This window comes from Paenibacillus rhizoplanae (assembly GCF_042684125.1).
Classification (GTDB): Bacteria; Bacillota; Bacilli; order Paenibacillales; family Paenibacillaceae; genus Paenibacillus_AQ; species Paenibacillus_AQ rhizoplanae.
In genome coordinates, this window is the sequence record NZ_JBHUKY010000011.1 from 57,672 (window position 1) to 173,014 (window position 115,343).

General features: G+C 49.5%; 94 protein-coding genes (2 of these 94 cut by a window edge). 58 read left to right on the forward strand and 36 right to left on the reverse strand.

Features of this window, described 5'->3' with window-relative positions; translation table 11 throughout:
• The 15 genes from ACFSX3_RS03905 to ACFSX3_RS03975 all read left to right on the forward strand — a co-directional run.
• Window positions 1–2,250, forward strand: partial view of an InlB B-repeat-containing protein gene (locus ACFSX3_RS03905; protein ID WP_379312624.1) — the 3' portion only. The gene continues 1,938 nt to the left of window position 1, outside the view; the window shows 2,250 of its 4,188 coding nt (coding positions 1,939–4,188); its start codon lies beyond the left edge, outside the window; its stop codon occupies window positions 2,248–2,250.
• 417 nt (window positions 2,251–2,667) lie between these two features.
• The gene (locus tag ACFSX3_RS03910; protein WP_209992019.1) at window positions 2,668–2,907 is read left to right on the forward strand and encodes a phosphopantetheine-binding protein; all 240 of its coding nucleotides are present in this window, start codon (window positions 2,668–2,670) and stop codon (window positions 2,905–2,907) included.
• On the forward strand, window positions 2,904–4,391 hold the full coding sequence (locus ACFSX3_RS03915) for a class I adenylate-forming enzyme family protein (protein WP_209992018.1): 1,488 nt from the start codon (window positions 2,904–2,906) through the stop codon (window positions 4,389–4,391). Before ACFSX3_RS03910 ends, ACFSX3_RS03915 begins: the two co-directional genes overlap by 4 nt.
• 2 nt (window positions 4,392–4,393) lie before the next feature.
• On the forward strand, window positions 4,394–5,476 hold the full coding sequence (locus tag ACFSX3_RS03920; RefSeq protein ID WP_209992017.1) for a hypothetical protein: 1,083 nt from the start codon (window positions 4,394–4,396) through the stop codon (window positions 5,474–5,476).
• 119 nt (window positions 5,477–5,595) lie between these two features.
• Window positions 5,596–6,525: an NAD-dependent epimerase/dehydratase family protein gene (locus ACFSX3_RS03925; protein WP_209992069.1), complete on the forward strand. Its 930-nt coding sequence runs from the start codon at window positions 5,596–5,598 to the stop codon at window positions 6,523–6,525.
• Between the two features lie 13 nt (window positions 6,526–6,538).
• Window positions 6,539–6,790: an acyl carrier protein gene (locus ACFSX3_RS03930; RefSeq protein ID WP_036730883.1), complete on the forward strand. Its 252-nt coding sequence runs from the start codon at window positions 6,539–6,541 to the stop codon at window positions 6,788–6,790.
• Window positions 6,787–7,935 (forward strand): UDP-glucuronosyltransferase, encoded by a 1,149-nt coding sequence (locus ACFSX3_RS03935; protein ID WP_379312627.1) that lies wholly within the window; start codon window positions 6,787–6,789, stop codon window positions 7,933–7,935. The genes ACFSX3_RS03930 and ACFSX3_RS03935 overlap by 4 nt, the downstream gene beginning before the upstream one ends.
• 27 nt (window positions 7,936–7,962) lie before the next feature.
• Window positions 7,963–9,051, forward strand: a complete 1,089-nt coding sequence (locus ACFSX3_RS03940; protein ID WP_209992016.1) for a radical SAM protein — start codon at window positions 7,963–7,965, stop codon at window positions 9,049–9,051.
• Window positions 9,052–9,141: 90 nt separating this feature from the next.
• Entirely contained in the window at window positions 9,142–10,272 is a 1,131-nt protein-coding gene (locus ACFSX3_RS03945) for a radical SAM protein (RefSeq protein ID WP_379257995.1), read from the forward strand.
• Window positions 10,273–10,304: 32 nt separating this feature from the next.
• Complete coding sequence (locus ACFSX3_RS03950) at window positions 10,305–11,309, forward strand: ABC transporter ATP-binding protein (RefSeq protein WP_209992014.1); 1,005 nt, start codon at window positions 10,305–10,307, stop codon at window positions 11,307–11,309.
• Window positions 11,287–12,096 carry an ABC transporter permease gene (locus ACFSX3_RS03955; protein WP_379257993.1) on the forward strand — a complete coding sequence of 270 codons (810 nt, stop codon included), beginning with the start codon at window positions 11,287–11,289 and terminating at the stop codon, window positions 12,094–12,096. Before ACFSX3_RS03950 ends, ACFSX3_RS03955 begins: the two co-directional genes overlap by 23 nt.
• Before the next feature lie 4 nt (window positions 12,097–12,100).
• The gene (locus ACFSX3_RS03960) at window positions 12,101–12,913 is read left to right on the forward strand and encodes an ABC transporter permease (RefSeq protein WP_209992012.1); all 813 of its coding nucleotides are present in this window, start codon (window positions 12,101–12,103) and stop codon (window positions 12,911–12,913) included.
• Between the two features lie 36 nt (window positions 12,914–12,949).
• Complete coding sequence (locus ACFSX3_RS03965; protein WP_209992011.1) at window positions 12,950–13,798, forward strand: FkbM family methyltransferase; 849 nt, start codon at window positions 12,950–12,952, stop codon at window positions 13,796–13,798.
• Window positions 13,799–13,803: 5 nt separating this feature from the next.
• Window positions 13,804–14,757, forward strand: a complete 954-nt coding sequence (locus ACFSX3_RS03970; RefSeq protein ID WP_209992010.1) for a class I SAM-dependent methyltransferase — start codon at window positions 13,804–13,806, stop codon at window positions 14,755–14,757.
• A 45-nt stretch (window positions 14,758–14,802) separates the two neighbouring features.
• Window positions 14,803–15,840, forward strand: a complete 1,038-nt coding sequence (locus tag ACFSX3_RS03975; protein ID WP_209992009.1) for a hypothetical protein — start codon at window positions 14,803–14,805, stop codon at window positions 15,838–15,840.
• Window positions 15,841–15,939: 99 nt separating this feature from the next.
• Here ACFSX3_RS03975 and ACFSX3_RS03980 read toward each other — a convergent pair whose 3' ends face one another.
• Both ACFSX3_RS03980 and ACFSX3_RS03985 read right to left on the reverse strand, forming a co-directional pair.
• Window positions 15,940–16,329 (reverse strand): hypothetical protein, encoded by a 390-nt coding sequence (locus ACFSX3_RS03980; protein ID WP_209992008.1) that lies wholly within the window; start codon window positions 16,327–16,329, stop codon window positions 15,940–15,942.
• Between the two features lie 90 nt (window positions 16,330–16,419).
• A complete protein-coding gene (locus ACFSX3_RS03985; RefSeq protein ID WP_209992007.1) occupies window positions 16,420–17,214 on the reverse strand; it encodes a helix-turn-helix transcriptional regulator in 795 nt (264 codons plus the stop codon).
• Between the two features lie 399 nt (window positions 17,215–17,613).
• On the opposite strand from ACFSX3_RS03985, the gene ACFSX3_RS03990 reads away from it, so the two are divergent.
• Entirely contained in the window at window positions 17,614–21,651 is a 4,038-nt protein-coding gene (locus ACFSX3_RS03990) for an S-layer homology domain-containing protein (protein ID WP_209992006.1), read from the forward strand.
• 75 nt (window positions 21,652–21,726) lie between these two features.
• Here the strand turns inward: ACFSX3_RS03990 and ACFSX3_RS03995 are convergent, their stop codons facing one another.
• The gene (locus ACFSX3_RS03995; protein WP_209992005.1) at window positions 21,727–22,482 is read right to left on the reverse strand and encodes an SDR family NAD(P)-dependent oxidoreductase; all 756 of its coding nucleotides are present in this window, start codon (window positions 22,480–22,482) and stop codon (window positions 21,727–21,729) included.
• 145 nt (window positions 22,483–22,627) lie between these two features.
• On the opposite strand from ACFSX3_RS03995, the gene ACFSX3_RS04000 reads away from it, so the two are divergent.
• On the forward strand, window positions 22,628–23,491 hold the full coding sequence (locus tag ACFSX3_RS04000) for an AraC family transcriptional regulator (RefSeq protein ID WP_379312631.1): 864 nt from the start codon (window positions 22,628–22,630) through the stop codon (window positions 23,489–23,491).
• A gap of 27 nt (window positions 23,492–23,518) precedes the next feature.
• Here ACFSX3_RS04000 and ACFSX3_RS04005 read toward each other — a convergent pair whose 3' ends face one another.
• The 8 genes from ACFSX3_RS04005 to ACFSX3_RS04040 form a co-directional block, all read right to left on the reverse strand.
• Entirely contained in the window at window positions 23,519–23,962 is a 444-nt protein-coding gene (locus tag ACFSX3_RS04005; protein ID WP_209992003.1) for a hypothetical protein, read from the reverse strand.
• Window positions 23,922–24,143: a helix-turn-helix domain-containing protein gene (locus tag ACFSX3_RS04010; RefSeq protein ID WP_209992002.1), complete on the reverse strand. Its 222-nt coding sequence runs from the start codon at window positions 24,141–24,143 to the stop codon at window positions 23,922–23,924. Before ACFSX3_RS04010 ends, ACFSX3_RS04005 begins: the two co-directional genes overlap by 41 nt.
• A 329-nt stretch (window positions 24,144–24,472) precedes the next feature.
• A complete protein-coding gene (locus ACFSX3_RS04015) occupies window positions 24,473–24,553 on the reverse strand; it encodes a putative holin-like toxin (RefSeq protein WP_379312649.1) in 81 nt (26 codons plus the stop codon).
• 213 nt (window positions 24,554–24,766) lie between these two features.
• Window positions 24,767–25,825, reverse strand: coding sequence for a hypothetical protein (locus ACFSX3_RS04020; RefSeq protein WP_209992001.1), 1,059 nt, complete (start codon window positions 25,823–25,825; stop codon window positions 24,767–24,769).
• Complete coding sequence (locus ACFSX3_RS04025) at window positions 25,826–27,664, reverse strand: HSP90 family protein (RefSeq protein ID WP_209992000.1); 1,839 nt, start codon at window positions 27,662–27,664, stop codon at window positions 25,826–25,828.
• Between the two features lie 171 nt (window positions 27,665–27,835).
• Entirely contained in the window at window positions 27,836–28,612 is a 777-nt protein-coding gene (locus ACFSX3_RS04030; protein WP_209991999.1) for a methyltransferase, read from the reverse strand.
• A 162-nt stretch (window positions 28,613–28,774) separates the two neighbouring features.
• Entirely contained in the window at window positions 28,775–30,655 is a 1,881-nt protein-coding gene (locus ACFSX3_RS04035) for a leucine-rich repeat domain-containing protein (protein ID WP_209991998.1), read from the reverse strand.
• A gap of 134 nt (window positions 30,656–30,789) precedes the next feature.
• Window positions 30,790–31,995, reverse strand: a complete 1,206-nt coding sequence (locus ACFSX3_RS04040) for an MFS transporter (RefSeq protein ID WP_209991997.1) — start codon at window positions 31,993–31,995, stop codon at window positions 30,790–30,792.
• Between the two features lie 357 nt (window positions 31,996–32,352).
• On the opposite strand from ACFSX3_RS04040, the gene ACFSX3_RS04045 reads away from it, so the two are divergent.
• The 5 genes from ACFSX3_RS04045 to ACFSX3_RS04065 all read left to right on the forward strand — a co-directional run bounded on the left by ACFSX3_RS04045 (window position 32,353) and on the right by ACFSX3_RS04065 (window position 38,331).
• Window positions 32,353–34,317 carry an ABC1 kinase family protein gene (locus tag ACFSX3_RS04045; protein ID WP_209991996.1) on the forward strand — a complete coding sequence of 655 codons (1,965 nt, stop codon included), beginning with the start codon at window positions 32,353–32,355 and terminating at the stop codon, window positions 34,315–34,317.
• 206 nt (window positions 34,318–34,523) lie between these two features.
• Window positions 34,524–35,513, forward strand: coding sequence for a tRNA dihydrouridine synthase (locus tag ACFSX3_RS04050; protein ID WP_209991995.1), 990 nt, complete (start codon window positions 34,524–34,526; stop codon window positions 35,511–35,513).
• Between the two features lie 10 nt (window positions 35,514–35,523).
• Window positions 35,524–36,243: an SDR family NAD(P)-dependent oxidoreductase gene (locus tag ACFSX3_RS04055; RefSeq protein ID WP_209991994.1), complete on the forward strand. Its 720-nt coding sequence runs from the start codon at window positions 35,524–35,526 to the stop codon at window positions 36,241–36,243.
• A gap of 174 nt (window positions 36,244–36,417) precedes the next feature.
• Window positions 36,418–37,644 (forward strand): RtcB family protein, encoded by a 1,227-nt coding sequence (locus ACFSX3_RS04060; protein WP_209991993.1) that lies wholly within the window; start codon window positions 36,418–36,420, stop codon window positions 37,642–37,644.
• A gap of 117 nt (window positions 37,645–37,761) precedes the next feature.
• Complete coding sequence (locus ACFSX3_RS04065) at window positions 37,762–38,331, forward strand: SF0329 family protein (RefSeq protein WP_209991992.1); 570 nt, start codon at window positions 37,762–37,764, stop codon at window positions 38,329–38,331.
• Window positions 38,332–38,356: 25 nt separating this feature from the next.
• On the opposite strand, the gene ACFSX3_RS04070 is transcribed toward ACFSX3_RS04065, so the two are convergent.
• A complete protein-coding gene (locus ACFSX3_RS04070; RefSeq protein ID WP_209991991.1) occupies window positions 38,357–39,046 on the reverse strand; it encodes a winged helix-turn-helix domain-containing protein in 690 nt (229 codons plus the stop codon).
• A gap of 7 nt (window positions 39,047–39,053) precedes the next feature.
• The gene (locus tag ACFSX3_RS04075) at window positions 39,054–41,213 is read right to left on the reverse strand and encodes an ATP-binding protein (protein ID WP_209991990.1); all 2,160 of its coding nucleotides are present in this window, start codon (window positions 41,211–41,213) and stop codon (window positions 39,054–39,056) included.
• 383 nt (window positions 41,214–41,596) lie between these two features.
• Here ACFSX3_RS04075 and ACFSX3_RS04080 point away from each other — a divergent pair, with 383 nt between their 5' ends.
• Window positions 41,597–42,610: a carbohydrate-binding protein gene (locus ACFSX3_RS04080; protein WP_209991989.1), complete on the forward strand. Its 1,014-nt coding sequence runs from the start codon at window positions 41,597–41,599 to the stop codon at window positions 42,608–42,610.
• Window positions 42,611–42,706: 96 nt separating this feature from the next.
• Here ACFSX3_RS04080 and ACFSX3_RS04085 read toward each other — a convergent pair whose 3' ends face one another.
• Window positions 42,707–43,684, reverse strand: a complete 978-nt coding sequence (locus ACFSX3_RS04085; protein ID WP_209991988.1) for a phosphotransferase enzyme family protein — start codon at window positions 43,682–43,684, stop codon at window positions 42,707–42,709.
• 137 nt (window positions 43,685–43,821) lie between these two features.
• On the opposite strand from ACFSX3_RS04085, the gene ACFSX3_RS04090 reads away from it, so the two are divergent.
• From ACFSX3_RS04090 to ACFSX3_RS04110, 5 genes are all read left to right on the forward strand, one after another.
• Window positions 43,822–44,121: a hypothetical protein gene (locus ACFSX3_RS04090; RefSeq protein WP_209991987.1), complete on the forward strand. Its 300-nt coding sequence runs from the start codon at window positions 43,822–43,824 to the stop codon at window positions 44,119–44,121.
• 601 nt (window positions 44,122–44,722) lie between these two features.
• On the forward strand, window positions 44,723–45,184 hold the full coding sequence (locus tag ACFSX3_RS04095) for a hypothetical protein (protein WP_209991985.1): 462 nt from the start codon (window positions 44,723–44,725) through the stop codon (window positions 45,182–45,184).
• A 121-nt stretch (window positions 45,185–45,305) separates the two neighbouring features.
• Entirely contained in the window at window positions 45,306–45,632 is a 327-nt protein-coding gene (locus tag ACFSX3_RS04100; RefSeq protein WP_209991984.1) for a DUF3139 domain-containing protein, read from the forward strand.
• Between the two features lie 499 nt (window positions 45,633–46,131).
• Complete coding sequence (locus ACFSX3_RS04105) at window positions 46,132–46,677, forward strand: RNA polymerase sigma factor (protein WP_209991983.1); 546 nt, start codon at window positions 46,132–46,134, stop codon at window positions 46,675–46,677.
• Window positions 46,661–47,797 carry a DUF4179 domain-containing protein gene (locus ACFSX3_RS04110; protein ID WP_209991982.1) on the forward strand — a complete coding sequence of 379 codons (1,137 nt, stop codon included), beginning with the start codon at window positions 46,661–46,663 and terminating at the stop codon, window positions 47,795–47,797. The genes ACFSX3_RS04105 and ACFSX3_RS04110 overlap by 17 nt, the downstream gene beginning before the upstream one ends.
• A 127-nt stretch (window positions 47,798–47,924) precedes the next feature.
• Here ACFSX3_RS04110 and ACFSX3_RS04115 read toward each other — a convergent pair whose 3' ends face one another.
• Window positions 47,925–48,293 (reverse strand): hypothetical protein, encoded by a 369-nt coding sequence (locus tag ACFSX3_RS04115; protein ID WP_209991981.1) that lies wholly within the window; start codon window positions 48,291–48,293, stop codon window positions 47,925–47,927.
• A 316-nt stretch (window positions 48,294–48,609) separates the two neighbouring features.
• Between ACFSX3_RS04115 and ACFSX3_RS04120 the strand changes: the two genes are divergently transcribed.
• Together ACFSX3_RS04120 and ACFSX3_RS04125 are read left to right on the forward strand one after the other, a co-directional pair.
• Window positions 48,610–48,939, forward strand: a complete 330-nt coding sequence (locus tag ACFSX3_RS04120) for a nucleotide pyrophosphohydrolase (protein ID WP_209991980.1) — start codon at window positions 48,610–48,612, stop codon at window positions 48,937–48,939.
• Between the two features lie 19 nt (window positions 48,940–48,958).
• Window positions 48,959–50,851 (forward strand): DNA/RNA helicase domain-containing protein, encoded by a 1,893-nt coding sequence (locus tag ACFSX3_RS04125; protein WP_209991979.1) that lies wholly within the window; start codon window positions 48,959–48,961, stop codon window positions 50,849–50,851.
• A 156-nt stretch (window positions 50,852–51,007) separates the two neighbouring features.
• Here the strand turns inward: ACFSX3_RS04125 and ACFSX3_RS04130 are convergent, their stop codons facing one another.
• Window positions 51,008–51,913: a hypothetical protein gene (locus ACFSX3_RS04130; protein ID WP_209991978.1), complete on the reverse strand. Its 906-nt coding sequence runs from the start codon at window positions 51,911–51,913 to the stop codon at window positions 51,008–51,010.
• A gap of 458 nt (window positions 51,914–52,371) precedes the next feature.
• On the opposite strand from ACFSX3_RS04130, the gene ACFSX3_RS04135 reads away from it, so the two are divergent.
• Window positions 52,372–52,659, forward strand: coding sequence for a hypothetical protein (locus ACFSX3_RS04135; protein ID WP_209992074.1), 288 nt, complete (start codon window positions 52,372–52,374; stop codon window positions 52,657–52,659).
• A gap of 193 nt (window positions 52,660–52,852) precedes the next feature.
• Here the strand turns inward: ACFSX3_RS04135 and ACFSX3_RS04140 are convergent, their stop codons facing one another.
• The 3 genes from ACFSX3_RS04140 to ACFSX3_RS04150 form a co-directional block, all read right to left on the reverse strand.
• The gene (locus ACFSX3_RS04140; protein WP_209991977.1) at window positions 52,853–55,744 is read right to left on the reverse strand and encodes a DUF3427 domain-containing protein; all 2,892 of its coding nucleotides are present in this window, start codon (window positions 55,742–55,744) and stop codon (window positions 52,853–52,855) included.
• A gap of 1 nt (window position 55,745) precedes the next feature.
• Window positions 55,746–56,144, reverse strand: a complete 399-nt coding sequence (locus ACFSX3_RS04145) for a (deoxy)nucleoside triphosphate pyrophosphohydrolase (protein ID WP_076080327.1) — start codon at window positions 56,142–56,144, stop codon at window positions 55,746–55,748.
• Between the two features lie 383 nt (window positions 56,145–56,527).
• Window positions 56,528–56,611, reverse strand: coding sequence for a putative holin-like toxin (locus ACFSX3_RS04150; RefSeq protein ID WP_219214875.1), 84 nt, complete (start codon window positions 56,609–56,611; stop codon window positions 56,528–56,530).
• A 993-nt stretch (window positions 56,612–57,604) separates the two neighbouring features.
• Here ACFSX3_RS04150 and ACFSX3_RS04155 point away from each other — a divergent pair.
• Window positions 57,605–58,708, forward strand: a complete 1,104-nt coding sequence (locus ACFSX3_RS04155) for a slipin family protein (RefSeq protein ID WP_209992067.1) — start codon at window positions 57,605–57,607, stop codon at window positions 58,706–58,708.
• Window positions 58,709–58,803: 95 nt separating this feature from the next.
• Here ACFSX3_RS04155 and msrAB read toward each other — a convergent pair whose 3' ends face one another.
• The 5 genes from msrAB to ACFSX3_RS04180 all read right to left on the reverse strand — a co-directional run bounded on the left by msrAB (window position 58,804) and on the right by ACFSX3_RS04180 (window position 63,607).
• Window positions 58,804–60,357, reverse strand: coding sequence for a bifunctional peptide-methionine (S)-S-oxide reductase MsrA/peptide-methionine (R)-S-oxide reductase MsrB (gene msrAB, locus ACFSX3_RS04160; protein WP_209991976.1), 1,554 nt, complete (start codon window positions 60,355–60,357; stop codon window positions 58,804–58,806).
• An 18-nt stretch (window positions 60,358–60,375) separates the two neighbouring features.
• The gene (locus ACFSX3_RS04165) at window positions 60,376–61,092 is read right to left on the reverse strand and encodes a cytochrome c biogenesis CcdA family protein (protein WP_209991975.1); all 717 of its coding nucleotides are present in this window, start codon (window positions 61,090–61,092) and stop codon (window positions 60,376–60,378) included.
• 44 nt (window positions 61,093–61,136) lie between these two features.
• Complete coding sequence (locus ACFSX3_RS04170) at window positions 61,137–62,177, reverse strand: sensor histidine kinase (RefSeq protein ID WP_076158673.1); 1,041 nt, start codon at window positions 62,175–62,177, stop codon at window positions 61,137–61,139.
• A complete protein-coding gene (locus tag ACFSX3_RS04175; protein ID WP_209991974.1) occupies window positions 62,177–62,881 on the reverse strand; it encodes a response regulator transcription factor in 705 nt (234 codons plus the stop codon). Before ACFSX3_RS04175 ends, ACFSX3_RS04170 begins: the two co-directional genes overlap by 1 nt.
• 75 nt (window positions 62,882–62,956) lie before the next feature.
• Window positions 62,957–63,607, reverse strand: a complete 651-nt coding sequence (locus tag ACFSX3_RS04180; RefSeq protein ID WP_209991973.1) for a hypothetical protein — start codon at window positions 63,605–63,607, stop codon at window positions 62,957–62,959.
• A gap of 223 nt (window positions 63,608–63,830) precedes the next feature.
• Between ACFSX3_RS04180 and ACFSX3_RS04185 the strand changes: the two genes are divergently transcribed.
• The 4 genes from ACFSX3_RS04185 to ACFSX3_RS04200 all read left to right on the forward strand — a co-directional run bounded on the left by ACFSX3_RS04185 (window position 63,831) and on the right by ACFSX3_RS04200 (window position 68,846).
• Complete coding sequence (locus ACFSX3_RS04185) at window positions 63,831–64,988, forward strand: 5-methyltetrahydropteroyltriglutamate--homocysteine methyltransferase (protein ID WP_209991972.1); 1,158 nt, start codon at window positions 63,831–63,833, stop codon at window positions 64,986–64,988.
• 245 nt (window positions 64,989–65,233) lie between these two features.
• Window positions 65,234–66,301: an ABC transporter substrate-binding protein gene (locus ACFSX3_RS04190; RefSeq protein ID WP_209991971.1), complete on the forward strand. Its 1,068-nt coding sequence runs from the start codon at window positions 65,234–65,236 to the stop codon at window positions 66,299–66,301.
• A gap of 1 nt (window position 66,302) precedes the next feature.
• A complete protein-coding gene (locus tag ACFSX3_RS04195) occupies window positions 66,303–67,070 on the forward strand; it encodes a (2Fe-2S)-binding protein (RefSeq protein ID WP_209991970.1) in 768 nt (255 codons plus the stop codon).
• Between the two features lie 51 nt (window positions 67,071–67,121).
• Complete coding sequence (locus ACFSX3_RS04200; RefSeq protein ID WP_209991969.1) at window positions 67,122–68,846, forward strand: helix-turn-helix domain-containing protein; 1,725 nt, start codon at window positions 67,122–67,124, stop codon at window positions 68,844–68,846.
• Window positions 68,847–68,877: 31 nt separating this feature from the next.
• Here ACFSX3_RS04200 and ACFSX3_RS04205 read toward each other — a convergent pair whose 3' ends face one another.
• Window positions 68,878–69,309, reverse strand: coding sequence for a DUF6442 family protein (locus ACFSX3_RS04205; RefSeq protein ID WP_209992066.1), 432 nt, complete (start codon window positions 69,307–69,309; stop codon window positions 68,878–68,880).
• Window positions 69,309–69,512, reverse strand: coding sequence for a helix-turn-helix transcriptional regulator (locus tag ACFSX3_RS04210; RefSeq protein WP_036730779.1), 204 nt, complete (start codon window positions 69,510–69,512; stop codon window positions 69,309–69,311). The genes ACFSX3_RS04205 and ACFSX3_RS04210 overlap by 1 nt, the downstream gene beginning before the upstream one ends.
• Before the next feature lie 221 nt (window positions 69,513–69,733).
• On the opposite strand from ACFSX3_RS04210, the gene ACFSX3_RS04215 reads away from it, so the two are divergent.
• The 6 genes from ACFSX3_RS04215 to ACFSX3_RS04240 all read left to right on the forward strand — a co-directional run bounded on the left by ACFSX3_RS04215 (window position 69,734) and on the right by ACFSX3_RS04240 (window position 77,855).
• Complete coding sequence (locus ACFSX3_RS04215) at window positions 69,734–71,467, forward strand: ABC transporter ATP-binding protein (RefSeq protein ID WP_209991968.1); 1,734 nt, start codon at window positions 69,734–69,736, stop codon at window positions 71,465–71,467.
• The gene (locus ACFSX3_RS04220; RefSeq protein ID WP_209991967.1) at window positions 71,464–73,218 is read left to right on the forward strand and encodes an ABC transporter ATP-binding protein; all 1,755 of its coding nucleotides are present in this window, start codon (window positions 71,464–71,466) and stop codon (window positions 73,216–73,218) included. Before ACFSX3_RS04215 ends, ACFSX3_RS04220 begins: the two co-directional genes overlap by 4 nt.
• Before the next feature lie 73 nt (window positions 73,219–73,291).
• A complete protein-coding gene (locus ACFSX3_RS04225; protein WP_209991966.1) occupies window positions 73,292–74,839 on the forward strand; it encodes a diguanylate cyclase domain-containing protein in 1,548 nt (515 codons plus the stop codon).
• Window positions 74,829–75,767, forward strand: coding sequence for a phosphotransferase family protein (locus ACFSX3_RS04230; RefSeq protein ID WP_209991965.1), 939 nt, complete (start codon window positions 74,829–74,831; stop codon window positions 75,765–75,767). Before ACFSX3_RS04225 ends, ACFSX3_RS04230 begins: the two co-directional genes overlap by 11 nt.
• A gap of 84 nt (window positions 75,768–75,851) precedes the next feature.
• A complete protein-coding gene (locus ACFSX3_RS04235; RefSeq protein WP_209991964.1) occupies window positions 75,852–76,589 on the forward strand; it encodes a Fic family protein in 738 nt (245 codons plus the stop codon).
• A 96-nt stretch (window positions 76,590–76,685) separates the two neighbouring features.
• Window positions 76,686–77,855, forward strand: a complete 1,170-nt coding sequence (locus ACFSX3_RS04240) for a DUF4317 family protein (RefSeq protein ID WP_209991963.1) — start codon at window positions 76,686–76,688, stop codon at window positions 77,853–77,855.
• Window positions 77,856–77,940: 85 nt separating this feature from the next.
• Here ACFSX3_RS04240 and ACFSX3_RS04245 read toward each other — a convergent pair whose 3' ends face one another.
• Window positions 77,941–78,543 (reverse strand): DUF4304 domain-containing protein, encoded by a 603-nt coding sequence (locus ACFSX3_RS04245; RefSeq protein ID WP_209991962.1) that lies wholly within the window; start codon window positions 78,541–78,543, stop codon window positions 77,941–77,943.
• 557 nt (window positions 78,544–79,100) lie between these two features.
• Here ACFSX3_RS04245 and ACFSX3_RS04250 point away from each other — a divergent pair.
• Together ACFSX3_RS04250 and ACFSX3_RS04255 are read left to right on the forward strand one after the other, a co-directional pair.
• Entirely contained in the window at window positions 79,101–85,412 is a 6,312-nt protein-coding gene (locus ACFSX3_RS04250; protein WP_209991961.1) for an S-layer homology domain-containing protein, read from the forward strand.
• Between the two features lie 183 nt (window positions 85,413–85,595).
• On the forward strand, window positions 85,596–86,018 hold the full coding sequence (locus ACFSX3_RS04255; protein ID WP_209991960.1) for an NUDIX hydrolase: 423 nt from the start codon (window positions 85,596–85,598) through the stop codon (window positions 86,016–86,018).
• A 56-nt stretch (window positions 86,019–86,074) separates the two neighbouring features.
• Here ACFSX3_RS04255 and ACFSX3_RS04260 read toward each other — a convergent pair whose 3' ends face one another.
• Window positions 86,075–86,503: an IS3 family transposase gene (locus tag ACFSX3_RS04260; RefSeq protein ID WP_209991959.1), complete on the reverse strand. Its 429-nt coding sequence runs from the start codon at window positions 86,501–86,503 to the stop codon at window positions 86,075–86,077.
• A 46-nt stretch (window positions 86,504–86,549) separates the two neighbouring features.
• Window positions 86,550–87,491, reverse strand: coding sequence for a helix-turn-helix domain-containing protein (locus tag ACFSX3_RS04265; protein ID WP_209991958.1), 942 nt, complete (start codon window positions 87,489–87,491; stop codon window positions 86,550–86,552).
• Between the two features lie 195 nt (window positions 87,492–87,686).
• On the opposite strand from ACFSX3_RS04265, the gene ACFSX3_RS04270 reads away from it, so the two are divergent.
• The 6 genes from ACFSX3_RS04270 to ACFSX3_RS04295 all read left to right on the forward strand — a co-directional run bounded on the left by ACFSX3_RS04270 (window position 87,687) and on the right by ACFSX3_RS04295 (window position 97,900).
• The gene (locus ACFSX3_RS04270) at window positions 87,687–88,706 is read left to right on the forward strand and encodes a glycoside hydrolase family 88/105 protein (RefSeq protein WP_209991957.1); all 1,020 of its coding nucleotides are present in this window, start codon (window positions 87,687–87,689) and stop codon (window positions 88,704–88,706) included.
• Window positions 88,707–88,718: 12 nt separating this feature from the next.
• The gene (gnpA, locus tag ACFSX3_RS04275; RefSeq protein WP_209991956.1) at window positions 88,719–90,899 is read left to right on the forward strand and encodes a 1,3-beta-galactosyl-N-acetylhexosamine phosphorylase; all 2,181 of its coding nucleotides are present in this window, start codon (window positions 88,719–88,721) and stop codon (window positions 90,897–90,899) included.
• A gap of 153 nt (window positions 90,900–91,052) precedes the next feature.
• Complete coding sequence (locus ACFSX3_RS04280; protein WP_209991955.1) at window positions 91,053–92,324, forward strand: helix-turn-helix domain-containing protein; 1,272 nt, start codon at window positions 91,053–91,055, stop codon at window positions 92,322–92,324.
• A gap of 58 nt (window positions 92,325–92,382) precedes the next feature.
• Window positions 92,383–93,534 (forward strand): GyrI-like domain-containing protein, encoded by a 1,152-nt coding sequence (locus ACFSX3_RS04285; RefSeq protein ID WP_209991954.1) that lies wholly within the window; start codon window positions 92,383–92,385, stop codon window positions 93,532–93,534.
• An 81-nt stretch (window positions 93,535–93,615) separates the two neighbouring features.
• Complete coding sequence (yaaA, locus tag ACFSX3_RS04290; RefSeq protein ID WP_209991953.1) at window positions 93,616–94,374, forward strand: peroxide stress protein YaaA; 759 nt, start codon at window positions 93,616–93,618, stop codon at window positions 94,372–94,374.
• Between the two features lie 142 nt (window positions 94,375–94,516).
• Window positions 94,517–97,900 carry a HEAT repeat domain-containing protein gene (locus ACFSX3_RS04295; RefSeq protein ID WP_209991952.1) on the forward strand — a complete coding sequence of 1,128 codons (3,384 nt, stop codon included), beginning with the start codon at window positions 94,517–94,519 and terminating at the stop codon, window positions 97,898–97,900.
• On the opposite strand, the gene ACFSX3_RS04300 is transcribed toward ACFSX3_RS04295, so the two are convergent.
• Window positions 97,895–98,227, reverse strand: coding sequence for a GNAT family N-acetyltransferase (locus tag ACFSX3_RS04300; protein WP_209992065.1), 333 nt, complete (start codon window positions 98,225–98,227; stop codon window positions 97,895–97,897). The genes ACFSX3_RS04295 and ACFSX3_RS04300 overlap by 6 nt on opposite strands.
• Before the next feature lie 246 nt (window positions 98,228–98,473).
• Here ACFSX3_RS04300 and ACFSX3_RS04305 point away from each other — a divergent pair, with 246 nt between their 5' ends.
• The 6 genes from ACFSX3_RS04305 to ACFSX3_RS04330 all read left to right on the forward strand — a co-directional run bounded on the left by ACFSX3_RS04305 (window position 98,474) and on the right by ACFSX3_RS04330 (window position 108,720).
• The gene (locus tag ACFSX3_RS04305) at window positions 98,474–99,601 is read left to right on the forward strand and encodes an ROK family transcriptional regulator (RefSeq protein WP_209991951.1); all 1,128 of its coding nucleotides are present in this window, start codon (window positions 98,474–98,476) and stop codon (window positions 99,599–99,601) included.
• 246 nt (window positions 99,602–99,847) lie between these two features.
• Window positions 99,848–100,888, forward strand: coding sequence for an NAD(P)-dependent alcohol dehydrogenase (locus ACFSX3_RS04310; protein ID WP_209991950.1), 1,041 nt, complete (start codon window positions 99,848–99,850; stop codon window positions 100,886–100,888).
• 593 nt (window positions 100,889–101,481) lie between these two features.
• Complete coding sequence (locus ACFSX3_RS04315) at window positions 101,482–102,105, forward strand: glycoside hydrolase family 11 protein (RefSeq protein WP_209991949.1); 624 nt, start codon at window positions 101,482–101,484, stop codon at window positions 102,103–102,105.
• A 166-nt stretch (window positions 102,106–102,271) separates the two neighbouring features.
• Entirely contained in the window at window positions 102,272–103,126 is an 855-nt protein-coding gene (locus ACFSX3_RS04320) for a formylglycine-generating enzyme family protein (RefSeq protein ID WP_209991948.1), read from the forward strand.
• 404 nt (window positions 103,127–103,530) lie between these two features.
• Window positions 103,531–107,043, forward strand: coding sequence for an nSTAND3 domain-containing NTPase (locus tag ACFSX3_RS04325; protein WP_209991947.1), 3,513 nt, complete (start codon window positions 103,531–103,533; stop codon window positions 107,041–107,043).
• Window positions 107,044–107,061: 18 nt separating this feature from the next.
• Window positions 107,062–108,720 (forward strand): restriction endonuclease, encoded by a 1,659-nt coding sequence (locus tag ACFSX3_RS04330; protein ID WP_209991946.1) that lies wholly within the window; start codon window positions 107,062–107,064, stop codon window positions 108,718–108,720.
• A gap of 10 nt (window positions 108,721–108,730) precedes the next feature.
• Here ACFSX3_RS04330 and ACFSX3_RS04335 read toward each other — a convergent pair whose 3' ends face one another.
• The 4 genes from ACFSX3_RS04335 to ACFSX3_RS04350 all read right to left on the reverse strand — a co-directional run bounded on the left by ACFSX3_RS04335 (window position 108,731) and on the right by ACFSX3_RS04350 (window position 110,654).
• Window positions 108,731–109,129 (reverse strand): aspartyl protease family protein, encoded by a 399-nt coding sequence (locus ACFSX3_RS04335; RefSeq protein WP_209991945.1) that lies wholly within the window; start codon window positions 109,127–109,129, stop codon window positions 108,731–108,733.
• Between the two features lies 1 nt (window position 109,130).
• Window positions 109,131–109,373: a hypothetical protein gene (locus ACFSX3_RS04340; protein ID WP_209991944.1), complete on the reverse strand. Its 243-nt coding sequence runs from the start codon at window positions 109,371–109,373 to the stop codon at window positions 109,131–109,133.
• A gap of 99 nt (window positions 109,374–109,472) precedes the next feature.
• Entirely contained in the window at window positions 109,473–110,000 is a 528-nt protein-coding gene (locus ACFSX3_RS04345; RefSeq protein WP_209991943.1) for a ClbS/DfsB family four-helix bundle protein, read from the reverse strand.
• A gap of 99 nt (window positions 110,001–110,099) precedes the next feature.
• Window positions 110,100–110,654 (reverse strand): histidine phosphatase family protein, encoded by a 555-nt coding sequence (locus tag ACFSX3_RS04350; RefSeq protein WP_209991942.1) that lies wholly within the window; start codon window positions 110,652–110,654, stop codon window positions 110,100–110,102.
• Between the two features lie 66 nt (window positions 110,655–110,720).
• On the opposite strand from ACFSX3_RS04350, the gene ACFSX3_RS04355 reads away from it, so the two are divergent.
• Window positions 110,721–111,638 (forward strand): AraC family transcriptional regulator, encoded by a 918-nt coding sequence (locus ACFSX3_RS04355; RefSeq protein ID WP_209991941.1) that lies wholly within the window; start codon window positions 110,721–110,723, stop codon window positions 111,636–111,638.
• Between the two features lie 24 nt (window positions 111,639–111,662).
• Window positions 111,663–112,229, forward strand: coding sequence for a GNAT family N-acetyltransferase (locus tag ACFSX3_RS04360; protein WP_209991940.1), 567 nt, complete (start codon window positions 111,663–111,665; stop codon window positions 112,227–112,229).
• Window positions 112,230–112,670: 441 nt separating this feature from the next.
• Here ACFSX3_RS04360 and ACFSX3_RS04365 read toward each other — a convergent pair whose 3' ends face one another.
• Both ACFSX3_RS04365 and ACFSX3_RS04370 read right to left on the reverse strand, forming a co-directional pair.
• On the reverse strand, window positions 112,671–114,446 hold the full coding sequence (locus ACFSX3_RS04365; RefSeq protein WP_209991939.1) for an ABC transporter ATP-binding protein: 1,776 nt from the start codon (window positions 114,444–114,446) through the stop codon (window positions 112,671–112,673).
• On the reverse strand, window positions 114,433–115,343 hold the 3' portion of the coding sequence (locus ACFSX3_RS04370) for an ABC transporter ATP-binding protein (protein WP_209991938.1). Its footprint extends 865 nt past the window's final position; the window shows 911 of its 1,776 coding nt (coding positions 866–1,776); the start codon falls outside the window, past its right edge; the stop codon is at window positions 114,433–114,435. Before ACFSX3_RS04370 ends, ACFSX3_RS04365 begins: the two co-directional genes overlap by 14 nt.

Here is a 115,343-nt window from a genome sequence, read left to right on the forward strand (position 1 = left end):
GGCAATGGCAACACGGGAGGAACCGTGCCAACGGACAGCAATTCGTACGCGCAGAATGCAACAGTAACCGTAGTAGGCAACACGGGAAGCTTGGTGAAGACGGGCAACTCCTTCACAGGTTGGAACACGGCGGCTGACGGAAGTGGCACAAGCTATGCGGCAAATGCAACGTTCGACATGGGAGCAGCGAACGTGACGCTGTACGCGCAGTGGACGGCCGACCCGACATACACCGTAATGTACAACGGCAATGGCAGCACGGGAGGAACCGTGCCAACGGATAGCCATTCGTACGCGCAAAATGCAGCGGTAACCGTATTGGGCAACACGGGAAGCTTGGTGAAAACGGGCAACACCTTCATGGGTTGGAACACAGCGGCGAACGGAACAGGAGCACCATATGCGGCAAATGCAACGTTCGACATGGGAGCGGCGAACGTGACGCTGTACGCGCAGTGGACGGCCGACCCGACATACACCGTAACGTATAGCGGCAATGGCAGCACGGGAGGAACCGTGCCAACGGACAGCAATTCGTACGCGCAGAATGCAGCGGTAACCGTATTGGGCAACACGGGAAGCTTGGTGAAGACGGGCAACACCTTCATGGGTTGGAACACGGCGACCGACGGAACAGGAGCATCATATGCGGCAAATGCAACGTTCGACATGGGAGCGACTAATGTGACGCTGTATGCGCAGTGGACGGCCGACCCGGCATATACCGTAACGTATAACGGCAATGGCAGCACGGGAGGAACCGTGCCAACGGATAGCAATCCGTACGCGCAAAATGCAACGGTAACCGTATTGGGCAACACGGGAAGCTTGGTGAAGACGGGCAACACGTTCACAGGTTGGAACACGGCGGCCGACGGAACAGGAGCACCATATGCGGCAAATGCCACGTTCAGCATGGGAGCGGCGAATGTGACGCTGTATGCGCAGTGGACGGCCAACCCGACATATACCGTAACGTATAACGGCAATGGCAGCACGGGAGGAACCGTGCCAACAGATAGCAATCCGTACGCGCAAAATGCAACGGTAACCGTATTGGGCAACACGGGAAGCTTGGAGAAGACGGGCAACACGTTCACAGGTTGGAACACGGCGGCCGACGGAACAGGAGCACCATATGTGGCAAATGCAACGTTCAGCATGGGAGCGGCGAACGTGACGCTGTATGCGCAGTGGACAGTTAGCCCTGGTGGCGGTAGCGGTGACGGTGCTGGCAGTGGAGGTGGAGGCAGCATCCCAACGCCACCAGAGAACAGCATTGTAATCTCAGTGAATGGCGAATTATCGCTTCCCGCAGGCAGAATGGGTAAGGTTAGTTTGGGAGATGCCATCACAATAGATATTCCGGCAAATGCAAAGGACAAAGAACTGAAATTAACGATTAAACAACTTACTGGGACTCAAGATCTTCTAACGGATGAAGACGTTCTGGCTAGTCCGATCTTCGAGATTCTGAAAAATTTCTCGGAGAACTTCAGTAAACCGGTAACACTGACTTTTAAGTTTGATCCGACAAAATTGAGCGGTAATCAAAGAGCAGCCGTGTTCTATTATGATGAAGTGCAGAAGAAATGGGTGGAAGTTGGCAGTGTTGTTAGGGGGAATCAGATTACCGCAGCAGTAACCCAATTTACAAAATTTGCGGTAATGGTTGTAGGGCAAGCGGCAAGTGAGCCAAAACCAACGATTGACTTTAGCGATATATCTGCACACTGGGCGAAGGCAAGCATCAACCAAGCGGTAAGCAGCGGAATCGTCACTGGTTATCAGGACAGCACGTTTAAGCCGGACAAAACCGTGACTCGTGCGGAATTTGCCGTCATGCTGATGAATGCATTGAAGACGCAAGGAGCGGGAGCGGCGCTGACGTTCACAGATACAGCGAAGATCGGAAGCTGGGCGCAGATAGCGGTCGCGCAAGCGGTGCAAGCAGGCATTATTAATGGCTATGAGGACGGTACTTTCCGTCCAGCCGGGGAAATTACACGTGCAGAGATGGCAGTGATCATTGCAGGTGCTTTGGGTAAATATAGCGAAGCGAATGTCACGGCAACTAGCTTCGCAGACGACAAGGACATTCCAGCGTGGGCAAAAGCTGCGGTTGCTTATGTAAAGCAAACAAGCATCGTGCAAGGGAAAGGCGACAATAAATTTGCTCCTGAGGATCATGCAACAAGAGCAGAGGCCGTAACGGTTCTGCTGAACATGCTGGCTCAAAAGAGCAAGTAAAGTGAAAATTGTCAACCCAAACTGATTTTTAGAAGTAAATAACAAGGGTTATCCTTAAAGCGGTTAAAGTAACTGCTGCTTAGGGGATAGCCCTTTCCTTAATATACATGACTTTGACATTTCAAATGCTTGGATTTTAAAATCGTTGACAATTGGTATATTTGCAATTTATACTAAACATATCCATTTACGGGTGTCATTCACCGTAGTGAAGTAGAGCATTTTCAGCAGGGCTTTATCGCTTGGGAAAATGCTTTTTTCTGCTTTTCATTCTGCATCGAGTCATATTCCACATTGTCCATCGTTTTGAGATTATTCTCCTTCACACTCACTTTCACCTATTCATTACTGAATATCACCATGTATGCTATCCTCTCTAATCAGCCTTTCTAAAGATTATCTAACGGAGGAAACAGGATGTCTAAATCAATTGAATTTATTTTGAGAGATGAGATTTTTGCTGAGCTTGACATCCAGTATCCAGATGACCACGATACCCCTTTGTTGGATCAAGGGATCGATTCGGCGGGCTTCATCAAGCTTATTGTTTCAATGGAATCGAAGTTTAATATCTCGATCCCTGATGAGGATCTATTGTTTGAGAAGTTCTCCACGGCGGGATTAATCCTTAATTATTTGACCGAGAAAACGATATGATGACTATCATTCAACGTTTATTCATGGAGGCTTGTGATCGCAAGGATCATATTATCCTTCAAGATCTAAAGCAGCAGTGGACTTATGCGGAAGTGATGACAGAAGCATACTTAATTGCTCTATATATCCAAAAGAACTTTGAGCTTGAGGCCGGTAGCCATATAGCGGTATACACAAATAATGAGCCCTTGTTCATTACTGCTTCGCTTGGCATTCAGTTCAGCGGTCATGTACTAATACCGGTTCCTTACTCGGCATCCCTAACTGAGATTGGAAATATTTTACAATCCAGTGACGCCAAGCTGGTTATCAGCAAATATGCACAGCCTGCACGGTTAAATTGTGATATTCATTGGGTTACCGCTCAGGATTTCTCGCAAGAACCGGTGCCTTCGTTTGAATCGATCTCGCTCACGAATCCGTCCGATCCCAATTCATGTGCTATTCTCCTTCCTACATCGGGCACAACCGGACCATCTAAAATCGTTATGTTATCCCATGAGAATGTATTAACGAATGCGTTGGCACATGGCGAAAAGGTTGGGTATACGGATCAAGATTCGTTTCTTGTAACGATGCCCGTTCATTTCAGTTCTACGATTGTCACCCAATTGATTTCTTGTATGCTATTTGGAACCCGAATTAGGCTTATCAGCTTGCCCTTGCTGCCGCGCACAGCGTTTAGACTGTTTCAGGATAAGGCGGTCACGGCATTCTCAGCGGTTCCTACGCAATTGATGCACTTTATTTCCGATTATCATCAAACAACCAACTGGAGTGCCTTTGATTCCATTGAATTTATTGTTATAAGCGGTGCGCCGATTCCCGCGAAATTAGTAGACCAGCTTCAGACTGTATTTCCCCAAGCGGACATTATTCAAACCTACGGATTGACAGAAGCTTCTCCGCGGGTGAGTATGATGGACCGGGGAGACCGCTGCTTATCCTGTGGTTCACCCATCAGTGACGTTTCTATTCGGCTTGTTGACGAAGATGAGAATGAGGTTGAAGGAGCTGCTGCCGGAGAAATTTGGGTCAAGGGCCCAAATGTGATGCTCGGTTATTACAACAACCCGGAGTTAACGAACGTTACCATTGTTGATGGTTGGTTAAAGACAGGAGATCTGGGATATTGGAATGAATCAGGGTGTCTCATCATTACAGGCAGAAAGAAGAATATCATTATATCCGGCGGTATCAATATCTATCCGGAAGAAATTGAGGAGTTTTTATATGGCGTGAAAGAAGTGGAGGAAGTCATGGTTGTTGGTGTGCCCGATGATCTATTAGGCGAAGTACCCATCGCCTTTCTGAAAGTTAGTGAAGAATGTCTGGTTGATATAGATGCGCTGACCAAACATTGCAACTTGCATTTGTCCTCGTATAAGGTGCCTAGGCAATGGAGGATTATCAATGAAATTCCAAAAACAAAAACAGGAAAACTGGACAGGGCAAGTACGAAGCACTTATTGCTAAAGGAGTAGGGGTGAACGAAAAGTTGAAGAATACAACTCAAACCTTGGGCAGCGGAATATTGCCGGTAAGTTATCCGATGATTACAACCTATACGCAGCATGCGCATCTCTTGTCCATACTTACCCATTACGAGTGCGCACACCCATGGATATTCAGCAATTATATTCAATTATTTATTAACAAGGATTATAAACATAATTGGGGAGATTTTTATTTCCCTCTGACTTATGAGCTGCGGCCTTCAGATGCATGCAAATGGATTACTACTCAGAAGATACATAGGGACACTGTAACAACTAAATGGGACTCTGTTATTCATTTTATTATAGAAAATATTAATGCTAATCATTATATCCACACCATGGTGAATTATTTCAACGTGCCCCTAAGCGATCGATATCATAGACTCCATTTGCATCATGACATATTTGTTTACGGCTATGACTTAAATAGAGAGATATTGTATGTTTCCGATTTCTTTAAGAACGGCGTTTATAGTCAAGCTGAGATATCATTTGCCGATTTCAATCTTGCGTTCAACACTAATCATCTAACAACCAATCATGATTATCTTAGAGAAATGGTGTATCTGTATAAATTCAACGAACAAAATCAGGATAATTTCAGTGCAGATACCCTAGTGAATTCTATAAGAAATTATTTCACTAAGAGAACGCCGGAATATTGGGAGATGTTCAACTATGGCGGCGACAGGGATAATCTTGACTTTGGCATGCAAATATACACAACTCTATTTAATTATGTGAAAGAGACCTCAGAAAATAAGTCTAAGCTTGATATAAGACCCTTTCATTTACTTTATGATCATAAGAAGATAATGACGCTGAGACTCAAGTATTTGTACGATAACCGGCATCTTATTAACTTAAATCAAGAGCATATTGATGAATTCACAGCCATTGAAGTTAAGGCGAAGATCCTTGTGAATGTAGCGTTTAAATATAATTTGACAAGGGATATGAGTATTTCAGAAAGCTTATATAGGCTGATAACGAATATAGAAAATGAAGAATCAATCTTCCTTGAACGATGGCTTGAAAAGGTAGGCATCCCGAAGCCGGTGGTCTTCTAGGTATATATATGGAGGGAGTGATGCTGGGATTATATGCTTTGTTATACAGCGTATTGAATAAGCTCACACAGTTCCTGCTTGTTTGACAAACCTTAGGCAATGGGGGGATCTTTATTTTCATTGTATTAACAGGAGTCGCAGGCTTCATCGGTTCCAACCTTGCCGAGAGGCTGCTGCGGGAAGGACATACCGTTATCGGGGTCGATAATTTTCTGACCGGGTCCACTGTCAACATGGACAATCTCTTACGGTCGCCAAATTTCAAGTTTATCGAGCATGACGTCATTCATCCGCTCGCCGTTGAAGGCCCGGTCGATTGGGTGATGCATTTCGCAAGTCCTGCCAGCCCGCCCAAATATTTGTCCTATCCGATCGAAACGATGAGGGTCAACAGCGAAGGGACGATGCATCTGCTGCAGCTGGCCAAAGAAAAGCAGGCCGCTTTTTTCCTGGCTTCAACAAGCGAGATCTACGGTGACCCAACCGTTCACCCTCAGCCGGAGAGCTATTATGGCAACGTGAATTCGATTGGAGCAAGAAGCTGCTACAACGAATCGAAGCGGTATGCAGAGGCGATCACCTACTGGATGAACAGGAAATACGGCATACCGGTAAGAGTCATTCGAATCTTCAATACATTCGGCCCGAGGATGGATTTATATGACGGACGTGTCATTACCAATTTCATTAATCAAATCATGTCCAAGCGCAACCTTACGATTTATGGCGACGGCAGACAGACGAGAAGCTTTCAGTATATCGACGATTTGCTGGAAGGGATTATAAGACTGCTGGGCACCACGTATGAACAGCCAGTCAATTTGGGGAATCCGCAGGAAGTCACCATACTTGAAGTCGCCCAAGTCTTGAAGGAGCTCATGAAGTCGAGCGCGCAGATCGAGTTTCTCCCGCTGCCGGAAGACGATCCTAGGAGAAGGAAGCCGGATATTACCATATCAAGGACGATTATGGACTGGGAACCGGCGATCGGTTTGCATGATGCACTCGCTAGAACGATCCATTATTACCAAGGTCAATATATCCATTAAACGGGAGGTACCTATGCAAGAACAGATCATAGCGATGATAAGCGAAATCAAGGACGACGCCCAGCTGGCAAACCGCTTGAACGAGCATTCCAGCATCATGGAAGACGGGGGACTAGACTCGTTACAGCTAATTACTTTCTTATTAAAGGTGGAAGAGCGTTTCGATATTGAAATCGATTTTGAACAATTCGACTTCGATTTTTTAGAGTCGGTTACAACCTTCTGCAATTATATCTCGGAGCTGCAGAAGACGGCATCTGTATGAACGATAGACACAAGGGCGTCCGGGAGCTTATGGATAAGCGGAAAGTAACGATTCTATGCTCGGGTTTCGGTCTGGGTTTCTATATTCCCGGCCTATTAGCTGCAAGCGGTTTCAAGAAAAGGGATATCGCGACGGAAGTGCTCGTGTTCGAAAGCTATTTGGAGCAAGACAAAAGGGATCATATTGCAGACAGCAGGAAGGCTTACCACAATAATTTCGCACTTGCCAATTTTTCGGCTCGAATGCCGATGGATATTCGGAGCAGCCTTGATTATGCCCAGGTAGAGCTATTGCTGGAGGCGTGGAAAGCGGAAGGACGGTACGAATTCATATCACTATCCGGACACTGGGGCTATATTCTGGATTTGTATAGGGAGAAGATGCTGCCGAATCCAATTCATGTAGACCTGCTCTACGTCGATTCAGATCTGGCCCCGTCTTGGAAGAGCTTGAAGAAGTTTCATCCCCGGTATGATGAGCATTATTACAATGCTTGTCTCTATGACACCGATAAGATGGAGATTCGATGCGAAATCCCGGTTCCTCTGGGTACGCCAATCCCCTTCGAATCAAGGAAGCGGCGGCTTGTTGTTCATGGCGGTGGCTGGGGGATGGGCACTTATCAAAGTAAAGTTCCGGAGCTTTCCAGCCATAACTATGGGCTTGATATCGTAGCTTACGACTGGAAGGAAGCGAAGCCCGATCCCGATCACCGGTATTGGATGAACGATCCGGATTGGTGTTCATGGGTGAAGAGCGGAAGCGGCCTGCACGAGTTCCCGCCGTACATTGAAATAGCGGGAGAAGATACGAAATCATACGCCGCTAAGGCTGATCATCATTGGTTATTTGATGTCGCTTCGGAGGCGATGGCTATCGTGGCCAAGCCGGGAGCGGGCACATTGATCGACTCGCTTGCATCCGAAACCCCTCTTATTCTGCTGGAGCCGTTCGGTAGTCATGAGCTTAGTAATCTGGAATTGTGGGAGTCGCTTGGGTTCGGAATACGCTACGAGAAGTGGCGGGAGATGGATTTTTCCGTAGATGTCCTTAAGGAGATGCATCAGGCGATCAGGAACAGGCCCGGAGAACGGACGAATTATGTGGATCATTATTGTTCGAGAGTCGCGTTAACGAAGAGGTAAGATTTCAGTGGCAGAAGGGGTTATGCTATGAGCGTAAATAAATTGAGCGTTGCCCAGGATACGATAAGCTATCCAAGATGGATCGTCTTGCAACTGCTGGAGGAATGCAATCTGCGATGCAAGATGTGCTATGAGTGGGGACTCGAAGGGCCCTACAAAAGCAAAAAAACATTATCGCAGCTGGACCCGGATCTGATCAAAAAGATTATCGTGGAGTGCAGCCCCGGCAAGCCGTATTACGATTTCTTCGGCGGCGAGCCGCTGATGTACCCTTGGCTGAGCGACATTCTCGCCATGATCAATCATTATGGGAGCATAGCGGACTTCCCTACGAACGGCACATTGCTTGAGAAGCATGCCGAGATGCTTGTCGAGACTGCGCCCAATAAGATCTGGGTGTCACTCGACGGCCCTGAGGAAATCAACGACAGGCAGAGGGGCAAGGGCGTATTCAAGAAAGTGATTAAGGGGATCGAGAAGCTCTATGAGCTCCGGCAAAGCAAAGGCAAGCAATTTCCGAAGATGGGTGTATCCTTTATCATTACGCCCTTGAACTATATGTACATCGAGGAATTTTTCTTTAAGCATATCGACTTGTCGATGCTGGACCATATCAGTATGGAAGTGCAGCTCTATGCCACGGAAGAGCAGTATGCCCAATATGTGGATGTTCTTAGAGAGGAATTCGATGTGCATGAAGCTCCGTATGCCAAGGGGATGGTCTGGCAGGACATCAGTTCGTTCAGCCAGATCGATATTCCCGAATTGACGAGACAGCTCAATAATGTTAAAGCGTATTGCTTGAAAAACCGTATTCATGTGATCACTTATCCGAAGACTACAGATGAACTGAATTTGCACAACTACTTCTCGGGGCAATTCCAGCAGATGGCGGATAAGCGAAGACAGTGCTCTCTTCCATGGACGTATGCTGAGATTACGGCAAGGGGCGACGTTTCGCCCTGCCATGCCTTCTATGATTTGACCTTCGGCAACGTAAATGAAGAGAATTTGGTGGATATCTGGCGCAGTGACAAGTACAAAGAGTATCGCGCGTATATGAAAAAAAATATGCTGCCGATTTGTACGGCTTGTTCAAGGTATTATATCTACTGATTCATGTGAATGACCTATTACGTTTAAGAAGGGTGTGTTGATATGAATCCGAAATCTGAGATTAAACATTCCGCAAAGGATTTGCAAATTTTGAAACGTACTATCAGGAATACGATGGAAACCAAGCGGAACATTGAGAAAATAGCGGGTTACGCGACACCGTTGCCAGAGTCGGTCGGGATTAAACTGACGAACCAATGCAACTTGCGCTGCAAGCATTGCTATCAATGGAACGACACCGGCTACCATCACTTCATGACACCGGAGCAGCAGCGGGAACAGCTCGACTACGGGCTGCTGGAGAAGCTGATCCTTGAGACGGAACCCGCCAAGTCGAGACTCTATATCTGGGGCGGTGAGCCGCTTGTATACAGCCATTTCGACCGGTTGGCCGATTTGCTTGAAGCCCATCCTCGTGAGACAACGATCTGCACGAATGCGGTGCTGATCGAGCGAAAGCTGGACGCCTTGCAGAGAATCTCCGATAACCTGGAGCTGCTCATAGCGCTTGACGGATTCGAAGAAGAGAATGATGCGCTTCGCGGCAAAGGAGTATTCAACAAGGCGATAGATGCTATCCGGATGCTTGTCGAGCTGCGCAAGGAGAACCGGTTCAAAGGCAAAATTTCGATCCATACCGTTGTTAACGATGGCATGACCGACAAGCTGTACGATCTGCTGGACTTTCTGGAGGGCGTCGGCGTAGATCTGGTCATCGTCTGCTTCCCGTGGTACATCTCGGATGAATGCTCGCAGGGAATGGACGATTACTTCGACCAGAAGTTCCACTTCCTTCCGGCGAGCGAACACAAGGGTGAACGAAGCTGGCACGCTTTCAACTATAAGCTCGATCCGGAGCGTATTCCTGCTCTCATGAGCGAGTTGGACCGGGTGAATCATCGGGTCTGGAAAATGCGTTTGCGCTACCAGCCGAATCTGGATCAAGACCAGATCGAAGATTTCGTGCTCGGCAAAGAGGTGAAGGGTAAAGGTACGATGAACAAGAAGTGCCTGGCGCTCTCGAACCGAATGGATATTACGCCCGATGGAACAATTATCGCGTGCAAATTCTTCAAGGAGTTCGAGATCGGCAAATTACATGAAACGTCTGTACAGGAATTATGGCATAGCATGACCTACAGAAGAATAAGGGAAATGATGGACGAACGACTGACGCCGGCATGTTCCAAGTGCAGTGTCTTGCATTTGCACGGTGTTTAACGATTCTAAATGAACATAAATGAGGTGCACCAGTGAGCATTATCCAAGTGGAACGCTTATCCAAAAGCTTCAAATACTACGAAAAAGAATTGGGGCTCAAAAAATCGCTCAAAAATTTAGTGAAACGGAAATCTTTGATCAAAGAAGCGGTTAGCGAAATATCACTTGTCATCGAGCAAGGTGAGATGGTCGGATTCTTAGGCCCGAACGGTTCCGGCAAAACGACTACGCTTAAGATGCTGTCCGGGATCTTGTATCCGACAAGCGGGCAGGCGACGGTATTAGGCTATGTCCCTTGGGAGCGAAAAAAAGAATTCAAGATGCAGTTCTCGATCGTGATGGGGCAGAAATCGCAGTTGTGGTGGGATCTACCGGCGAACGAATCGTTGTACCTGAACAAATGCATCTATGAGGTCGAGGATAAGCCCTACAACCTTGTCCTGGATGAGCTTACGGAGATTCTTGACGTAAAGGACCTGCTCAACATTCAGGTGCGGAGGCTTTCGCTGGGGGAACGGATGAAGATGGAGCTTATTGCGTCGCTCATCCACCGGCCCAAGGTGATATTCCTGGATGAGCCTACAATCGGACTTGATCTGATTTCGCAGAAGCGCATTCGGGAGTTCCTGAAGTATTATAACCAGCAGACGAAGGCAACGGTCATTCTGACCAGCCACTACATGGCGGATATTGAGGATCTATGCAAACGAACGATCATCATCAATCAAGGGAAGATCGTATACGACGGCGATCTCCGGCGTGTGAACGAGCTGTTCCATGCCAAAAAGATCATCAAGCTGCAATTTACGGACGAAGTACCGAGGCAAGCGCTGAGCGACTATGGCGTTATTACTCAACATGACGGCCTGAATGCCGTCATGGAGATTGATAAGCATGACCTTCAGCGGCTCTCCAAGATGATGCTGGACCGGTTCCCGATCCTTGATTTCACAGTTGAAGATATACCTGTCGAGCGAGGCATCGAAAGCTTATATCAGAAAGATGGGGTCAGACATGAAAGCCTTGCAGAAGTATAAAAGAACGTACATTCTTGCGCTTCAGAATGAGATGGAATACCGGACCGATTTCCTGATGAGTATTATCAGCGGCGGCTTCATCATACTCGTCCAATGCTTCCTCTGGACAGCCGTGTTTCGCAGTTCACCGCAGGAGATTATTAACGGCTATACTTATTCGCAGATCATCATTTATTCCGTGTTGTCCGGCGTCGTCTCCAAGCTGGTTTCTGCCGGCTTCGAAGGGGAGATCGCGAGTGATATCAAGACGGGTGGACTGAGCAAATTTATCGCTCAGCCTATTCATTATTTCAGCTATCGGATATGCAATTTTTTCGGCGGGAAAACGGTTCAGACCGCGGTCGTCCTTGTCTTATTCGTCATCCTGATGATCGTGTTTACTCAGATTTGGGAGTTTCAGCTTAGAGCGGGGCAGATCGTTTTGTTCCTGGTCAGCATTCTGTTCGGGCTGCTCATCAACTTCCTGCTTTTTTATTCGATTAGTGCGCTCGCGTTCATTATTACTGAGGTTTGGGGCGTTTTTATCGCGTTCAACCAAGGCGTCTATCTGCTCAGCGGCGCCATCTTTCCGCTTAATATTTTCGGAGATACGTTTGCCAGGATTTCCAGCTATTTACCGTTTCAATATGTCGTATACTTCCCGGTTAAGATCATCAATGGGAGCTTGACGATTCATGAAATCGTGCCCGGGCTCCTCGTACAGGCGGTTTGGGTCATTGTGCTTATGATCATTTCCAAGTTGTCTTGGGATTCCGGGATGAAGAAATATGTAGCCGTTGGAGGTTAGATCTGTGAGTATCAGCTTGTCGGAGATTCGGAAGCATGTACGTATGTTTTTTATTTTTGCGAAGAACAGCTTGGTCGGTTACATGGAATACAAAGCGAATTTCTACTCCGGTTTGATCATGGAGACCGTATTTCTGTTGTCCAAGCTGATCTATATCATCTTCGTTTACCAGCTAGGGATCGAAATTAATGGAATTTCTCCTGACCAGATGATGATCTTCACCGGGACCTATACGATTATGATCGCAATCTATACAGGACTGTTTATGGATAACTTTTATAGATTTGCCGGCCATATCCGCAACGGGACGCTGGACTTGTATATGACCAAGCCGCTATCGCTGCAGTTCATGATTTCATTCCGGCACGTGAACTACGCGTTTCCGATCCCGAACCTGATCGCCGGGATCACGATGATCGTATTGGCCTGGCGGCGTCTTGGCATCGAGCCAAGCTTTATCCACTTGGCCGGATATATCGGCGTGATCTTGAGTAGCACGATCGTGACCTACTCGGTGCTTCTGCTTCCGCAGATTCTTGCCTTCTGGACGGTGAAGTCCGGTTCGATCTTCGACATATTGGACAAATGTTGGGATTTGAACAATATGCCGATGTACATATACCCCAAATGGCTGCGGAGAATAGGACTGTATGTCGTGCCTATCTTGTTTATCACCAACATGCCGTCGGTTTATTTGATCGACCGGTTGGACATGTTTCTTGGGATATGGATTTTTGTAGCTCCTGTATTATCGCTTACAGTGGTCAGGCTGTTCTGGAAGCTGGCCGTCAAACACTATGAGAGCGCCAGCAGTTAGAGAAAAGCTAAAAAAATTGTTAAGAGGGTGAAGCGGATGAGCAGGATGGAGCGCAAGAGCTTTTCGCCGCAGACAGAGGCCACCGTAAAGAAGCGGCTGCACAACGGGATCGAAATCTATCAAAACAACGAAGGCGAGACCGAGTTCCTCTACAACGAGATTTTCCACAAGGAGATGTATTTCAAGCACGGGATTACGCTCCCGGATGATGGAACGGTCATGGACGTCGGGGCTAATATCGGCATGTTCACCCTATATGTAAGCAGCAAGAGCAACTGCAGGGTGTATGCCTTTGAGCCACTGCCTCCGACATTTAAGCTCTTGAAGATGAATACGAGCTCGCTGCCTCGCGTAACAACGGTTAACGTCGGGCTATCCAATGAGATCAAGGAAGCGGAGTTTGCCTATTTCCCCACGATGTCCACGGATTCTGTCCAGATCAAATACCGGGAGAACCACGATCAGGATCTCCGGTACGGGTTAATCAACCATTACCGGGATCATTTCGCTGATCCGCGCATGCTAAACCGGTTTGTCGATCAACTTATGTCCCCGAAGCTCCTGAATGAACAAATCCATCGCTGCAAGCTAACTACGATCTCCGAAATGATCCGCTATTACGATCTGAACCCCATTGATTTGCTCAAAATTGACGTGGAAAAAAGTGAATTTGAGGTGCTGGAGGGCATCCTTCCGGAGGATTGGGGCAAAATCAGGCAAATTGTAATGGAGGTGCACGGACTGGACGGAGAACAGATCAGCAGGCTCGAAAACATCTTCCGCACTAACGGCTTCAAGGTCTCGATCGATTACTATGAAGACTTGAATATCCCAAATTACTTTAACGTGTATGCGTTGAATCAAATGCATATACAGGCTGGGTGATAGTCATGCTACAACATCTGCATGCAAGGTTGGTATGCTCCAGCTGCAAGGGTATGCTGGTCCAGTCGGAGGCGTTGCTGCAATGCTGCAACTGCGATGCGGTATATACGATCGATGATCGTTATGTATCGATGCTCGACCGGCGTGAGGAGGTTGTCCACCCGTCTGATTGGAAGCGTAAAGAGGGCGAAATTCGAGATTATAGCGAGATATCGAATTCCTTTGCGCTTTCCGGCATAGGCCGATTCGCAACCTTCTTAAACTATGGTTACGTCCCGCAAGGGAATGAGCAACATGCGGTGATCGAGCCCGACGATGTATGGAATAGAAATTCAGTCAAGCTGCTGCTCGAGACGGTGGGCAGGACGGCGATTCGGGAGCGGCAGGTTATCGACATCGGATGCGGCAGGGGAGGTAACATAGCAGCTTTGTATAAATATTTCAAGCCTCTGTCTATTGTCGGTCTCGACATCTGCCCGGCGAATATTGCGTATTGCAGTGTCAAATCCCGAGGGGTTGAAGCTTTCTATCTCGTCGGCGATGCGGAGAATATACCGTTTGCAGACGAGAGCTTCGATATTGTATTGAATATGGAATCCGCGCAAGCCTATCCGAACCGATCACGCTTCTATGAAGAAGTGTACCGGATAATGAGAGTTGGCGGTGTATTTCTGTATACGGAGCTGATGCTGGAAGATCAGGTAGCGAAGAATGTGAGGCTGTTAGAGGAAGCAGGTCTGTCTGTAATCCGCAATCAGGATGTGACTTCGAATGTCCTTCTATCATGTGATGAGAATGCAAAGCAACGTACTGGCCCACAAGGAATTGCGAATAATGCCAATGCGAGCATGAATAATGGAGATATCAGTGATTTCATCGCATTGCCCGGCTCGAAGAAATATGAAGAGATGAAGGCTGGGACGCAGCAATACCGTATGATGAACCTTATTAAGAGGTGACATAGCTTTAAGATCGACAATAATTTAGTATAGGAGAAATATTTTATGGATGAAATTATTTCCCTGGATACCTTTCAACCCTTCGACGGCATGATCAAAATGTTTCCTCGTCATAATTTTCCTTATTTTAGTTGCGACTACAATTTGTTTTTAACACTTGCCAATTATTTCGAAAAAGATGAGCTGCCAATTCTGAATAATGTCATTAGTATTTATAGGTTTGATAAACAAAAAATAAACACAAGAGGATATTTCAAGTTAGAAGTGTTGGAGCTCGGGGATGGAGATCAGATCCTTGAGGAAATGGGCATCTCTATCCGCAAAAAATCTCCTGCAATAGATTCTTTACAAGATGAGATCATGAACTCTATCTCTAGTGGTCATCCGATTTCCATTTTTATTGATTTGTTTTATCAACGCGGGAGAGACTTTTACTATAACAAAAAACATGGACTGCATCCTGTTTTTGTCTATGGCTTTAATCTATCGAACGGGGAAATATATACGGTTGATGATATTACAGAATACAGACAATATTCTCTGCCATTTTCAGAATTTAAATGTTCATGCCTGACATCGGAACACGTTAAGATGCCAAATTACTTTTGGGAATATGCACTAGTGTCCCCCGGTGATCATGAGATCTTGAACCATAAGAAGTCAGCACACACCAACATCAATAAATTTGTAGAAAATATGTTCAGGTATCAAAATGAAATCACGGAAAGCTTGAATAATATACTGTTGTTGGCAGAAAATTTCGAGCTCGTTCTAACCAATGAAACGATTATAGAAACACTAAGCAGTACTATTTATAGAAAATGTTCTGAGAAATACAGGTTAAATACGCTCTATAAGTACAGCCTTGATCATATCAATGCCAAAGATACGCTTGACCCGTTACTGGACCAAATTATTCATGACTGGAAGACGGTAAGGTTCTATTCGAATAAAGCCATCGTGTCCCAAACGTTCACTGGGGAAATCATAGATAAGTGTATGGGTTTATTCACAAAAATATATACGAATGAAGTGCATTTTCATCAGCAATTTTATTTAATGTTAAAGGCTGCAAGCTTGTAAAGCTGAACCAACAATAGGAGTCAGGTAAAATCACAAGATCAACAAAGTACCAAGACTTTTAGAGCCTTGGTACTTTGTTAAGAAGATATGCCCTCATGCTCATGAACCCACATGTCCAATCGCCGTCACAAAGAGGAATAGGAATACAGCCATAGATGTGTTAATTACTTCGAGTAGCATAAGTGGCTTAGACATTTTGGTCGGTGATTTAGGAAATATACCAGCTAAATCGATAATATACACAATAAAATATAAAACGGCGATAATTTGCGTGACGAGAATGGCATTAGAATGGGAAACGAGGAGGAGATAACACGCGATAAACGAAACGATGCCCAGTGAGATCAGAAACAGATTAAACCCCCAAAATAGAACCCCTGTTAATTTTGAAAAATCTCTATTTTCAATCGGCCCTCCCGGAACCAGTATCGTAAGTAATGTTACATTAAAAAACACCAGCAAACTTGCAAAAATCATGGTATCCTGCATCGTTAATTCTTCCTCTCCTCTTGTAGTCTCTCTAGACTAACAGATAGAAAAAAATTGTATTGTAAAAAATCAGCACTGATGCTCAGATGCTTATTGCTGCTGGTCATGCCATAAGTAAGCTAGAGTTAATTCATCCGGCAGATTGTTCAGTTCCTTAATCGTTTTACCAGCGAATTTTTTGGATGTTTTTATCAGATGGGACTGATCGTAGTAATGATACTGTATATCCCTTCTCAGCTCTTCATCCTCAACGTGTTTTCTGAATTTCATAATATCTCCATATACCTTTGGTGTCAGGCCGATATTTTTATTGAACAACCGTTCTATTGAACTGACTGAGGTACCAAAACATTTGGCCATGCTGACAATATTCAGGCGCTCATACTCTCGCTCCACATATGTCAGCATTTGCTCTATATATTCAGTATTCGTTTCATTGGACGCTAATTTATTCATCAAAAATTGGTTTATTGCCTGGATACGCTGCTCCGTATCTTTATAGATCATCATTAGGTATAATTCGTCCAAATCCGGGTCTACATCAGTGACCGGTGCAATTCGTTCTGTCAACTCGAGGCCAGGCTCGTGAAACAATTTTATAAACCCAAGCGGAGTTAATGAAATTCCTATCTGATTAAGATGTTGTCCGTATTGAACATGTTTAGCCTTTTTCATTTGACCAATCACTGCTACATCAGGGAATACCATTCCCTCCTCTTCTCCTACCAGCCTGTATGGAGACCCATAATTGAAAATAATATTGATATGCCCCAATGGCATAATAATATCTTTTCTATTTCCATCGGCAAGAAAACTAAAATCTGCGATCCAGATATAGTCCACAAGTTTGTATAAGACATTGTCAGGTTCAAAAGTTCGAATCATCGTAAGCATCTCCTTATACATCGGTCTCACAAGCCTTCTTGACCCTATCTTACTCCTTGAGAGGCCTAACTGCCTCATAAGTGGTGAAAACTTCTTCATACAGGAGACTTCGCGGGGAATTATATGAAATAAAGCACATATATCCTTTTTCCTGGAAACCTCAACTGAGAAGTGTGTCTATTTTCGTAATATATTAAAATCATTCGTGCATTACCCGTATTTAGACTTTCTCTTCCTGTTGTTAATATGAAAGCTATTACAGGCTAATCATCCGCTTTTGTGAATGCGTTTTCAAACATTGTCTGCCATTAGGTTCAGGGGAGGTGCAGGATTGACTGTCAAGCCAAACTTGGCGTAACCAAGGGTAAGAATCTCCATAAGAAAAGGAGTCAAACTTAGATGAACAGTAGAAAATATGTAATCAGCATCTCCCGCCTTCTCGTTATCATCATGTTGTTCTCCATCTTCACGTATACTCCCGTCCCGGCGGCTGCGGCTGGAGAGGAACCGTCCGTTGAACTGAACGGCCTCATTGCGCAAGCCGAAGTCCTAAAAACCGGTAATCTGGAGTTCCCGCTCCAAGTCAGCCAGTCGGTCTATGGGTCGGTCTATGGTTCCGATGTGAACCAGGCTTTACCATGGGTGCATGTTGACGAGCTCCAAGCTCTGAATGATGCGATTGAGCTCGCACGTAATGTGAACACTCCTGCCGAAGAAGCTATTGCAAGTCTTAAAGAAGCCATAATGAAATTTACTGCAAATATCAAATCTGACGGTTCTGATCCTTATTTCCGTCTTGATCCGGGTCCGGGTAAGGTTTCTGTAAAAGTTACCGCGCCTACGAATGCCTGGAAGGCAAGAACTCCGTTGGATAACCGTGTCCCGGCCGACTTTGCCGGTGGTTCATTCAAGACGATCCCGTATCCTTTTACAGATGCCCAGGGTAAAGCGGAAGTGCTTCAGATAAATTACGCCCACAATGGAAAAAGCACGTTCGGCGGCATCAGTCTCGAATCGCCGTTGTCCCCGGCCGTTAATGTCACAGCGGGATCAACGATTGAATTCGATGTCTACTATCCCAAGAGCGCGCAAGGCAAATTCATGAGATGGAGAGTCAGAAATACCAGCGATAACCTCGACAGCTACCTCAGGGAATACCAGTACAACAACCTGAATCCCGACTGGGTGGGCAGCTATAACGGCGAATCCTGGTTGAAGGTGCATCACAGCATTAATGCCTCAGCGGGCAATTCCTCGAACTTCATTCTGGAGCTTCATGGCGAGAATGCCCGTCCGGCAGAGACCGGTATGCTGCTTGTCGCCAACATTGAGATTACCGCACCTGACCCGAAAGGCGTTGCGCTTCCGAACGTAGTCAACAAGGAAAACCAGAGTGCCGTAGCGCCTCTAAAGAGTCTGTACAATAAGGAGAATGGCCTGTTCATGGTCGGCGCGATCGGCACCGGGCCCGTAACCGGAACCCGCGCCAATCACTATGAGATCTTCGTCGACGGCAACAATCTGAAGGCCGAGGGCACGCACCCCCGTGGTCCGGAATGGCTGAAGAACGTGAACGGCGAGGCCATGAACGGTGCAACCACTGCCCCTGGCTTAGCGGAATACAGCTTCCCTACCAATTCTTATCAGGCGATCCGAGATTCGGGAACTCCCGGACAGTACAAGTCTCACGGCCATGTTCTGGCATGGTATAACCAGGCCCCCGGTTGGATGGCGCAGATGATCCCTGCGAACCTTCCTTCCGGTTATAACGGCTCTGCCAATTTCTACGGACTGGGCAATGGCGTTACAACCACGGTTAAGGTAGACAAAGAAATGGCGAGAAGAGTGCAGTTCAACCATACGATGTATGTGATGCGGCACTTCCTGACCACAGATACGAAGTACGGCTCAAGCGAAGCCCGTGGCGTCATTCCCTTCAATTCCTGGGATGTACTCAACGAAGAGGTTCACGAGAGCCGCCATAGCGAACTCATCCCGCAGGATGCGAACAGCTGGAGAACGAGCCTGAAACACACCAACTGGCTTGCTGCCATGTCGGATGATCAGATTGGCGGCGACATCACCGACCATTACATTTACCTGCTCTTCAAAAACGCGCACATCGCGGCCCCCAATGCCAAGATGGCGGAAGCTTACAAAGCCAATTACGCTAACCTTCCAGAGTACATGAAGCTGGATGGACACGACACTAAAGGCAGCATTGACAGTTACATCGTTGACAATCCTCCGAAGCTGACCTACAACGATTACGGGGTTGCCACCCGTAGTAAAGCTAGAACCGTATATAACATGGTTCTTGAATTAAATACCGCATGGCGCTCCGATCCGCTGTATGATGGAAGACCCCTGATCGAAGACATCGGAATCCAGGGACATGACGCGGTGGGTAAGACCCTTGCAAGCGACAACCAGTATGCGATGGCTCTCTATGCCTCACTCGTTGACCGTGGTCTGCTGTCGGGTATTACCTATTCAGAGCTTGATCTTAAGGTGCCTACCGATGCCCCCGGAGGAGGCGCGACCGCTCCCGCAGTGCTCAATGTGAGACAGTCGGACGCCCTTGGTTATCAGTACGCACTGCTGTACAAAACGTTCAATAAGTTCGCCCCGTATATCGATCACATCATCAGCTGGGGCGTAACCGGTTCCGGATGGCAGGGAAGCTATGTCCTGTTTGACGGTCAGAGTAATGCGAATGCCGGTTACTATGGCGCTATGAAGCCGGACCGGTTCATTCTGGGACATTCGTATCTGGATGATTACTTTGCAGGCGAATTTCAGGCCATCGGGAATAATGCCATCGACCTTGGCGATCTTGGAGTCTATACACCTAATAGCGTGAACGCTGACCTCAGTAGCTTGTCCCTGAGTGCAGGCACACTAGAGCCAGCGTTCAACGCGGCCACCACAGAGTATGATGTGTCCCTGAAGGATGCCAGCAGCATTACCGTGACAGCGGCGGCGGCAGACAGCAGGTCAACCCTTAAAGTAAACGATACGGTGGTTGCCAGCGGTACAGCTTCTAAAGCTATAGAACTTACACCTGGCACTAAAACAAATATAAAGATTGAGGTCACAGGGGCAGACGGCAGGGTCAAGACTTACACCCTGAAAGTTACCAATGACAAGACGGAGACTCCGTCCACTCCGGAACCTGGAACACCAACTGCAACACCTGAACCAGCAACACCAGCGCCTGCAACGCCTGCACCTGGTGGAACCTATTCAACGTCTGCACCTGTTGCATCTGCAACACCGTCACCTGCAGCCCCAGTTGTACAGGGCCAGAAAGTAACCCTTCCGGCGACTGTGAACAATGCGACTGCATCAGTTAAGGTATCAGATCTGGCACGAGCAAAGGAATTCATCGAGAAAAATGTGACGCTGGACATCCCTGCCGTGCAAGGAGTGAATTCATACTCGGTAGGCTTGCCTGCCGCAGCGTTGACAAACGGAGCAAAGGATAACAAACTGACCATTTCCACTGAATTCGGTCAGGTTGTCATTTCCGGTAATATGTTGACAGGCACACCTGAAAGCAGCGGCAAGGAAATAGCGCTGGAGATTGGAAAAGGCGACAAGTCGGGGCTCCCTGCTGAAATGAAGGCGGCTCTAGGCGATAGACCGATCATTCAGCTTAGCCTTAAAGTGGACGGCAAAGAAACAGCCTGGAGCAATCCCGGTGCACCTGTAACCGTATCCGTGCCTTACCAGCCGTCTGCGGATGAATTGAAGAATCCTGAAATGATAGTTATCCGGTACATGGATGAAAGCGGGAAGGTGATGACTGTACCAAGCGGACGTTATGCTTCCAAGACTGGTATGGTAACCTTCACAACTACTCATCTCGGCGATTTCGCAGTAGCTTATGTATCCAAGACATTCACAGATCTCGGAAAGGCAGCATGGGCCAAGAATGCGGTCGAAGTCCTTGCATCCAAGGATGTTCTCAAGACTGAGGGCGGTGAATTCCATCCTTCAACGGATATCACCAGAGCAGATTTCCTGTACTCCCTGGTTAGAGCACTTGGCTTGACTGCGAAGGCAGATGGCAATTTCAGCGATGTACAGAAGAATGCTTACTACTATAATGAACTTGCCATTGCGAAGGCGCTTGGGATTACGAATGGCCAGAACAACGGCAGCTTCGGCAGCGATCAGAAGATCACCAGACAGGACATGATGGTGTTGACCGAACGGGCTTTGAAGCTGGAGAAAAAGCTGAATACCCAGGGTACGGCTGCGGATCTTGAGAAATTCTCTGATAAGTCCAAGGTGGCTTCCTATGCGATGGGCAGCGTAGCCGCCATGGTGAAGGAAGGGCTTATCCAAGGCGGCGGTAACAAGATCAATCCGGCCGGCAATACCACCAGAGCAGAAGCGGCGGTATTCCTTTACAGATTGTATAATAAGTAAAAGCTTCTTGTAGGAACAAGATATGCCCAAAAGACCGCACTCCTTTGCCGGGAGGGCGGTCTTTTGGCGTTTGAATTAAAGCAAATGTCCGCCAGACACTTCAATGTCCTGGGCTGTAACCCACCCGAACTCATTGGACAACAAGCTCACAATAACCTTCGCTATATCTTCGGGGTGGCCGATTCTGCCAAATACAGATTGCTCAGCCAGCGGCTTAATGAATTCGGGATGTTTATCGAATACACCATCGCCGAAATTGCTGTGCGTAGGACCAGGTGACACGGCGTTGACCCGAATGTGGCGAGGTGCAAGCTCCTTGGCAATATAGCGGGTCCAAGTTGAGAATGCTGCTTTTAACGAGCCATAGACGGAATAGCCCGGAAATGATTGAGTTTTGGATGAACTCGTGGTATTTACAATAGCTCCGGCGTCCTCTATGAATCCGGCAAGCTGTTGTGTTAGAAAAACAGGTCCTTTGAAATTCGTATTCAGAATCTTGTCGAAATATTCTTCACTCATCTCATTGAACAGCATAGGTCCGCCGATACCGCCATTATTCACCAAGTAATCAAAGCTTGTCCGGTTCCAAATGTTCTGGAGACTCTCTTTCACTTCTTGAATAAAGCCTGCAAAGGTTGATATCTGCGTCAGATCCAGCTTCAGTGCGACTGCCCGGACACCTGCATTTTTCTCAATTTCCTTAACAACATCTTCTGCACGTTCCTTGTAGGAATTGTAGGTGAGAATGACGCTAATTCCGCGCTTGCCAAGCTCCAGCGCCGCCGCTCTTCCAATGCCATTACTTCCACCCGTTACTATCGCAATTGTCATAAAATCCTCCTTGGTTTGTGTTCGGCCTGGTTCTAATTGTAGCCGCAGCTGACGGATCAAAATAGACCTGAAAGTGCCTATCGATTGCCTAAAAGCACCATTCGTGTGATAAACTATGTGCATGAAAAACGTCCTTGAAGAGATAATGGATCTGATGAAAGATGCGGGCACCAGGCAGATTGAAACCGGAGTACCGGGGCTAAGTATGATTAAGGGAGCGATCCCTCATCATCAGCTTGCAGCGCTATACGAGCCGATGATTGGTTTTACGGTTCAAGGAAGAAAGATTCTATCAATAGGGGGGCGCAGCACGGAACTGGCAGGACCATCGTATTACGTGTTACCCGTGCATGTTCCTGCAACGGCGGTTGTACATCCAGACCGTGATGGCCATCCTTACATGTCCCTTGGTCTCAGGCTGAATCAGAATGTTCTTCAGAGTCTGCTAAGAGATCTCCAAGAGAATCTATTACCGGCTGCTTCCGGGCAATTTGCAGCTTGCGACATGGATATTGAATTGATGGAGGCATGGCTGCGTTTATTGCGATTATCAAAAGCTTCAAGAGATATTCCGGCTCTTGCACCAGCTTATGAGCGCGAAATCCTGTATCGCGTACTGATGGGACCACAAGGAGGGGAGCTGAGGAAATTTGGTCAGCGGGAAAGTGATTTATCCCGGATATCCCAAATTGTAAAATGGTTTCGGAGTAATTTTATGAGGCCCATAGACATTGGTGAGCTGGCATCGAAATCGGGGATGGCTATAAATACCTTTCACCGGCAGTTTAAACGGGCTACGGGGTTAAGTCCTATTCAATTTCAAAAGCAATTAAGGCTCCTGGAGGCCAGAAACCTCATTGCCTTCGAGGGCTATCCAGTAGCAAGTGCTGCATATCATGTTGGCTATCAAAGTCCCTCACAGTTTAGTAGGGAGTATTCCCGGTTCTTCGGTGCATCTCCGGCACGTGACACGGAGAGCCTGAGACAAATTGAAAGCATGAGGGATTAGAAGACCATGCCAAGAGACAATTCCAGCTTAATAGAACGGCATGAAGAGCATAAGCAGCGCAGGGAGATGCATATTGCTGGCTTCAATCCGGTAACCTATGCTGCTGTCCTCAAGCCTTTTGCAGTGAACCGGCAAATGCAGGAATGCATCCCGTATGGTTCTCTCATCCAGACCGGCTGCTCTTACGATATTCTCCATAGAAACAAAGGAGTCAAAGTCATGCCTGGTTAACTGATATAATGCGAATAATACCGTTAATCTGTCAGCATCCGTATAGGCCCGAAGCACACTGTACAGGCTTAACAGTTGATCTGGCGCGAGTTCCCGTTTATCGGCGTGATCGGAAAAGAAGAGCATCTCCTGCCTGGCAATGGTAACTCCTTCCGGTTCGCTGCAAATAGAGGTTCCCCAAGTCTGCTGATCATACATCTTATCCGGGTCCCAGGGCAGGTAGCCCGAATAGAAAGTCAAGGCTGACTCCGAAATAATTAGCGATCTCGGGTAATAAAGCGGTATCCGGATAGCAAGCCCCGCTTTCCCATTTGGATACGGCTTGATTGGTTACACCGAAGACCTCCGCGAGCTCTTCTTGAGTCTTTCCCTTGTCCTTGCGCAGTTCCTGTAATTGCTTATGTATGCCCGCTGTTTTCATTATGAGCTCCTCCTTTACGCTTGTACGGAATCATTGTACATCCGGAGCCTAACGTTTGCCATGTAGTGTTGCTTGGATATCCCTAAGGATTTTCCAACATTGGGTTGGAAAGAAGCACAGTTACGTCTTGGGACTGGCACTCACAAATCTGTTAACCACTGTTAACATCCGTTAACGGCTGTGGTATAGTATAAGCAGAACGGGCGTACAATGCTAAGAGAGCCGTGCGTCAACACGACTCTCCCGAGCAATAGCCGCTTTTAAGGGCGGTAGGCCTCAGGCAAATAGGATACGACAAATAGACCGCTTACCTTTGCGAGATGGGCGGTCTATTTGCGTGTATTGGACAGCAGCGCTACGATAAGCAAACCAAAGGTTAGCATCAGCATGATTGCTTCAAACACTGTCACAAGGCATCCCTCCCTTCCAAGAGAGGTAGCCGACCGACCCTTTTAAGCCTATTCTATTGCTCAACCAGTATAACATATCAAATGCCTCGGTATTACCTAAATTTGGAGAAGTTTTGACGTAAATGCGTATTTAAAATACACAAAGAGCAGCCCCCAATATGGGAGCTGCTCTTATTTGCGTTTGTTCTTTCAGACCGCCGCCGGAACGCAGGCCTACAGCTTCTCTATCAGCTCAGTATAGTAGCCGTTGCCGTTGCGCTTATCCAGCTTCTCCGCTGTGGCGAGAGCTAACTTCTGGAAGTACATCGCAAGCGAAGTGACGTCTTCGGACTGACGCTCACAGGGGTGGCCGGCCGGAAGCTTGACCTGGAAGCGGATGGATTCTTCCGCAAGCCGGCGGAATAGCTTGGCCGAATAAGCGTTGAAGATCATCTGATCGGCCGGGTTCTCATGATCGAGAGAGGAAGCGATATACTCCTCAAAGACCTCCAGCGCCTTGATTGGATCGGTCAACGTCAGGTATCCAATATGCTCTCCCTGATGATACAAGAAGTCGCGGTTGCCTTTAACCAGCTTGTAGCCCTTCTTCTGAAGCTTATCCGCTTCCGCTTGGCGGCCCAGCCGCAGGAGAGGGAACAGCACCTTCGTGATGGTCACATGAGGGACCTCACCGCAGGTCATCCGGCCCTTGAGAATCGGCTCGGCTGCCTTCACGGTTGCTTCGTCGTCCTCCCGCTTCGCCAGGAACTCGACCAGGCCATGCTGTTCACAAGCCTCACAATCGCTCATCTCATCCCGCTCCATGGTCTGGACAATTGCCCATTCGGCCGCTGAAGCTTCCAGCTCCCCGAAATCTTCGAGGATATTCGCCCGGTAGTAGTGATAGGTTCGGCTGCTGTAGCCTTCCGCTGCGAAGCGGGTCTTCATATCCTCCAGCAGGTTCTCAATCTGAGTGCGGCTGATATCTGCAAAAGCAGTGATGCGGTCCAGCACCCACTTGTACGACCACATCAGACTGTAATCATCGAACCGGCCCGGGTTCTTGTCATACTGGCCCAGCTGCCAGGAAAAGGCGACCAGCGCCTTCATCGGATAGCCGTGGAAGCTGCCCAGCTCTACGATTTCGCTGCGGGCCTCATAGCCCTGATCGATATCTCCTGCGGCATCAGCTAACCGTACCGCCTGCTCGAGCAGCTCCAGCTTAGCTTTTCCTCCGGGCAGGCCATAGGCTTCCTCCATCAAATCGTCGAAATCCATCTCGGTAAGATTCATCTATTCGTCTCCTCCTGTGGCTTGATTAGCCGTCAATCCCCAATCAATAAATTGAATAATGCCCTGGTTCAGCAGCGCCATCTCCTGGCGGTTCATCGGATAATGTCCCATCATCAGCGCATTGCAGTACAGCATCTCGACAATAGAGGGCAGCATCTTCTGGTTCGCCTGATGAAATGCCCGCTCGATGACAGGATTATTCAGGTTGAAGTAGAGTGTGGCGTATGCCGTCTCCTTAAGCGAAGCGCCCAAGCTGCCCAGCACGGAGGCCAGGGCATCGGTGCTCACTTCTTTGGTCGCTTCCATTACACGCCACTGGGCGGATTCCTCAGATAGTGTGTAGAGCACCGGAATCTCCTCTGGCTTGAAGCGGCGCAGCTGCACCTGGCAGCGGAACTTCTGAAGTACACTGTCTGCGAGTCTTACGGACTCATAGTAGTTCAGCCGCTCTTGAGGGGTGATATCGGTAAAAGATAACGAAACCTCCTCCGGCAGCAGCCGTTCCGTCTGCACATCCGGGTCAATGAGCGGAAGCCGGGACAGCAGCTCGGCATCATAGATATATCCGCCGTTCACCACCAGCATGGATTGGGCTGAAGCCACGTGGGTAATCTGGCGGTATTCGTCCAGCGTCGCCGTGAAGTACAGGGGAGACTGCTGCTTCAGCTCGCCAAGCGTCTTTCTGCCATAGGTGCTCTCAAACGGCAACCACTCGTGAATGATAGAATAGAACGATGAATCTTCCACTGCGAGAGCCTTCATGGATAAGGCATGTAGTGAAATGATCGATTGCAGGCGATCCGGGTCGTACTCGGCCATCCGCATCAATTCCTCACGAATGGCATTCCCCAGCTCTTCCCGCACCAGCTCCAGCTGGGCATTCTCATAGAAATGCTCCCGGGACGCGGTCGGCTGCAGCTCATCAGTCCAGATCAGACATTTCACGAAGAAGGCCCAGTCCGGCAGGATATTGCTGGCAGCTTCGGAGACCAGCATGTGCTTCAGGTACACCCGGTGATTACGTTTGGCGTTCAGATTCACCGCATGCGGCAGAATGAAGGCGATGCCTCCTGTACGGCCCGAGGCGGTATGCAGGGGAATGAAATCGCGGAACTCCTCTCCCAGCACCTGCTTGCCGAAGGCCAGCACCTCGTCACGGTGTTTCCGGGCCAGCTGCGGATCTTTGACCCACGGCGGGGACTGCGGATTAATCAGGCGGGTGTTGCGATCCGACACCAACTCGATGGGATAAGGCAGCAGAGCGCCATAATGGAACAGCCCTTCTTGCAGATTATTTTCCTCGAAGTAGGCTTCGGCCCCTTCCTTGCAACGCAAAAAAACCTTGGTGCCAGGAGCATGTGCCCCTTCGAGCTTACGGATCGTATAAGTGCCGTCCGGCTTCCCGCGCCATTCCAGTGCAGGTCCGCCCTTGGCCGATTGGGTAACCATGACGATGTCGTCACTCACCATGAAGCAGGACAAGAGCCCGATGCCGAACCGCCCGATAAAAGAGGTGTTGGTCGACAGAAAATCTTCGCCCCGCTTGGAGGATTGTCCGATCATGGCCAGAAACTCATGAATCTCTGCCTCGTCTAACCCGATCCCGTTATCTTCTACTAATAAGGTCGCCCCGGTGGAGGTTCCGCTTACCTCGACATGAATCTTGCCTTCGTAGTCCGCTGGGGAATAAGCCTGCCGTGCAGTAATCGCATCGATGCCATTCTGGAGCAGCTCCCTTAAGAATACCTTCGGACTGCTATACAAATGGTTAGACAAAATGTTGATCATACCGCTTAGATTGACCTGAAAGCGATAAGTATCCTGGTTCTGATTCTCCATCTTTGTTCTCCTATTCTGTAATCAATTGATATGTAGACAGACACAACTCTATGTATTACCCAGAAGCGGCATTATAAGAAACAGATATTCCCAATCCTCCTAATTTCCCTGCCTTGAAAATACAAAGAAACCCAAGGTCTTGATTCACCTGGGCTTCCCGCCAATCTATTCTTAGTCCGCCTGCTTCACCGCACAGACCCGCAGCCGCCGGTAGTCTGCGATCGATTGCCCCTGCCGGTAATGCTCCGGCCGCAGTTGATCTTCTACTGCTTGATAGATCGCTGCCTTGTGCTCCGCGCTGACATCGTAGAAGAAGTCATCGGCCATCATGTCCAGCCAATCACGGACTCCGCTCTCACCGTGCAAGGGTGTAGGCCGTTCAAAATGCTGGGCCAGCGTAACGAGGAAGCCATGCTCCTCCAGTACTGCCGCATATTGGCCGATGGTGGGGAAGTACCACGGATTGCGTCCCTGCGGGTCATAGCCATGCGCGGTCAGTGTGCGCTCGGTCGCACTCACGAGAGCAGCGACGTTACGATAGCCGCCGAACTCGGCGACGAATCGCCCGCCGTCCCTTAGCGCGCTTGCCACAGTCACCGCGACTGCGTGCGCGTCCTTCATCCAGTGCAATGCTGCGTTGGAGAACACTGCATCGAAGGGTTGGGCTGCCCGGTAAGTGTACGCATTCTGGGCGCTCAGATTCAGGTGCGGGTACTTGTCGCTGCCGCGTGCGATCATCTCAGGCGACAGGTCGATGCCAACCGTCACCGCTCCGGCTGCCGCGATCTTAGCCGTCAGGTCGGCCGTCCCGCAGCCGATATCCAGCACGCGTTCACCAGGCTGAGGCTGTAGCAGCGAGAGGACGTCACCGCCCATTTTGGAGACAAAGTCCAGTTTGTGATCATACGTGTCCGCCTGCCATTGGTTATTGGAAGTCGAGTGAGTCATGGGCTTCCCCTCCTTTGAAATCCAGTATAGCGATGTACAGCTTATAAATGAAATATATAGTTGCTATTTAGTTTATATCTATTGCCTATAAGTGCTGCTCTTCAATAAATAGACCACAAACCTCTGGCGGTTAGCGGTCTATTTACGTATATTGGATTGGAATTAATACACCTGCACGCCCGCACCAAGCACGGACTTGTTCAGCACGGAATTGCCGGTCAGGAATACCTTTTGCAGATTAGGCAGCTTGCTCAGAAGCTCTATATTGGAAATCGCATTGTTCTCCAGATGAAGCTCCTCGATGGCCTGCCACTTGCTCATGAATTCCAGAGAAGCCAAGTTGCTGTCCTGCAGGGTGAAGGAACGCAGGGCGGACAGGTTCGCGAAATAAGGCATCACCTGGTCAACCTCATTGACGGAGGTATTGTTTACGCTTAAGTAGGGCTGGTCCAAGGTCAAATATTCAAGCGCACGGTTCGGCGGGGCGGTTGTCTGCCTGAAATCCAGCCTGCATTCCGAGCAGACCAGCCTATTCACCTGCTTCAGACGGAATAGGGCATCGGTCTCTGTATACAGTGACGAGTCGTAGATGCTTAGGGACTGCAGCCGGGGTAGATCGTTCAGGGCGTCAAGCCGGGTCATGTCGCCGATCTCCCAGAGAGACAGCTCGGCAAGCTCCGGGAATTTCCCCAGACTGGCCATGCTCAGCTCCCCGCTCCCGCCCCGGAGTGTCAGGTCCGTTACCGCAGGCGCCTTCAGCCCGGAGAGGAAGGAGGTTGGGAGCTCCGCCCGCTTGACGCCCGGTAAGGTCAGTGCTTCTGGCTTCTCGTAGTAACCGGACAACGTGAATTCCCGCAGAGAAGACAGGTAGTTCACGGCCGCTACTGAGCCGAGCTTGCTTAAGGAAGCCAGGCGCAGGGTGGTAATGGAGGCCTTGCCGGCCAGAGGCTTCAGACTGGTGAAATTCAGATTCTCGATATCCAGCGTTTGCAGAGCAGGCATGTTCTGCAAGAAGTCGATGGATTTTACATTGGTTAAATAGGAAAGCTTAAGTTCCTGGAGCCCGGTTAAGGCGTATAACGGCTGCAGATCTGTGGTTTCACTGTGATAGATAGCCAGAGAAGACAGCCCTGTCATAGACGATAACCATCCCAGGTCATTGACGAAGGTAAGGGACAGGGACTTTAGCGGCAGCTTACTCAGCAGATGCAAATCCGTTATAGACTCGTCTACATAGGTAATGGACAGAGAGCTTAGATTGGGGAACTCCAGCAGCAGGGCCACTTCCTGATTACTGCGCAGTTGAGTGGACAGCTCCGTAATTTTAGATTTATCGCCGAAGTAGCCGGAGAAGGCGCTGAACGATTCGTTGAAGGCGCCCCCGTAGCTTTTTAATCCGGTCATATGGGCAAGCGTTATTGGGTCCGCCTGGTTGATCTCATAGGTGTTTGTCAGGTTCAGGGCCGTCAGTCCCTTAAAGGCCTCAAAGTCCCGCTGATCAATTCGCTGGTCATTCAGTCTCTTGTCCTGGGTAATATAAGTGATCTTCTCGGCCCGCTCATTGCTGAAGGGATCGGTGAGACTGTAAGTGAATTGCCACTGGTCATTCTCCGAACGCTCCACAGTTAAATAACGCAGTGAGGCCAATTCCTCCTCGGTCGGCATGGCAGAGCCTTTACCCAGGGTCTCCCGCAGGAAGGAGAGCAGGACCTCGCTTTCGGGCATCTTCCGCACAGATTGAATAGCCTTGGTTGCCTGCTGCGGAGAGCTGAGGCCGTAATAAAGATAAGTACCGATGGCCCCGCCCAGCACCAGCAGCAGAATTAGCACCAGCCTGACGGGGATGGAGACGGAGACGGTCGGCTTCGGCGCGGCCTTGGGAGGGGGTGTCCCGTGATAATGGTTAATGGTCTGATCCACATAATAGACATTATTTTGCTTGAGCAGAAGCTCAGTCTGGCAATAAGGGCACTTGAGGATGGTGCCTTCCTTGTATTCAATTCTTCCGCTGCAATTGGGACAGTTCAAGGGAATAAAAGCCACGAATGCCTCCTCCTTATGATGTAATGATAGCTCATATTGGGCGGTCCTCTGATCTCAGGAATCCGCTTTTATTCCATTATACCTGCCAGCGGGGAGAGAGCCAGCCATCGGATGGCAAAAAGAAATTTTTAAGGTTACTCATCTGTACCTGTTCCCGCGAACCTGACAAATACGAATAATCCAATCAGGACCACAACTATCCCCGACCAGAAGAACCAGAACGGAACCCCGAACCGGTCGGCTACAGGTCCCGCCAGTGCAAGCCCGATCGGCGAAGACAAGAGTCCGATACTTGTCACGAAGGAGAGTACGCGCCCTAGGAGCTCAGGCTCATAAGACTTCTGGATCATCGCCATGTAAGGGCCGTTGAACAAGGGGGCTGCGGCACCCATCAGGAAGGAGAGGACGGTAAAAGCAAGGAACGCCTCGCGCCCGACCATCCCGCTCAGGACACAGGTAAGCCCGATCACAACCAGACTCACACTCATGTAGGTGGTGTCCTTCCATCTGGAAGCAAGCGCCGACAGCAGCGCACCGCCAAGGATCATCCCGATCCCGAATACGGCCTCAATCAGGCTGGCGCTGTAACCGCCGCGTCCGAAATGGGACAGCGTCATCAGGGGAAACAGCATCGCCAGCGGCATGAATACCACGCTGAAGACCGCCATGGCAATCGTTACCGTGACAATGGGCTTTTGCGACAGGAATGCTCTCCAGCCAAGCATAAACTCCTTGCGGAACGAGGGGGTCTCTATCATCTCCGGTTTCGGCTGATGAATCTGAACGAACAGAAGCATAACGTTAGCGATTAAGGCACCTGCTACATCTAAAAGTAACACTGTTCCTAGTGAAGTTGCCGAGTATACCGCTATTCCAAGCGCCGGTCCAAGGACGCTGGAAGCAGAGAAGATGAGTTGGTTCCAGCCTGCCACCCGGGTGAGCTGGTCTTCCGGCGCAATCAGAGGAATCGCAGCCTGGAACGAAGGGGCATGGAAGGACGAAGCTGCCGAACGTATGAGCAGGATGGCGTACACGATCCATAAGCTGGGTTCGCCCCATAGATAATAAGCACCCAGTATCAGACTGGTTAGTGCAATGGCGCTGTCTGCGGCGATCATGGTGAGCTTACGGTTCCACCGGTCGAGCCAGACACCAATGAACGGACCTAAGAGCGCTTGCGGCAGGAACCCGGCCAGACCGGCAATCATTAACACGGCAGCAGACCCCGTCGTCGCGGTCAAGTGCCAGATGATCGAGAACTGAACCATCGCAGAGGTTAGTATCGAGAAGATTTGTCCGCTGAAGATGAAGGCGAACGTCTTTTTCCATTGAATATTCATAAGTGTATACCCTCCCTAATAAAGACAGACCCAAATCCGTAAGTGGACTTGGGTCTGCAACAATTACATGACGGGACAGTGCGAAGCCGGGCATAGTGAAATAAGCCGTAGCGGATCGCAACCGATGTCCTTAACGTAAATAGCAGCAGCACAAAAAAAGCCCACACTTGGTGAGAAATCAGCTTTTGTTGGGTGTGCTTACCATATACGTGGAATCATCGGCGGCCATCCTCCTCAAATTTTATAGCCGAAGTTTATCATTGAACTGTTAGAGGTGTCAATAATATCGGAGTATTCTGCTTCTTCAGCCTAGTGTGCTATATTGGGAATAATGAAGCGGATACAGGGGGCTGGAGGATGTTCTTTTTCATAGTAATGCTTGTATGTTTCGGTGTGTTCGTAGCGCTTGCCTATATATTCAACGCGAAGCATAAGATCATAATGCCGCTTGTCAGCGCGGTGGCGGTCAGTATGCTGGTGCAAGTGCTGGAGCAATTCTACATGAGCAGCATTATTATTGTGGCGTTCATTCTGTATTTCATCATAAGCAGTATCAGGACCTTCAAGCATGAACAGTTCCAGTTAATGGTGGCGATTCTGTTCAGCACATCCGTCGTCACTCTCATCATAACCTCAACCTACTTCAAGCAGCCCGTGGCTCCCTCCGAAGCGGAGATGGTCAGGGTGATGTTCATCTATTACCCGCTGCTGATTCTATTTATCTCCTGTTATGTCTACATGCTGCTTAGCGTGTTCAATTTCAAGCTGCTGCAGTCCGGGAACCCGCTCGGGTATATGATGGGCAAGGTGCGCGGCTTCAGGCGTATGGTCCGTCTGCTGTGGATCGCTTCGCGCAAAGGGCTGAACCATCTGCTCCAGCAGGATCATGCAAAACTGCCGCAGGTGATTGCTGCCGTTCTGGATAACATGGGCGGGGTCTTCGTGAAGTTCGGGCAAGTCTTATCGACCAAAAAGGACATGCTCCCTGCACAATACATCGAAGCGTTCTCCAGCCTGCATGACCAGGTTAAGCCACTCAGCCAGAAGGAGCTGAAGGAGATCATCGACAGCAGAATCGGCGATCTGGAGGAGACGTATGAAGATTTCGGGATGCAGCCTATCGCAGCCGCTTCGATCGGTCAGGTGCATCTGGCGCGGCTGAAGTCCACAGGCGAGAAGGTAGTTGTCAAAATCCTGCGTCCGGATGTGAAGCAGAAGATGAGCGTGGATCTGGATTTATTAATCCAATTCGTGACCCGGCTCTCCGAGCGCTCCCCCAAAATCCAAAGACTCGGCTTAATTCAGCTTGCCCAAGGCTTCAAAACGAATCTGATCGAAGAGACGGACTTCGACATCGAAGCGCTGAATACCAACCTGCTGCGCCAAGCATTCCAGGAACACGATATTCCGATACAAGTGCCGAAGATCTACGCCGAATACTCGACCAAGCAGATTCTGACCATGGAATATATTGAAGGGCACCGGTTCACCCGAAAGGTTACAAATGACGTATCGGAAATGATCATGCACGCGTTCCTGCAGCAGATTCTGATGATCGGCATCTTCCACGCCGACCCGCATCCCGGCAATCTGATGCTGACCCGGGACGGGAAGGTTGCGCTGATTGACTTCGGCTCTGTGGGTTATCTGACAGAGGAAGAGCGGGCAGGGATGTTGAACTTCCTGATGGGCTACAGCCGGAAGGAGACGAAGCAGATGGCCCAGGGCCTGGCCGGGGTCTGTGAAGAAGGGGAGCTGTTGGATGTGCGAATGATCGAGCGGCGCCTCGGCAGACTTTTATCCGAAGCCTCCTTCTCCCCTGATCCTACCAGTGTCATGATGAGACGGCTGATGTCGATGATTACCGAGCTGGGGATGTCCTTGAAGCCGACGGTGGCCGGGGCCTTCCGGGCGATTATTACCCTGGACGGGACCTTGTCCTCAGTAGATGAGTCATACTCCTTATCCGCAGCGAGCCAGTCCTTCGCAGACCAGATGGATACGGGAGAGATCGTCAAGGAACAGTTCAACAAGGTCAAGGGGCGGCTGGAGGACTATATCCCGAAGCTGCTGGAGCTGCCGCTGCTGAAGGAGAACCGGATCACCCTTGCGCGTGAGGACAATCATAGTCTGACGGATTTCGTGGGGACGCTGACGGTTGGGATGTTCACGGTGATCTGTATGGTGATCATGCTGGCAAGCTTCTGGGTGCAGGGGGAGATCATGCGGTTTGTGCTGGCACCCCTATCGATGTCAGGCTTCGGCACGGGGATGATCATCCTGATGATGTCTGTAATTAAGCAATTGAAACCTAAGAACTAACGGAAGGCGTGGAATATTATGGAAAATCCACTCTCGAACAAGAAGAGAATACGCGGCTGGAGGCGAGACATAAACAACCTCAGAGAATTCTCTGGGGCTTATTGTCTATAGAGGGGCGGCTACCAATCCCCCGGAGTTATGATATAATTTAGCTTTATTACGGCCGGATAAGGGATTATCCTGGCACGCATAGAGAGGTACTTCATATGATAAATAATTTCTGGCGTGAATTGCCACGCCCTTTTTTCATACTGGCCCCGATGGAGGATGTGACGGATGTGGTGTTTCGTCATGTCGTTGCTGAAGCGGGCAGACCGGATGTGTTTTTTACGGAGTTCGTGAATACAGAGAGCTATGCCCACCCGGAGGGGAAGCAGGCGGTGCGGGGGCGGTTGACTTTTACCGAGGATGAACAGCCGATGGTCGCGCATATCTGGGGGGACAAGCCGGAGTATTTCCGGAAGATGAGCATCAGTATGGCCGAAGAAGGCTTCAAAGGCATCGATCTGAACATGGGTTGTCCTGTAGCAAATGTAGCCGAGAACGGGAAAGGCAGCGGCCTGATCTGCCGTCCCGAACTCGCAGCGGAGATCATCCAGGCGGCGAAGGCCGGGGGACTGCCCGTCAGCGTCAAGACGCGGCTCGGATTCAGCAGCGTGGACGAATGGCGGGGCTGGTTGACTCATATTTTGCAGCAGGACATTGTGAATCTGTCCATCCATCTGCGTACGCGGGAGGAAATGAGCAAGGTGGATGCCCACTGGGAGCTGATTCCTGAGATCAAAAAGCTGCGGGATGAGATCGCGCCGCACACTCTGCTGACGATTAACGGCGACATTGCGGACCGGGAGACTGGCCTTAAGCTGGCCGCAGAGTATGGGGTGGACGGGATTATGATCGGGCGCGGGATTTTTCATAATCCGTTTGCGTTCGAGCGTGAGCCGAGGGAGCATAGCAGCGGAGAACTGCTTGATCTGCTGCGGCTGCATCTGGACCTCTATGATCAATACTCAGGACAGGCACCACGTTCGTTCAGCCCGTTGCAGCGCTTCTTCAAAATCTACGTCCGCGGCTTCCGCGGCGCCAGTGAACTCAGAAATAATCTAATGAACACCAAGTCCACCCGCGAGGTGCGTGCGCTGCTGGATGAATTCGCAAGCCAAGAGCAGGACGGAGCGGAGGGGCCTAATGAATAAGGGAGGGCGTATGAGAAACTTTATTATTTTCGGAGCAAGCAAGGGCTTGGGAGAGGCCTTCGTCAAGGCGCTGCCGGTGCCGGGCGATCAGGTCTGGGTGGTCTCAAGAACATACCCGGACAGCATGAAGCTGGAGGATGGGGTTCAGCGGACCTGGATTGAGGCTGACTTGGCGAAGCCGGATGCTGCGGGGCGGATTGCAGAATCATTGAACGGCGTTACCCTGGACGTATTCATCTATAATGTTGGCGTATGGGAGAGCAAAGGGTTCAGCGATGACTATGATTTTGAACAGGATGATCCGGCTGAGATTGCCAGCATTATTAACATCAATGTGACTTCGGCGATTACGTGCATCCAGAAGCTTTTGCCGAATCTTAAGCAGTCTGCGCATGCCAACATTATCTTAATCGGTTCTACGGCAGGCCTGGATCATAATGACTATACCCAGGTATCATTTGCCGCGTCCAAGTTCGGTCTGCGCGGGATTGCCAATGCCATCAGGGAGCATGTGAAGCCGTACGGCATCGGGGTGACTATCATTAATCCCGGGGAGATTGCTACTCAGATTCCGCTGGAGGCCGGGGTGGAGCCCGTCTTGTCTGCCTACAACGGCACGCAGATTCCGCTTCAGGATATCGTATCCCTGGTGCAATGCGTCATGAACCTGTCCAAGGCTTCTTGTGTGAAGGAAATCAATATTCCAGCGATGTTGGATACGAATGCGTAAATGAACTGAGGACCGGATGAATGGCAAGGGATAATCCTGGAGCCAACAAGCCTGTCCTCTATTTTGTTATATCTACCCAATCGTAATACTTCCGCCATGTACTTGGGACCCGATATAAGCGATTATATAGACACAGAAGCGTCGGGTGATCCCGAACATAGGAGGTTATAAGATATGGCTTATCAGAATATTGACGGTGTGCGGATGTGGGGGAATCCCGATCCCGGAGCGATGGCGCAAGCCAAGATGTGTGCGGAGAACGGGAATGTGGTGCAGACGCTGCTCATGGCGGATCATCATAAAGGCTACAGCCAGCCGATCGGCGGGGTGGTCGTATACGATGGACAGATCTCCCCGTCGGGTGTGGGGTATGATATCGGATGCGGGAATAAGGCGGTGCGGACCGGCTTGAAGATAGAGGAGCTGCGGCCGCGACTCTCAGGGATTATGGATGAGATTGCCCGCAGAATCTCCTTCGGCATAGGCCGGGTCAATAATGAGCGGGTGGAACACGAGCTGTTCGACGACCCGGATTGGGCGGTGTTCATGGCGGTTGGCAGACAGAAGCATGACAAGCTCAAGGACCTGGCGCAGAATCAGCTCGGTACCGTCGGCAGCGGCAACCACTTCGTAGACATACTAGAAGAAGACGCAACCGGCCGGGTATGGATTGCCAATCATTTCGGCAGCAGAGGGTTCGGGCATAAGACGGCGAGCGGATTCCTTAACCTGGCAGCAGGCAGAGACTTTCTGGCGAATGCCCCCGGGGAAAAGATGGATCAGCCGCCCGTACTGCTCGACCTGAACAGTGAGCTGGGCGATATGTATTACAGAGCGATGAAGCTGGCCGGGCGCTACGCCTATGCCGGAAGAGACTATGTTATCCAGCAGGTCTTGGCTATTCTGGGAACGGAAGCGGATCTGGAGGTGCACAACCATCATAACTATGCCTGGAAAGAGACGCATCACGGCAAGGAAGTCATCGTCGTCCGTAAAGGGGCTACTCCGTCAGCACCGGGCCAGATGGGCTTCATCGGCGGCAGCATGGGAGACATCTCCGTAATCGTCCGGGGGAAGGACAGCGCGGAGAACCGGGATGCTTATTACAGCACCGTTCATGGAGCAGGACGGATTATGAGCCGGACCCAGGCAGCGGGCCGTATGAACTGGAAGACCCGCACCCGCAGCGGCGGTCAAATCTCATCAGCGCAGATGCTGGAGGCGGTTCGGGATTTCGGCGTAGAGCTGCGCGGCGCAGGCACGGACGAGAGTCCTTTTGTCTACCGGAAGCTGCAAGAAGTGCTGGACGCGCACGCCGGGACCATTGAGGTTATGCATGTGCTAAAGCCAGTGGGCGTATGTATGGCGGGCGCGGATGAGTTCGATCCATATAAGGATTGAGCGGGATATCCATCACGAAGTCTCCACAGGCGGGCAGCAAGGACGCGAAGTATGGTAACATAGAACTTCAAGAAGAGGCCGGCAGGCCTTTTCCCATTTTCAATAGGGAGGGATTACATGTCCTGGAGTAAACTCAAGCAACAACTGGAGGGCTTCCTCAGCCCATCCTTAGAGGGACGGGTAGAGTACCGCGCGCCCGCGTACCGCTATGCGCCGGATAAATCAGGCACCTGTTATATTACGGTGGACAAGAAGAACATTCTCAGCATGACCGACAAGTCCAGCCCCATCCGCTGGTATTCGTCCGAGCTGGAGGTCAAGAATGACCCGGAGCTCCATATCTCCATTACCAATGAGGATATTGAAGCAGTCAGACTGACGGCCAAGGGGCCTATCCCCGAGGACCGCCTAATCATCATGGCTCGAAGCCGCTTAACCACCGAACACGCCAAGGCATTAATGTTGGCCCAGGCTGGCCTGACGAAATCGAATTTCATTGTGGTGGCGAATAAGTTCCTGGTTACTCCTATTGAGGAGAGTCTGGAGAGCAGCGATATCATCTTGAATATTCTGGCTCTGATGGACCGGAGAGTCGGGCGGAAGCGGATCGAGGGGATGTCCGTGAAGATGCAGCGGAAGCATCCGGCGGTGGAGTATTTCTATGATCTGCGGCGCGGGGCATTATGATTGTTATAGCCGTTTCCGCTTGTGCTCAGCGTTTCCCCGCAACCAGCATATATCCGGCCCCCCGGACTGTAATGATCCGCTCGGGATGGATAGGGTCGTCCTCGATTTTTTTGCGCAGATTACTGATGTGGACAGCCACCGTCCGCGTATCCTCCAGACTCTTCATCCCCCAGATGAGGTGAAACAGCGTATCGACAGTGACTACTTGATTCACGTTCTGTGCCATGTAGGAGAGCAGGCTGAATTCTTTTTTTGACAGAAAAATCGTTCTGCTGCCCATGTGAACAGACTGTGCATAGAAATCCAGCGTCAGTCCCGGCAGCTCCAGCAGCTGTTCCCTTCTGCCCGTGGATACCCTGCGGAGGTGAGCCTTGATCTTGGCCATGAGTACGCCCGGACTGAACGGCTTGGTCACATAATCATCCCCGCCATACGATAAGGCGCTGATCTTCACCTCATCCTCCTCCTGACTGCTTAGGAACACAATCGGGGCATTCGTGTAATTGCGTGCGTTCTTGCACCAGTCAATGCCGTTCTCATTCGCCAGCAGCACATCCAGCACAATCAGGTCCGGGTTAAATGACGCAAGCAGCAGCATAGCATCGGCCCCGCTGTGGCAATACGAGGAGTCGAAGCCTTCCCGCTGGCAGTATAGCTCAACAATCTCACAGATATGGGGATCGTCGTCGACGATCATAATTTTGTATGTGTCCATTCTATTGTCACTCTCCTGCTTCCTGAATCAACGGCAATATGACCTGGAAAATCGACCCCGTCTTCCCGTCGCTCTCCGCCCGGACACTCCCGCCATGCGCTTGTACAATTTCCCGGCATATCGCCAGGCCTAGTCCGCTGCCCTCTACGCCCATGTCCAGCCCCGGCCGGTCCACCCGGTAATTGCGGTCGAAGATCTGCTCCAGCTGCTCTGGAGGAATACCCATGCCGGTGTCTTGTACGCTGATGACCGCACAGCGGGTAGCATTCACCTCGTCCACGGCTAAGGCAAGACGCACTAACCCGCCGCCAGGGGTAAACTTCATCGCGTTCGACACCAAATTGAATAATGCCTGTTCTAAGCGTTGCGTATCGATCCTAGCAACAGGCAGGTCAGCGCCTGGTTCTGCTGTATCCCCGATGTCCAGATCGAAATCCAGTCCCGCATCCCGCACCACCAGCTCATATTGTTCATAGAAGCCGCGCAGGAACGGAGTCACCTGAACCGGCTCCATCCGGTACTCTACTTGCCCTGTCTCCAGATGGGACAAGAAGCTCAGCTCTCCGATCATGCGGTTGATCCTTATCGTGTTATCGCGGATATATTTCAGATACTGTTCATTGCGCTCCGGCTTCACCATGTCCATCACCGCCTCGACATAACCCAGCATACTGGACAGCGGCATCCGCAGATCATGTGTAATATAGGCCAGCAGCTTCTTCCGGCCTTCCTCGGAGTGCAGTAACCGCTCATACGACAGGCGGAGATCTTCGTGGGCTGCGGATAAGGCATGGGTGCGCTCCAGCACAATCTGCTCCAGATTGGCATTCATCCCGGTGAGCTTGAGATTGGCTTCCTGCAGCTCCCGCGCGATCCGCTCTTCATTCGTTGCTGCCTGCGTGAATCTGGAAGAGAGCAGCAGCATCTGGGCGACCGTGAAGATGAGCAGCCCGAACGGCGAGCTGTTCCCGATGGGGGACCATTCGTTGTAATACAGGAAATCGTTGATCACCGTAGCCAGAGCCACCACCGACACCAGCAGGAAGATCAGCGCTCCCTCCATCCGCCGCAAGGCCGCATGAGCCAGCCCCGCCATCAGATACACCATATGGAGAACCACGACCACACCGATCAGCAGCAGCATCCGGGAATAGACGAGGGCAGGGGTCACCACAACCACCAGACAGAGTGCGCCGGTGACGATCCGGGAGCCATAGCGGAACCAACGCGACACGTAATCCGGGAAAATGCACTCAAAATACATGGTGATTATCCACCCGCCGAGGCATAGGATCAGATACTCAAGCTTGAACTGCAACTCCCACGGAAAATGCGGCAGCCATTGGGTAAGCATAAGCTCCCCGTTCAGCAGGGAGCGGATAGAGAACATCACGGTGAACAGACCGAAGTATAGCGGTGCCCGGTCCTTACGCCGCAGCATGAACAGCAGCAGATGATACACGCCGATCACCAGCAGGCTGGCGGTGATGAACATATCCGCAGCAATCCTCAGATGGGTCCGGACCGTTAACACATTACTGCCGCCCAGCTCGATATTCTTGGTGATGCCACCCCGCTTATGATGGAAGTTCGCTACCTGCATCACCAGCTCCACCGTGTCGCCTTCAGGCTGGAAGAACACCAGCTTCGTCGCCAGACGCGGCGTCATGCCCTCTTTGTCCTGATCCACCACACCGACCTCAGCTAGCAGCTCTCCATTCACCCACAATTTATACGCATGAAAAATAGTAGGCAGCCGCAGAGCCAGCCGCTCCTTACTATCCTGCTCACTAAGCCGGATCACCAGCCTGAAGGTGGCATAACCTTCGCCCTTCAGCGCTTGACCGTCCAGCGGGTAGCCCAGCCAGGAGCCGGGGATGTTGATATACCGGTCCCGGTCAGCCGGTTCCCTGCCTGCCATCCGGCTTCGTATATCCCCGGGTGAGAGCAGCTCGTGCCAATAGAAGGTCCATTCTCCCTGTAACTTCAGCGGATTCATACGGATAGAGGTATGCGTTAGATCCAGCAGGCCTTCCTTGCTTCGAGGCTTGGGGGCACCCGGCGTTGCAGACAGGATGGCATAGCTTGCGATCAGCCCGATAACTACGACCACAGTGATATGTAACCAGATATTACGAGAACCGGACCTTAGTATACCCCTCATCATGAAGCCGACCCCAATCTACAAGATTCGTCATTCTTAAGCTCATTGCCCTAATGATAGCATCATTGCCGAAAATTGTGTGGAATTGCACGATGTAAAGTTTGCTTTTCTTTCATTAATAGGCTAAATTCCTGTGTAGAATGCTGGGCAAGGAGTCGGAACTGTCGAAAGTTGTAAGTTGCTCGGGGTGATTCAAAAACTACAAAAATGTTGGAATGAATTAGAAAATCGGTAATAAAATATACTACCCTGATGAATGGCCCCGTGGAGGGGCCTTTTTAAGTGCTATGTCTTGGGGCCCCCGCAAAGTACCTGAGTAAGCATCGAAGCCATAGCATCACTTTGTGGGGTTATTCTATGGGAAACGATCTAAGGAGGCTTGGCTATTGTATACCAAAGTGTCAGCTAGAGCTGTATCCCTGTTGGCCGCATTCGCATTACTGCTCTCCGTGTTCTTCACTGCCTTACCGAATGCAAATGCAGCCGCGAGAGGAGCGTGGTCGCCGAACACGGCCTATGCGGTGAATGACACCGTAACCTATGGCGGAGGTACATATACCTGTCTGCAGGCGCATACGTCCCTGACCGGCTGGGAGCCGCCGAATGTTCCTGCATTATGGAAAAGTGGCAGTACCACAACACCCACGCCCACCACACCCCCAGCTACGAATGGAGCCATCTTCTATGCGGACAGGGACTATGGCGGCAAGGCCGTCACCCTGGGAACAGGCAATTATGTGCTGTCCCAGCTGAACAATGCGGGCATTCCGAATGACTGGATGTCCTCGCTCAAGGTTCCGAATGGCTGGACGGTTGAAGTGTATGCGGACGATAATTTCGGCGGCACGAAGTGGACCTACACGGCAAGTTCCTCCTGGGTCGGTGACAGTGTGAATGACAAGATGTCTTCGGTCAAAATCTACAACGGTTCACCGCCAGCGTCCGGCGTCACCCGTCCCTCCGAGGTGCCCAGCCAGATCTGGACCTATGCCATGAATGTGGACAATAAATTCGGCAAAGGCGGAGATTTCGCACTGTTACTAAGCGCGGTGATCAAGAAGGAGAGCAGCTTCGGAGCAGGTCTGCCGGGCAGCCCATCCGCCGGTGACGGATTGATGCAGGTTGAGCCGAACACCCGTAACGCCTATCTATCCCAATTCAGCGCCAAATTCGGCCGTACGTATAATCACAGCAGCGAACAGGATCAGGTAGCCTTAGGCGGACTGATTCTCGATGAGAAGATTGGCAGATTCGGCAACATCTACAACGGACTCTTACATTACAACGGGGGCGACAACTGGTATCCAGGCGCCACCGATTCCTACGGCCGCCCGATTCTGGCGGATCAGTATGCGAATGCCGTCTATGGAACGTATAAGGGGTATGGCGGGCAGAATTAAGGGAGTCCCTTCATTCTCTAAAAAAGAACAAAGACGCTCGGGGAGTTACCCCGCAGCGTCTTTGTTCTTGCGCGTGTGCCAAGCCCAGGTGAAGGGTCATTCCCAATAAGGCACGCCGCTGAAGAGGAACGATTCATTGTTTAAGTAGGCCTTAATCTCTCTACTGGCTAATTTACCGATATGTTCTGGCAGCCATTCTTGCGAGTCAGGCAGGCCCAGCCAGAAATTCATGGTCTCCAGCTGTGCTGCAATGAAGAAGCCCTCTAACCTTTTAATATAGTTATCCGGCAACGGATGGTGCTTGGAATAAGACTGAAGCAACTGTTCTCTGAATGAAGGATGGATGTAGGAGAACGTCCAGCCCAAATCCACTAAGTAATAACCGAACCCGCAAGCACCAAAATCAATGGGCCGTACTTCTTCTCCATCAAACACCAAATTACTTGGAATCAGATCGGCATGAATCATGCCCCAATTGCTGGCTGTCCGCTCCATAGAGTCCATCATGTGAATGACCCGCTCGCCTGCATGCAGCAGAAGCTCCGTATCTCCTGCATCAAGCAGTCCGGCATTAGCGCGTTCCTTCAGCGTATTAAGGGCTTGTAAGATCCGGGAGCCATCAAAGGCCGGGCGTTCAAAGGCAGCAGGGATGCTCCAGTTCGAGGCTTGCTTATGTAACTTGCCGATCAATTCACCTATGGTCCCGGCATCTTCTATAGTAGGAATAAAAGGCTTCTGCTCACCCGCCACCCATCGTAACAAAGTGCAGTGGGTATGGTTCACCTCCGTAATGAATTCTCCGCGAATATTCTTGCAGGGTGAAGGCAGGGTCACATCGGTTTCCAAGGTTAAGGCTTCCAGCCAGACCATCTCGGATTGAAGGACCTCCCGCTTACTCCAGATTTTCTCAAGGGCGTCACCTTTGGAGATATGCAGCCGGAGGCTGTAACTATTGTTGTCCAGATCAGTGACTTTGTAGATCGTATTGCCGCTCTGTGCAATGAAATCAACCGACTTGCAGCTTATAGAGTAGTGCTCCAGTGCTTCCATTGCGGTATTCAAGTGTGCATCCAATCGCAGCTCGCTCCCTTATTTATCAAAGTATAATAGGTACGATATCATAGTTGTTCATGGGCGGGAATGGAACTGTTGACTATATTTGTTTTTTATTGATAGGATGGGAATGAAATGATTAGGAAGGTGATGATCGGATGAACATCCATAACTGCAACCTGAATATCTGGGCTCATCTGCCGGATGAGAGTTGGACGAAAGTAGCTAATATATATAAATCTATGCCTGGTTGGCTGGGCTACACTGGCGGAATTCCTTATTGGTACGGGCAGGAGACGGATGAGATGTTCATAACGGCCTCTGTTGAGCCGAGCGGCTTGTCGTTCTATGCCCAGATGGAGCAGAGTGAGTGGGATTCCTGGATCGGAAGGTTCAAGGCTGAAGCGACGAGAGTGCTGGGGTTTGAGGTGGGGGAGCCGGAGGAGGGGTTTGAGTGAATTTATATGTACCTCACATACTCACCCAAACTTTATAGACTAATGGGCTAACGCTAAAATCGCAATCACAATGTATATTACAACGAAAACCATGAATTGTATTTGTTCTAGTTAACTCAAAGACTAAAGCATACGCTATTTTCTCATCTGTTGTTATGTAACCATCATATAAGTTTCCAATTTCATTGTAAGGGCCGCTATATGCCCATTCATGCGCCTCTCTCGTTGTTTCGAATTGCATTGTTTCTATAAACCATCTTATGGATTTGTCATTTTGATTCAAGCTGATCACTCCCTTTAACATATTGTACATATTCAATAAAAAGAAGAGCAAGGAATTATTACATGTAACTCGAAAGCTGGTGGAAGCATGAATGTAAATCAAGCGATAAGCTTCATTGATCAGGAATTATCAGCTTCTGAAGGAGCTGGAAGACGGAGAGGGTCTACTCTACACAACCACAATGACGGTAAACAACCTGGGGAAGCTTGATGTGTATCAATACATCTATTTCCTGTGTCAGCACGCCAAGCGCCATATTGTGCAAATGCAAAGGGTTATGGATGAGTACAAAGAGGCGGAGAGATTGGGGGATTTATTATGAAAAAACAAACCAAGTACCTTATAGGAATCGGGGCTTTAATCATTATTTTGGTTGCAGCTGTCTTTGTATATAACTCTCAGAAGACGACTTCTTTTAAGAAAGTAGTAACTGATAAAATTAATGTTAATGAAATATCCACCATTTATATCACCCAAAGATCTTCAGGTGTTGAAGTTACGCAAGATGAAATTAAAATTGAAGATCGGGAAGAAATAAATAAGATCATGACTGAGTTCGATAAGTTAGACTTGAAGAATGCACATGACAGAAAAATTAAGTTTGATCCCTATACTTATACCATTCGGATATATGTAAATAAGGAGGCTAGATTCGGTATTGATATATATAACACAATGAATATCTCCTTGTATGACAGTAGTAAGACCAAGAATAGACTACGTGAGTATTCAACCAACAATGCTGAAATAATAAGTAAGCTGGAGAATTATTTTAAATAGACCATGGACAAAAAGGTGTTCTCGAAGGAGCGCCTCTTCGTCCATCGTTTTTGATACCCCCAATTGCCTTCATCATCCTTCACCTGAAATATCTTCCTACTATATACAAAGGGGATTTATCATGAAGAAAACAAAAATACTACTCCTGGTAATTGTTCTGATGGCTTGCGCCTTAGGATTAGCTGGATTGAAAATATTCAAAGATAAAACAACGAGCGAAGTAGAAACATACTTAATAGAAAAACGAGGGTATAACCCTAATGATATATATGAGATTTATACTCAAATTGGCAAAGCTCCTCTGGTGAGTACGACTGTAATTTTTGAGGATGATAGAAGCTCAAGATATTTGTATCGTAAAGAAAATGGAAAGATATATCAATACAGTATGGCTCCTGTTCAAGGTGTGGACGATGGAACAAAACGTTATAAGCATATTGAAGAATAGTTTTAGTTAATTAACTTTACTGGTTTTTTTGCACAAGCAAACATTAAGAGGTATCCCAAGAAGCTATTAAAACAGCTTTTCGGGATACTTTTTCCCTTTTTTAGGTTGGGCAGTTTTTTCATCCGATGTTTTGGGTCAGGAACTGGATCACCCAAAAACGTTGAAAGCACGTAAAGGGAAGCAGTTGGTATTAGTCGAAGCCGTGTAACTCTCCTTCCAAGACAGCGGGAGCTTGACGTTTTCGATATCGATGACTGGTCCTTCGTTAAGTATAGATCCAGTACTTCCCCTGGCCATCCACGGTAACGGTGTGAAGGTCAGACTTTCGGATGTACTTCTCTGCAAAATCATTTAGAGACAGGGTAACTCCTGACTGACGGATCAGGCGGTTAGTTCTTACTGCGGTTATGACCTGAACTCCCTTTCTGTTACAAAATTTATTTTCTCTATGTCACAAAAGCATGTTTTTCTAAGTTATATATATGAAAGGAGGCTTCTAATGAATATAGATACGACGGATTTGGATTCTACATTGGTAAGTATTAAGAAGGGTGATACGCAAGCTTTTGTTTTAATCGTAGATAGGTTTCAAAGACCTATATATCTGTATTGCTATTACATACTCAGGAATCAGGAGGAGGCTGAAGATGCGACGCAAGAAACTTTTATAAAGGCGTTAGAGCATATCGAACAGTTTAATTACAAAGCTTCATTTTCTGCCTGGCTATATAAAATTGCAAGGAATCATTGTACCGATTTGCTTAAAAAGAAAAATAGAGAAAAAAAAGTGTTAGATCTTTACAAGGCGGATAAGCATCAGGAACAAGATCAAAAATATACGGACTTTATTTATGAATGTTTAGATAAGCTCAATTCAGAGGAGAAGCAAATATTACTTTTAAGAATTCTTGAAGAATATAGTTATGACGAAATCGCGTTTATTATGGATTCAAAATCAGTAAATATCAGAAAAAAATATGAACGTATTCGTAAAAAATTAATACAGGTAAAAAAAGGAGTGAACTTATTTGAACAATCATACTGATTCTCAGGATTTTGAGATTGTGAAGCTGAAAAAATTAATTTTAGAAACGCCAGTGGAAATCGATTTAACCGACCGAATTATGCAACGTTATGGAGAAAAAAATATGGAAATCAGAAAGGATAACCGCCGTCATTATAGGGTATGGAAAAAAACGTGGATATCTATAGCTTCAGCTATTATTTTTTTAACTATAATAACAGGTACTGCATTTATTTCACCTACAATGGCAGAATCCATTAAGCAGATCCCAGGTTTAAATAGCATTTTTAATTTTGCAAATGATTTAGGATTAAAAGTCGCAGATGAAAAGGGGTTATTTACTAAAATTGATGTGAGCGATACACAACACGGTTTAACGATGAGGGCAACGGCAGTGTCATTTGATGGAACTCGTGTATCTATTGGAATCGAACGTGAAAGTTTAGATGATAGCCAACTGGGATTAATAGAAGTCGATAATTTAGAATTATATATTAACGGGGATTCCATCAAGAACTATGCAGGCTTAGAAGATAATAACGTAAGCATTTTCATGTCACCTGTTCAAAATAAAGATGCAATGATTTTGGAATTGGTTGATTTAAAAAATCAGGGAGGAAAAGTTTTTCCGAAAAAGTTTGAATTGACTTTAAACTTTACAACTCCTGAAATGAAAGAGGGGTTCAAGCTAGACATTCCAGTAGAAATAAACACGGAAAACAATTTGGTGCTTACCCCGAACATTAGCCGAGAATATGATGGCATTGATTTTAAAGTTGATAAAATTGAATTCACACCAGTGACCACTAACTTAACTACACAGATAAAAATTCCAAAGGATAAGAAAATTTCTGAATTGTATAAATCAAATAGATCAATTGGGTATGATATGTTTGATGAAAACGGGAAAAAAATACAAAAGATCTCTGGTAATGGATGGAGTTCCACAGGTAGTAATATTCAGATATCAGATACTCGGTTTGTACCATTTAAATCTGCTCCTAAAAGTATAATTATTAAACCATATATATATTTATATAAAGAAAACAAAAAGAATGAATTCCTATTGGATGAAAACGGAAATATTAAAGTTAAATACATCCCTGAGTTGCAGATCACCTTACCAATCACAACAAAATAAAACTCCTAACATCGCTTATCTTTAATTTAAAGCAGTTCATTTCAGCAAAACTTAAAAACAGGCTGAAGAATAGTTCCTCAGCCTGTTTTTATTAAAAAAATTATTTATAGATACCAATACTCATAAGTTATCTCACTACTTCTACAAAGTACCAACCCAATAACGTGCCATCACCTTTATAGGCTCCAACCTGAGCGCTTCCATAGCCGATACTAATAATTTTATTACCATCGAGTTTAACAATTGTGCTACCCGACCAAATCAACCAATTACTCCCACTTTGCATTGCGTATTTCTGACCCAGACCAATGAGTTGAACATTTTGATCCATTGTGTGAATACCAGCTGGAACGAAAGTGATTTCCATTCTAGCATTTTCTGATGAGAAATTAGAAGAAACTTCAGTTGACGTTGGAGTTACTGGTGCAGCAGAAACGGCACCTCCCATAGATAGCATTAATGCAGAAATAGATACAGCTAAGAATACTTTTTTCATTTGTAGATCATCTCCTAGTGTTATATTTGGTACATATTACTAATACGACGTGGAATTTAGATAACCTTTTTATTTTTAGGAAATTATACTATAAAAGTGAACATTATGTTAATTAGTAAAATATTAATAAATAGGTTTAGGTCTATTAATATCGTGAATTAATATCAGAAAATTGTTACAAGGACTTCTGATCAATAGGAGTCCTTTTCTGTGTAATTTTAGGAATATCATAGATTTACATTAAGGATTGGGCTATCATCATTACATACAGAGAAATTGTGGAAAATTGAATTTGACCAACTGGGCGGAGGTACACATGGACGAATTAATGAAGAGAATCATTCAATTCCGTGACGATAGGGACTGGAAGCAATTCCATGATCCCAAGGATCTGGCGCTCTCTATCACGTTGGAGTCTAGCGAACTGCTGGAGCTTTTCCAATGGAAGAACAGCCAGCAAGCAATAGAGCAACATTATTCCGGCATGCAGGACGAGATCGCTGATATTCTCATCTACACGCTTACGCTTGCGCATGATCTGCAGATCGATATTAAGGACGCTATCCTTCAGAAGATAGACAAAAATGCGAAGAAATACCCCATATCCAGCTCCAAGGGAAGCTCACAAAAAAGCACACAGCAGTGAATGAATAGGGGAGAGTTCCATGATTATCTATGAATCGACCAAGCAGCAATTTATGGATGATGTGACCGAGGATACGATCGCGGTAAAGATCCATAACCAGTACGTCCAAAAAATCGGCAGGGTTGCTATGGGCGAAATCAACGCCTGGAACAATTCCATGAACTATTTATATAAAGTACTGAACACATCGGACATTCCAGATGACGTAGGAGTTGCGATTGAATATAGAATTCCAGCGACCCCGAGAAGAGTCGACTTCATGATTACAGGCTTGAATGAACAGGATCAATACTCTGTCGTCATTATCGAACTTAAGCAGTGGACCAGCATTGAAGCGATTGAGGATGCGGATGGTCTCGTTAAAACCGTTTTTAACAGAACAAAGACAAGCACACAGCATCCTTCGAAGCAGGCTTGGTCCTATGCCAGGCTAATTCATGATTACAACGAGAGCGTACAGAACGAAGCGGTCCAGCTCTATCCTTGTGCGTATCTACATAACTATATTCGGAAAGATAATGATCCCTTATTGCATCCTGTCTACGACTCATACATTGAGGAAGCGCCGATTTTCTCCAAGGGAGATGCACTGAAGCTAAGAGCGTTTATCACGACCTATATTAAAAAGACCGATAGAAGCAAATCACTGTACCTTATAGAGCATGGCAAAATTAAACCCTCCAAATCGCTGCAGGATTCACTCCTCAGTATGCTCCAGGGAAATCAGGAATTCATTATGATCGACGATCAGGATGTTGTGTATCAAGAAGCGCTAAGATTAGCTAAGCAGGCCCAGTCGGGCAAAAAGCAAGTCCTGATTGTCGAAGGCGGCCCGGGGACAGGCAAGTCGGTGCTTGGCATTAATCTATTGGTAGAGCTTACCACCCGGGAACTCGTCTGCCAATATGTAACCAAGAATAGCGCCCCGCGCTCCGTATACATGAAGAAGCTTCAGCAGAACGTGAAGAAATCGTTCATAGATAACCTGTTCAAGGGCTCAGGCGTGTATTATGATGCACTACCAGATGAATTCGATTGCCTGATAGTGGACGAGGCGCACCGCTTAAATGAGAAGTCCGGTCTGTTCAAACATAAAGGGATCAATCAGACGATGGAGATCATCCGCGCTTCCCGGTTCTCAGTATTCTTCATTGATGAGTATCAGAAGATTGCCATGCATGATGTAGGCAGCAAGGAGCAGATTAGACACTATGCGGAGCAGATGGATGCGGACATCACAGAGCTGACGTTGGCCTCCCAATTCCGGTGCAATGGCTCTGACGGGTATTTGGCATGGCTGGATGATGTGCTGGAAATCCGTGAAACAGCGAATGCAGATGGCTTCGACTTCGAGTATGACATCCGGCTCTATGATGACCCTAACGAGCTGCGGGACGAAATTTTCAGCAAGAATCAGATCAATAATAAAGCCCGAATGCTCGCCGGCTACTGCTGGGATTGGAAGACCGACGGCAAGAACAATCCAGGCGTTCATGACATTCAATTAGAGCAGTACCAATTCTTCATGAGCTGGAACCTGAACAATACGACGACCTGGGCAATCGACCCTGAATCCATCGAGCAAGTAGGCTGCATCCACACCTCACAAGGACTGGAGTTTGACTATGTCGGAGTCATCATTGGCGAAGATATGCGCTATGAGAACAACCGGATCATCACCGACCCGTTCAAGCGTGCGAAGACGGATAAGTCCCTGTCAGGCTTCAAGACCTTGTACAAAAAAGACAAGGACGAGGCCCTCCGCATGTCCGATCAAATTATTCGTAACACCTACCGAACCCTAATGACCCGGGGAACGAAGGGGTGTTATATCTACTGTGTTGATCCTCATTTGAAGGCGTACTTGCAGAGAAGGTTGGCCATGCAGGGGGCGGTGGTGGGATTAGGGTAGGTTAGTGAAGTTGATGTTGAATTATAGAAAGATTTTGAATATAAATAGCCCTCCGTCGCTCTTTATAAGCGATTGAGGGCTATTGCTCATTATCTGAAAAAAAATTTATAAAACATTAACAAAGCATTTGTAGAGTTTGAATTAAGGGCAATATACTCAGTAAATAAAATTGTCTAATTCTTCATTATTCATTGCTTTATTATAGTAAAGGTTCGGGATGATATCATGATAATCTTTTAAAAAGGATTGGTCAGTTTTAGTTTTCTCATTAATATAATTATATCTCCAACTTCGCTCATCTTTTGGAATTGCATTTTTGAGGTCTTTCTTAGTAGTCCTATAACGAGTTTTACCCTTAGGAGTGGTATATGCAGTTTCTTTTTTAGCACGTTCTAGAATTACTCGCATTAAAAATTGGTTTGCACCGAAGAAAAATTTTTTTCTAACAATATTTTTGGGGGTTAAAAGAATCTTATTATTTTCATGACGATAACAAGGGAGAGTTACTTCTTTCCAAGCAGAAGTAGCAGCATCCCAAGTGTTAAAAGTGTCTTCAGAGTTAGGTTCTACTTTAGCAATAGCTAATTGCGCTAAAGTAAACTCATTTAATTGAAGGTGTAAAATATTGGTCATCATATCAGAAAGGCCATCTTCACTAAAGCCTGATATAGTAACTGGTATGTCCATAGGCTTGGTTATAGTCGGAATATTCACAGTCAGCTGTTCAAGATTCTTAAAAGTCTCTAATAGACCTTCTGCTGTATTGCCATGTCCATTGTCACCGTTTCCATAACCTAACTTGGTATAATTAATTTCTCCGGCATAGGATAGTAACTCGATTTTTCTATGTGTGTCATTATTACGATAGGCTCTATAGAATTCATTAAAAAAATTATTCAATAAATTAGTTGCATTCTTATACCAAGCTCCTTGTTGAATTTCGATCAAGCAAGGGTCAATAAATAATGCTTGGTCATCTAAGACATTAATATCTACGAATTCCAAGTTAGAATGTCCAGGTTGAGAATAATTTAGAAGTGTTGAAATGTGTTTTTTTTCCATATTAACCCCTCCAATTGTGTAACTTTACTAAAGTTAACGTAAAGAACTTCATTTATTTTACATCATTATACATGTTTCTACAAAAAAGAATGTAATATTTAGCACAAATAGATTTGCTTAGTAGTGAAGAGGAATAATCAGACTACAAGAGTTCTATCCCTTTCTTCACAAATTTGGGGTTTGGTGTTGAAATAAACATTGGACATCTTCATGGGATTTTGTGGGGAATTTAATTTGTTCATTATTTTGTTTTAATTTAGTTCAATATTCGCATTAATATATTAATTCTTCCTTATACAATTTGATTATCTTAAGGGCTTATTACCAGTGCGAGGTGGAGTGATTACACAGAAGTATAGAGGAACGTAGTCTTAAAATACGTAATATACAAATGCATCAAAAAAGAACTTATTTTCATATGAAATTCTTTTGAACTTATGTATTGGGGGAGATGTGGTGTGGGTTATCCAGCATGGTTTATAGAAACGATTCAAGGTCGATTGGATGAGGTGTGCGCAAGGATTGAACGTCAATCGGAGCCTAGACAAGCTTTTGAAGAAGAGCACAAAGCTTTTCAAGCGTTATTTGCCTCCATCGATATTGCGCGTAAGCCAGAGTTTGAGTATTGGGAGGATAAGCTTTCTATAAAGAACTCCGTTCTTTATAAGCGTCTATATCTACAAGGGCTTAAGGATGGAATGCAACTTGCTAATACATTCGCTTCTCCTTCTGTTCTGTCGGATTAAGATGGAGTATTCCCGTATACAGACTTGAATTTTCTCGCTGAATTAATAATACAATATAAGAGTTAATTTGATTCAGAGAAGCGGACATTTTTGAGAGCTAAGGACGTGTTGTATCTACGTCCTTAGCAAATAAAGTGATGAAGGAAGGACCCTTAATAGGGAAATGGAAATTTTCATCATAGCTTTTAACTATTCAAGATTTAGTCAAATACCCGTACAACTTACTCTCCACAGCATTCTCTAATAGCAGATTCATATGCACAACCGATATAGAATCATTATTCTTATCCAGCATAGATGCCTGTACAGCGCTCGATTGATCGGGATGTGCTTTACCTAAGTAGTAGAATTCGGTTCCTTCGGCATCATCTTTTTTAACGAAAACATGAAGGTCGATCTTTAAGCGGTCTGCCTCAAGAATCGTTTTAACCTCCTCAGATTCAAGTGTTCGTCTACTTCTAGTTGACCATGTTAGAACCTCTGCATTTATGAAGTTTTCTTGATATTTCGTACTTGCTTCGATTTCATCCTGTTTGTGATAGGTTACAAAGATTGGGCAAGTCTGATGTTTTGTTTTATAGCCATAAATAGTTGAGCCCTCATCATTACTCCAATTCAAAAGTTTACAAGAATCTTTTCTGGAATACTTCTTGTATAAAGTTAAGGGTTCGCTACAATCGTACTGTTCATTTTTATGAAATGCAGTCTGAATAATATCAATGACCATTTCTCTAAAATACATGTTATTCTTTAGCGAATTAGCCAACATTGGGTGGAAAACATAATTTTGAGATGGATCAAATTGCACTACAGCTGTTTCTCCATATTTTTTTCTTGTAGGTTCAGTGAAAAAAGATAGGTTGAGTACACGAGTGACAGAATCAATAGTTCTGGAATCTGCTGGGCATCCATCATCTATAAGGGCATTCATATACTCGATCGGAGTAACACTATCTTCAGAGAGAAGTAAGTTTATTAATATAATTTCATGCCTGCGTTTTCCATTTAGAATCTCTTCCGATAGCATCGCTATATAACTTTTCTCGTGCTCTGATAAGATGGGAATATTTTCTTTAATCTTTTGTAGAAAGTGATAATAGCTTGAATGCTCATCAGTGAATATAAGCGGATCAATTGAGTTCGCTTCAATGAAATCCATTAGTTTGGGTATTCGATTAAGGCGATTTTTAAGTTGAGAGTAAGATTCTTTAAGAATCTTGAGTGCTGTTAGATTGCTATTACTAATCGAGCGATAAATTTGTTGAAGGGCAATTTCTTCGAAGTTAATTGTTGAGATGCCCTTAATATAACTGGTGTCCTTCATATGACGACGAATATTATCCTTGTTTTGAGTCTTGTCTCCAGACAGGGCTACAGGAATCAAATAATTATTTTTGTAGTTACCAATAAAGTCGATAATCGTGACGAACTCTTTATTAGGATGCTTACGTAAGCCACGTCCTAGCTGCTGAACAAACACTATACTGGACTGAGTTTGACGAAGCATCACAACTTGGTTAATACAAGGGATATCGATTCCTTCATTAAAAATATCTACAGTTAGAATATAGTCTAGGTTACCTGATTCAAGATCAGTTACACAGTGCTCCCGTGTTTCTTGACTATCACTTCCAGTCAAAGCTACTGTACGATAACCTTTCATATTTAGAATGTTAGACAACTCGATAGCTTCTTCTCTGCGACTACAAAAGATTAAGCCCTTTATGGCTTCCCCTGAGTAACCGTAATATTCAATCTTTTCAATTAAATAAGATACTCTTTCATCTGTGACTAACTGGGAGAATAGAGTGGTATCATCAACGATTTGGCCATTGTATTCAAAGTCAGTAACGCCAAAATAGTGAAATGGACACAACATATCTTCTTCCAAAGCTTCTTGAAGGCGGATTTCGTAAGCAATGTTGTAGTCGAATAGTTCATATATATTAAATTCATCAGTGCGTTCTGGAGTTGCTGTCATGCCCAGTAGGAACTTAGGTTTGAAATATTCGATAACTTTAAGGTAGGAAAGTGCTCCGGCTTTATGAACCTCGTCAATCAAAATATAATCAAAAGCCTCAGCATTAAAATTACTTAATGAGGAGTCCTGAGAGATGGTTTGAATGGTAGCAAAGAGGTACTTGGCCTCTGTTTCTTTACTGTTTCCAGATAAAATACCAAAATCACTGTCCGTACCGCCTAGAATTCGCTGATAATCGGCCAAAGCTTTATGCAAAATTTGTTCTCGGTGTACTACAAATAGCATTCTACTTGGAGCAAAGTTCTTCACGTCAAATGCAGAGAGATAGGTTTTTCCTGTCCCAGTAGCTGAAATAATAAGTCCTTTTACTGCTCCAGTTGAGCGCAACTCTTTTAGATTTTGTAGAGCGTTCTCCTGCATTTTATTAGGTGAGACTAAAGCAGATGCAGTTTGAGGAAACATTTCAGGAGTTAAGGGCGCTGCTAGTCGATCATTACGAGTAACCTTTTGAACCTCTTCATAAAGGATTTGATATAATTCGATCCATCTATCGGTAAGTGGAACAGCATTAAGCCATACTTTTTCAAACTCACTATGGAACTGCCCAAGAAGGCCCCCATGTTTAAATGAGGTTAATTTCACATTCCATTCATAGTTGGCTTTTAATGCAGCGGCAGTCAAATTAGAGCTTCCCATAATGATTGTTGAATGATCTTCATGTTGAAAAACGTAACCTTTAGCATGAAAACCACTTAAATCGGTCAACCGAACTTCTACATTCGTTATTTTTAACAACTCTCTATATATTTTTGGTTTGTTAAAGTTTAGATAATTGGAGGTTAGGATTTTACCACTAATCCCTCTTGATTTCAGATCAGCTAAATGCGACTTAAGAGTGGCTAAGCCACTCTCCGTAATAAAGGCAACAGAAATAATGAAAGAGGAACAACGGTCCAGTTCCTCTAACAAAGGCGTAAGAACATAATCATTAGTGTCCTTATTATTGACTAACAGTTTTGGCTTATATTTATCTGGCGAATCCTGTTGATGGTCAATAAACGCCCAGCTTAATGAACTGTTTAAATGTAGAAGGGGATTGTCCATTTCATTTCCCCAGTGCTTCTTGAATTTTTTTTACAGCAGGAATATCGGCAGGCGCCCATTCTAAAGACATCAATTCATTAGCAGCTAACCATTGTATGGCAACATGTTCAGTTAAGGTTGGTGTACCTTTTAATAGATTACAATAAAAAGTCGTGAGATGAACAAAACCAAAGTCATATTCGTACACAGTGGTCTCTATTGCTTCACCAATTTCGATTGTGCAGTTCATTTCTTCATCGATTTCTCGTTTTAGTGCAGACTGTGGTGTTTCACCATCCTCAATTTTCCCGCCTGGGAATTCCCACATGTAGGCCAATGCTTTGCTGGCTCCCCGCTGTGCACAAAGTATCTTTTCATTTTCAATGATCACAGCACCAACAACATGGATATGTTTTTTCATTAGTCAGTTCCCTCCGGTTATGCAGCTTAATGAGAAAGATATGGATTCTGCATTGATAATACTATTTTAGTATACTTTCATGAATGTTTACATACTGCATATGAGGAAGAGTCCGACCGGCAGAATGCCCTATGGAGGCAGTACAATTTTGCGGGACTGGAGTAAGTTACTTCTTTTCGATTGCTTGGGCATTTTTTCTGTAACAGAACAGAGATTTTTTTACTTTATGAAATGATTTGTGGTATAGTAAAGGCAGAAAAAACGTAGAATACAAAGAGAGCCGTGCTCGATACACGACTCTCGGAGCAATAGCCGCTTTTAAGGGCGGTGGCTTCAAAAGGTAGACCGTCAAAGAATAGACCGTATCCCTTGGGCAGGGCGGTCTATTTCTTTTTGAGGTAATTTAGCAGCGCGATAATGAACATGCCGAACATGAACATCAGGGACAATGCTTGATAAACCTCCATTGGCGTCACCTCCCTTCCGGGAGATTAGCCGACCGCCCATATAAGCCTTTCTATTGCTCTTGCGATTATACCATGGATGGAAAATTTTGAATATACGAACAGCGCAGACCCAACCATTGGATTCCGCCGGAAGAGTGAACTCGTGCTAATGAGAAATTTTAAGAGAATGGTACAATAGGCAGAAGAAAGTATAATGAAAAAAGAGAGCCGTGCTGCTAACACGACTTTCGGAGCAATAGTCACTTTTAAGGGCGGTGGCTTTCGGAATATCAGTTAAGAAATAGACCGAATCCTTTGGAGAGGGCGGTCTATTTTTTTTGAGTTTGGACTAACTTTGAATATACAAACCCAATCCCCCTAACCAAGCCCAAAAGCAGGCCCCCCACCTGCTTTTGGGCTTTTTCCTGTGCCTCATACAATCCCCCCTGGAAATTTATTCTCCCATCGTAATACTTCCACCATGTTCGCCCCGCTGGATATCAGCGATGATAGACCCTGTAAGGTAACGCCAAGCGCGTTCATCCTACAACCGGTTCTTATCGGGCGGACGTAACGAGGCGGGGATCTCTGGTGATCCCGCAGTGCCGGCATGTATGTTACGGTATCCTGTACGGTCCGTTGCGGTAAGAGCAGATAAGGGGTTCGATTCCCCGATCGCCTTCACAGCGACGTTGGTTACACTACTCGATTTCCATCGAGCCACAATTGAAGCACAATCTGAGTAAGGAAACCAATGGACAGAATCCCTGGCGGCTGGTCTAGCGCTACTGTGGCAGGGCTTTGTAATCCGTGGATACCGGCAGCAGGGACGCTTGCGGAGACTGAGGTAAGGACAGAAGGGAACGAAGGCTGGCTGAAGGTTGGGTTAGCTCAGGTCTCAAGTAGTCCTCCCGGATCTCCCGGCAGACGGGCTGTCTCAAGCGTGATTCCGTCCGGGTCCGCAGCGGGATTCTGTCTTCCATTGGTCCAATCATGAAGGGGGTAATACATATGATGTTGAAGCCAATCACGATTCAAGCGGACCAGCGCGGTCTGCTCTTTCATAAGGGAAGTTATGTGAAGCGTCTGCTGCCGGGAACCTACCGTTATTTCTCCTGGTCGCAGCATACTGTGGTGGTACTGGATATTGCTAAGCCTTTTAGCGCTGGCGGAAAGGACCTGCAACTGTTCTTACAGGATGATGAACTCCTGCGGGAGCTTGAGGTGGTCCGGGTACAGGATCATGAGAATGTGCTGCACTATGAGGATGGTCAATTCATGCAGCTGCTGAAGCCGGGGGTGTATGCGTATTGGAATCTGCTGAGGAAGCACACCTTCGTCCACACGGACATCCGTGTGCCGGAGCTGCCCGCCGGAATTGACCGCTCAATCATCGCGCGGCTTACGCCGTATGTGCAGAGCTGCGAAATCGCCAGCCACGAGCTGGGGTTCCTGTTCTATGATCATACGCTCCAGCGGGAGCTGACGCCGGGGAAATATTATTTCTGGAAGGGACCGGTCTCGGTGCTGACCAAGAAGGTCGATCTGAGACAGCAGCAGATGGACCTGCTCGGCCAGGAGATGATGACCGAAGATAAGGTTACGCTGCGCCTGAACTTCGTCTGCCAGTACCGGATCGTAAGTCCGCACCGTGTGCTGGAGCTGAAGGATTTCGATGAGCAGATTCACATCCAGCTTCAGCTCCTGCTGCGGGAGTATGTCGGGACGCTGAGATTGGACGATCTGCTGAAGCAGAAGGAGGATGTGGCGACCTTCATTCTGTCCCGTATCCAGGAGAAGGAGGAAGAGTTCGGGGTGCGCTTCCTCGGGGCGGGGGTGAAGGATGTGATTCTGCCGGGAGACATGAAAGACATCCTGAACACGGTGCTGCTCGCTGAGAAAAAAGCCCAGGCCAACCTGCTCACCCGCCGGGAAGAGACAGCCTCGACACGCAGCCTGCTGAATACGGCGAAGCTGATGGATGAGAATCAGACGCTGTTCCGGCTTAAGGAGCTGGAATTCCTCGAGAAGATATGCGACCGGATCGGTTCTATCTCGGTTACGGGCGGCGGCGATCTGCTGGAGCGGTTAAGCTCGCTCATCGGCGCAAGTAAATAGACAAGAATCGCCCTCCACACAGCTCAGCTTATGAGCTAGTGGAGGGCGATTCTTGTTGTATGAGAAGCTCCTTACATCTGTACGTTTCACCTAATCTACTTCACCAACCCCGTCAAATACCCGTAATGCTCCCCCTCCATCTGGTCCAGAGGGATGAAGCGGATAGAGGCGCTGTTGATGCAGTAGCGCTTGCCGCCGCGATCTGCGGGACCGTCGTCGAAGACATGGCCCAGGTGGATGTCGCCGGATTGGCTGCGGACCTCGGTGCGTTCCATGCTGAAGCTGGTATCCGTATCATAGGTGACGACTTGCGGGGCAATCGGCTTCGTGAAGCTCGGCCAGCCGCAGCCGGAGTCGTATTTATCCTTGCTGGAGAAGAGGGGCTGACCTGTGGCGATATCGACATACAAGCCAGGATCGTAGTTATCCCAATAGTCGTTGCTGAAGGCACGCTCGGTGTCATTATTGACGGCTACCGCGTATTGGTCGGCGGTTAATCGCTCCTTCAGTTCTGCGTCGGAAGGGCGCGGGTACTGGGCCGGATCGATAACCGGCTCTTGCTCATCCAGGATGCTTAAGTCAATGTGGCAATACCCGTTCGGGTTCTTCGCCAAGTAGTCCTGATGATATTCCTCCGCCAGATAGTAGTTCTCCAGAGGAAGGACTTCCGTTACGATCTTCTTGTCATACTTGGTCTGCTCCTGCGCTACAGCCTGCTGGATAACAGCCGCATCCTCCGGGGACGAATAGTAGATTCCTGTCCGGTATTGAATGCCCCGGTCATTGCCTTGCTTGTTCAGGCTGGTCGGGTCAACGACCTTGAAGTAAGCTTCCAGGAGCTGCTTCAGGGTGACCTGCTTCGGATCATACTTCACATGCACAGTCTCCGCGAACCCCCGGTCCCCGCGAATAACATCCTCATAGGTCGGATTCTCGCCTGTCCCGTTGGCATAGCCGGAGGTGACATCCTGAACTCCTTGAATGCGGGCCATATACGCTTCCACGCCCCAGAAGCAACCGCCCGCCAGGTACAGGCTACGCAGATCCTTCTCGGCTATAGCTGCGGTCTTGACCGCTGGAACCGGAGCGGCGGCTGAGGCGGAACTCATTCCCGCGAAGGTATCCTTAATCTGCTCGTTGGAGGCATGACCCGGGAGGGATTTTACCAGCAGCCCTTCTTCATCGATATAAAAAGAGCTCGGATATGCCCGTACCTGAAACTCCTTAGCCCATGTCCCGTCTTCATCGAGCAGCACAGTCAGATTGTCATACGACTGCTTGCTGAACCAGTCCGTGAACTCCTTGGCAGATTTCTCGCCTTTGTAGCCGGGAGTTACAATCGATACCACCTGGAAATCCTTCTCCTGTCCGGCCAGCGTATTCAGGTCCTCCAGACCGGCAAGACAGATGGAGCACCAGGAGGCCCAGTATTTTACATAGACCTTTTTGCCTTTCAGATCCTCGAGCTTCATAGGGTCGCCCTTCAGATCATTTAACGCGAATGCGGGTGCTGGCTTCCCCTTGCTCATGGCAGCCGGGGAGTCCGTCTTGCCGGATGCTGTATCGGGCTTCGCGCCGCATGCGGCCAGGATCGACAGCAGGCCGCCAATCACCAGCATATATCCCATCCGCTTCCATATCTTTTTCATGCCTGATTCCTCCTCCCGTTATTGAATCCAGCTCACAATCGTATTCAGCTGGTCTGTCATTAGCAGCAGCCCCATGGCGATCAGCATACAGCCGGAGGCGATCTTAATTCCACCCATGAACCGGTACAAGCGGCGAATCCGCTGCACCAGAACTTCCGAGAAGACGGATAGTATGAGAAAAGGAATCGCCAGACCCAGCGTGTACAGCAGCATGAGGAACCCTCCATAGGCAGGGGAGCCTTCCCCGGCGGCGATGCTGAGAATGCCCGCAAGTACCGGGCCGATGCACGGCGTCCACCCGAAGCTGAACGTCAGGCCGAGCAGGAAGGCCCCGATATAGCCGCCGCGTGCTGCGCGGGGACTGGACAGCCTTTTTTCCCGTTCCAGCCAGGAGATCTTGATCAGTCCGGTCTGGTAGATTCCGAATAAGATGACAATCGCTCCGCAGACGGCAATGAACCTGGAGCTTGAAATGACACTGCCAAGAATACCGGAGCCGAAGCCCAGGGTAATGAAGACCACAGACAGTCCAAGCACGAAGATTAACGTCCGCAGCATGAATACCGAACGGAACCGCATGGAGCCTGTGTCCACCCCTCCCTGATTCACATTGCCCGCCAGGCTTCCGGACAGATACGAGACATAGACCGGAAGCAGCGGCAGAATACAGGGTGCAAAAAACGATAATACCCCTGCGCCGAAGACGCCGAACAGGAATACAAAATCACCAGCCATCTCTGTCACCACCTATATGAATACTGCTTCTCTAACGCTAAGGCTTACCGGCTGGTGTAGATGGGGACCGTGAACCAGAAGCAGCTTCCAGAACCCTTAGTGCTCTCTACACCAATCTTGCCGCCATGCAGCTCCACAATGGATTGTGCAATGGCAAGACCCAGACCGGCGCCTCCGCTATTCTTACTGCGTGATTTATCTATCCGGTAGAACCGCTCGAAGATCCGTGAGGTCTCCGCCGCATCGATTCCCTGACCCTCATCGCTCACAGCGATCCGCAGGAACGGCCCTTCCTCAGCGGCGGACAGCACGATATGGCCTTCTTCAGGGGAATGTTGAATCGCATTCTGCACAAGATTGGACAGTACCCGCTTAATCTGCGTGGGCATCATCAGGGCCGCGGGCAGCTTATCCGGCAGCTCAATCTCGACCTTCAGCCGCTTCTCCGCCAGATGGAAGGAGAAGCTCTCCAGCGTGCTGATCAGCAGCTCATCTGCATGGCAGGGCTGCGGGTCGAAGGTTCCGCCGCTGGCCTCCAGGCTGGATAGTTCAAAGAGGTCCTGGATCAGCCCCGCCAGCCGCTTCGTCTCCAGCCGGATCGTATTCAGATACCGCTGGAAGGTCTCTTCGTCCTTGATCACATCATCCTCCAGCGCCTCCACGAATGACTGAATGGAGGCAAGAGGGGTCCGCAGATCGTGCGAGACATTCGCGATCAGCTCCCGCCGGGCGGACTCGGACTGGTGGAGATGGTCGAAGCTCTCTTTTAACTTACTGCTCATCTCATTGAATTGCCGGGCCATCAGCTTGAACTCGTGCGGGCCGATCGTGGGAACTTCGGTGTGGAAATCCCCCTTGGCAATCCGTACCGTCTGCTCGGTAATCCGGGCAATGGACTTCTCCACCGGCCGCGTCAGCAGATGCTGAACGATGAAGGAGAACACGCCGATCCCGGCTGTGATGCCGGACAGATAATATAGCTGATCGATGGTCAGCAGCATTTTGGAATAACTGACGAACAGACAGATCAACAATACGCCGATCCCCGTGAGACTGGACAACATTAGATACGTACGCAGTTTCATTAGATGCCATCACCCGCAAACTTATAGCCGATTCCCCAGACCGTCTTGATGTATTGCGGGTCGGAGGGAGTCTGCTCGATCTTCTCGCGTAATCTCCTAATATGCACCGTAACGGTAGTCGTATCTCCTTCATAGCTGAAATCCCAGATCTTGCTCAGCATCTGCGTCCGGGAGAACACCTGCCCCGGATGGCTCGCCAGCAGATAGAGCATTTCGAATTCGGTCACCGTCAAGTCAATCGCCTGCCCGCTGATCTCCACGGTACGCTTCCCGACATCGATAGTCAGTCCTTCGTACTTGATCGTGTGCTCAGCGGCGGTAGCCGGCGATACCTGCACATATCTCATTCTGCGCAGAATCGCCTGCACCCGCAGTACGAGCTCCCTTGGACTGAAGGGCTTGGTCAGATAATCATCCGCCCCCATCGTCAGCCCCATCAGCCGGTCCTGTTCCTCGCCGCGCGCCGTCAGCATGATGATCGGAAGATCTTCGGTCTGCCGGATCTCGCTGCACACTTCCCAGCCATTCTTATGCGGCATCATGAGGTCGAGCACAATCAGGCTTGGAGACTGGCTGCGCCATAGCTCTAGCGCCTCCAAGCCGTCCTTGGCGGTGGTGACCAGATACCCTTCCCGTTCCAGATATCTGCGGCACACATCGGTAATATTCGGATCATCATCCGCGACCAGCACTCGTTCATTCATCCTAACCCACCCCATATCCGGAAAAATCCATTTGATTCCATCATATCACAGGGTGAGGGTATCGCTCATCCCGTCTTATTTCATGGCCTTGGCAGGCTTCATGTACATGGTCACTACCGTATCCGCCACATAAGTGCTTCCATCGTACAGGGCAGGGGCCATGCTCAGATTAACCGTCTTACCGTCGACCATCATTTTTTTCGACCCAATCATTACCTTGATCATCTTACCCATCGGCTTCATGCCGTCGTCCATCATCTTGCCGTCGTCCATCATCTTGCCGTCATCCATCATCTTGCCGTCGTCCATCATCTTGCCGTCATCCATCATCTTGCCGTCGTCCATCATCTTGCCGTCGTCCATCATCTTGCTGTCGTCCATCATCTTGCCATCGTCCATCATCTTGCCATCATCCATCATCTTGCCGTCATCCATCATCTTGCTGTCGTCCATCATCTTGCTGTCGTCCATCATCTTGCTGTCATCCATCATCTTGCTGTCGTCCATCATCTTGTCCATGTACATCAGCGATACGGAGCGGTCCTTGCTGTTCCATTCAATGCTGTAGCCGTACATCATGGCGGCCTGTCTTAGGTTCATTAGCTCCATGCCGTCTTTTTTCATCGTCTTGATGCCTGCCGCTGCGCCGGAGATGCCGGACACCGCCAGAGAAAGTACCAATACTGCCGCCATCATGAATCGTTTGCCTGCTTTGCTGTTACCCATGCTTATCACGCTCCATATCTTTTTAGTGGTTTACATGGAACAGCATAAGCGGCAGAGCTTACGATTCTCTAAGCGAAACCTTACGATTGTATTACGGCAGCGAAAAGAACGTATAACTTCTCCCTATAGCCAGATATCAGTTATAAGTGTTACGTCTAAGGCCGCACTCCATGCTAGAATTTATACACAAAGACAGAACAGTGGAACTAGAGGAGGGCTAATCATGTGTGATAGATTTCAGATCGTAGGCAGCCTGCTGCGTCCGGCGGAGCTATTAGAATATAAGCAGCAAATCGAACACCGGGACGATATTCAGTATCCTTTTTACGGGGATTTCCAGGGCTATGAGCAGTGTGAGGCGAAGGCGATTCAGTCGGTAGTCGAGCAGGCGAGCGAGAATGGGCTGAGCATTCTGACGGATGGGGAGTATTCCAAGTCGATGTGGCATCTGGACTTTGTCTGGGGCTTCCAGGGCATTGAACGCTATATTGCTCCTCACGGGTATTTCTTCAGAGATATTGACGGCACCTCCAAATACGAGACGCGAAAAGACATCGGTCTGCGCATCACTGGTGAACTCGGCGGGAAGAATCACCACTTCCTTCAGGCGTACCGCCAGCTTCAGGACCATGCCGGAGACCGGGAGACGAAGCTGTGTGTGCCTTCGCCGTCCCATATCTTTGGAGAGCTGTCCTGGTCGGATAACCTTGGCGGCGAGGGTGCAGTGTACCAGAACCGTGATGAGCTGAAGGCAGGGCTGGTGACGGCGTATAAGGATTTCGTAGGGGAATTCGCAGCCGCTGGCGGTAAGATTCTGCAATTCGACGACTGCCTCTGGGAGCTGTTCGCGGACGATAATCCGAATTCGCCCTTTACCGGCGAGAAAATCAACCATGAAGAAGTACAGAGTCTTGCCACAGAATTCATCGATATTAACAACACCATTATTGACTACGGACATAGCCTGGGGCTGAAAATGTGGACCCATAACTGCCGCGGCAATTATGATTCCCGGAATATGGGCGGCGGCTCTTATGTGAAGATTGCCAACCTGTTCCTGAAGCAGCTGAAGTACGACCGCTTCTTCCTGGAGTGGGACGACGAACGCGCTGGCTCGCTGGAGGCACTTGCTGTGTTCAAGGATAGACCGGAGACGGAAATTGTACTTGGCTTGCTGTCTTCCAAAACCAGTACGCTTGACGATGAGACCCGTGTCCTCCGCATGCTGGATGAAGCGTCCACGATCATTCCGAAGGAGAGATTACTGCTCTCCCACCAATGCGGCTTCGCGTCCTGCGACGGCGGCAACGAATTGACGGAAGCGGAGCAATGGGCGAAGATCAGACAGGGGCAAAAGATTGCCCAGCAATACTGGGCTTAACTTCATTAATAGGTAGCAGCTGTTCATAAAAGCAAGCCCGCATCTGGCAACAGGATGCGGGCTTGCTGCTGTATCCGACTATGGAAGCGGCTGGAAACACACCCTAATAGCAACCCATGTCGCATTTATCCGGCTGCAATGTCGCAAAAGTACATGGAAACAGAGGCTGCAGATCGGCTATACTCGCTGTAACAATTATGATAATGAAAATCATTATCACATAATACATAACAGGGGGAGTCAGCGTGAACAGAGCAACACAGAAACAAGAGGCCGGCAGGAAGAAATTCGCCGCCCGACAATCAGGACTATTCATGGTATGGATGCTGGCGCTGGTACTGGTACTTACAGCTTGCGGATCTGGAGGAGGCACGAATGCCGGTACAGCCGCACAGCCGTCTGCGTCAGCGGAGCCGTCCCCGTCGTCTGAAGCACAGGCGCAGGCAACACCGGAGGCACAGGCTACAGCAGCCTACCCGGTCACCTTCAAACATATCAAGGGTGAATATACGCTGAGCGAGAAGCCGAAGGTGATCGCTGTGCTTGACGTGAAATTCGCCGATCAGCTGATCGCGCTTGGAGAGAAACCGGCAGGCAGCGTGGTTGCTGGAACAAAGGACGAGTTCCCGGAATATCTGAGTGCTCAAATGGACGGGGTGAAGGTCCTGGGTACACGCGATGAGCCCAATCTGGAAGCAATTGTGGCGCTGAACCCGGATCTGATCTTGATGACTGATTTTCAGGAAGAAGCTTATGAGAGCGTGAGTAAAATTGCGCCTACTATCGTACTGGACTTCTACGAGGATTGGCGGGATACGCTGGCTACCATCGGTACAATATCAGGCAAACAGGCAGAGGCTGAAGTGGTGAAGAAGGCCTATGAGGACAAAATCACCGGACTGCGGGAGCAACTGTCAGCGAAGCTGGGCGACGAGACGGTAGCGCTGATTCGTCCGAGACCGGAAGGGATTCGGGTACATGGTCCCGAACACCGGACGGGAAGCATTCTATATGAGGATCTCGGATTAAATGCACCTGCATTCGTTCAGGCGATCAAAGACGATACCTCGGTTGAAATATCGATGGAGACTGTCTCTGATATCGGGGCAGATCACTATTTCCTGCTCTCGGATGATCTATTCGCCAAAGAGGCGGAGGCTCTGGCCAGCAGTCCGATCTGGAAATCCCTTGATGCAGTCAAGAATAACCGTGCCTACGACGTGAATTCAACGCTCTGGATCGCGTACTATGGTCCCCTTGCGATCAATATTATTGTAGATCAGGCCTCGGAAGCGCTGCTTGGAGCTAACTGAGATGGACCACTATCTGTCGTCGGCCCCCTGGAGGGAACTGGCGGAGGATTACCGGATGAGGCTGGGGGAGCCGCCTGCGGGCAGCGTCCGCACCATTGCTCTGAGTGAGCTGCAAGACGAAGCGGTGTGCCGCGAGTATGTTAGCTGGCTTAAAGATTATATCGGTGCGCCGGATATGCAGGTTGCGGCTTCCATGCTGGCCAAGCGGATCGGCTATCTGTGGATCGCGCCAATACTGACCGCCATGACCGTTCATAATCGTGAAGTCTTCTTCCCGCTGGACAGAAGCTTCCTCTATCATCCGGCTTCTACAGAAGAGACGACATTCCCTTTCCTGGCGCTGGACGGGCTTCGGTCAGCCTCCCCACCGGAGGATAGGGCCGTGTGGCGTGAAGCTGTTGTTAAGGAGAATTTTGCGGCACGGCTTGCGCCGCTGCTGCAGACGCTTGCCACCGTGGGCCCCGTCTCCATGGCCGTGCTGTGGGAGAATATTATGGTTCGTATGGCCCCGTTGTATGTGCCTGGAGCAGACCTATCCGGCGAAGAAAGTCTACGGATGCAAGAGGATTTTGTGTATCTGACCCGGACGGCTCCCGGCCAATGCTTCGGCGCAAGACGCAATCCATTCACCCGGTTCACAGAAGGGGATGACGAGGCTCCGGTTGCGAAGAGCAAGCGCATTACCTGTTGCTTTTACTACCGGATGTCCGGGGAATATTGCAGAAAGTGTCCGAAAATTGACAATGAGAATGAATCTCAATTAAAATGACAGCAGGTCTATCCGTTAAGCAAAGGATACTGTTGTCAGGAGATGAGAGAAATGCCGCAACAAGAACAGGCAAGTCTATGGAGTGATACGGCGGTCAAGATGCTTGATGTGCGCAGCGGTACTGTGCCGCCCGGCGGTATGCTGATTGAAACGGAACTGGCGTCTAATCAGCTGCTGCTGGCCATCGGCGGGCAGGGAGGGCTTGTGATGAATGGTGAAGGCTGCCATGTCCAGGCCTCTTTTGCTTGTCATGCCGTCACGGGATCAGCCTACACTCTGAGTGCGGGATCAGACAACATTCATTATACAGCTATTAGCTACAAGGCCATTCCTGTGGCGGGAGCCGCACATGTGCTCTTTCCGCAGCGCAATCACCCGCTGCGGACTTCGTTTGTGCACCATTCCGGGTCCCCGGCGGAGCTGCATATGGCGGCGGAGAGAATTGCCGCCAAATGGAGCCGGGGAGAAGGGCTGGAACGGTTCCATGCCAATGCGCTGCTGCAAGGCATGCTCTATGAGCTTATTATGGAGCATGAACGCGGTCAGGGCGGCAAAGAGCCGGATATAGTGGAGGTTGTTGCCGCCTATATTGCGGGGCATTATCGGCAAGAGCTGGGAATTAAAGAGCTGGCTGCACTGGCCGGCTGCGGCGTGCGGCAGCTCCAGCGGCGGTTCAAGCAGGAGAAGCGGCTCGGGCCGATGGAATATGTAATCCGGCTGCGGATGGAGAGCGCAGAGCGGATGCTGCGTTATACGGATGCTTCCATCGGCGAGATCGCTGAGCGGACAGGCTACCGCGACATGTATTATTTCAGCAGGGCGTTCAAGAAGCATTATGGAGTCCCCCCGCAGCTCTACAGGCGTACTGCCGCTTCAGCTCCAGCTGCGCTCTCCGCTTCTTCGGGACGGTCAGAGAGCGTGGCCTACCCGCACGGGTCACCACAGAGTCCGGTGATCTTCCATCTGCGGGGCGAATATCGAGTTACCGCTGCTCCGCGGCGGATCGCCGTGCTTGACGTCCAGTATGCTGACCATTTGCATGCGCTGGGGATATCCCCCGCAGGAAGCGTAGGCTTCGGAAGCGGGGCGTTGAATTTCCCCGCTTATTTCCGGGAGAGATTAATGACAACGGAAATGCTCGGAACCTACGAGTACCCGGACCTGCTGGCTGTAGAACGGCTGCGCCCGGATCTGATCATCTGCACTGAGGTGCATGCTCCGGACTATGAACGCTTAAGCCGGGTGGCGCCAACGATCATGTTCAAGCGTAATGAGAGCTGGCAGACGATTCTGAGGCTGTTCGGCGAGCTGACAGGCAAGCAGGCGGAGGCGGAACGCATTATTGCCGATTACCTGCGCCGTACGGCATTGCTGTCCGCAGAGCTGGCTCCGGTACTCGCGGGTAAGAGTGTGGCTCTGATCCGTCCGCGGGAGTCCATCGTCCGGGTACATACGGCTTCTCACCGCACAGGCGCTGTGTTGTACCGGGACCTTGGTCTGCCTGCTCCGCGATTTGTGGCGGAACCCTCCTCCGACACGGCATATCATATTTCCGTGGACAGACTGCCGTCTGTGCATGCCAACTACTACTTTTTGCTTAGTAATGAGAGGATGCAGGAGGGAATATCGATGACAGAGCACAGTGTGAGGGGCATGCTAGGTGCAGACCAGCGGCAGCTTATATACCCGGTAGATGCTGCTACCTGGATCGGCTGTTATGGACCTACAGGCATCAACTGCATTCTGGATCAGGTGGCCCAGGCGTTACTGGCTTGAGCGGACTAGCGGCAGACGGAACGGCTGCCGATTACATCTCCCGATCATACTTGAACCGGTGATAGATGCCGTATCCAATCGTGAACAGGTAGGCGAATACGAGTAACAGCACAACGGTGAGTTCAGTTTCCATTAAGGCGAGAGCCAGCATTAAGGCCCCGAACACAAAGATCATCATGTCGTAGGCCTTCGCCTTCGCCCGGGTTGCAATGGCGATATTGCGCTCATCTTGCTTGTTGATCTCCATCTGCTTGGCGATGGCGGGGCTATTCTTCAATGCGCGCCGTCCGATGAGTTCCCCCATCCCGCTGCCGAACAGGCCGGAGCCCAGTCCGATACAGATATAAGGCAGTGTCCGCAGCACCCCCTCAGGCTCATGAACCGTTCTAATGAAGTACAGACTGCCTGCCAGCAGGACTACACCTGCAATAACCAGAAGATAAGCCGAGACGGATTTCTTCATCAATTCTCTTCCTCCTCATAAATAAAAATCTCCTCAATGCTGAGTCCGAAATAGCGGGCAATCTTGAACGCCAGCAGGATGGACGGATTATAGCGGCCGTTCTCCAGTGAACCAATCGTCTGCCTGGACACCTCAAGCGCCGCTGCTAATTCCTCCTGCCTGATTCCGCGCTGCTTGCGTAATTCTTCCAAACGGTTGTTCATGGAATCACTCTCTTCATGGAAAGTTAACTTTACATCGAGATTGTAGTGCATTAGCCAGACAATGTAAAGCTCGCTTTCCATTCCGCGGTAAGGTCTGCACTATTTCATGTTGCACTGGCCGTGGCCCAACCCAGCCCAATCCACAATGGAAATACTCACTCCCTATATACGAACGTCCGTGCTACAATACTCATTGTGAATATATGGAAGGCGGTGGGGCTGTGACTCCGAGACAGTGGATCATCAAGTTCATACGGATGCATAAGTGGGTGTTTGTATGCGGTTTCCTGGTAACTACGTTAATGACCCTGGTGAACCTGATGTATCCGTTCCTGGGCGGACGGCTGATTAATATCGCTTTTTATGACCAGGATCTGAATGCCTTCCTGGAGCTGTGCCTGATCTATGCCGGGGTACTCCTGTTCAATCAGTTCATTGTGGCGACGCTCAATAATCTGATCTCCTCCCAGCTGATGACCGGATTCGTGTTTGATATCCGGCGGGCGCTATTCCGCAAGATTCTGCATCAGAAGGGGAAGGATCTCTCCGGGATGTACAGCGGCGATCTGATCAGCCGGATGAACCGCGATGCCAAGGACATTATGAACCTCGTCTTCTGGAGCGGACTGTGGGGGTATTCGAATCTGCTGCATATCGTGTTTGCCGTGGGCTTCATGTTCTATTATCATGTCCTGCTGGGCGTGTTCACGGTGGTGCTGGTTCCTGTCGTGTTCATGGCCTCCAGATATTTCAAGCGGAGAGCGCTCCGGGTCAACCGGGATCTGGCGGCAGAGCAGGGGAGGCTGTCCTCGTACTTATTTGAAATTGTGGCAAATCTGCGGGAGATCAAGCTGCTGAATGCCGGGAGGCTGGTAACCCGTACCTATCTTAGGCGGACAGTCTCTATCCATCACAATAATGTGGATAATGGAAGAATCGAAGTAACCACCGAGCGGGTGAACGCATTTATCATGCTTGCCGCACAGCTACTGCTGTTCATTATCTGCGCCCGGCTCATTGTGAAGGGGCAGATGCAGCTTGGTGTTTTTGTGGCTGCCGCCAGCTATTTCAATATGGCTGTGACTTACTTCAGCTCGATGGGCAGCAAGATTACCGATACTTGGGGGCAGACGGTGTCCTTGCAGCGTGTTGCGGAGCTCCTGAATGAGCAGGAGGAGGACTACAGAGAAGCCCGGATGCCTACACTGATTAAGGAGGGGACGATTGAATTTCGTAATGTCAGCTTCGGATATACGGAGGAGAGGCGGGTACTGGACGGGTTCAATCTCCGTGTCGAGGGAGGAAGCACCGTGGGCATTGCCGGAAGGAGCGGAGCCGGGAAAACAACGCTCGGAAGCCTGATCTGCAACCTGTATCCTGTTGACGGCGGCGAGCTTCTGATCGATGACCGCAACGTGAACGAATATAACCTGCACAGCTTGCGGAGTCAGGTGGGCGTGGTTCATCAGGAGACGGTTCTGTACGATAACACGCTGCGGTATAATCTCTCTTTTACGAATAACCGTGATCAGGACAGTATGCTAATTGAAGCACTTAAGAGAGCTGCGCTGCATGAGCTGGTCCTGAATCTCCCGGACGGGCTGGACACGGTGCTGGGGACTTCCGGGCAGGAATTATCGGGCGGCCAAAAGCAACGTCTGGCTATTGCGCGAATCCTGGTCAAGAATCCGAAAATTCTGGTCTTCGATGAAGCGACTTCGTCCCTCGACAGCAAGAATGAAGCACTGATCCGGCAGATGACCCGTGAGCTTGCGCAAGACCTGACGCTGATCATCATCGCCCATCGTCTGTCCACGCTTAGAGGCTGTGACAGGATTGCTGTGCTGGAGGATGGCCGGGTCACAGGCTACGATACTCACGATGTGCTGATCAGAAGTAACAAAACGTACATCGATCTATTCAGCGAACAGTGCGCAGGAGGCGAAGCGGTATGACCATGACAAGATGGGCCGCCTATAAGGCGCTGACACAGGGAATTGAAGGGGTCCGTAAGCCGCTGCTGGCGCTCGCGCTGTTCAAGCTGTGGCATCTGGTCTGCGGACTGCTTCCGTTATTCCTGTACTCGCTGCTTGTCAATCGCGTGCTGGTGGAGAAGCATCTGAGTGAGCTATGGCCGGTTATCGCGGGTTATCTGGCGGTATTCCTGCTTACGACGGCCGGGATTGCGGTCAGCAAGCGCTACTCCAACCAGCTGCTCCTGAGGTATGACCTGAGGCTTAAGCGCAAGCTGTTGAATATAGTGAGCAGCCTGGATTATGAGGAGTATAGCGGGTACAGCATTGGTGATCTAAAAAGCCGGATTGAGCAGGATTCAGCCACAGCCGGGCGGTTCTTCACGGTTCATCTGTTAGATTTCAGCTACGCTGTTCTGTATGCTGCTGCGCTGGCTGTGATCCTTGTAAGCTATGACTGGCGGATCGCCCTCCTTAGCTTCGTCTTCGTTCCGGTCTCCCTGCTGACGGTGAATATCCTGGGCGAGAAGACGAGGAAGGCGGGGGAGGAGCTATGGAGGCTGCAGAACGGGTACGAATCCTTTTTACATGCGAGTCTGCAGAACTGGAAGGATATTAAGACCAACAATCTGGAGGCGGCCCAGCTAGAGGAGTTGAACGGGCATTATGCAGCCATCCGTCCGGTGTGGTTCCGCAGCCAGCTCTATCAGCATCTGGGCGTCACGTATTCGTTCTTCACGAAGAACTTCATCACCCAGCTGTTCATCTATTTCATCGGCGGACTCTTCGTGATTAAGGGCTATTCGGAGGTCGGTGTGCTGCTGGTGTTCATCAGCTTCTACGGGCAGTTCTTCGGGTTCATCGAGACGATCAGCAATGGCTTGATGAATTACAAGAATGATTCGGTGAATATCAGTAAAGTGATCGGACTGTTACAGGCAGAGGCGGACCAGCGGCCTTACAAACGCATTAGCGGACAAAAGATTGAGGTTCAGAATTTGCGGTTCCGCTATGAGGGGAAGGATGCCTTCGCACTGGACGGGATTTCGTTCTCGGTGGGGAAGGGGGAACATCTAGCCATCGTAGGGCAGAGCGGCAGCGGCAAGTCTACCCTTGCCAAGCTGCTGACCGGACAGATGAAGCCTCAGGGAGGGAGCGTCAGCATCGGCGGCACGGATCTGCATGCGGTGAACAGCGGGAGTGCGGCGGCCAAGGTAAGCATCGTGGTGCAGGAGCCTGTTCTGTTCAATATGACGATCCGGGAGAACCTGCTGCTGGCGAGGGGCGGGGCAACGGAAGCAGAGCTGATTGCCTGCTGCCGCAGCGCCAATATCTATGACTATATTGCATCCTTGGAGCAGGGGCTGGATACGGTTATCGGGGAGAAGGGGATGAAGCTCTCCGGGGGCCAGAAGCAGCGGCTGTCGATTGCGCGGGCGCTGCTGCAGGAGCGGGACATTATTATTTTCGATGAAAGTACAAGCGCCCTGGATTCTGAGAATGAGAGCGACATTAGGAATGAGCTGAAGCGTCTGTCTGCCGGCACTACCATGATCTCGGTCGCGCACCGCCTCTCTACGATTCAAGACTGTGATAAGGTGCTGGTTCTGCACAATGGTAAGGTGGCAGCCTGCGACACCCATGCTAACCTGCGTGGCCGGAATGAAGCCTATGATCTGCTGTTCCATAGCCAATACGCCGCCTTAAGCCATACGACAGAACTTGTTCATTGACGGCGTCTCCGGCCGGTAATATATTAAAATTAAGATTAACTATGTCCGTGACAGACTGTAGAGGAGAAGAGAAATGAGCCCGACCCATGTGTGGATACCTGTCGTAGTTTATTGGCTGCCGATGCTCTTCTTTTTCTACATGGGAATGGATGTGCTGCTGCGCAACCCGCGGAAGATTGAACATCGTCTGGTAAGCGCTACAATTCTGTGCTATTTCCTGCTGTTCCTGGAGGAGTACATCCGGTATATGCTGCCGATTGAATATAGTCCGTTGCTGGCTGCGGTCTGGTTCGCCAATGCCGGTATTCTCATTCCAGGGCTTGGCTTCCATCTGATTGCCCGGTTAATCGGCTTACATAAGCGGATGCCCCGGCCATGGTACCCCTATCTGTTCCACATATTAACGCTGGCTATTCCGGCGGGACTCATTGGTCAACGCTCCTATACCTCCGTCCAGCTGTTCACGGTATCCGGGGTGTGGAAATGGCCGGTGGCCAATGCAGCCTATTACGGGACCTTGACGGCAAGCCTGCTGCTTAGCTTAGTCCCCATCGTCATGCTGCGAAGTAGGCGCAAGTGGAGTGCCGCCGATCCTGCCTACCAGGAGCATGACGGTATCTTCAAGCTGCTGGAGTATGGCTCCTGGGTGACATTCCTCTGGGTAGCGGTGTTCGGCTATTTCCGCTTCAATGAAGTGCTGCCGCCCTATACATATATCTACGGAGGATTGATCTGGTGCTTCGTGCTGCGGCTGTCCATGCAGCGGTATGAGTTCCTTAATCATGCAGGACAGCGCTACAAAAAGATGTTCCAGATCAATTCACAGGCTGCGCTGCTCGTCTCATTGTCAGGCAGCATTAAGGAAGCGAATCCGAGTGCCGGTAGGATGTTTGGCCGTCTGACTCTGGGGAAGGCTAACCTTACCGAACTGGGCGGTGCAGAGATCGTGGCGAAGCTTAAGGCACAGGACGATATCGGTGAGCTGGAAATGGTTCTGCATAACGGGGATAGTCCGGTCGAGGTGATGATTAACGGGGATTACGTGACCGTGGATCATGAGATTCAGGCTGTGCTGCTCATCCGGGACATCCGGCTGCGCAATCAGCATGTGCGGCAAATTGCCTTCATGGCCTATCATGATCCGCTTACAGGACTGCCGAACCGCAGACAGTTCTATGATAAGCTGGGGGAGGCTCTTGCCGAAGCAGAGCGCAGCGGCGGGGAAGTAGCCATCCTGCTGCTTGATCTCGACCGGTTCAAGCAGGTGAACGACCGCTGGGGTCATGAGGCCGGAGACCAGATGTTATGCAAGGTAGCGGCCATGATCCATCAGCTGGTTCAGCCGGCCGGGCTGGCGGCCCGCTTCGGCGGCGACGAATTCGTGCTGTTCTGCCCCGTGGGCGGGGACGGGCTGACCGCCGTAGAGCTGGAGCACCGGCTGCTGGCGGCGGCTGCACAGGCCACGCTGGATTATGAAGGCGAAGAGCTGAAGATCGATATGAGCATCGGCATCAGCTTGTATCCGCAGGACGGAACGGCTCCGGATGCTCTTTTGCGCCAAGCCGACAAGCGGATGTATGCGATCAAGCGGGGAGAGGCGGAGGGTAATCATGAGATTTGAGATTGGCGGGAGGATGGATTTAATTGAGGAGACTGTGCGGAAATTCCTGTCTGATAAGGCAAAGGTCCTTGATATAGAAAGCACCCCATTGCATTCGGGCTATCAGGCGGTGGACTTATTCCGGCACAGGATTCTCGTGGAGATTGAAGGCAGACAAGAGTACAGCTCTGTGATTACCAAAATGGCGAATGGAATTGAACGCCGGGTAATGAAGCGGTTATTGGATCAGGGGGCTAACGTCCCTTTTGGCAGAGCGGGTAATCTGGATTTGGGCCATGGGGCGCTCCTGTGTATTCAGGACGTAGATTATAAGACGAATTATCAGAATCTGGATATCGGGAGACTTCAGCACAAGGAAATGCAGGCTCTGGCTTATATTCATAACCGTAATCGGGGATTGCAGGAGGAGTTATCCTGGCTCCCCCGGGTTAGCCATGCATACATAGAGACTATAATTGATGGACTTTGGAGACCCGCATGGGAAGAGGCCAAGCACAATGAACGGTTCGTGGAGACCTTCGGGACGTATATGTCTGAGATCGATGCTGTATCGGGGAAAATAGTGGACGAGCTTGAAGCTGTCTGGAAGGATGAGACCACACACACGCTTATACATAATGACCTGAATCCCGGAAATGTATTGGTACACAATAATGACGATGTTATGTTCATTGACTGGGAAGAAGCGCGGTACGGCTCCCTGTTCCTGGACATCCCGATGCGGGTTGACCGGTCTCAAGCTGGAGAATACCGTGAAGTGCTGGCTTCGCTTGGATGGGAGCTTCCTGCGGATACGTTCGAACAGAGGTATAGAGCTGCTTCGCAGTATCTCGGCCTGCGTTATATGACTTGGAGCTTGGGGGCGTGGCTAAGGGACCCTGGTACTGAGGCGGGGCTGCGGCGGTATTTGGATATGGTTGTTGTGTAACCATATGATTTCTCCAAATTAAGAAGTCGATTAAGTGAATACCTGGGCTATACTTAGTGATAGGTAAAGAAAGGAGTGAGCCGCATGGGCTACCCTGAAATTCTGCGCAAAAAGGCCTTATATGATCAGGCTAAAGATCAAATCCCGGACCTTACTGTCCAAAGCTATGTGAAGGCTTTTGAACTTGAGTATACGCATAACTCAACGGCTATAGAGGGCAATACATTAACCCTTCTGGAAACCAAAGTGGTACTGGAGGACGGGATATCCGTAGGCGGGAAAATGCTGCGGGAAATATATGAGGTTATTAATCATAATAAAGCATACCAGTATATTAAGTCCTGCATTAATGATGAAAAACCATTGAATGAAGGGATCATTAAGGATATTCATGCTCTGTTAACTGAGAATATTATGGTAGGTGGCGTATACCGGAATGTAGAGGTTTATATATCCGGAGCAGCGCATACACCTCCAGTACCCAATGAAATGTACCAGCAAGTGAAAAACTTTTATGCCGATTTGGCTGAAAAGAATAACATAGATATTATAGAGCTTGCAGCCTGGACTCATGCTGAATTCGTCCGTATCCATCCATTCGCCGATGGAAATGGCAGAACCTCGCGTCTGATTATGAATTATCAGTTGCTGGCAAATGGCTATCTTCCTATCTCTATTGCCAAAGAAACGCGGCTGGAATATTTCAATGCCCTCGAGGCCTACGCTGTACGCCGGGATTTGAAGCCCTTTGCGGATATGATAGCCTTACTGGAGGAGCAGCAGTTGGACCGCTATCTTGGGATGATCGAGCGGCGGGGATAGATGAATCATTGGATAGTCCAACCCTTCTAGCGAAGGCTTATGCTATCGTTTATACTGATACAACCAATTCATTTCATAGGAGCTGTGTTCCAAGCCATGATTAAGAAAGAAGCCGCACATATACGCAAGCAGTTCAAGATGGACCATGATCAGCTGAATCTGTACGATATTCTGAATGTCTATATTATGAAAGAAACGAATGAAATCTACCACTTCGAACGCCAGCCGTTCGCCATGCTGGAACGCGAGAAGCAGGAGCTGTATATGAGCAACTTCCGGAAGCTGCTGACGGGCGAGCTGGATCAAAAGCTGTTCGAGCTGAAGTTCCTGGAGGAGGCGGAGGAGCCGTCCCAAGTGATGCTGCACCAGGGGCTGATAACCGGTGACCCGGAGGAGTGGCAGGACCTGATGCTCATGCTGGTGGACAAAATGCTGGTGGATGCCAAGTATGAGAAGGATGCGGTCATCACCTTCGTGCGGGGGCAATACTTCCGGCCGACTAAGGCGCGTAATGACGAAGCCGAGCAGACCGGGAAGGACGAGGTATTCGCGCATCCGTTCATTTTGTGCAGCGTGAATTCGACGGAGCAGCAGCGTAAGACGCTTTTGTTCGATTATGTGGAGCGGGAGTTCAAATATAATATCATGGTTGATCCGATCATCAAGCTCAGCACACCAGAGCAAGGCTTTTTCTACCCGAGTGTGACCGACAACTATTCGGATATTAACCGTGTGCTGTACTGCACGGGAAGCGCGAATAATCCGAACCCGCAGTTTATCGAGCAGGTGCTGAATGCGGAGCGGTCGGTGACGGCGCTGGAGGAACGGTCTATTTTTGAAGATATTGTGAAGGAAGTGGCGGGCGAACAGATCGATGTGGCGACCATTGCCCAGGTGTACGAGGAGATTCATCAGGTGATTGAAGACAACGCGGAAGAGGAAGAACCGCCGAGACTCGATTACCGCGATGTTGAGCGTGTGCTGAAGGCCAGCGGCGTGGAGGATGTGACGGCGGAGAAGGTAGAGCGTGCGTTCGAGACCATTGTGGACAATAAGCACTATGAGCTGAAGGCCAGCAGTGTCATCCCGAAGTTCACCTCCAAGTCGATCAAGATCGACACGAAGGTTGCATCCATCACGATCAGCCCGCAGGACCTGAGATATGTGCGGCAGGTGAATTACCAGGGCAAGCGCTGCATCATGATTGAGATTGATGAAGATGCGGTGATTGAAGGATTTACGCTGCTGACAGAGAACTTATCCTAACCTGTACACATGTATATTGAAAAGGGCTATCCCGATGTCTCCTTACGAGAGCGGGAAGCCCTTTTATTTGTGGAGGGTGGGTGCGCTAGGAAGAGCTTCCGTATTTCTCCCAGACCGCTGCATACTTCTTCTCCAAGATCGCCCAGCGCTTCTCGGCGCCGTATTTCGCTTGGAGCTGCTTCAGGTATTGCTCCGCAGTCTCTGTATCCCCTGTATCCAGCAGGAACCCGAAGGTCTCCTCACTTAAATGCAGTGCTATCTTCGGCATATAGTATTCAATAATGGCCCTGGCATCGGTTAGGGTATACATGAATTGGAGCCCCTGATCCAAGTGGAGCAGCAGGTCTGCCGTGAACTTGTCCACATCTACCTCCGGAGTCAGGAAGTAGCGTTCAGGGGCGGCGGGGACGATGTTCCTGATCCGGACATAGAAGTGAGGCAAGCCCAGAGACGAAGCAGGCCTATATTGCGCAAGCTCTTCGGAATTAAGGCTGTAATTCACATAGAAGCTGAGTTCCTTGTGTGTATTGTACTTGAATTTCTGGATATTGATTTTATAGCTGAGTTGGCCTTCTGTTTTGTAGAAATTCAGATCCTTTGTGCGATAACCCCGTTCGGAGAAAAAAGGTTTGACGTCCTGCTTGATGATCTGCGTGAACAATTCCTTCATATTTAATAATTCATTCATAGTAAGTAAATCCTCCTTCACCTGGGTTGATAATAGGCTGCATATTATAACGTGTTGGCTGACAGCTATAATTGTACTATAAACAGAATAACCTCAAATGACTTCATTCTGGGTAAATATAGGATAGGAGGCAGGAAAGGAGAATGAAGGTGAGGTCCAGGAGTATGTCCGTCAGCTAAAAAAGGATGGACAGCTCATTTCCTCCATCAAGCGGGTAGACGTCGGCATACGGATATATCCGTGAAGGAAGCCAAACGGTATGTGGAAGAAATGTAGAGGATATTTATCAGCCCGTTCTGTTCAATCGACAGAGCGGGCTTTTTTGCGCGCATTTTCGTCTTTTCACATCCCGCAAGGGCCTAAAGCATACTTATTAACGAAATGCCTAAATTTATTTGTCGAATTAGTTAACTTTAACGCGAAAAATGTCGATAAACCAGTATGGAAAACTAATGCTTGCTAATGCCGGGCATGTGCAGAGTGTGTGCAGCATGTTCAGAGTTTTACGGAAGCGTTATCAATATTATGGAAATGGTCATTCGACAAGGAGGAAAGCGATGTTTAAGAAATTGGGGAAGATCGGGCTGGCTGTGGTATTGGTGATCGGGCTGCTGCCCATGATGTCACTCCGTGCCTATGCGGCGGTGCCGTCGTTCAATGAAGCGGCTGATTTTGTCATTGAGCCTCCGGTTACGTATTCGGCAGGCAAGAATCTGGCGGATGCGCAGGGCCTGCAGGATGGAAGTACGGCGGTTCTGCTGAATTCATTCGTTTATCAGGGGAATTCTTACACGGCCTCTAATTTCTTAAGGGTTTTTAACAGCGCAGGAACGCTTATAACGGACGTTAACCTGGGCAACCTGATGGACACCTATTACAAAATGACGTATGTGAGTATGCTTGCTCTCAATAACGGCAATCTGCTGATTATGTACAGTAAAAGCGACTCTGGCCAGAACAACCTGCAGCTAGGCACAGTTACTGAGAGTACGCCAAATGCCTATTTCATGGTGCTGGATAAGAACGGCCAGAAGGTGACCGGCCAGACCCGGCTGAATACCTTCAGTGCGGCCAGTCTGCCGCAGCTAACGCGCTTTGTATCTGCGGCGGAGTTATCTAACGGCGATATCGCTTTTTCCTGGCAACGAAATGACAATAAAAGCACGGTTACCCGTGTGTTCACTGCTGCGGGCGTACCGGTGTCAAGCGAAACCCTGCTGGTAGATGCTAATGCGAGCATGTCCTACGTAGCTGCTGGTGACGGCGTGTATATGGCGGCTTACAATTCAGGACCCTCGAACGATAATATCTTTCTCCAGTTATTTAATAACAGCGGAACCTCCATAACCACTATTAATATTGGAGCGAGAACGAATGAGAAGCAGTTGTATCTGTCAACGCTGAGCAACGGGAATTTCATGTTCAGTCAATACAGCTGGCAAACCGGAATCACCAGTGTCTCCCTATATGACAACGCGGGTGTAAGCCAAGGCGGATTTACCGTAAATGGTTCTCTGGGCGTAGCATCTGCCGCTGTCTATAAGAAAGGCGCACTGCCGGGATTCGTTACAGTAAGCACCGACGCTGCATCGAATCAGGCTATTAATGATGCCTATAACTACGGTACAGAGTGGGCGGGAACCCAGTACGCTTACCTGAATTACTATGACAATGACGGGACCCTGCTGTATACAACCGACCAGCCTGTGGATTCCGCTCCGGCCGTATTTCAGGGATACAATGAAGACAGCTGGATGTTCGATGTGGAATATTCTCCGAAGTTCGCTGTATATCCGGCCTTCGGCGACAAGATTGTTTTCATCACAACGGATAATACAGATGCCACTCATTTCAGAATCACCGGCAAGCTGTTCAACAGAGAGGTCTTAACTCCGGTCGTGCTGCAATCGGCTGTAGCGGACGGTGTGCCGGGAACAACCACTTCAACGAAGATTGACCTGACCTTCGATGCTGCGCTTACCGGACTGACGGCAGACGATATCACCATTACAGCTGGTACAGGCTCTGCGGTAAAAGGTTCCTTGAGCGGGTCAGGAACCGCCTGGAGCCTTGCGCTTACTTCAGTGACCGGCGAGGGCGATGTATCCGTGGCTGTGAATTCGCCAAGCGGATACACAGTCAGCGGTTCGCCGCTGACGGCAACCGTATCGCTGTTCAAGCCAGCGCCGGAGCCGACTCCGGCAGCGGTGATCGACTACACAGCCGAGCAACTAAGCGGTCTGACGGCGAATGGCAAGTATACCGTGAACGGTACAGCGGTAACGGCGACTGCGGCTGGCACACTGGTGCTGGAGCAGAGCTGGCTGGGAGAGTCCCTGAGTATTGTGAAGCAGGGGAATGCTTCGACAACCGTAGACAGTGCGGCGCAGGTGCTGAGCATTCCATCCCGTCCGGCGACACCAACAGGTGTGACGGCAACGGATGAAATGGGAATAGAGGCGAACAACGGTACACTTACGAATGTGACTGCTGCGATGGAGTATAAGCAAGGCGCATTGGGAACATGGACGGATGTGACCGGTACAACGGTGACGGGGCTTGCTCCGGGTACGTACGAGGTCCGTGTGAAACGGACGGCGTCGTCTTTTGCCTCGGAAGCACATAGCGTAACGGTGAATGCATATGTGCCAACGGCAGAGACAACCCCGGCAGCGGTGATTGACTATGGGGCCGAGCAACTGGGCGGCCTGACGGCGAATGGCAAGTATACCGTGAACGGTACAGCGGTAACGGCGACTGCGGCTGGCACGCTGGCGCTGGAGCAGAGCTGGCTGGGAGAGTCCCTGAGTATTGTGAAGCAGGGGAATGCTACGACAACCGTAGACAGTGCGGCGCAGATGCTGAGCATTCCATCCCGTCCGGCGACACCAACAGGTGTGACGGCAACGGATGAAATGGGAATAGAGGCGAACAACGGTACACTTACGAATGTGACTGCTGCGATGGAGTATAAGCAAGGCGCATTGGGAACATGGACGGATGTGACGGATACAACGGTGACGGGGCTTGCTCCGGGTACGTACGAGGTCCGTGTGAAACGGACGGCGTCGTCTTTTGCCTCGGAAGCACATAGTGTAACGGTAAATGCCTACGTGCCAATGGTAGAGACGATCCCAGCAGCGGTGATTGACTATGGGGCCGAGCAACTGAGCGGTCTGATGGCGAATGGTCTCTATACGGTGAATGGCACGTTATCGATATACGCGGATGCGGCGGGCAAGCTGGCACTGGATAGCTCTTGGCTCGGAACTTCTCTGAGCCTTGTGAAGCAGGGAAATGCGTCCACGACCATTGATAGTGCAGCGCAAACCGTGAGCATTCCTGTTCGTCCGGCAGCACCTGCCGGAGTTGCAGCAACGGATGAGACGGCGATTAATGCGAAGAACGGTACGCTTACGAATGTGACTGCGGCCATGGAGTACAAGCAAGGTGCCGCAGGCGTATGGATGGATGTGACGGGTACAACGGTGACGGGGCTTGCTCCGGGTACGTACTACGTCCAGACCAAGGCGACTTTGACGGCTTTTGCTTCGGAAGCACAAAGCGTGAATGTGGTAGCATATGTAGCGATACCGGAAGCCATTCCGGCAGCGGTCATTGACTACGAAGCTGAACAGCTGAGCGGTCTGACGGCGAACGGTATGTATACACTGAATGGTACGTTGACAGTAACAGTGGATGCAGACGGTAAGCTGGCACTGGATAACGGCTGGCTGGGCAGTTCCCTTAGTCTTGTGAAGCAGGGGAATGCGTCAACGACCATCGACAGTGCGGCGCAGACCCTGACCATTCCTGCCCGCCCGGCAGCACCTGCCGGAATGGCGGCAACGGATGAGACGGCGATTAACGCGAAGAACGGTACGATCACGAATGTGACAACAGCCATGGAGTATAAAAAAGGTTCAGCAGGCGCTTGGACAGATGTCACAGGCACTAGCGTAAGCGGGTTAGTCCCGGATACGTACTATGTCCGTACGAAGGGTACGGTGACTGCTTTTGCCTCGGAAGCACAAGCTGTAACAGTGAATGCCTACGTGCCCATTCTGGAAGCCACGCCAACAGCGGTCATTGACTACGAAGCTGAACAGCTGAGCGGTCTGACGGCGAACGGTACGTATACAGTGAATGGTTCGTTGACAGTAACAGCGGATGTTGACGGTAAGCTGGCACTGGATAACTCTTGGCTGGGCAGCTCTCTGAGCCTAGTGAAGCAGGGGAATGCGTCAACGACCATAGATAGTGCGGCGCAGACCGTGACTATTCCTGCCCGTCCGGCAGCACCTGCGGGTGTAGCTTCAACGGACGAAACGGCGATTCATGCGAAGGATGGCACGCTCACGAATGTGACTACAGCCATGGAATATAAAAAAGGTACAGCAAGCGCATGGACAGATGTTCCAGGCACCACCGTTACAGGCCTTGCACCAGGCATTTATGATGTCCGCACGAAGGCGACAGCAACGGCGTTCAGCTCAGCTGCGGTGGAAGTGACAGTGACCTCCTTTGCATCTGAGGCGGAAGTGACGCCTGCGGCGGTGATTGATTACGCCGCTGAGCGATTGACAGGTCTGATTCCAGAAGGGGTATACACCGTAAATGGTATGGCTGTAACGGCCGCCACAGATGGAACGTTGCTGCTAGACAGCAGCTGGCTGGGTACCACCCTAATTATCGTGAAGACGGGCGACGGGGTGACCACCACCGATAGTGAAACGCAAGTGTTGAGTATTCCCGCGCGTCAGGCCGCTCCAGTCGGAGTGAGTGTAACGGATGTCACCTATAACGGAGCCAATGACGGAACACTGCAGAATCTGACCGTCCAGATGGAATACCAGATTGGGGACACAGAGGCTTGGACAGAAGTTACAGACACTTCGATTACCGGCCTTGCACCGGGCACGTATTATGTGCGGGTGAAGGCTACGTCAACGGACTTTGCTTCTGCTATTGCTCAGGTGACTGTGCATGACTCGGATGCCGTGATCCCGGCGGCTCCAGAAGTGGTGGCGGATGATCTGAACAATACGATTATAGGTCTGAACACCAGCATGGAATTCTCCGTGGATGACGGACCTTTCGTACGTTATGACGGAACGAACCTGCCGGATCTTAGCGGTGAGCATACCGTGAAGGTACGGGTGGCGGCCAGCGGATCGCTTCCGGCGGGACCGGCAACTACGCTGACTTTTACAACGAATGTCTTGGTCCCTGCCGGGGACTTGGCTGTGAGTGCCAGTGATCCGAGTGGTGCAGAGAGTAACGGCTATACACAAATCAAGGTTACGCCTGCACCGGCTGATGGACATAAGCTGCTGTATAAGAATTTTGGTGCTGGCAGCATCATCGTGCCGAATGTGGGAGATCTCCTGAGCGGATACACGCTTGTAGGCAGTGAAGGGCTGATTCCGGCAGCCGATGGAGATACGCTTGGCATTGCTGAGGTAGATGCAGAAGGTAGGGTGGTAAAATACGGCAGCGTAATTGCAGTAGTTACGATGACTACTCCGGTAACGCCAACTCCCGAGCCAGTCAGCCCGGGAAGCGGAAATAACCCAAGTCCCGGGACCCCTTCCGGGAATCCGTCCAGTACGGTCACCGATGTGATTGTCCTGGTGAACGGCAAAGAGGAGAACGCGGGCAAAGCAACGACCACGACCTCCGGTAACCTTAGAACAACGACCATCGCCGTAGATCCGGTCAGATTGCAGGCGAAGCTGGATGCGGAAGGGAATGGGGCTGTAGTAACTATTCCGATGATGCTGGATTCGAATGTGATTGTCGGCGAATTGAGCGGCCAGATGATCAAGAATATGGAGAATGTGGCGGCAACCCTGGTGCTTCAGACCAGCAAGGGAAGCTATACGTTACCTGCATCCGAGATTAACATCGGCGCATTGGCCGCAAGATTAGGTAACGGGACTAAGCTGGAGGATATTACGCTGAGAATTACCATTGGTGATGCTTCGGCTGCCATGAATCAGTTGGTCACCGCTGCGGCAAGCAGGGGCGGCCTCACCCTTGCAGCGCCAGCCCTGGATTTCATAGTTACCGCTTCTTCCGGGACCTCGACAGTAGAGTTGAACCGGTTCAATGCTTATGTATCGCGGACAGTGGCGCTTCCGCAGGGGATTAACCCGAACCGGCTTACAACAGGTATCGTTGTCGATCCGGATGGAACGGTTCGTCATGTACCCACCAGAATCATCCTGAAGGATGGTAATTATTACGCAGAGATCAACAGTCTGACCAACAGCACCTATTCGGTGGTCTGGCATCCGCTGACGTTCGCGGATGTGGAGAAGCATTGGGCGAAGAATGCTGTGAATGACATGGGCTCCCGTCTGGTCATTAACGGGGTGAACGAATCCGCGTTCAACCCGAACGCCGACATCACCCGGGCAGAGTTCGCAGCGATTATCGTACGCGGTCTGGGCCTGAAGCTGGGCGAAGAGACCGCGAAGTTTGCAGATGTTCCGGCGGATAGCTGGTATGCAGCAGCAGTCGGGACAGCCTCCGAAGCGGGTCTGATCACCGGCTTCGAGGACGGAACCTTCCGTCCCGGAGACCGGATCACACGCGAGCAGGCCATGAACATCATCGCTAAGGCGATGAAGCTGACCGGTCTCGCAGAACAGACCGGCACAGTGGACACCGCTGGTGTGCTTGCAGCCTTCACAGATGCAGGTCGCGTTGGCGCCTGGGCGAAGGACAGCCTGGCGCTCGCAGCATCCGCCGGCTTAATCACCGGCCGCGGCGGCAATAAGCTGGAGGCGCAGGCTAACGTCACCCGCGCAGAAGTGGCGGTGCTGATCCAGCGTCTGCTTCAGAAGTCAGAGCTGATTGATTAATGGTATAAACTAAACGGTACAAACGCCAAAAAAGCGGATTCAGGCATAAGCTGAATTCGCTTTTTTGACGTTTTATACACTTGCTGAATACCCGGGCGATTGGAAGCCTTGTATTTGCTATATGAGGTCTGGTATTTGCTATAATTGGCTTCAACAGAATTTTCAGGAGAGGGGCATGGAGGTATGTTCATTGTTAACGTAGAAGGTGCAATCTATAAGGATGGTAAATGGCTTGTGATTACTAGAAGTACCAAAGAAGAACATGCCGGAGGGACTCTGGCTCTTGTAGGGGGAAAAGTGGACGTTGAAGGCAATACGCTCGAAATCCTCGAACGGACGGTAAAGCGCGAATGCGATGAGGAGGTTGGCATCGTGATCAAGGATGCGGTTACTTTTGTGTATAGCTCCTCCTTCGTAACCGAGGATGGGCGCCATGTCATCAATATGGTGTTCCTATGTGAATATGAGAGTGGTACAGCCACTAACCGGAGTCCTGATGAAGTCGAAGCCGTCCATTGGATGACCCACGATGAAATCATGGATCATCCCCTGACCCCTCCCTGGACCAAAGAAAGTATAAGAAGAGTAGCACTGGCAAGAAAATAACATTTAGGCTGTGCGGCAGACCTACCCTCCATTAGAGCTTTAATCCTTCCTCACCGTCAGTCTTTCATAGGTTTATTCGTACGCAGGGAGTAGGACGAGCGTAAACCAAGCTCCTTCATGAACTTGCCTACGGTCCGTTCGCTGATAATGTAGCCTTCTTCTCTTAAGAGGAGGGTGATTCTGGGACTGCCGAATTGGCCATGGTTAGCTTCGAAAAGTTCGGTGATCCGCGTCAGCAGCAGGGCCTTGCGCTTCGCCTGGTTGCTGACCTCGGCGTTTCTCCATTTGTAGAATCCGCTTCGTGAGACTTCAAGCACCTTGCACATCTTCTCTACAGGGAACTCGGAGCGGTGGTCTTCGATGAACTGGAACCGCAGGGACTTGGACAGCGGGTGCTCAGGCAGACTCTTTTGCAGGCGGGCAAGCTCCTCTTCATTTGCTGACACCGGCTCTGTCGAATCCTGCCTTTGATCTGCGTGCTTCATGGGAAGGACCTCCTCGTTACGTTACTTTTGCGTTCAGTATGGATACTCACACCCACCCCGTGAACTCCAGAATACTCGCCTTCGCCGATTGCGCCTCCGACTGTGCACCCTTGCGCCATTCCTTGGGCGGGACGCCCATCAGCTTGGAGAAGCAGCGGTTGAAGCTGGAGATGGAGTGGAAGCCGACCTTCTCCGAGATCTCCAGAACCGAATCCTCCGTGCTCTTAAGCTGCTTGCAGGCTTCTTCAATCCGGGTGCTGCTCAGGAAATCCAGGGGGGCGGTGCCCATGATGTCGTGGAATTTGCGGCGGAAGTGGGTGGTGCTTAAGTGGCACAGCTCGGCTAGATCATTAATGGTCATCGGCGTCATATAATTCCTGGTGATATACTCCAGCGCAGGGGAGATCACGAAATCGCCCTTCAGGCTATGCCCGGCCTCCTGGCCGCTCAAGGCTTCGTTCGTAGAATGAATGCGGAGCAGCTCTATGTACAGGGACAGCAGTAAGCCGTACGCACTCTCCTGATAGTAAGGCTTCTGCTGCTGCAATTCGAGGACGATGGAGGTAGCCAGCGTATAGACTAGAGGGTGCTTTTCCCTGCTTAGGATACAATTGCTGCCCTGCACCGCCCAAAGATTCGGCTCGAAGTTGCTGTAGGCGCTCTTGAAGGAATGCTGAAACAGATCCTCCGGCGAGAAAAACAGATAGGACCACAGACTGGCCTCACCCGGCGAACTGTACGTCGTATGGGGCAGATACCGCGGCAGGAAGGTCACATCCCCGGCAGCAAAAGGGACGCTCTCGCCCTTAATCTCCATAATCCCGCTATCTGAATAGCAGATCCCGATCTCCAGATGGTTGTGGAAATGCAGGTGCTCGCTCTTGATGTCAGAGATCTTCCAGCGTTCGCCGCTGAGCAGCAGGACAGGGAAATGGATCGGCAGGCTGTAGTGGCGGTATTCGATGACGGGTTTCTTTTTTCTGGGCATCTTCAGCAGCTCCTGTTCTTCTTGCGTTAGAATAGGAATGAAGAATAAAGGGTCGAAACTGCGCAGTTTTGATGTGAATGTGCTTAGATGTAGAACATTTTACTGCTTACAATAGATTCTGTAAAGCGCTTGCACGCGGATGGACGGATGGTAGCTGCCTTCAAGAGACACAGGGAACAGGAGAGGGGAATACACATGCTTCAAGTTAAATATAACCGGGATGAAATCTTAAGTGTAATCGATAAGGTTGCAAGGAAGACACTGGCGATGGATTTAACGTGGGAGTGGCCTTGCGGCGTTGCCTATTACGGGGTGTCCAGAGCCTACCAGACCACGGGGAACCAGGAATACCTGGACCAGCTGGTGAAGTGGGTGGATGAATATATCGAACTGGGGCTGCCCGACTGGACGGTCAACACCTGTGCAATGGGCCATATGCTGATCACCTTGTACGAAGAGACCGGAGACCAGAAGTACTGGGATATTGTGATGAGTAAAATCGGCTATATCCGGGGGAGCGCGCTGCGGTTCGGGGATCAGGTGCTGCAGCATACAGTCTCGGTGTCCAATGACTTCCCGGAGCAGGCCTGGGCGGATACGCTGTTCATGGCGGCGTTCTTCCTGCTGCGTGTGGGCAGCAAGCTGGAGGATCAGGAGCTGATCCAGGACGCGCTTAACCAGTATTACTGGCATATCAAATACTTACAAGACCCGGGCACCGGCCTCTGGTTCCACGGTTATAACCATGTGAAGCAGGACCATATGTCCGGGCTGTACTGGGGCCGGGCGAACGCCTGGGGAGCCTATACGATGTCGCAGGTGAAGCCGCTGCTTAAGGAGTGGTACCTGTACCCGCAGTGTATGGATGTGGAGTGCTCGCTCCGGGATCAGCTGGCGGCGTTGAAGCTGGTACAGACGGAGAACGGCCTGTGGCGTACGCTGCTGGACGATGAGGAGTCCTATGAAGAGGTATCGGCATCCTGCGGGATCGCGGCGGCCATGGTGAATAACGGCAATCCGCTGCATACCAAATATGTGCAAAAGGCTCTGAAGGGTATTCTGGAGAACATCACTGAAGACGGACGCGTATTGAACGTATCGGGCGGCACCGCCGTCATGAAGGACCGTGAAGGGTACCGCCATATTCCCAAGGACTGGACTCAGGGCTGGGGCCAGGGCCTCGCGCTTGCGTTCCTGTCAGATCTGCTCAAATAGGAGGAATCTACTTTGCCGACACCATCTACAGGCTCCACAGGAGCTTTTACCCTGCCGGGGGAAGCCGGTTATGAAGCACTGACGCTGAAGCTTGCCGAACGCTGGGGGGCCGATGTCATTCGTGACAGTGACGGCACACAGTTGTCGGAAGAGATTATCAATGCCGGTTACGGCATCTATTCGACCCTATGCATCATCCGCGACCATAACGGCTGGGCGTCGAAGAACCCGGACAAGCTGCAGCAGACCTTCCTGATTACAAGTCCGAAGGTGGCTGTACAGGATTACATATCCATCTACCTGCTGGAGGATTTCTTCGCAGAGCAATTCAGGGTGAATGATTCCCGTGAAGCGTTCAAGTACTGGCAGGTGTACGACCGGACGACCGGGGCGGAGGTGCCGAAGGAGCAGTGGAATTATGACCGGGAATCCGGCAATGTGGTGCTGACCGGCATTACGCCTTGGCATAAATATACCGTCAGCTTCATGGCCTACCGGATCTGGGAAGAGATCTCCATGTACAACCACACGACGAATCACTGGGACAAAGAGCATCTGATGCAGATCGATCCGATGTATAAGGGGACCCGGCAGTACCTGCTGGACTGGATGGAGGACTGGTGCGGGGAGCATCAGGCGACGACAGTGGTCCGGTTCACCTCCCTGTTCTACAATTTTGCCTGGATCTGGGGCAGCAGCGGGCAGAACCGCCATCTGTTTTCGGACTGGGGGTCCTACGACTTCACGGTGAGTGCGCGGGGCCTGGATCTGTTCGCGGAGCAATACGGCTATTCGCTGACCGCAGAGGATTTCGTGAACGGCGGCAAATACCGTGTCAGTCATATTCCGGCAGAGCAGCGTAAGCTCGACTATATGGCTTTTATCAATGATTTTGTCATCGGGTTCGGCAAGCAGTTAATTGACATTGTCCATAAGCACGGCAAGCTGGCGTATGTCTTCTACGATGACAGCTGGGTGGGCGCAGAGCCATATAATGACCGCTTCGGGGAGTTCGGCTTCGACGGGATGATTAAATGCGTGTTCTCGGGTTATGAAGCCAGACTCTGTTCAGGGGTGAAGGTGGAGACGCATGAGATCCGGCTGCATCCGTATCTGTTCCCGGTTGGCCTGGGTGGTGCACCTACCTTCATGGAAGGGGGCAATCCCACACTCGATGCGAAGCAATACTGGATTAACATCCGGCGTGCCCTCCTGCGTGAGCCGGTCGACCGGATTGGCCTGGGCGGCTATCTGCATCTGGTCGAGCCTTACCCGGATTTCTGTGCGTACATTGAGAAGATTGCGGATGAATTCAGGGAGATCAAGGAGCTGCACCGGCAGGGGCAGCCTTATCACATCAAGACTAAGGTAGCTGTTCTGCACTCGTGGGGCAAGCTGCGGTCGTGGACCCTGTCGGGCCACTTCCATGAGACGTATATGAATGACCTGATTCATATCAATGAGGCCTTGTCCGGCTTACCGGTGGAGGTGCGCTTCATCGACTTCGGGGATGTCCGCCAGGGTGCCTTGCAGGAAGTGGATGTGGTGATCAATGCAGGCAGTGCCGGTTCAGCATGGAGCGGCGGGGACCACTGGAAGGACAGCCAGGCAGTGGATGCCTTGACGGAATGGGTATATAAGGGCGGTGCGTTGATCGGAGTGAATCAGCCTTCCGCCGTGGACGGCTATGATCACTACTTCCGGCTGGCGCATGTTCTCGGGGTGGATGAGGACACCGGCGCGCGGGTAGCGCATGGCAAGTGGGCCTATGAGGTTCAGCCGGTGCAGGGTCTGGTGCCGGATGGCGTCAGCCTCACGCCGAAGAACGGGGTCTATCTGACCGACGGGGCTGCTGCGGTGGTCCATGAGGCAGAGGGCAAGCTGTCCTTGACTGTGAATAGCTTCGGGAAAGGGAAGGGCATCTACCTGCCGTCCTTTGCCTTCAGCTGGGAGAACACCCGCCTGCTGCTGAATCTGATCCGCTATGCCGGCAATGAGCTGGAGGAGACCCGCTACCTCCCGGATAATCTTTATACTGAGTGTGCGTATTATCCGCAGAGTAAGCGCCTGGTTGTGATTAACAATAGCGGCCAGCCGCAGCAGACCACCATCGAGACGGACTATGGTCCGCAGGTTGTGGAGCTGGAAGCTTTTGATACGGTGATTCGGGTGATTGGGGAATCGAATGGCTAAGATCCGTTGAACCTTTAGAGTTAAGTATGTATAATTATGGTAACCGCTCCCGCCACGCCTCTTTATAATGCGTACCAAGGCGGGATTTTTTTGGCAACTGCAGCCGCTACGACTTATGTTGAAATGCATGCTGTACTTCCCGGAGGAATGCCTATGCCAGGGTCCGCCCGCTTCAGACAATCCATCGCCTTCATTGAGGAGCATCTGCACGAGGAAATTCCGCTTGAACAAGCTGCGCAGGCTGGATACACCTCGCTGATGCAGCTGTATCGTGACTTCTATTCCTATACCGGCCACTCGGTCAAAGAGTACATCCGCAAGCGCAGGCTCTCGGTGGCGCTCGGGATGATCAGGAGCACGCAGCGTCCGCTTACCGAGATTGCATACGCCTGCGGCTACAGCTCCCAGCAAGCCTTATGCAAGTATGTGAAATCAGCCACAAGATTAACCCCGCTAGCCTATCAAAAAAGTACTGCCTGCTATTTCTTCCCCAGATTCGACAGTGAAGCCGTCAGGCAGGTAACCGTCAGCACAGAGATCCTTCCTGCAACCATACATATGAAATTCTATTCAACCAGGCACGGCGGCATTGAACAGCAAGCGCTGGAATCGCTATACGCTCTTCTCCCAGCCTACCAGAGCAGACTCTTCGGGAGAGACGGGCAGCCGCAGGGCGGCTTGTTCTGTTATGAGCTTGCGGTGGAGCATGATCCAGCCTTGATGCACAGCTTAACCGGAAGTATCTTCCGGGAGCTGGAGGTTGTCCCGGAACGCAGCTTAACCTGTGCCAAGTTGGCGGTCCGAAGCGATGAGGCTGAGATCGGACTGGCCTGGGACTATCTGGTTCTGAAGTGGCTGAGGACCAGCATGTTCGAGCAGGATGAGGAGTGCTATGGGGAAGAGTATATCCGCAAGGGCTGCGAGGTGAAGAAGCTGATTCTGTATGTGCCGGTCAGGAAGCGGACGGATTATGACAAGATCAGTATGAGCTGGAGTGAAGGTCTTGAATTTCTGGCTGCGTCCAGGGAAGGGGAGCAGGCGGAAGAGGCGGCAGCAGCAGCCGTGATGAATTATTGCTCAAGGTATCATCCTGAGGTACTAAGAACGGCAAGCATGTTCTGCGTCATCCAGCACGGCGGCCGCTATACCTGCGGAGTCCGGCTGGAACGGGGGCAAGCGATAGCGCTGGCCGAAGATAGCGGCCTTCAGATTCTGCAGGCTCCCGCCGGCAGGTATGCGGTGCTTGAGAGCAGCAGCTATGGGGACCGGGGAATGTTTATCGCGCTTTTGGAGCGCTGGGTACGGGAGAACGGGTGGAGCAGGGAGGGGGCGCTTGCGTTTACGATCTATGAGACAGTAGCCCCGGGCCGCCCGGATGCCATAACCATGAGCGTGTGGATGAAGCTGAAAGATGTTAAGAAGTGATAATATTTACGAACCGCAAGCTACTATACTTGAGCTTAACCAGGAGAGGAGCTGACCTATGAATCTGAGTAAGCAAGCAGCTGAAGGCTATAGTCCCCGTGTGAAGCCGGCAATCCTGAGAATGGTGGAGGAGCTGAAGCAGATGGAGATGTCGAGTGAGGTTCATGTAGAGCAGGTTACGGAGCTGTGCAGCATTGTGGACAGGCCGGAAATGAAGGTCGTGGGGATTGCGCTGCCGATATCGTATGAGAGCCGGGGCTATGGGGGGTATTATGATTCCGGGCAGGCGGGCGGTACGGTTAATGATTACTTTTATACGAAAAAGCTGGCGGCAGAAGGAGAGATCGCACTGCTCTCCAGTCTGATGGAGCGCCAGATTAGGGGCCGGGAGATTGTCACGGTGCGCACCGAGGTTCAAGGAGATGGCAACTACAAAGTGATTGTGGGCATGGAGGTGAGCAGCTTCGAGGGGCTGCCTGCGCATTTGCCGGAGTATACGGAGACGCTGATAGTACCCGCTTGCCGGTATGCCAAGGTTCTGATCAATGAATCGAAGAGTACCGGGCGGATCGGCTATGAGGAACGGATGCACGCTGATGAATATTTCGTGGGTGAATTTCGCAAGGATACGGGTTATGTCTATAATCCCGCCGGCCTCAGCTTCAATACATATGACCCGTCCGGTGATATTCTTACCAAATACGAACCGGTGATCCTGCCGGGGAATACGGCCGAACAGTTCAGCTCCCTGCGCTTCAAGCCGGTGACGCTGCCGGAGATGAAGATTGCCTGCAGCATGACGCTGCCGGAGGATGAAGAGTTTGTGATTACCAAATATTTTGGCGTACAGGATCAGGTATTCGCCACCGGGGCAGCCCGGTATTATCTGCATGACTATTACGGGTTTCCGGTGAACAGCGGGGAGGAGGGGAAGGTGCATTCCTGCTTCGGCACAAGAGTCAGCAGCTTCGATGGCCTTCCTGATAGTGTGGAGAAGGTAACTGTACCCGGGGGCATCTATCTGCATATTACCCAGCTTGAGGTGAACGGCGATAATCCGGGCATCCCGTACGATGCCGCGTTCAATCATCTGGAGGAGCTGTACCTGAGCACCCACCCTGAGTATACGCGCGACTGGAGCAGGCATGTGATTGCCCGGTTCCGCCAGGCGAACTGCGCCTCTGTCTTCATCCCGCTTGCTGCTGAATAACTTGGCCGGGGGCCGGCGGAGGGATAATATGATAGTATAGAGGTACATTTATTTTCCCGTAGGGGTAGAAAAGAGCGTATCATGAGAATCATCATTTCACCTGCCAAAAAGATGAAGACGGACACGGATTTCCTGGAATCCCGCCAGGCTCCGCAGTTCTTAAGTGAGTCACAGACGCTCCTGGCCCTGCTCCGTAAGCTCAGTTACGCAGAAGCCAAGGCGCTGTGGAAATGCAATGATGCTATTGCTGCGCTGAATATGCAGCGGATTGAAGAGATGGACCTCACCCGGAATCTGACCCCGGCGATCTTCGCCTATGAGGGCATCCAGTACCAGTACATGGCGCCGGGGATTTTTCAGACGGAGGAGCTGGACTACCTGCAGCAGCACTTGCGGATACTGTCCGGGTTCTATGGGATCGTCCGGCCGTTCGACGGGGTGGTCCCTTACAGGCTGGAGATGCAGGCCAAGCTGGGCGGGCCGGGCTTCAGTACCCTCTATGAGTTCTGGAACAGAAGATTAGCGGACCAGCTGTTCGCGGAGAGTGACACTATAGTGAATCTAGCCTCCAAGGAATACAGCAAGTGCATCTCTCCGTACTTGAGGAGCCATGTCCGGATGGTTAGCGTTGTATTCGGGCAGGAGATCGGCGGCAAGGTGGTGGAGCGGGCGACGCTGGTCAAAATGGCCAGAGGCGAGATGGTCCGGTTCATGGCGGAGCAGCAGATTACCAGCGTCGAGGAGATTCAGGGCTTCAGCGGGTTTGATTTCCGGTATGAGGCGGCCTTGTCGAATGAGAGCACCTATGTGTTCATCCAGGCCAAACAAGACAAAGAGTAGACTGATAGAGTGAGCAGTATAGAGGGTAATCCTACAGATGGTGGAAGCACCGGATTCGGGGTTACCCTTTTGCTTGTTGCGGGCGAAAGCTCGCTTTTTGTAAAATAAGGAATAACTTAGAACAGATTCAGGAGGAGGACTTATGATTAGGAGCCGAGGCCTATTGAATAAAGAGCACTTACTGGGGGAACTGGATGCACTGGGGTATTCCGATAGAATCAGAGCAATCACAGGATTAGGCCGCGATCACCTGGGGTCCCGGGAATACTCACAGTTACTTACCTCCTTACTGGAGGGCGGGGCTTATGAGTCGCGTCTGGCCCTGATGGGGGCGATCGCCACGCTGGATGCTTCTGTGATCGGCTCTGCGCTCCATCATCCTATGGCGAGCATCAGGAATATGGCTGCGGGCCTGCTGCCCAAAGTCGCCTCAGCCGAAGAGATCGAACGCGAGCTTCCGCAGCTGTCACAGGACTGCCGCCGCAAGCTGCTGCGTACGGTTGCCCTGATGAACCGCCAGGAGCTGGCGGAACGGCTATTGCCTGTGGTACAGGCCCGGTGGGGCCCGGAGGAAGCGGCGATTGTGCTGCAGGCCTGCTCTGCGGCAACCGTCCGCGCGCGGCTTGTCGAGCTGGGGTACGCCATTAAGGATTGGAAAAAGCTGGCCAGCCGCCATCTGGAGGTGGTCGCTGAGTGCTTCACCAGAGAGCTGGAAGCAGCCCCGCTTAGGGCCAAGGGGATGGTCTGGTCGCGCTTCTCCTCCGCGATGGAGCAGCTGTCCAATCACAAGCCTGACCTGGTGCTGGCCTATGCAGTGAACCATGGACCGGCAGACATGCTGCCGCCTTCGCTTAAGGCGAATCTCGGCATACTGATGCGCCTGAGACCAGGCGCGGTGTATGAGCTGCTGATCCGGACGCAGACGCGTGGTGAGCTTATGACTTATGGTCTGCCTGAAGCTGTGCTTAAGCGGGCGAAGCTCCTCACCATGGACCAATGGTCGCAGCTTGCCAAGCTGCTGGCGGACCAGCCCCAGCATGTGGCGCGGCTGCTGGAGCATCTTGCGCCGTCCTGGCGCCAGGAGATTTTCGATGCTGTGTATGAGGAGGAGAAGCGCCGGGAGTGGATTTTTCCGGAGAGGTTACTGTATGTATTGCCACATGCGCTGCGTGATCGGGAGGCTGCCCGGATGTTGGGTCTGCGTGAGATCAGGGAGAACCGGGAGCGCTCCCTGCGCATCACCGCCGCCCGCTCAATTCTTCAGGTCCGTGAGCAGCTTGAGCAGGCAACCCGGGTATCGAATGCCGACGAACGCGCTACGGCGCTGATGCAGCTGATCCGCAGCACGGTTCTGGCAAGGCAGGGCATGGATGCTACACTGCTGACCTTAAGTCGTATCCGTAATGATCAGGACCCTGTGCGGAGCGCGGTGTTCAAGGAGCTGTCGGAGAGTCCGGCGTCTGTGTACGAGGCTGCTCATGTCCCTGCGCTTACTGTGCTGGTGGACAGTGTAATTGATGCCAGAGACACCTCCTACGGTACTAGGTACTCTGTGCAGCAATTGGCCTTCTCGATTCTGCGCCATCAGGCGGCGGAGCCGGGCGGGGAGCTGTTCAAGTTCGCGCTAAACACGCTCCAGAAGCTGGCGAAGCAGGACGGGCAGCTCTCGCTGCCACCCCTTGCGAAGAATATGCCGCGGGGCGTGGAAGAGATCATTTTCAGCGGAATCTACGCTTATGCTGCACAGGCGGGCAAGAGAGAAAACTATGATTTGGTGCTGAGCCTGGCGAACTCTTTTGGCAAAAGGGGGTACGGGATCGTTAAGCTACAGCAGCTCTTACGGGAAGCTGCCCGAGCCAAAACAGAGGCAACCGCGATCCGGGCAACCCGGCTCTGGCTGAAGCCGCTGCAGACGCGCGATGAACGGGTGAAGGAACTGCTGGACGCAGATTCATCGTATATTACCATCCACGAGGTGTTCGTGCATCTGCATCTGAAGCGTCAGGAATGGCTGGACCCTTATATTTCGGGGGCTGCGATCAAGGGCAAGTTCCTCTCGGGCAAAACGGTATATCCTGTTCCGGCTGCGGACGGATTCCACCGCTGGCTGCCGCGCCAGCAGGAGGCGTATGGCTCCCTGTTGAGCATCATTGCCTTCGGCCCCAAGTACAGCTTGTTTGAACGTTCGCGGGCGATCAGAATTATGGCAAGTATGCCGGATTGGAACCCGGAGCGGCTGTATAAGCTGGTACAGGACAAAGAGGTGGCGGTAGCGGAGGCAGCGCTTCATGCCTTGTCCCTGCTGGAGGAGCCGGAGAAATCCCTGCCTGTGCTGCTGGAGCATCTTGATGGTGATCGGGCTCGTGTAGCGATGTACTCCATCCCAAGGTGCATCCGCCGGGTCAGTCCGCAGCAGCTGTCTCAGGCACTGAAGTCGCTGCTGAGCCGGGAGAAGCTGAAGATCACCGTCCGCAAGGAAGCCGTCCGCCTGCTCGGTGCGTATAGAAGTGAGGATAGTCTTCCGCTGCTATTGAATGAATTCGCAAAGCCTAAGGCGCATAAGGATGTCATCATCGCCATTGGGCATGCTGCCAGAAGGCTGCTGGACGATGAACGGAGCTGGGAGGTGCTGCGCGCCATCGCGGCATCTCCAGAGCGTGATATCGCAGTGAGCTTGTTGTCCCAGCAGCCTGATGCACTTCCGCTTGCCTACAGACCGCGCTATCTGGACTTAATCATAGCCATTGCCGGTCACCCGGATGTATCCGTCAGCAGCCAGGCTTATAGTTCCATGAAGTGGTGGACAAGCGGTTATGAAGGTACCGTTGCGGCGGCTGCGGCTCAGGCGGTTGCGGGTCTGAAGGACAGCTCCAGCTGGGAGTTCGCGATGATGACACTGATTGAAGCCGCCCGGGACGGCAAGGTGAATGAGGTTGTGGCTGGTATCTGCCGGCAGCTGGCGGCTACCGCCATGAGGAAGGAATGGAATGCAGCAGCGGACAGAGATCTGCCCCACCGGCAACGCTTGCAGGTGCTCATCAACCAGCTTACAGGTCTGCCCAAGAGTACAAGGGTGCAGCTTACCCCGTTGTACCTGGAGCTGATCGATATTCTGGCCGCCGATGAGACATTACAACAGCTGGTCCTGACCTTATATATTGCAGTGATCGACTGGAGTGACGTTGAGGAAGCGTCCGTGTATGTGAAGCGGATCGCGCAGGAGGTAATCCGTCAGCCGCAGCTCTTGAGCGAGTTGTACCACGGGCTTGCCGTCAGCCTGGAGAACAGTGCCGGATACTGGACACCGGAGACACTGCTTGAGATTGTGGATGTGCTGCGGGCAGAACCGTCTTATGAAGCTCCGTATCTCGGACTGTCCTTACTGGAAGCAGCGGGAAGCGCGCTGCGCTGGAGCCCGGAACCGTCAGAGCGTCTGCGGGACTACAGGAATCATGCGAATCCCGCAGTCCGCTCGCAGGCGCTGAATATTTGGACGGTGAGGGAGTCCCGGCTGTTCATGCTATAACCGCATATGCAGGATGGGCCAAGGCTTGCCTTGCTCATCCTGTTTGGAGCGGGCGTAGACCCGGAAGCCTAAATGTTCATAGAAGCCGGTAGCCTGGGGATTGTCTTCGTTCACATCCACAGCATGCACATTCAGAGCGTGTATGACATAGTTCACCAGACTTTTGCCTATCCCCTGTCCCCGGGCAGCCGGGTCTACGAACAGCATTTCAATCTTCTGATCCTGAATGCCGATGAAGCCGAACGGCTGCCCCTCGGGATCGGTATATACGAGCAGATGCTGGATCTCTGCGATTCCTTGCTGGACTAGGGGACGCAGGTCTTCAATCCTGCGGGGTGATTATAGCATACGGCAATCGGAGGAGAAGACAACTGCTCTTCGCCGGGGTCCGCCGTTCTTGGAACCAGGAATCCGAAAAGAATAATGACGAAACTCCCAATCATTGGTACAATAGAATCATCATAGTGAAAATATTCACAAGTAAAACAGCCAGATGATTGCCAAAACGGGTGTGATTACATATTATATGTATACAGATTATAAAGTACATTTGTAAAAGTCGGAGGAAAGCAAATGGCGACACATCGCTTGAACAGTATGGAAGTTAAAAAGATGAACCGAAACGCCATTTACCGATACCTGTTTCACCGTGAGGCCACTTCCATTCAGGAGATCGCGCAGGCGCTAAGTCTAAGTCTTCCCACCGTGACACAGAATCTTAAGGAGCTGCAGGAACGCGGGCTGATTGCGGAGAGCGGGCTGTATGAATCCACCGGAGGGCGTAAGGCCAAGTCGATGGCCTGCAACAGTACAGCGCGATATGCCGTCGGGCTGGATGTCACCCTGAATCATGTGGGGATTGTCATCATTGACCTGAGCGGCAGAATCATCAAGAATGTCAGAAATCATTTTCCGTTTGCGAATGAAGACACCTACTTCCAGGGGGTCGGCAAGCTGGTGGAGGATTTCGTAGATGAATGTCAGCTGGACCGCGGCCGGATTCTGGGAGTAGGCATTGCGTTGCCTGCGATACTCTCCGGTGACCGGCAGACGGTGAGCTATGCTACGGTCATTGATTTCAAGGGAGGGAGCGTCCGGCGGTTTGCCGAATACATTCCTTACCCCTGTGTTCTGAGCAATGATGCGAATGCGGCGGGACTCACTGAACTGTGGGGAGAGCAGGACATGCATAGTGTGGTCTATCTGTCCCTTAACAATAGTGTGGGCGGTTCCATTATCGTTAATAACGAGATCTATGCGGGACAGAACCACCGCAGCGGAGAGTTCGGGCATATGACGCTTGTGCCTGAAGGGCGTGCCTGTTATTGCGGACAGAAGGGCTGTGTAGATGCCTATTGCTCAGCGGGAATTCTCTCGGATAGCACGGGGGGCAGCATTCCGGAATTCTTCCGGCTGCTGGGAGAGGGCAAGGAGCAGCAGCAGGCCATCTGGCAGGAATATCTGAGCTATCTGGTGATCACGGTGAACAACCTGCGAATGCTGTACGACTGCGATGTGATTCTCGGCGGCTATGCCGGAGCTTACATGGAGGAATACATCGATGATCTTCAGGCGCTGGCAGCACGTAAGAACACCTTTGAGCAGGATGGCTCTTACCTTCGGGTCTGCAAATATAAGCTAGAGGCTACCGCTGTGGGCGCTGCCCTGGAGCTGGTAACTGAATTTATATACAGTATCTAGATCTGTGGTTACTTTTACCCTAATAGAATACCTGCTTTTCCCCGCTCCTCCAGAAGAGGGACATTGCTGCAACTGCGGCCCTGTCCTTCTCCGGGGGAGTTTTTGTTGACTTCATCCTAATTCGGATTATAATCTTATTTAAATAGTTTTATAAAAGTATATTATTGAATAGTTGAAGAAGGCAGAAGTCTTGAAGTAACAGTAGTTTTTATAAGAGTACCTAATGTTCCTGAGGAGGAGAAACGGATGAAGAACAGAGCTTTTTATATGACGGATTTGAAAAAGATGCAAATGAAGGACACAGAGATGCCTATCACCCGGGAGGGCGAGGTGATTGTGAAGCTGGAGGTTGTCGGCATCTGCGGCTCGGATGTGCATTACCTGGAGCATGGCCGGATCGGTGATTTCGTGGTGGACGGAGATTTCATTCTGGGGCATGAGTGCGCCGGGGAAGTGGTGGAGCTTGGCCCTGGTGTGAAGCATCTGAAGGTGGGGGACCGGGTGGCGCTGGAGCCTGGTGTGACCTGCGGACAGTGTGAATTCTGCAAAAGCGGCAAATATAATCTGTGCCCGGATGTACAGTTTCTAGCGACTCCGCCTTACCATGGCTGCCTGATGGACTATATCGCTTACCCCGAGAACATGGCGTTCAAGCTGCCGGATAATGTCTCGTCAGAAGAGGGCGCGTTGGTAGAGCCGCTGGCGGTGGGACTCCATGCTGCGGCGCAGGGCGGCATTAAGCTGGGAGACCGGGTTGTGATTCTGGGAGCGGGCTGTATCGGACTGGTTACACTACTGGCCTGTAAGGCTTATGGGGCTACGGAGATTGTGGTGGTGGACATCATCGAGAAGCGGCTGGAAGCAGCGATGAAGCTAGGGGCTACGCGTGTCATCAACGCCAAGGAGGAGAATGTGCTGGAGGTAATCGCTGCTTGGACAGATGGCGCGGGCGTGGATAAGGTCATCGAGACGGCAGGCAGCGAGCATACGGTGAAGCAGACCCCTTATCTGGTCAAAAGAGGCGGAACCATCGTCCTCGTAGGCCTCGCAGCCAAGGATATCATCGACTTCAATTTCATGCAGATTATGTTCAAGGAAGCCGACATTAAGTCGGTATTCCGATACCGCAACCTGTATCCGGCAGCCATTGGCGCCATCTCAGACGGCAAAATCGATGTCAAGGGCATCGTCACCCACGAATTTGGCTTTGAGGAGACGCAGAAGGCCTTCGATTACGTGATCGACAATAAGGAGAATGTGGTTAAGGCGGTTATTCGGATGGGCTAGAGGGACGATAGTTGGGTGAATAGATTAGCTATGGATGAATAGTGACAAGTGAGTATAGATGAACAGTGCAGAGCTGCCCCTTTCGGGGGCGGCTATGAAGGCCGGATGAGCCAATGAAGGGCATTAGTGCACTTGATTCCAGCAAAAGTAGGCTGGATGAGCCAATGAAGAGCATTAGTGCACTTGATTTTCGGCAAAAGTAGGCTGGATGAGCCAATGAAGAGCATTAGTGCACCTGATTTCAGCAAACGCAGGCTGGATGAGCCAATGAGGAGCATTAGTGCACCTGATTTCAGCAAAAGCAGGCTGAAGAAGCAAAAGTTAGTCCACCGCTGCCGAAATTTCTCGAATTTCCTCCACTTGCTTCCCGCGAGAGCAAAATCCCCGTCGATTAGACCCAATAATTCCATAATATCAATAAAAATTGGGGGTTAATCTTTAGTTTGCAGAGAGTAATGTAAACGCTTACTAGATATAATTTTCTCGAAAGGAGGACAAGTAAATATATGGGATAACCATCAGGATAAGTTATATTCTGCTGGGAGCAGCAAGCTGCAAGCAAACACATTATAATCGGGAGGTATTAATTTGCAATGAAAAAGAAACTTCTTACGGTATTAATGACAGCGGCACTGAGTTTCAGCGCGTTCGCAGCCACTGCAGGCGCAACAGATTATTGGCAGAACTGGACCGATGGCGGCGGAACCGTGAATGCGGTGAACGGAAGTGGCGGGAATTACAGTGTGAACTGGTATAACACCGGGAACTTCGTAGTCGGTAAAGGCTGGACCTACGGCACGGCGAACCGGGTCGTGAATTATAACGCGGGTGTCTTTTCACCTTCTGGTAACGGTTATTTGACCTTCTACGGATGGACCCGAAATGCCCTTATTGAATATTACGTGGTAGACAGCTGGGGGACTTACAGACCTACCGGCGATTACAAAGGCACGGTGAACAGTGATGGCGGCACTTATGATATCTATCGTACCATGCGTTACGACGCTCCTTCCATTGACGGAAATGCTACGTTCCCGCAGTACTGGAGTGTAAGACAATCTAAACGGCCAATCGGCAGCAATGTTCAGATCACGTTCAGCAACCACGTGAACGCCTGGCAGAGCAAAGGCATGAATCTGGGAAGCAACTGGTCTTACCAGGTACTGGCTACCGAAGGATACCAGAGCAGCGGCAGCTCCAACGTAACCGTGTGGTAATGGACAAGCTGACCGGCACCTTGCCGTTCCGGCAGGGGCGTAAGTTCAGCTAACCGTTGACAGGCTAAGGCCGGCCGGGTGTACAAGCTGCCGGCCTTATCATTTTCGCGCACCGAACTGCGCTTAGGTCCTGTACCTTGCCCATCTGCTCAAAGGAGAGGTATTCATGAGAAAACCATTAATGATTCTGATTCTATGCATGGCAATCGCGGTTATAGCCAGTGCCTGCGCGCAGGAGAAGCCTGCCGCGGATGAGCGTTTAGTGCGGGTAGAAGGCGGTACCTTTAAAGATACGAAATCCAATTACTACGGGACAGAGATGACCCTCCCGGATTTTTACATCGGTAAATATGAGATCACCCAGCAAGAATGGCTGGAAGTGATGAAGAATAACCCCTCGCAGTTCCAGGGGGACAAGCTGCCAGTAGAGAGCGTAACCTGGTATGATGCCGTGGAGTACTGCAATGAGCGGAGTGTGAAGGAAGGCCTGGCCCCCTATTATAATATAGACAAGAATACGGTCGATCCGAATAATACAAGTGAGCGGGATTTCATGAAATGGACTGTAACGGCCAATGAAGGGGCGGACGGTTACCGTCTGCCGACAGAAGCCGAGTGGGAATATGCAGCAGGCGGAGGTCAGATGAGCAAAAGCAACCCGTATAGCGGAAGCGGCAACCCGGAGGAGGTAGCCTGGTACTGGAGGAACTCCGGCGATCAATTCCTGACCGGGGACTGGAACTGGCCTGCAATTGAGAACAACCATAGCCAGCCGAGAAATACCGGCCTCAAGCAGGCCAATGAGCTGGGACTGTACGATATGTCAGGCAACGTAAGGGAATGGTGCTGGAACTGGTACGGAGAAGGGGATTCGAATAGCAAGGCCGGCTCGGTCCGGCTGGTGAAGGGAGGCGGCTGGATCGGCGGGGTGAACAATACAGAGGTATCCTTCCGCGGCAAATTCGAACCGAGCAGCCGGGGGAATGACCAGGGCTTTCGTGTGGTTCGCAATAGTAAATAGGTTGTGGGCAGACTATCTGGATCCCAAGTCTCCAGCACTAAGCAGTAATTGAAAACTATGAGCACCCCTTCGAGCAAGCTTTCTGGTCTGTTTCATCTAAGGATGAGAGGAATGGAGAGCCTTGAAGGGGATCTTGTTGTTGGGGGAGGCTGAATTTCCCAATATTAACGCCGTAATTGTATAAATATCACAACTAACCTTCCACTAAAAGAATATCCCTTCTTCAATCATGCTGGAGGATCTTCATATTAATAGTAAAGTGTAGAATGATAATTATTATTTTGATCAGATTAAGTATGAAAATCATTTTATTATACATATTTTAACATGGTGAAATCTAGTGTACTCTAAGGAAAGAAGACTCTGAATTGAGAGCTTTTAATATATAGGGGGAGGTTAAATACATGCCGAATTATGATTTTCATAATTGCTTATCACCACGGGAGTTTGAGGAATTAGCTAGGGATATATTAGAAATAAAAGAGAAGGTTGCTTTTAAAATCTCTAGTCGAGGAAAAGATGGAGGGATTGACCTTATACATCGTGAAGGGAAAAAAGAAATAATTGTTCAAGTGAAGTGCTACCAAAACAACTATAAACAACTGCGAAGTGTCTTAAAATATCAAGAGAAACAAAAAGCCAAACTCCTCTGTCCATCTCGCTATATTCTTGTAGTTTCAATTGAGCTTAGCAATGAGCAGAGAAGTGAGATCATTAGTCTCTTCGAAGGTTTAATAAAAACAGAGAATGATATTATTGATAGAAATGATTTGAACCAACTGCTTGGCAAAGAAGAGTATCACAATGTTGAACAAAGCCATTATAAGTTATGGATTAGTAGTTCTAGTGTTTTAAGCTCAATCATCGAAGGGATTGTTCATCGTGCTAACTTAGTTCATTCAAAATTTGAACTTGATCAAATAAAAGAAACGGTTAAGGTTTTTGTTCAAAATCCTAGTTTTGGACGAGCCCTAAGCTTGTTAGAGGGGCTCAGGTATATTTTGATTGCTGGAGAACCCGGTATTGGGAAAACTACACTGGCTCGATGTTTAGCGGCGTACTACTTACAACATATGGGTTATAGTGATTTCATTTATGCGGACACGGTAAGGAATGCGCTTGAAATGTTCAAAGAGAAAGAAAAGCAAGTTTTCTTTTTTGATGACTTTTGGGGAAGTGTGTTTAAAGATGAGAAACTCCCGCATAACGAAGAAAAGCATATGATGAAGTTCATTGATCTTGTTTCTAAAACAAAGAATAAGATTTTGATTTTGACATCTCGTGAGTATGTACTTCAGCAAGGTTTAACAGAGTATCATGATGAAGAGCTCAATAGAACGTTTGATATCGGAAAGTGTATCCTTCAGATGGAAGACTACTCTGAGGTAACTAAAGCAAAGATTTTATTTAACCATCTTTATTTCTCCCATCTTGAATGGGATTATGTCAAAGTTATTGCTGATAATTATGAAAAAATCATTAAACATAATAATTATAGTCCTAGAATCATAAAAGATTTTCTAGGCCATGGAATAAATCTTATTCACGAAAATTCCCCTAGGGTGTTCTATAGCATCTTTAAACAATACTTAGATGAGCCGTTATCTTTCTGGAAGAATATCTTTATGCAGCAAACCTCAGGAGCACAGTTAGCGGTGCTTATTTTATTTGTATCTTCACAACCTATGAGGCTCTGTGATTTAAAGTCCTCTTATTACTCTTGTGTACATGCCATGAATGAGAGCAATTCATCCATTAAAAATTTGGAGTTCGAAAGTATCATTGCTCAACTAGAAAAAACAATGATTATAACCTATCGGGAAAATGAAACAGCAATTATCTTGGTGAAATTCCAGAATCCATCGATTAAGGATTTCTTATATGTATATCTGGCTGATACTGTAGAGTTTTTTGGTCAAATATTGATTAAAGGATGTCCATTTTTGAATCAACTTCTTTTTATGTTTAAAGCTACGGTCTTGGGGCGTGGCATTGAGGATGACTCGGATGATGATATCTTTATTCAAGAGAAAATAAAATTAACACCTAAACTAGAAAGTGTGCTAATAGATAAAATTATTATAGATTTTGATATTTTAAAGTATTCTTATTTTGAGAATGACCCCTTTCAGAATAAATCATCTGTATACACAAAGCCGGATGACTGTATTGTAAGAAAATTAAATGATATTATGTTTAATTTTGAGGTTGATAAAAATTTTAGAATGAAAAAGTTTATTGAGGGCAAGATTCAATATTTATGTGAAAGACTGCATGATGAAGAATATCCATTTAGTTATGATGACATGAATGAATTTCCTAATTTAATTAAAAAAGCACTTTTTTTAAATATTAATATAAATGAAACGCTAGTATTGCAAGACTATTATAGACGTTCTCGATTTGCTGAACATTGGCTAACTCTCACAGAATTTGAAGGGATTTTCCCTAAGGCATATGCCAGCTTCAAGAAAAAGAACTATAAAAAGATAAAAGCAGAAATTAAGTATTTGTTGCTTGAGGATATTGAATTTTTTGCATCTGACGTGGAGCATGACCGAATTGATTTTCTTATCGATATAATTTATCCCCGAATTTTAGAAACATATAAGTTGCGTGATAGTAAGTATTTTTGGAAAGAATTTAGTAGGATTATGGGCTATGGTGATAAGCCACAAGCAAGCACCCAATACCAGACAGAAAAAAATATGAGAATAATAGAAAAAAGAGAATTTGAAGAGAAAATAAAAGAAATTATAACTGAGGAAAAAAGAGCACTATTAGGTAGTGAAACTGAGTTCTTAAAAGATCAAGAGATCAATGACTTTATAATTAAGTATTCGCGAACTGCGTCAGAAGCACAAGATATAATATCACTTTATGAGAATGAAGAACCATGGTTTATTTATCCTTTCTTTGGAAGTTGGGACAGATTATCGCTCTTAATAGATTTTTATCATAATGAGAAACAAATATCTGCATCAAGCTTTTTGTTTTTTGAAAAGTTAGCCGCTTTTCTAATCAAAGATAGCGAGTCTGAAAATCATGAGGTTAATCTTGAAGATATGTTTTCGGAATTCGCTTTCGATATGATGACTGAAGGTAGAAGTATCTTCTCAACAGAAATTATTGAAACTCATAAGGCATTCAAAAAAATGCTAGAAACCGGTCGTGTTGACCTTTTAACACTATTATCTTTTCCTTTCATTGTTCAGAAAGGGAAATGGTACATGTTTAAAACATTGGTATTTCAAAGCTACTTAGCACTAAAGAAATTCCTCTCTGGCAATGGAAAATCAAAGTTATATGCAGAGTTTCTGGATTTACAAAATGACTTCTGGGATTTTAAACATGATGTCTGGTTGCTGTGTTCTGAAATAGATCTAAAAGGGTTTAATCAGAATTTTTTAGTTCCTGCTTTTAACTACTACTTAACAGCCATAGATTCAATGAACCCTAAAACAGTCACTTCCTCCACATTTAGATATCTTGATCTCAAATTGAATTTTAATGTTCCTATAGATACAGCGTTTTCTGAGAACTCTGGTTCATCTTGTAATAGTTTCGAAGCTTCGATATTTGAGTTTATTGGTCATGATTTACTGGATATTGAATTTCTAATGGATTCATCTAAAGAAGGAGTTAATGAAGGTGCACTAATGGATCTACGCCAATTTATTCTAAAGAATGGTTCTGAAAGTTATGGGGAAAATGAATATGATATTGACTTAGCTGAATATAGTGCTAATCCTGAAATGCTGGAAATACTCAATGCTCTAGGTGTATGCGATTTTTTGTGGAATACTTATCAGCAAGTTCAGGGTATGATACAGCAGGCAGTAGAAACCGATTATAATTACCGACTTGACTCATATATGCAAGCTCCGCAGGTACGTATATTTTATAGAGAAGAGTGATCAGGAGGAGAAGAAGTTATGAAATTCCCTGATAGTGCGGGTATATTGCTTACAGTAAGCGGTCTTATCAAGGATGAAGAAATAATTATTCAATCTATCGATAATTATCATTATCCTTTCAAGGATTTTATAAAAAACAGCCAAACTAATAATTTGGTAAGAAATAAAGTTGATGAGGTTACAAATGTCCCAAAGATTTATATTATTGCTGGTCATAAAGATAAGATTTCTCGAATAAAGAATGTTTGGAATGAAAAAACGAGGCAAGCTATTAATAGAATTTTACGTCAGAAAAATATATTAAAGATTATCGAGCAAGAAATTCAGAAAATAGAATACTGCTCGCTGGAAATGATGCATTGGCTATATTTATATGACATAATTGAAAATGATCATATTAAATATCCAAGGGGAATGACGTATGGAACTGAGGGTGGAGATTTAGAAGTATTGGTTTTTTATTGGACCAATAACCCAAAATATGATTCGAAAGAAGAGTTAAATCATACAATATTATTCTGGCTGGAGCGTGAACGGCCCTTTTTAAAAGGAATGCAGTGTGTCATTTACTCTTTTATATTACGTAACATGGTTGGTCGTAAAGTATTGGCCACTATTCCAGACGTGTATGGTAACTGGGGAATGTTGTTAGAAGGTGGTGTGTTTTTACCTCTAGCAGATGATTTTGAATCAGGAATGAGCAAAATAAATAGCACGCATGTTGGAAAATGGACTGTCGGAGAAATAGAGGAGATAGCGCTTAACCCTACTTACGGTTTTGGTGTTTATTTTGATAATATTGAATTATTTAGTGAATGGTTTTACGTCTTTCTTTATGCGATGGCTACTATCGATGATAAGGAATTAGATCCTATGAATGTCCGATTGCTATATGGAAAATTCTTAGAGTATATCGGTAAAAACATATGTCCTTACGAAGTAATTAAGCAAAAGATAATCGAAGAGGAGGAAGCTTTAGAAGTACTGGTGTTAACTCTATGTAGTATAAGAGAGTATTTGAAAGGTGAAGAGGATACAGGAATATCAAAAAATATTTTACTGATGATGAGAAGCCGTAATGCTTATTTACCGATTGTTACCCAGTTTATTAGAAAAAATTCAAATTTAGTTGTTCCCATACCTCAACCATCAATTCCTTTAGACTATAACTACTGGAAAGAAAATCTTTATCAACTGGCATCAGTTCCCACTGCATATGAAAAGGGGGTAGAATTTGAAGAATTAGTCCAATATTTTATTCGCACTATACCTGGTATAAAAATTACTGGGATTAGAGAAAAAAGAGGAAGAGCGGAAGTGGATATTTATTGCTGTAATGTTTCTTTTGATGCCCTTCTATGGAAGTTAGGCGCTCTAATATTAATAGAATGTAAAAATAGAAAGAATAAAGTGTCGGTATCAGATATAAGAAATTTGGTTCCAACTATGGAGGCGAAGGGTATACATGGTGCAATGATTTTCAGTAGAACAGGCTTTTCCCCGTTAGCCATGAAAGAAATTAAGCATCAGCTTTCTGGTGGTAAGGTGATCTTGCCTATATCTTTTGAAGAATTAGAAGGAATAACCAGAAAGCTAGATGCATATTGGGTTGTTTGTAAGAAGATAGAGCACCTCGGAAATATTTTGAAAAATGATCTTGATCAAATGTATTTTTAATTCTCTTGATCTATCTGGGGCTAGACTTAGCAGGGTACATTTGCATTCTATGCAGATCGATAATCATATTTCCTCTTTTTAGAACATCCAGTCCAATAAGACCGTTGATGTAATTAATACCTTCATGAAAAACACCAAAATCGATGGGCACATCCTTCATAATCAGTTCACCGATTCTTACTTCATCCACAGTCTTCTGAAACGTATATTCATCACCGCCGATTCCAAAGCTACGGACAAGTCTATCGCCGTTCTCAAATTTGATGCCTAGTTCAGAAACAATGTCAGAAGACAGTAGGGAGTGAGCAGCCCCTGTATCAATGACAAGATCGTTGACGATTAAGGAACGACCTCTATAATTAATGGTCATCGATGTCTGAAGTAAGCCAAACATGAATTCAATCTGCATCTTATCTACTCCTATATAGAGGATAATTTCTAAGCTCGACTGTGATATTTTCTTGCCCGGTATGATAAACAATATTATTATTTTTGCAGTTTAGTAGGAGTTGGGTAGCTTCGTCAGGGTCTTGAATGGCACGGATTAGGGCAACATCATCAATATACTCAATGTTATGTCTCGTATGAGAATCTAATATTTCAAGCAACACATATTGATTGGGATATATGGAGCGAACCTCTTGCCATTGCATATAGATCACATCCTTGTAGTTATTTTGTTTGAAATAATTATACCCTAAACTCTTTCAACTGGACATGAACAACGTCAATGAATCAGGCGATAAGCGTGATTAAACCAGCCCCTCAGGACAATGCTTTTTCCACTTCCGGATCTTTCCCCGAAAGGTCTTGAACGGGGCCGCCGAGTTAATGTGAATCCACCGGGCCATCGGCCAGTTCTCCTTGGTTCCGGTCCATTGACGTGCGCCCTGGATGAACAGTTCCTCTTCCGTCAATGTGCCGATCCAGTCCAGCCACTGCTGCTCGGATTGCCGGAAGAGCTCACGCAGCTCGGATAGAGAATACTCCGCATATTTGCTATAGAAGGACTGATACAACCCGCCGAGCTGATTCCACTTGTAATCCGTAGCAGGCATGGAGAAGGTCTGTCCTTCCAGCTCACTCCGGTCCCAGCTCCGCACCAGCTCCAGCCAGCCCAGCTGATAAGCGATGATCTCGGCAGGGGTTTTGTCCACCTCGGGAATTCGCGTATCCTTATATGTATTGTTAATTCCGTCATATTCTGCATCCAAGAGCAGGTACAGATTATGGATCGTGTCTACCAGCTCCTGCCGGGACGAGTATTCATAGCTTGCCATAACAATCACTCCTTTCTTCTGGTTATACCACAGGGTTGTGACAACAGTCTGTCCAGTTTAACCGGGCGCATCGAAACTATATGTGTGGCCAAAGGGAGTCTAGCACCAAATTTGCTGTACCCCCACAAGCTTGTCCTCATGGAAGCTTAGCTTATAAATGTCGGGCATTTCTAACTGCTTCCAGAAGCTATAATCATAACGCTTATCCAGAGCATTCATGATCAGGACCATAATGTTACCGTGCGTTCCGATAGCGATCGAATTACCTTTATATTGCTGCAAAACGTTATGGAGTGCTTGTACGCCTCTCTTTTGGGCAACCAGATTGGATTCTCCTCCCGGCCAGGCGAAGGAAAAGTCCTCCCATACCCTGGAGATTGCCTGCCCGAAGTCGGGTACAGGTTCTGAAGACAAGATTCTTTCTTTAAAATCATCTTCGATTACAATCGTAGTCCTAAGCGGTTTCTCCAACCCCTCGATGGTCTGTATAGCCCGTGTATAGGGACTTGAGATCAGAATGTTAATATTCTCATGGAGGAGTAGACGGGTAACTCTCCGTGCGTCTGCCCGTCCATCCTCGGATAAAGGTCTATTCAATTCGTCGGTAGAATAAGTAGAGTGGGCATGCCGTACGAAGTACAGAGTGGTAACCATTGACTATCGCCTCATCTATTAATATTTGTACAGTATTGTAACACGAAGGAGACGGGGGATTCAGTGATGAAGGAGCAGTATGGGGAGAGGATCGAGCAGGTCATTGCCTACATAGAAAATCACAGCAGCCAGCCGCTGCGGCTGGACCAGCTGGCGGATATCTCCCATTTCTCCAAATTTCATTTCACCAGAATATTTACAGCCTTCACCGGCATGACGCCCATGGCCTTCGTAACCAGGAAGCGTATCGAGCGGGCATTGGTAATGCTGACTGAGACGAACCTGACGATTCTGGAGATCTCGGGGAATTGTGGGTTCGAATCCGTATCTGCGCTGGGCGTTCATTTCAAGCGGCACTACGGCTGCCCGCCGGGCACCTTCAGAAGCAGGAACCGCAAACATAGCAATTTCCCGTCAGTCCTCAGCAATAAGCAGGCAGAGCCAGCGGCCCTGGCGGATTACAATAAAGCAGAAGGTAATCCGCTGTTAAGGAGGGCATGGGACAGTATGGTGGAACTCAGAGAAATTGCAGAAGTTGAAGTCGCTTACGTCAGGCATATTGGAAGTTACCTGGACACGCATAACGCATGGGACGAGCTAACTGGCTGGGCTGCTCAGCAAGGATTCCATCCGGCGAATCAGCAGTTTATCGGAATCTCACTGGATGACGGAAATCTTGTTCAAGAGTCCGTTTGCCGGTACGACGCCTGTGTGACGCTCCCCGGAGATTTTGAGCAGGAGGCCCGCCGGGAGGAGGTAGAATATAAGAACCTATCCGGCGGGCTGTATGCGGTATATTCCTACTATGATACGGTAGATAGATTTGTCCTTGCGTACGATACTATGTTCAGCGTATGGTTACCCCGCAGCGGCTATGAAGCCGATGACCGGCCGTGTCTGGAATTCTGTCTGAATAATCCTGCGCAGGACCCGCAAGGCAAGTGCAGGGTTGATCTGTACGTCCCCATTAGGCCAAGCGCTTAAGGATCAGAGAAGGGAGTGTCCCGGGTGAAGATGGAGATTGTGTTTGACCAGTTCCCTGTCTTAAGGTCAGAGGAGCTGGTACTGGGCAAGATTGAGGAGCAGCATCTGGACGGGCTGTTCGAGATTTACAGCAATGACCAGGTGTTCGAATATTGCGGGATTATCCCCAAGCACAATAAGACTACAGTCAAGAGCATGATCGGTCATTATGAACGGGATTATGGCAAAAGATCGCGGATCAAGTGGGGCATCTTCGCCCCAGCGGACGATACGCACCTCCTCGGGATCATTGAAGCCTGCGACTTCAATCAGAAGGTCAATATGGTGACCATTGGCTACTTCCTCGCGGAAGCCCAGTGGGGGAGGGGCCTCGCCTCCAAAGCCGTTGAGCTGTTGACAGCATTCCTGTTCCAGCAGGCTCAGGTGAACAGAATTCAGGCGGAAGTGATGCTGAATAATGAGCCTTCTAAGAAGGTGCTGCTGAAGAACGGATATGTCAAGGAAGGAATGCTGCGGCAAGCGGCCCTCTGGTCCGGCAAGGGAGTGGTCGATCTGGAGATCTACAGCATGCTGAGGGAAGAGTATACCTGAATAGCTCATGGGTATCGGGGTTGCCGCTTGAAGGTTTTACAAGCGGACCATGAGGCCCTTATCTTTTGAAAAAGACAGTTTTACTGCTCGCCTGCGGACTGAGGGGCCGTTATAGGGCCAGTTGGTGGTAAAAATGAGGTAAGAGCGGCTAGTTAAGTGCATGTGAGTCCGCCTGGCCCGTAAAATGGTGCGATTTACAGGAATAGCGGCTCTCCAGTCCGCATGGATCGCAGCCGGAGTAGTGCTTAATTGCACAAAATAGAGAAAGCCAGCAACCAGCAGACTTGGTTAGTAACGGGTCGTGCATACAGCACACATTCTTCACAGAATATGTGCTGTATGGTCCATCCAAGCACGCCAAAAACCGCAGACAGGGGAGAACCCCTGCTGCGGTTTTTCGTGTACGCCTATTCGTGTCCAAGCCTTATCCTGCGTTGCCCATCAGGCTTCCATCTTCTGCGCCGTATACAGCCGGTGGTACAGGCCGCGCAGGGCGATCAGCTCGTCATGGGAGCCGCTCTCGGCAATGCCCTTGTTCGAAACGTACATAATCCGGTCGCAGTTCTTCACCGTAGACAGCCGGTGCGCGATGATGAACGAGGTGCGTCCCTTCAGCAGCTCGTTCAGCCCCTTCTGGAGCAGACGCTCGGTCTGTGCATCGATGGAGGAGGTGGCCTCATCCAGGATGAGAATCCGCGGGTTGGCCAGCAGCGTTCTGGCGAACGAGATCAGCTGCCGCTGTCCCTGGGAGAGCTTGGAGCCGCGTTCGTTCACCTCGGTCTGGTAGCCCTGATCGAATTCGCGGATGAAGTCGTCCGCGCAGACCGCCTTCGCGGCGGCGATGATCTCCTGCTCGGTCGCATCCGGTCTGCCATAGCGGATATTATCCAGAATGGTTCCCGAGAAGATGAAGCTGTCCTGCAGCATAATCCCCATCTGGCTGCGCAGCGATTTGAGCGTAATCTGCGAGATATCCTGTCCGTCGATCAGAATGCGTCCGCCGGTCAGGTTATAGAAGCGCGAGATCAGGTTGACGACGGTGGTCTTGCCCGCTCCGGTCGGACCGACCAGAGCAATGCTCTCACCCGCAGCGACATCGAAGGAGATATTCTCCAGAATATTCAGGCCCGGATCGTAGGCGAAGGTGACATCATCGAAGGTCACCCGGCCCTGAACCGGCGGGAGCGCCTTCGCACTGGGGATATCGCTGACCGTTACCGGCTCATCCAGCGTCTCGAAGATCCGCTCCAGATAAGCCACCGCATTAATGAAGTTATTGTACAGGTTCGACAGATTCAGGATCGGCTGCCAGAAGCGGGCCGCATAGCTGCTCATGGCCAGAATGACGCCCAGCGTCATATTCTGTGGGTCCAGAGTCAACAGGCCGACCAGGAAGATCATAGCCGTAACAATGGTAGACAGATTATCGACACTGAACGGAATCAGAATGTTGTAACGCAGCGCCTTCATCCAGGCCGTGCGGAAGTTGCCGGCCAGACGGGTGAAGATGCCCTCATTGCGTGTCTCCCGCGAGAACATCTGGGTGACGCCGATGCCGCTGATGCTCTCCTGGAGATAAGCATTCAGGTTGGAGCTTTTGTTCGATACCGCCTGCCAGGCCCGGCGCTGGCGGGTCTTGATCAGCAGCATGACCCCGAGGAATACCGGGAGTCCGGCCAGAATGATGAAGGAGAGCCGCACATCCACGGCGAACATGAACACCGCGATGAAGATCAGGTTCACGATTTCCAGGATGAAGTTGATAATCCCGTTGGATAACACATCGGAGACCCCGTTGACGTAGTTCACGACCCGGATCAGGATTTTGCCCTGCGGACGGTCGTCATAATATTTGAAGGGCAGCTCCTGCAGATGCTTGAACAGGTCGGTGCGGATATCGAAGATAATATCCTGTCCGACGCTTGTCATTATCCGCGAGCGGATCGTAGCCAAGATTACACTGACCACGATGGTCGCCAGCATCAGCAGGGACCAGCCGGTCAATGCGCCCATGTCTTTGGCCGGAATAGTTACATCCACCACATGCTGCATGATCAGCGGAGCCGACAGGGCGATCGCCGCTGACAATGCGCTGAGCGCGAATGCGATCAGCATCGGCTTCTTTTTGCGTCGGATATAGACCATGGCCCGCCGGAAATGCTTGATATTGAACGGCGATTCCAGATTCTCATCAACATCGAATTTATTCCTGGCCATTCACGGTCACCTGCCTTCCAATACCCTCGTTCTGAAGCATGAATACATCATAGTAATAACCCCGCTTCGCCAGCAGCTCGGCATGGGTCCCTTCCTCAATCAGCCGGCCGCCCTCCAGGATCAGAATGCGGTCAGCCTGGGCGGTAGTGGATACCCGCTGCGCAATGATGATCTTCGTGCAGGGGTACTCCAGATCACGCAGGCTGCGCTGAATATGCTCCTCCGTCTCCAGATCGACCGCAGAGGTCGTATCATCGAGGATCAGAATCGGACGTTGGACCGCCAGAGCACGGGCCAGCGCAATCCGCTGCTTCTGGCCCCCGGACAACCCGACACCGCGTTCCCCGACTACGGTATCGTAGCCTTCAGGCATTTTGACAATGAAATCATGGGCAGCGGCCAGAGCCGCGTAAGCCTTCGCATCCTCTTCAGGCAGATCAGGATCGCCGTAAGCGATGTTGCCGTCAATGGTATCGGAGAACAGCAGGACATCCTGCGTAGCCATCCCGATGTTCCCCCGCAGCTCATCCAGCTCCAGCTCCCGGACATCTCTGCCGTCTACCAGCACACGCCCTGCAGCCACATCATAGAAGCGGGGGATGAGGTTGATCAGTGAGGTTTTGCCGGAGCCGGTGGCCCCCATAATTGCAATGGTCTCTCCGGGCTCAATTGTGAAGCTCACATCATCCAGCACGGTAGCGTTATCATATTTGAACCGGACATGGTCGAATTCAATCCGTCCCTCATAGCGGCGGCGCTCCACCGGGTTATGGTCATTGGCAATCGCCGGACGGGCGTAATAGATGTCTACAATTTTGGATAAGCTGGCAAAGAAACGCTGAATATCATTAATAATTATTCCGATATTGCGCATGGGATTCGAGACCGCCCAGATCA

Bases quoted from the DNA above. Each gene is read 5' to 3' on its own strand.
- ACFSX3_RS03910 (WP_209992019.1), top strand. From the start codon at position 2,668: ATGTCTAAATCAATTGAATTTATTTTGAGAGATGAGATTTTTGCTGAG.
- ACFSX3_RS03915 (WP_209992018.1), top strand. From the start codon at position 2,904: ATGATGACTATCATTCAACGTTTATTCATGGAGGCTTGTGATCGCAAG.
- ACFSX3_RS03930 (WP_036730883.1), top strand. From the start codon at position 6,539: ATGCAAGAACAGATCATAGCGATGATAAGCGAAATCAAGGACGACGCC.
- ACFSX3_RS03935 (WP_379312627.1), top strand. From the start codon at position 6,787: ATGAACGATAGACACAAGGGCGTCCGGGAGCTTATGGATAAGCGGAAA.
- ACFSX3_RS03940 (WP_209992016.1), top strand. From the start codon at position 7,963: ATGAGCGTAAATAAATTGAGCGTTGCCCAGGATACGATAAGCTATCCA.
- ACFSX3_RS03955 (WP_379257993.1), top strand. From the start codon at position 11,287: ATGAAAGCCTTGCAGAAGTATAAAAGAACGTACATTCTTGCGCTTCAG.
- ACFSX3_RS03965 (WP_209992011.1), top strand. From the start codon at position 12,950: ATGAGCAGGATGGAGCGCAAGAGCTTTTCGCCGCAGACAGAGGCCACC.
- ACFSX3_RS03970 (WP_209992010.1), top strand. From the start codon at position 13,804: ATGCTACAACATCTGCATGCAAGGTTGGTATGCTCCAGCTGCAAGGGT.
- ACFSX3_RS03975 (WP_209992009.1), top strand. From the start codon at position 14,803: ATGGATGAAATTATTTCCCTGGATACCTTTCAACCCTTCGACGGCATG.
- ACFSX3_RS03980 (WP_209992008.1), bottom strand. From the start codon at position 16,329: ATGCAGGATACCATGATTTTTGCAAGTTTGCTGGTGTTTTTTAATGTA.
- ACFSX3_RS03985 (WP_209992007.1), bottom strand. From the start codon at position 17,214: ATGATTCGAACTTTTGAACCTGACAATGTCTTATACAAACTTGTGGAC.
- ACFSX3_RS03990 (WP_209992006.1), top strand. From the start codon at position 17,614: ATGAACAGTAGAAAATATGTAATCAGCATCTCCCGCCTTCTCGTTATC.
- ACFSX3_RS03995 (WP_209992005.1), bottom strand. From the start codon at position 22,482: ATGACAATTGCGATAGTAACGGGTGGAAGTAATGGCATTGGAAGAGCG.
- ACFSX3_RS04000 (WP_379312631.1), top strand. From the start codon at position 22,628: ATGGATCTGATGAAAGATGCGGGCACCAGGCAGATTGAAACCGGAGTA.
- ACFSX3_RS04010 (WP_209992002.1), bottom strand. From the start codon at position 24,143: ATGAAAACAGCGGGCATACATAAGCAATTACAGGAACTGCGCAAGGAC.
- ACFSX3_RS04020 (WP_209992001.1), bottom strand. From the start codon at position 25,825: ATGAATCTTACCGAGATGGATTTCGACGATTTGATGGAGGAAGCCTAT.
- ACFSX3_RS04025 (WP_209992000.1), bottom strand. From the start codon at position 27,664: ATGGAGAATCAGAACCAGGATACTTATCGCTTTCAGGTCAATCTAAGC.
- ACFSX3_RS04030 (WP_209991999.1), bottom strand. From the start codon at position 28,612: ATGACTCACTCGACTTCCAATAACCAATGGCAGGCGGACACGTATGAT.
- ACFSX3_RS04040 (WP_209991997.1), bottom strand. From the start codon at position 31,995: ATGAATATTCAATGGAAAAAGACGTTCGCCTTCATCTTCAGCGGACAA.
- ACFSX3_RS04045 (WP_209991996.1), top strand. From the start codon at position 32,353: ATGTTCTTTTTCATAGTAATGCTTGTATGTTTCGGTGTGTTCGTAGCG.
- ACFSX3_RS04050 (WP_209991995.1), top strand. From the start codon at position 34,524: ATGATAAATAATTTCTGGCGTGAATTGCCACGCCCTTTTTTCATACTG.
- ACFSX3_RS04055 (WP_209991994.1), top strand. From the start codon at position 35,524: ATGAGAAACTTTATTATTTTCGGAGCAAGCAAGGGCTTGGGAGAGGCC.
- ACFSX3_RS04060 (WP_209991993.1), top strand. From the start codon at position 36,418: ATGGCTTATCAGAATATTGACGGTGTGCGGATGTGGGGGAATCCCGAT.
- ACFSX3_RS04065 (WP_209991992.1), top strand. From the start codon at position 37,762: ATGTCCTGGAGTAAACTCAAGCAACAACTGGAGGGCTTCCTCAGCCCA.
- ACFSX3_RS04070 (WP_209991991.1), bottom strand. From the start codon at position 39,046: ATGGACACATACAAAATTATGATCGTCGACGACGATCCCCATATCTGT.
- ACFSX3_RS04075 (WP_209991990.1), bottom strand. From the start codon at position 41,213: ATGATGAGGGGTATACTAAGGTCCGGTTCTCGTAATATCTGGTTACAT.
- ACFSX3_RS04090 (WP_209991987.1), top strand. From the start codon at position 43,822: ATGAACATCCATAACTGCAACCTGAATATCTGGGCTCATCTGCCGGAT.
- ACFSX3_RS04095 (WP_209991985.1), top strand. From the start codon at position 44,723: ATGAAAAAACAAACCAAGTACCTTATAGGAATCGGGGCTTTAATCATT.
- ACFSX3_RS04100 (WP_209991984.1), top strand. From the start codon at position 45,306: ATGAAGAAAACAAAAATACTACTCCTGGTAATTGTTCTGATGGCTTGC.
- ACFSX3_RS04105 (WP_209991983.1), top strand. From the start codon at position 46,132: ATGAATATAGATACGACGGATTTGGATTCTACATTGGTAAGTATTAAG.
- ACFSX3_RS04115 (WP_209991981.1), bottom strand. From the start codon at position 48,293: ATGAAAAAAGTATTCTTAGCTGTATCTATTTCTGCATTAATGCTATCT.
- ACFSX3_RS04120 (WP_209991980.1), top strand. From the start codon at position 48,610: ATGGACGAATTAATGAAGAGAATCATTCAATTCCGTGACGATAGGGAC.
- ACFSX3_RS04125 (WP_209991979.1), top strand. From the start codon at position 48,959: ATGATTATCTATGAATCGACCAAGCAGCAATTTATGGATGATGTGACC.
- ACFSX3_RS04130 (WP_209991978.1), bottom strand. From the start codon at position 51,913: ATGGAAAAAAAACACATTTCAACACTTCTAAATTATTCTCAACCTGGA.
- ACFSX3_RS04140 (WP_209991977.1), bottom strand. From the start codon at position 55,744: ATGGACAATCCCCTTCTACATTTAAACAGTTCATTAAGCTGGGCGTTT.
- ACFSX3_RS04145 (WP_076080327.1), bottom strand. From the start codon at position 56,144: ATGAAAAAACATATCCATGTTGTTGGTGCTGTGATCATTGAAAATGAA.
- ACFSX3_RS04150 (WP_219214875.1), bottom strand. From the start codon at position 56,611: ATGGAGGTTTATCAAGCATTGTCCCTGATGTTCATGTTCGGCATGTTC.
- ACFSX3_RS04155 (WP_209992067.1), top strand. From the start codon at position 57,605: ATGTTGAAGCCAATCACGATTCAAGCGGACCAGCGCGGTCTGCTCTTT.
- msrAB (WP_209991976.1), bottom strand. From the start codon at position 60,357: ATGAAAAAGATATGGAAGCGGATGGGATATATGCTGGTGATTGGCGGC.
- ACFSX3_RS04165 (WP_209991975.1), bottom strand. From the start codon at position 61,092: ATGGCTGGTGATTTTGTATTCCTGTTCGGCGTCTTCGGCGCAGGGGTA.
- ACFSX3_RS04170 (WP_076158673.1), bottom strand. From the start codon at position 62,177: ATGAAACTGCGTACGTATCTAATGTTGTCCAGTCTCACGGGGATCGGC.
- ACFSX3_RS04175 (WP_209991974.1), bottom strand. From the start codon at position 62,881: ATGAATGAACGAGTGCTGGTCGCGGATGATGATCCGAATATTACCGAT.
- ACFSX3_RS04180 (WP_209991973.1), bottom strand. From the start codon at position 63,607: ATGGGTAACAGCAAAGCAGGCAAACGATTCATGATGGCGGCAGTATTG.
- ACFSX3_RS04185 (WP_209991972.1), top strand. From the start codon at position 63,831: ATGTGTGATAGATTTCAGATCGTAGGCAGCCTGCTGCGTCCGGCGGAG.
- ACFSX3_RS04195 (WP_209991970.1), top strand. From the start codon at position 66,303: ATGGACCACTATCTGTCGTCGGCCCCCTGGAGGGAACTGGCGGAGGAT.
- ACFSX3_RS04200 (WP_209991969.1), top strand. From the start codon at position 67,122: ATGCCGCAACAAGAACAGGCAAGTCTATGGAGTGATACGGCGGTCAAG.
- ACFSX3_RS04205 (WP_209992066.1), bottom strand. From the start codon at position 69,309: ATGAAGAAATCCGTCTCGGCTTATCTTCTGGTTATTGCAGGTGTAGTC.
- ACFSX3_RS04210 (WP_036730779.1), bottom strand. From the start codon at position 69,512: ATGAACAACCGTTTGGAAGAATTACGCAAGCAGCGCGGAATCAGGCAG.
- ACFSX3_RS04220 (WP_209991967.1), top strand. From the start codon at position 71,464: ATGACCATGACAAGATGGGCCGCCTATAAGGCGCTGACACAGGGAATT.
- ACFSX3_RS04225 (WP_209991966.1), top strand. From the start codon at position 73,292: ATGAGCCCGACCCATGTGTGGATACCTGTCGTAGTTTATTGGCTGCCG.
- ACFSX3_RS04230 (WP_209991965.1), top strand. From the start codon at position 74,829: ATGAGATTTGAGATTGGCGGGAGGATGGATTTAATTGAGGAGACTGTG.
- ACFSX3_RS04235 (WP_209991964.1), top strand. From the start codon at position 75,852: ATGGGCTACCCTGAAATTCTGCGCAAAAAGGCCTTATATGATCAGGCT.
- ACFSX3_RS04240 (WP_209991963.1), top strand. From the start codon at position 76,686: ATGATTAAGAAAGAAGCCGCACATATACGCAAGCAGTTCAAGATGGAC.
- ACFSX3_RS04245 (WP_209991962.1), bottom strand. From the start codon at position 78,543: ATGAATGAATTATTAAATATGAAGGAATTGTTCACGCAGATCATCAAG.
- ACFSX3_RS04250 (WP_209991961.1), top strand. From the start codon at position 79,101: ATGTTTAAGAAATTGGGGAAGATCGGGCTGGCTGTGGTATTGGTGATC.
- ACFSX3_RS04255 (WP_209991960.1), top strand. From the start codon at position 85,596: ATGTTCATTGTTAACGTAGAAGGTGCAATCTATAAGGATGGTAAATGG.
- ACFSX3_RS04260 (WP_209991959.1), bottom strand. From the start codon at position 86,503: ATGAAGCACGCAGATCAAAGGCAGGATTCGACAGAGCCGGTGTCAGCA.
- ACFSX3_RS04265 (WP_209991958.1), bottom strand. From the start codon at position 87,491: ATGCCCAGAAAAAAGAAACCCGTCATCGAATACCGCCACTACAGCCTG.
- ACFSX3_RS04270 (WP_209991957.1), top strand. From the start codon at position 87,687: ATGCTTCAAGTTAAATATAACCGGGATGAAATCTTAAGTGTAATCGAT.
- ACFSX3_RS04280 (WP_209991955.1), top strand. From the start codon at position 91,053: ATGCCAGGGTCCGCCCGCTTCAGACAATCCATCGCCTTCATTGAGGAG.
- ACFSX3_RS04285 (WP_209991954.1), top strand. From the start codon at position 92,383: ATGAATCTGAGTAAGCAAGCAGCTGAAGGCTATAGTCCCCGTGTGAAG.
- yaaA (WP_209991953.1), top strand. From the start codon at position 93,616: ATGAGAATCATCATTTCACCTGCCAAAAAGATGAAGACGGACACGGAT.
- ACFSX3_RS04295 (WP_209991952.1), top strand. From the start codon at position 94,517: ATGATTAGGAGCCGAGGCCTATTGAATAAAGAGCACTTACTGGGGGAA.
- ACFSX3_RS04305 (WP_209991951.1), top strand. From the start codon at position 98,474: ATGGCGACACATCGCTTGAACAGTATGGAAGTTAAAAAGATGAACCGA.
- ACFSX3_RS04310 (WP_209991950.1), top strand. From the start codon at position 99,848: ATGAAGAACAGAGCTTTTTATATGACGGATTTGAAAAAGATGCAAATG.
- ACFSX3_RS04315 (WP_209991949.1), top strand. From the start codon at position 101,482: ATGAAAAAGAAACTTCTTACGGTATTAATGACAGCGGCACTGAGTTTC.
- ACFSX3_RS04320 (WP_209991948.1), top strand. From the start codon at position 102,272: ATGAGAAAACCATTAATGATTCTGATTCTATGCATGGCAATCGCGGTT.
- ACFSX3_RS04325 (WP_209991947.1), top strand. From the start codon at position 103,531: ATGCCGAATTATGATTTTCATAATTGCTTATCACCACGGGAGTTTGAG.
- ACFSX3_RS04330 (WP_209991946.1), top strand. From the start codon at position 107,062: ATGAAATTCCCTGATAGTGCGGGTATATTGCTTACAGTAAGCGGTCTT.
- ACFSX3_RS04335 (WP_209991945.1), bottom strand. From the start codon at position 109,129: ATGCAGATTGAATTCATGTTTGGCTTACTTCAGACATCGATGACCATT.
- ACFSX3_RS04340 (WP_209991944.1), bottom strand. From the start codon at position 109,373: ATGCAATGGCAAGAGGTTCGCTCCATATATCCCAATCAATATGTGTTG.
- ACFSX3_RS04345 (WP_209991943.1), bottom strand. From the start codon at position 110,000: ATGGCAAGCTATGAATACTCGTCCCGGCAGGAGCTGGTAGACACGATC.
- ACFSX3_RS04350 (WP_209991942.1), bottom strand. From the start codon at position 110,654: ATGGTTACCACTCTGTACTTCGTACGGCATGCCCACTCTACTTATTCT.
- ACFSX3_RS04355 (WP_209991941.1), top strand. From the start codon at position 110,721: ATGAAGGAGCAGTATGGGGAGAGGATCGAGCAGGTCATTGCCTACATA.
- ACFSX3_RS04365 (WP_209991939.1), bottom strand. From the start codon at position 114,446: ATGGCCAGGAATAAATTCGATGTTGATGAGAATCTGGAATCGCCGTTC.